Source organism: Paenibacillus sp. UNC499MF, from assembly GCF_900107975.1.
Lineage (GTDB): Bacteria > Bacillota > Bacilli > Paenibacillales > NBRC-103111 > Paenibacillus_F.
The window spans coordinates 57,672-173,014 of record NZ_FNVF01000009.1 but is presented as its reverse complement, the minus strand read 5'-3'; the positions used below and the strand labels follow the sequence as shown (position 1 = coordinate 173,014).

At 52.7% G+C, this 115,343-nt stretch carries 62 protein-coding genes and 1 pseudogene (2 of these 63 cut by a window edge); 12 read left to right on the top strand and 51 right to left on the bottom strand.

Going from position 1 to position 115,343, the window contains the following annotated elements:
• The 15 genes from C4S74_RS18655 to uvrA form a co-directional block, all read right to left on the bottom strand.
• On the bottom strand, positions 1–835 hold the 5' portion of the coding sequence (locus C4S74_RS18655; protein ID WP_258042538.1) for a M17 family metallopeptidase. The gene continues 710 nt to the left of window position 1, outside the view; 835 of the gene's 1,545 nt are visible here — the first part of the coding sequence; its start codon is at positions 833–835; its stop codon lies off the left edge, out of view.
• Positions 836–873: 38 nt separating this feature from the next.
• Positions 874–1,860, bottom strand: a complete 987-nt coding sequence (locus C4S74_RS18650) for an ABC transporter ATP-binding protein (protein ID WP_103996792.1) — start codon at positions 1,858–1,860, stop codon at positions 874–876.
• The gene (locus tag C4S74_RS18645) at positions 1,857–2,858 is read right to left on the bottom strand and encodes an ABC transporter ATP-binding protein (protein ID WP_103996791.1); all 1,002 of its coding nucleotides are present in this window, start codon (positions 2,856–2,858) and stop codon (positions 1,857–1,859) included. The genes C4S74_RS18650 and C4S74_RS18645 overlap by 4 nt, the downstream gene beginning before the upstream one ends.
• Positions 2,859–2,872: 14 nt before the next feature.
• The gene (locus C4S74_RS18640) at positions 2,873–3,784 is read right to left on the bottom strand and encodes an ABC transporter permease subunit (RefSeq protein WP_103996790.1); all 912 of its coding nucleotides are present in this window, start codon (positions 3,782–3,784) and stop codon (positions 2,873–2,875) included.
• Positions 3,785–3,796: 12 nt separating this feature from the next.
• Entirely contained in the window at positions 3,797–4,723 is a 927-nt protein-coding gene (locus tag C4S74_RS18635; RefSeq protein ID WP_103996789.1) for an ABC transporter permease subunit, read from the bottom strand.
• Between the two features lie 182 nt (positions 4,724–4,905).
• Positions 4,906–6,507 (bottom strand): glutathione ABC transporter substrate-binding protein, encoded by a 1,602-nt coding sequence (locus C4S74_RS18630; RefSeq protein WP_103996788.1) that lies wholly within the window; start codon positions 6,505–6,507, stop codon positions 4,906–4,908.
• 72 nt (positions 6,508–6,579) lie between these two features.
• Positions 6,580–7,596 (bottom strand): asparaginase, encoded by a 1,017-nt coding sequence (locus C4S74_RS18625; RefSeq protein WP_103996787.1) that lies wholly within the window; start codon positions 7,594–7,596, stop codon positions 6,580–6,582.
• 54 nt (positions 7,597–7,650) lie between these two features.
• Entirely contained in the window at positions 7,651–8,808 is a 1,158-nt protein-coding gene (locus C4S74_RS18620) for an ROK family transcriptional regulator (protein ID WP_103996786.1), read from the bottom strand.
• Positions 8,809–9,694: 886 nt separating this feature from the next.
• On the bottom strand, positions 9,695–10,360 hold the full coding sequence (locus tag C4S74_RS18615; RefSeq protein WP_103996785.1) for a YdcF family protein: 666 nt from the start codon (positions 10,358–10,360) through the stop codon (positions 9,695–9,697).
• Positions 10,361–10,453: 93 nt separating this feature from the next.
• Positions 10,454–11,326: a serine/threonine protein kinase gene (locus tag C4S74_RS18610; protein WP_103996784.1), complete on the bottom strand. Its 873-nt coding sequence runs from the start codon at positions 11,324–11,326 to the stop codon at positions 10,454–10,456.
• 150 nt (positions 11,327–11,476) lie between these two features.
• Positions 11,477–12,781, bottom strand: coding sequence for an alpha/beta fold hydrolase (locus tag C4S74_RS18605; protein ID WP_103996783.1), 1,305 nt, complete (start codon positions 12,779–12,781; stop codon positions 11,477–11,479).
• Between the two features lie 177 nt (positions 12,782–12,958).
• Positions 12,959–13,387 (bottom strand): DUF3021 family protein, encoded by a 429-nt coding sequence (locus C4S74_RS18600; protein WP_181024470.1) that lies wholly within the window; start codon positions 13,385–13,387, stop codon positions 12,959–12,961.
• A gap of 13 nt (positions 13,388–13,400) precedes the next feature.
• On the bottom strand, positions 13,401–13,847 hold the full coding sequence (locus tag C4S74_RS18595) for a LytTR family DNA-binding domain-containing protein (protein WP_258042537.1): 447 nt from the start codon (positions 13,845–13,847) through the stop codon (positions 13,401–13,403).
• A 333-nt stretch (positions 13,848–14,180) separates the two neighbouring features.
• Positions 14,181–15,704 carry an MDR family MFS transporter gene (locus C4S74_RS18590; RefSeq protein ID WP_103996781.1) on the bottom strand — a complete coding sequence of 508 codons (1,524 nt, stop codon included), beginning with the start codon at positions 15,702–15,704 and terminating at the stop codon, positions 14,181–14,183.
• Between the two features lie 47 nt (positions 15,705–15,751).
• Positions 15,752–18,256, bottom strand: a complete 2,505-nt coding sequence (uvrA, locus tag C4S74_RS18585) for an excinuclease ABC subunit UvrA (RefSeq protein WP_103996780.1) — start codon at positions 18,254–18,256, stop codon at positions 15,752–15,754.
• Positions 18,257–18,521: 265 nt separating this feature from the next.
• Here uvrA and C4S74_RS18580 point away from each other — a divergent pair, with 265 nt between their 5' ends.
• Positions 18,522–18,959 (top strand): MarR family transcriptional regulator, encoded by a 438-nt coding sequence (locus C4S74_RS18580; RefSeq protein ID WP_258042542.1) that lies wholly within the window; start codon positions 18,522–18,524, stop codon positions 18,957–18,959.
• Between the two features lie 360 nt (positions 18,960–19,319).
• Here the strand turns inward: C4S74_RS18580 and C4S74_RS18575 are convergent, their stop codons facing one another.
• The 3 genes from C4S74_RS18575 to C4S74_RS18565 form a co-directional block, all read right to left on the bottom strand.
• Entirely contained in the window at positions 19,320–19,781 is a 462-nt protein-coding gene (locus C4S74_RS18575) for a VOC family protein (protein WP_103996778.1), read from the bottom strand.
• A complete protein-coding gene (locus C4S74_RS18570) occupies positions 19,778–20,437 on the bottom strand; it encodes an FMN-dependent NADH-azoreductase (RefSeq protein WP_103996777.1) in 660 nt (219 codons plus the stop codon). Before C4S74_RS18570 ends, C4S74_RS18575 begins: the two co-directional genes overlap by 4 nt.
• Before the next feature lie 335 nt (positions 20,438–20,772).
• On the bottom strand, positions 20,773–21,153 hold the full coding sequence (locus C4S74_RS18565; RefSeq protein WP_374755407.1) for a winged helix-turn-helix transcriptional regulator: 381 nt from the start codon (positions 21,151–21,153) through the stop codon (positions 20,773–20,775).
• Between the two features lie 155 nt (positions 21,154–21,308).
• Here C4S74_RS18565 and C4S74_RS18560 point away from each other — a divergent pair, with 155 nt between their 5' ends.
• Complete coding sequence (locus C4S74_RS18560; protein WP_258042536.1) at positions 21,309–21,920, top strand: flavin reductase family protein; 612 nt, start codon at positions 21,309–21,311, stop codon at positions 21,918–21,920.
• A gap of 166 nt (positions 21,921–22,086) precedes the next feature.
• Here C4S74_RS18560 and C4S74_RS18555 read toward each other — a convergent pair whose 3' ends face one another.
• From C4S74_RS18555 to C4S74_RS18545, 3 genes are read right to left on the bottom strand one after another with little or no spacing between them, the layout of a single operon-like run.
• The gene (locus C4S74_RS18555; protein ID WP_103996776.1) at positions 22,087–22,641 is read right to left on the bottom strand and encodes an NADPH-dependent FMN reductase; all 555 of its coding nucleotides are present in this window, start codon (positions 22,639–22,641) and stop codon (positions 22,087–22,089) included.
• 21 nt (positions 22,642–22,662) lie between these two features.
• Complete coding sequence (locus C4S74_RS18550) at positions 22,663–23,577, bottom strand: NADP-dependent oxidoreductase (RefSeq protein WP_103996775.1); 915 nt, start codon at positions 23,575–23,577, stop codon at positions 22,663–22,665.
• 37 nt (positions 23,578–23,614) lie between these two features.
• Positions 23,615–24,994 carry an MFS transporter gene (locus C4S74_RS18545; protein ID WP_103996774.1) on the bottom strand — a complete coding sequence of 460 codons (1,380 nt, stop codon included), beginning with the start codon at positions 24,992–24,994 and terminating at the stop codon, positions 23,615–23,617.
• 156 nt (positions 24,995–25,150) lie between these two features.
• On the opposite strand from C4S74_RS18545, the gene C4S74_RS18540 reads away from it, so the two are divergent.
• Entirely contained in the window at positions 25,151–26,014 is an 864-nt protein-coding gene (locus C4S74_RS18540) for a LysR family transcriptional regulator (protein ID WP_103996773.1), read from the top strand.
• A 67-nt stretch (positions 26,015–26,081) separates the two neighbouring features.
• Here C4S74_RS18540 and C4S74_RS18535 read toward each other — a convergent pair.
• The 3 genes and pseudogenes from C4S74_RS18535 to C4S74_RS18525 form a co-directional block, all read right to left on the bottom strand.
• Positions 26,082–27,239: pseudogene (locus C4S74_RS18535) on the bottom strand (winged helix-turn-helix domain-containing protein).
• Between the two features lie 32 nt (positions 27,240–27,271).
• Positions 27,272–27,469: a hypothetical protein gene (locus tag C4S74_RS18530; protein ID WP_103996772.1), complete on the bottom strand. Its 198-nt coding sequence runs from the start codon at positions 27,467–27,469 to the stop codon at positions 27,272–27,274.
• A gap of 325 nt (positions 27,470–27,794) precedes the next feature.
• Positions 27,795–29,297, bottom strand: coding sequence for a dienelactone hydrolase (locus tag C4S74_RS18525; RefSeq protein WP_103996771.1), 1,503 nt, complete (start codon positions 29,295–29,297; stop codon positions 27,795–27,797).
• A 315-nt stretch (positions 29,298–29,612) separates the two neighbouring features.
• On the opposite strand from C4S74_RS18525, the gene C4S74_RS18520 reads away from it, so the two are divergent.
• Complete coding sequence (locus C4S74_RS18520; RefSeq protein WP_103996770.1) at positions 29,613–30,995, top strand: SMI1/KNR4 family protein; 1,383 nt, start codon at positions 29,613–29,615, stop codon at positions 30,993–30,995.
• 143 nt (positions 30,996–31,138) lie between these two features.
• Here C4S74_RS18520 and C4S74_RS18515 read toward each other — a convergent pair whose 3' ends face one another.
• On the bottom strand, positions 31,139–32,536 hold the full coding sequence (locus tag C4S74_RS18515; protein ID WP_103996769.1) for a Xaa-Pro peptidase family protein: 1,398 nt from the start codon (positions 32,534–32,536) through the stop codon (positions 31,139–31,141).
• Positions 32,536–33,312 (bottom strand): DeoR/GlpR family DNA-binding transcription regulator, encoded by a 777-nt coding sequence (locus C4S74_RS18510; RefSeq protein WP_103996768.1) that lies wholly within the window; start codon positions 33,310–33,312, stop codon positions 32,536–32,538. Before C4S74_RS18510 ends, C4S74_RS18515 begins: the two co-directional genes overlap by 1 nt.
• Before the next feature lie 168 nt (positions 33,313–33,480).
• Here C4S74_RS18510 and C4S74_RS18505 point away from each other — a divergent pair, with 168 nt between their 5' ends.
• Positions 33,481–34,185 (top strand): MBL fold metallo-hydrolase, encoded by a 705-nt coding sequence (locus C4S74_RS18505; protein WP_103996767.1) that lies wholly within the window; start codon positions 33,481–33,483, stop codon positions 34,183–34,185.
• A 130-nt stretch (positions 34,186–34,315) separates the two neighbouring features.
• On the opposite strand, the gene C4S74_RS18500 is transcribed toward C4S74_RS18505, so the two are convergent.
• On the bottom strand, positions 34,316–35,704 hold the full coding sequence (locus C4S74_RS18500; RefSeq protein WP_103996766.1) for a D-serine ammonia-lyase: 1,389 nt from the start codon (positions 35,702–35,704) through the stop codon (positions 34,316–34,318).
• Between the two features lie 142 nt (positions 35,705–35,846).
• Between C4S74_RS18500 and C4S74_RS18495 the strand changes: the two genes are divergently transcribed.
• The 4 genes from C4S74_RS18495 to C4S74_RS18480 all read left to right on the top strand — a co-directional run bounded on the left by C4S74_RS18495 (position 35,847) and on the right by C4S74_RS18480 (position 39,051).
• A complete protein-coding gene (locus C4S74_RS18495; RefSeq protein ID WP_103996765.1) occupies positions 35,847–36,392 on the top strand; it encodes a cupin domain-containing protein in 546 nt (181 codons plus the stop codon).
• A gap of 156 nt (positions 36,393–36,548) precedes the next feature.
• Positions 36,549–37,304 carry a YheC/YheD family protein gene (locus tag C4S74_RS18490; RefSeq protein WP_103996764.1) on the top strand — a complete coding sequence of 252 codons (756 nt, stop codon included), beginning with the start codon at positions 36,549–36,551 and terminating at the stop codon, positions 37,302–37,304.
• A gap of 267 nt (positions 37,305–37,571) precedes the next feature.
• A complete protein-coding gene (locus tag C4S74_RS18485; RefSeq protein ID WP_258042535.1) occupies positions 37,572–38,423 on the top strand; it encodes a CPBP family intramembrane glutamic endopeptidase in 852 nt (283 codons plus the stop codon).
• Positions 38,424–38,442: 19 nt separating this feature from the next.
• Entirely contained in the window at positions 38,443–39,051 is a 609-nt protein-coding gene (locus C4S74_RS18480; RefSeq protein ID WP_103996763.1) for a TetR/AcrR family transcriptional regulator, read from the top strand.
• A 319-nt stretch (positions 39,052–39,370) separates the two neighbouring features.
• Here the strand turns inward: C4S74_RS18480 and C4S74_RS18475 are convergent, their stop codons facing one another.
• The 12 genes from C4S74_RS18475 to C4S74_RS18420 all read right to left on the bottom strand — a co-directional run bounded on the left by C4S74_RS18475 (position 39,371) and on the right by C4S74_RS18420 (position 71,990).
• Positions 39,371–40,759 carry a M20/M25/M40 family metallo-hydrolase gene (locus C4S74_RS18475; protein ID WP_103996762.1) on the bottom strand — a complete coding sequence of 463 codons (1,389 nt, stop codon included), beginning with the start codon at positions 40,757–40,759 and terminating at the stop codon, positions 39,371–39,373.
• 14 nt (positions 40,760–40,773) lie between these two features.
• Entirely contained in the window at positions 40,774–42,051 is a 1,278-nt protein-coding gene (gene fabD / locus C4S74_RS18470; protein WP_103996761.1) for an ACP S-malonyltransferase, read from the bottom strand.
• A 21-nt stretch (positions 42,052–42,072) separates the two neighbouring features.
• Positions 42,073–42,789, bottom strand: coding sequence for a thioesterase II family protein (locus tag C4S74_RS18465; protein ID WP_103996760.1), 717 nt, complete (start codon positions 42,787–42,789; stop codon positions 42,073–42,075).
• Positions 42,790–42,829: 40 nt separating this feature from the next.
• The gene (locus C4S74_RS18460) at positions 42,830–43,801 is read right to left on the bottom strand and encodes a hypothetical protein (RefSeq protein WP_103996759.1); all 972 of its coding nucleotides are present in this window, start codon (positions 43,799–43,801) and stop codon (positions 42,830–42,832) included.
• Between the two features lie 33 nt (positions 43,802–43,834).
• Entirely contained in the window at positions 43,835–54,091 is a 10,257-nt protein-coding gene (locus C4S74_RS18455) for a non-ribosomal peptide synthetase (RefSeq protein ID WP_103996758.1), read from the bottom strand.
• A gap of 14 nt (positions 54,092–54,105) precedes the next feature.
• Entirely contained in the window at positions 54,106–54,912 is an 807-nt protein-coding gene (locus C4S74_RS18450; protein ID WP_103996757.1) for a CPBP family intramembrane glutamic endopeptidase, read from the bottom strand.
• Positions 54,909–55,718 (bottom strand): CPBP family intramembrane glutamic endopeptidase, encoded by an 810-nt coding sequence (locus C4S74_RS18445; protein ID WP_103996756.1) that lies wholly within the window; start codon positions 55,716–55,718, stop codon positions 54,909–54,911. The genes C4S74_RS18450 and C4S74_RS18445 overlap by 4 nt, the downstream gene beginning before the upstream one ends.
• 3 nt (positions 55,719–55,721) lie before the next feature.
• Complete coding sequence (locus tag C4S74_RS18440; RefSeq protein ID WP_103996755.1) at positions 55,722–56,594, bottom strand: CPBP family intramembrane glutamic endopeptidase; 873 nt, start codon at positions 56,592–56,594, stop codon at positions 55,722–55,724.
• A gap of 362 nt (positions 56,595–56,956) precedes the next feature.
• On the bottom strand, positions 56,957–69,112 hold the full coding sequence (locus C4S74_RS18435) for a non-ribosomal peptide synthetase (protein ID WP_103996754.1): 12,156 nt from the start codon (positions 69,110–69,112) through the stop codon (positions 56,957–56,959).
• Positions 69,113–69,140: 28 nt separating this feature from the next.
• Positions 69,141–69,524, bottom strand: coding sequence for an aspartate 1-decarboxylase (gene panD / locus C4S74_RS18430; RefSeq protein ID WP_103996753.1), 384 nt, complete (start codon positions 69,522–69,524; stop codon positions 69,141–69,143).
• Positions 69,525–70,228: 704 nt separating this feature from the next.
• Positions 70,229–71,290, bottom strand: a complete 1,062-nt coding sequence (locus tag C4S74_RS18425; protein WP_103996752.1) for a glycosyltransferase family 2 protein — start codon at positions 71,288–71,290, stop codon at positions 70,229–70,231.
• Between the two features lie 118 nt (positions 71,291–71,408).
• Positions 71,409–71,990 carry a TetR/AcrR family transcriptional regulator gene (locus C4S74_RS18420; RefSeq protein ID WP_103996751.1) on the bottom strand — a complete coding sequence of 194 codons (582 nt, stop codon included), beginning with the start codon at positions 71,988–71,990 and terminating at the stop codon, positions 71,409–71,411.
• 402 nt (positions 71,991–72,392) lie between these two features.
• On the opposite strand from C4S74_RS18420, the gene C4S74_RS18415 reads away from it, so the two are divergent.
• On the top strand, positions 72,393–73,361 hold the full coding sequence (locus C4S74_RS18415) for an ABC transporter substrate-binding protein (protein ID WP_103996750.1): 969 nt from the start codon (positions 72,393–72,395) through the stop codon (positions 73,359–73,361).
• A gap of 513 nt (positions 73,362–73,874) precedes the next feature.
• Here C4S74_RS18415 and C4S74_RS18410 read toward each other — a convergent pair.
• On the bottom strand, positions 73,875–74,459 hold the full coding sequence (locus C4S74_RS18410; RefSeq protein WP_103996749.1) for a TetR/AcrR family transcriptional regulator: 585 nt from the start codon (positions 74,457–74,459) through the stop codon (positions 73,875–73,877).
• A gap of 181 nt (positions 74,460–74,640) precedes the next feature.
• Between C4S74_RS18410 and C4S74_RS18405 the strand changes: the two genes are divergently transcribed.
• Together C4S74_RS18405 and C4S74_RS18400 are read left to right on the top strand one after the other, a co-directional pair.
• Positions 74,641–76,116: an MFS transporter gene (locus C4S74_RS18405; protein WP_181024469.1), complete on the top strand. Its 1,476-nt coding sequence runs from the start codon at positions 74,641–74,643 to the stop codon at positions 76,114–76,116.
• Positions 76,117–76,404: 288 nt separating this feature from the next.
• Positions 76,405–77,709: an erythromycin esterase family protein gene (locus tag C4S74_RS18400; protein ID WP_103996747.1), complete on the top strand. Its 1,305-nt coding sequence runs from the start codon at positions 76,405–76,407 to the stop codon at positions 77,707–77,709.
• Between the two features lie 259 nt (positions 77,710–77,968).
• On the opposite strand, the gene C4S74_RS18395 is transcribed toward C4S74_RS18400, so the two are convergent.
• The 11 genes from C4S74_RS18395 to C4S74_RS18340 all read right to left on the bottom strand — a co-directional run.
• Positions 77,969–78,631, bottom strand: coding sequence for a nitroreductase family protein (locus C4S74_RS18395; RefSeq protein ID WP_103996746.1), 663 nt, complete (start codon positions 78,629–78,631; stop codon positions 77,969–77,971).
• A gap of 371 nt (positions 78,632–79,002) precedes the next feature.
• Positions 79,003–81,258 (bottom strand): N,N-dimethylformamidase beta subunit family domain-containing protein, encoded by a 2,256-nt coding sequence (locus C4S74_RS18385; RefSeq protein ID WP_103996745.1) that lies wholly within the window; start codon positions 81,256–81,258, stop codon positions 79,003–79,005.
• 360 nt (positions 81,259–81,618) lie between these two features.
• Entirely contained in the window at positions 81,619–81,873 is a 255-nt protein-coding gene (locus C4S74_RS18380) for an acyl carrier protein (RefSeq protein ID WP_103996744.1), read from the bottom strand.
• A 3-nt stretch (positions 81,874–81,876) separates the two neighbouring features.
• Positions 81,877–82,911: an HAD family hydrolase gene (locus C4S74_RS18375; protein WP_103996743.1), complete on the bottom strand. Its 1,035-nt coding sequence runs from the start codon at positions 82,909–82,911 to the stop codon at positions 81,877–81,879.
• Complete coding sequence (locus C4S74_RS18370) at positions 82,895–83,353, bottom strand: GNAT family N-acetyltransferase (protein WP_103996742.1); 459 nt, start codon at positions 83,351–83,353, stop codon at positions 82,895–82,897. The genes C4S74_RS18375 and C4S74_RS18370 overlap by 17 nt, the downstream gene beginning before the upstream one ends.
• Before the next feature lie 25 nt (positions 83,354–83,378).
• Positions 83,379–84,548: a bis-aminopropyl spermidine synthase family protein gene (locus tag C4S74_RS18365; protein ID WP_103996741.1), complete on the bottom strand. Its 1,170-nt coding sequence runs from the start codon at positions 84,546–84,548 to the stop codon at positions 83,379–83,381.
• Positions 84,549–84,722: 174 nt separating this feature from the next.
• Positions 84,723–91,220 carry a type I polyketide synthase gene (locus C4S74_RS18360; RefSeq protein ID WP_103996740.1) on the bottom strand — a complete coding sequence of 2,166 codons (6,498 nt, stop codon included), beginning with the start codon at positions 91,218–91,220 and terminating at the stop codon, positions 84,723–84,725.
• Positions 91,217–99,016 (bottom strand): type I polyketide synthase, encoded by a 7,800-nt coding sequence (locus C4S74_RS18355; protein ID WP_103996739.1) that lies wholly within the window; start codon positions 99,014–99,016, stop codon positions 91,217–91,219. Before C4S74_RS18355 ends, C4S74_RS18360 begins: the two co-directional genes overlap by 4 nt.
• 13 nt (positions 99,017–99,029) lie before the next feature.
• Positions 99,030–103,763, bottom strand: a complete 4,734-nt coding sequence (locus C4S74_RS18350) for a type I polyketide synthase (protein WP_258042534.1) — start codon at positions 103,761–103,763, stop codon at positions 99,030–99,032.
• The gene (locus tag C4S74_RS18345; RefSeq protein ID WP_258042533.1) at positions 103,753–106,380 is read right to left on the bottom strand and encodes an amino acid adenylation domain-containing protein; all 2,628 of its coding nucleotides are present in this window, start codon (positions 106,378–106,380) and stop codon (positions 103,753–103,755) included. The genes C4S74_RS18350 and C4S74_RS18345 overlap by 11 nt, the downstream gene beginning before the upstream one ends.
• 32 nt (positions 106,381–106,412) lie before the next feature.
• Positions 106,413–115,343 carry the 3' portion of a hybrid non-ribosomal peptide synthetase/type I polyketide synthase gene (locus tag C4S74_RS18340; RefSeq protein ID WP_103996737.1) on the bottom strand. It continues 315 nt past the right edge of the window, so the window shows 8,931 of its 9,246 coding nt (coding positions 316–9,246); the start codon falls outside the window, past its right edge; it ends in the stop codon at positions 106,413–106,415.

Sequence of the window (115,343 nt, the reverse complement as noted above, 5' to 3'; positions counted from 1 at the left end):
CCGCTCCGCCCATATCCATCCGGGCATCGCTGATGTCCCGGCCCGTCTTCGCGTTCATGCCGCCCATATCGAAGGTGATAGCCTTGCCGATCAAGGCCAGCATCGGGGCATCCGGGCAGGCTTCGTACCTCAGCTCGATTAGCGCCGGAGCGTGCTTGCTCCCGGCACCCACTGCCAAGAGGCCGTTCATGCCGCGCTCAGTTAGTTCCTTCCCCCGGTAGACATAAATATTTACCGGCCTGTCTTTGAAGAGATTCCGCGTCCATTCCACAAAAGCATCCGGGTTCAACGTACCCGGCGTCTCATTCACCCAGTCCCGGGTCAGATTTGTCGCCTCCGCCCGGTGGATGGCCGTCTGAATGACCGAATTCAGCCCGGCCGCGGACAGTTCAGACCAATCTGAAGACCGCAGATTCAACTTCACAGTGCCGCTTATTTTCGTGACATTTCTATATTTATCGAACCGGTATAATCCAAGCAGCCAGCCCTCAATCCAGGCCTGCAGCCACGCGGCCGCTGACTCTATGCTCTCACTGCCTCCAACTCCAACTACTGCGCCCGGATGTCTGAGCAGCGTTGCGCTGCCCCGCCCTTCCTGCAGCAGAGTTCGTGCCGCGGCGCCCCCGGCGCGGCGTACCCGTTCTAACGTTACGGCGCAACGCTCCCCCATTCCGGCGGCGAGCACATCAGCTTCACCTGCAGAACGGGCGTACAGCCAGGTCATGGTGCCCTGCCGCTTGCGCGCTTCATTCAGCGAATAGGGAAACGATTCCCCCGCATATACCGGATGAATGAGAACATCCGCGAGTTCAGTCATATCTAGTGTAATGTGCATGGCGATCCTTTCCTTAGGCATTGTAATAAACGGCCTAATCAGGCTTCATTATAGAGATGGCAGGCAACCTGATGTCCGGGTTCCACTTCCCGGAACACCGGCTCCTGCTGCCTGCAAATATCCATGCAGGCCGGGCAGCGGTTATGGAACCGACAGCCGGAAGGCGGGTCAACCGGACTCGGCAAGTCCCCTTTCAGAATAATGCGCTCCCGCTTCTGATTCGGATCTGGAACCGGCACGGATGACAACAACGCCTGGGTGTACGGATGAAGCGGACGGTCATAGAGCGTGTCTTTATCCGCCGTTTCCACCAGCGTACCCAGATACATCACACCGATACGGTCGCTAATATGCTCAACCACACTTAGGTCGTGGGAAATGAACAGATACGTCAGGCCATAATCCTCCTGCAGATCCTGCATCAGGTTCAGCACCTGGGACTGGATGGACACATCCAGCGCCGAGACTGGCTCATCCGCCACGATCAGGCTTGGACGTACGGACAGCGCCCTGGCAATCCCGATCCGCTGCCGCTGGCCACCGCTGAACTCATGCGCATAGCGCTCGGCATGAATGCTGCTGAGACCTACTGTCTCCAGCAGTTCCCGGGCCAGCTTATCCCGCTCCTTCACGCTGAGCTTCGTATGGATCAGAAGCGGTTCAGCCACAAGTTCCTTCACTTTCATCCGCGGGTTGAGCGATGCGTATGGATCTTGAAAGACCATCTGCATATCTTTACGGATTGGACGCATCTGGTTGTCGGAAAGGCTGCTGATATTCTGTCCGTTGAACCAGACTTCACCGCTTGTTGGCTTCAGCAGCCGATTCACAAGCCGCCCGGTCGTAGACTTTCCGCAGCCGCTCTCCCCGACCAGACTGAACGTCTCCCCTTTGCGTATAGCGAAGGACAGACCATCCACTGCGCGCAAGTATTTGGCCGCGCCGAACCAGCCCTTTTTCACGGCGAAAGATTTGCGCAGCCCCTTTACCTCAACCAGCGGAGTCTCTGTGTGTGACTGTATCATTGATTGTTTCCCCCTTCCGGTGTATCCATCTGCGTCAACCAGCAGCGGCTTTTGCGCTGCTCCTGTCCTTCCACAGGCAGAAGCTCCGGTTCCTGAAGGCACCGCTCCATCGCATACACACATCGCGGCATGAATTTGCAACCTGGAGGCATCGCACTTAAGTCAGGCACATTGCCCTGAATGGATTCCAGACGGCGAACCTTCTGGCGCAGCTTGGGAACGGATTGGATCAGGCCTTTGGTGTACGGATGCTGGGGGTTTGCGAATAACTCCTGAACCGGTGCCTCTTCCACAACCCGTCCCGCATACATAACAACCACCCGGTCACACATTTCCGCCACAACACCAAGATCGTGTGTAATCAACAGCATGCCCATCTCCTGTTCTTCCTTCAATCGCTTCATCAGGTCCAGAATCTGCGCCTGAATGGTCACATCAAGCGCCGTTGTCGGCTCATCGGCAATAAGCAGCTTCGGGCCGCACGACATGGCCATCGCGATCATCACGCGCTGCCTCATTCCGCCGGACAGCTGATGCGGATATTCATCGGCCACGTCCTCCGCCCGGGGAATCCCGACCAGCTTCAGTGCATGAATGGCGTGCTCCCGTGCACGCTTCCGGCTGTATCCGAGATGCAGCATGATCGGCTCTTCCAACTGCCGTCCGATTCGCAGCACCGGGTTCAGGGAGGTCATCGGCTCCTGGAAGATCATCGCCAGTTCATTGCCGCGGAACTTCCGCATCTCCTTCTCCTGAATCTGAGTCAGGTCGGTGCCTTCGAACCGGACTGCCCCGCCGGCAATCCTTCCCGGTGTATCCTTGAGCAGGCGCATAATCGACAGGGAAGTCACACTTTTGCCGCAGCCGCTCTCGCCGACCAGCCCCAGCACTTCACCTCTATTGATGTGAAAATCAATGCCCGACACTGCCGTTACGCTTCCGCCATCACGTCTGAACTCTGTCTTCAATCCTTCCACTTCAAGCAGTCTGGGTGTCATGGCCCTGTCCCCCTTTAATTTTTCGTCTTGGGATCCAGCGCATCACGCAGTCCGTCCCCAACCAGGTTAAAAGCAAGTACAGCCAGAAAGATCGCTACCCCGGGAAAATACACAATGTGCGGAGCGATGCTCAAATAGTCGCGCCCCATGCTCAGCATCGCGCCCCAGTCCGGCTCGGTCGGCTTCGCTCCCATACCCAGGAAGCTCAAGGAGGATGCCGCCAGAATCGCACCGCCGATCTTCATCGTTACGTTCACGATCACACTCGGCACGGTCTGCGGAAAAATATGCTGCCATATAATGCGCACGTTCTTCGCGCCCATCGAGCGGGCAGCTTCCACAAATAAAGTCTCTTTGGCACTTAGGGTGACACTGCGGATAATCCGTGCAAATGACGGCGTGCCGAAAACGGCAACGGCAATGACCACATTGGACAGTCCCGGGCCCAGAATCGCCACAATCCCGATGGCCAGCAGCAGATCCGGGAAGGAGAACAGCACATCGCTGCCTCGCATGATGAGCCGGTCGAGCCAGCCTCCGTAATATCCGCTGAGCAATCCAAGCACGGTACCCAGCACAGCCGCAATCAGCACGGAACTCAAGCTGACCGCCAAGGTCAACCTTGTTCCGTCAAGCAGACGGCTCAGGATATCCCTGCCGTATTCATCGGTTCCGGCCCAATGCGTAGCCGATGGACCAGTCATGAGCGCATCATAATCCGGCGCATTCGGATCATAAGGTGTAAGATGCGGACCGAAGATCGCTATAATTGCCAGAAAAATGATAAAAATGCCTGCTGCAAGCGACGCTCTCTGTTTGCAGAACTTACTGAAGAACTCCGCTGCACGGCCTTTGGTCGGCTTCGTCACCAGGGTCACACCGGCTCCTGAGGAGTCGGCTCCCATCACCGTTGTATTGTTGTCCATCCTGTTCCCCTCCTAGCTAGACGCATACCTGATTTTCGGGTTCAGCACACCGTACAGCATATCAACGATAAGATTAATAAGTATGAATTGGGTCGCAAACAGCAGCAGCAGTGCTTGAATCACGGTATAATCCCGAAAAGAAATCGAATCCACAAGCAGCCTTCCAAGACCCGGAATACTGAATACCGTCTCCACCATCACGGAGCCGCCCAGCAGAAACCCGAATTGCAGACCCGCTACAGTAACAACTTGAATCAGCGAGTTGCGCAGCGCATGCCGTCCAACCACGGTGAACTCTCTAAGCCCTTTCGAACGTCCCGTCCGGATATAATCTTCCCGCATCGTCTCCAGCATGGATGAGCGGGAGAACCGGGCAAGCATGGACATAATTCCCGCTCCAAGTGTGAGGGAAGGCAGGAAATAGGACTTCCAGGAATCCACACCGCCGGTAGGAAACCAGCCGAGCTGTACCGAGAAGATCTGAATCAGCACCAGCCCCAGCCAAAAGCCTGGGATCGAGATGCCCGAAATTGCGGTAAGCATGCCCACGTAATCCGGCCACCGGTTGCGGTTAACCGCAGAGATCGTACCGATCAGCAGACCGAGGATTAATGCCCAGCCCAAGCTCAAAAACGTTAAAATAAGGGTTGGCGTCAATCTGCTCATCAGCATGTCGGATACCGGCAGGCCGGACCGCAGAGAACTGCCCAGATCGCCATGCATCAGCTTGCCCATATAATTGAAATATTGCTGCCATAGCGGCAGATCCAGCCCGAGTTGTGCCCGTATGCCGTTAATTTCCTCCAGCGTGGCTTCCTTGCCCGCGACAAGCCGGGCCGGATCGCCGGGGATTAAGTGTATGAACATGAAGACCAGCACCGATACGACAAACAGCAGCGGAATGACTCCAAGTAGTCTTTGTAGCGCGTATCTTCCCATCATGTGAGCCCCCTTCATTGAACAAGTACATAAGAGGGGCCGCTCCTCAGCTACAGACAGAAACGGCCCCTTGCTTTGCATCAACATCCCCAAGCTATTGCTTGCTTAGTGCTTCTAGCTTCTTACTTTCTGCTTCTAGCTCCCTGCTTGTATCCCCGGACTTGTTCGTCCTTAAGTAACGATTACTTCACTTCCACATCACGAACGGTGATGGAGCCGTCCGGTAATACTTTTACGCCGCTCAGGCTGGCTCTCTTGCCTGAAATCACCTGATCCACACCCATGAAGGCCCATGGGGCATCCGCCCAGATCGTTTTTTGAATATCCGCATAAATGGATTTCGCTTTTTCCGGATCGGTCGCCTTGTTGGCATCGGCAATCCATTGATCCACGTTCGGATTCTTATAGTATGCCGTATTGGCTCCTGCCGGAGGGAACATTTCGCTGCTGAACAGACCTCTTGTAGCGCCGTCTGCGTCACCTGAAGACGGGGACCAGCTTACATACCACATTTGGATCTTGGCCTGCTCTGGTGTAGCAGCGGAGTTAATCTGCTCAGACAAGGTACCGCCTTCCATCGACTTCACATCCAGCTTGATGCCGACAAGAGCCAGTTGCTGCTGAATGAATTGCATGCCTTTCATTGTCTCGGAATCATTCTCGCCCCAGATCTCGGCCGTGAAGCCATCAGGATAACCGGCTTCTGCAAGCAGGCTCTTTGCTTTCTCCACATCATAGTCGTAACCGCTCTGCTGGGAGTAGTACTGCGTTTTGGAAGACATGGTAGAATTCAGCTTCACGCCCAGACCGGATTTGACGACTTTGATGTAAGCTTCTTTGTTAATCGCATAGTTAATCGCTTGACGAATCTTCACATCATCGAACGGCTTCTTCGTCGTGTTGAGTGTGACGTAACGGACAATTGTGGAATCCGTTTTATCTACCACAATATTGCTGTCCCCCTCTACTTGGGAGACTTGTTCAGTTGGCATCGGATAGATGAAATCCGCTTCCCCTGTCTTCAGCATCGCAATCCGGGAACCGTTCTCCGGCACCGGCTTGAAGGTGATGCTCTCCACCTTCGGCAGATCCTTTTGCCAGTAATCCGGGTTCTTCACCACCACAAGGCGGTCGCCCTGCACCCATTCCTTAAATTTGAAAGAACCTGTACCTACCGGATTTTTACCGATATTCTCGCCCTGCTCCTTCAGTGCTTTAGGGCTTACGATCAGGGCCATCGCCATTTTGTTCAGGAAGGCGTTATACGGTTCGCTCAAGGTGATGACTACGGTTTTGGCATCCGGAGCCTCAACCTTGCTGACTTTGGCGAAGCTCTTGCGCATCTTCAGGTTGTTCTTCTCATCACGGATGCGGTCCAGATTCACCTTAACTGCTTCGGCGTTGAAATCCGTACCGTCGTGGAATTTGATGTTCTGCTTCAATGTAAACGTGTATACCAGACCGTCATCACTAATTTTGTAGGAGTCGGCCAGCACTGGAACGACTTTCATGTTCTCGTCGAAGCCCATCAGGCCTTCAACCATGGTTCTTGCTCCGGTAATCGAATGAGTATCGCTCGTGTTGTGAGGGTCCAGTGTAATAAAGTTGGCATTAATGGCAATAACAACATCTTTTTTGTTTTTGGATACGGTCTTAGTACCTTCACTCTTGCCCGTATTCGCACTTTCCTTGCCAGTCTCCGTATTGCCTCCGCAGCCTGCGGCAACTACCGCGAAGATAAGCAGCAGCATTAGTGTGGACCACATTTTTCCTTGAACCTTCATTCGTCTCACTCCTCAAAAGTAGTTAATATAGAATCGCTCCATGTCCGGTATGCTTACTTGCAGGATTGGAGGTTATTCCCTGGATGAAGGCTTCAGTTCGAACACCGCCCGGCGTTCTCCCACTTCCGTTCCCCCGTCATTGACGATGGAATTCGGTACAAGCTTGTATAAGCGGTTTATTGTCTCTTGATTGCTGTAGCCGAGGCGCTCGAGGATCGAAGCGATAATGCACGGCCATACCTGTTCGGAACCGTCGGACACCTTAAGGGAGATTCCGAGTCTTTCGTTTCTCAGCCCAATGCCGTACACTCCCTTTGCGCCGCCTTTGGCCGACAGGTTCGGATCCTTGAGCAGCTCCGAGCAGACGAACCGGGTATCCGCGATCATATCGGGATACTCATTCATCAGCCGGGCGATCCGGGCCGCCGCCTCCCGTGTCTCCTTATCTTCAATGAGGTCCGGACATGCGAGCTTCAGGAAGGAATAGGCGATCTTGTGCAGCGGTAGTGCAAAGATCGGCAGTCCGCAGCCGTCAATCCCTTGCGGGATCGAAGCTTCGGGAACCTCTGCAATATAAGCAAGGGTCTCCACAATTTCCTTCTGAACAGGATGCTCAGGTTCGTAATACGTCCGCTCATCCCAGCCCATATGCTTGCTCAGCGCAATAAGTCCGGTATGCTTGCCCGAGCAGTTATGGAAGATTCTCCGCTTAGGTTCGCGGTCCCGGTGGCGCTCGGCCTTCGCATCTTCATTGAGCGGATACGACTCACAGCAGTGCAGCCCTTCCTCCTTGATGCCTGTCTTCAGAAGCATGGATTCCAGCGCATCAATATGAAAGCGCTCTCCACGATGAGATGCAGCAAACAAGGCCGCCTCCTGTCCGGTGAGTCCGTACACCTCGTCAACTTTTCTTTTCATAACCGGAAGTGCCTGGAACGGCTTGGCAGCCGACCTTAGAAACGTGAGATGTTCAGGGTCGCCTGCCGAATAGAGGATTCGGCCCTTCTCATCCACGATGCTGACCACTCCGTAATGCACGTTCTCCAGCACACCGCCCCGGTACTCCTCAACTAATGGTGTAAATCTCATCGTTGTCCCCTCCTTAATGTACAATCCTGCTCTCCCCTGCTTAACTTCTCTGACTTATTCCAATGCAAAAAAACAGTTTTGCGAAATCAATCCCGAGCCGATGACTACGCCCTGCTCATGCAGTTCAGACTTCAGAATCCGGAAGGCGCCCCTGAGGGGCTCCCAAACATATTTCGAATAACACAGGTCGACCACCTCATCGAAGATCTCCGGGAATTTGTCGGTCAGTTCCCCGCTAAGGATGACACTGTCCGGATTGTACATGCAGACCACATTGTTAATGGTGATCGCCATGTACATCAGCGCGCGTTCGATCAGATGCAGTGCCCAGCGTTCCCCTGCCTTCTTGGCTTCAAAAAGGTCCTCGATCGAGCGGACCGGCCGGATCTTGTTCGCTTCCGACAGCAATGATTTGATATTGATGTAAGTCTGAAGGCAGCCCGCCTTCCCGCAGTCGCACAGCATGCCGTTCGGATCAATCGTCGTATGGCCGATTTCACCGGCGCTGTTCGTCCTGCCCCGGTAGATCTCCCCTTCCATGATGAACGCCGAACCTACTCCATTCCCGAAACCAAGCAGGACGGTCCGCTGTGAGCCAATCGCCGCGCCCTTCATATGCTCGGCCAGGGCCTTGGCCTTGAGCTCGTTGTCCACCGCCACATCATAACCGGTGATTTCTTTAAGCCGTTCAGCAAGCCGGACATTTCTCCAACCGAGCTGTACGGAGAAGATCACTTCTCCCGTGTCATTATCTATAATCCCGGGAAGGCCTACACCAACTCCGATGATCCGCTTACAGTCGATCTCATTGGATTTCGTGAGCTGGTCAATTTCTGTTCCAACGCGTTCCAGCGTAACTTCGGGACTCTCTTCCACTGACCGCGGATATTGGCTCATGGCTACAACATTGCCCTGCAAATCCACAATGCCGATATTCACTTGATGGCGGTCCAGCTCAACGCCTACCGAGAGTACGGCGGCATCTACCATTTCAAGCAGCGTGGACTTCCTGCCGAGCCCGACAGAGACCTGTTCGGACTCCAGCAGATACCCTTCCTCTGCAAGCTCTGCCACAATGCGGCTTACCGTAGTCGGGCTCATCCCGGTCTGCTTGGCAATGGAAGCCCGTGAGATGGGCTGCTGGTGCTTGATGATCTCAAACACCGTCAGCCGATTCTGGCGTTTCATAAAATCCTGGTCATGTTTTTTCACTATTCATTCTCCATTTTTTTTACCAATGAATTAATTAATAAGGATTTTGACAATAAACCGATGTTTTTAAAGATTATTCAACGAAAATTCTGTCTATTTCAATTTATATTCTCCAGTGATATTTATAATAATAGTCACAGCCTTATATGGTGTCAATATAAATAACATGATTTATGAATAAAATTTTTAAAGCAAAATGTAAGCGATTAAATTTAATTGAAATTTTATTTTAACGGTCAAAATGATTATTAAGCCGCATATACATAACATGAATATGACATGAAAAACTATTTTCAGGCTTCACAAACACAAGTGAGTAGAATACACACGGTCAATTGAACCTTGAATTTCAATAGATTTTAGCTGGATGTGTAAGGAGATATGACTAGTAGGTAAGATTTTACCACGGAGAAATTAATTGTGAGGTAATGGCATTCTACTGCCGGAAAACTAGGCGAGAAACTGCGTTGAGAGAAAGTCTTAAAGCCCTCATTTTCTTATGCTTGCATGTTTGTTTATCCAAAGTGAAATGTTCATTTCAGTTAAGGTCTTCTCGCATAAACCTGCAGCAAGTCCATCCAGCCGATTTCACTACAGCGGCCTTTGTGAAATTGCACGAGCTGGTTGCATTTCATTCCCTTTACAGGTGAGAGCAAATACAAGGGCTTTTCTGCGGGCTTTACCGATTCCCGCAAATCATAGGCGTTATTACCTAGACGTGCCGTTTTCTACGCTTAACTCACCTCGTTGTCTTTGTACGATATAAGTTCTTGTCACTGACTTGGACAAGAACTTATATCGTTAAAATGAAAAAAGCCGCTGCTATGCGACTTTTAAACATACGTGTTGTCATCCGACACGGTGTGACCTGCAGCTGCTAAATGGTTTATTCAGCTATCGCAGCATTTGGAAGCCCCTCTACTTTCTGTTCTAGTCGAAGAATGTCTCCACGGTCGCCATAAAAACATATTCTTAAATACTCCCCATACACTCTTGAACGACCTTTTGAACTGTGCATCCAGTTTTCACGGTTAATCGTCTGACCATCAAAGGTGCTCTCAAAACCATATGTAAAATATTTAATGTTCAGGGGCAAATGCTTAGCCAATGTACGAAATTGTCTTCCTGTTCCATGAGCTTTGCATACAATTAATAGTGATTCAATAGTATTGAAATCAAACACTTCTTTACCGAATAACACATTCTCTAAAGTATTCCTTGAACGGTCTTCATACACAATGATGTTCGAAGGAATATCCGCTTTAAGTAATTTTTTAACGATCACATGGGCTTCAGGCACAATTTTATCTTTCCAATCTTCGTGCTTAATTCCTGTGGGACTAACCCCGCCTGTGACGATGATCTTTTTTCCCAGTCCTTTTTTATAAGCATCAATTGTTGCTTCCCAATGGCCCGGATGAGTGCCGCCAAACACAAAAATTGCATCGCAAGGTGTTATTTCACTGCCTAAGAATACAATGTTAGTTAATTGATTTATTTGTATTTCATTCAATTCGGGAACATCAGGATCTTTAGGAATATGCGGTTGCATAGAATTTCCTCCTTTCTTTAACACGATAATGTATGCCTTAAAGCACATGAATCATCGCAACTTCTGTAACTCACTGCCTTTTTACACAATAGTTTAATTTTTAACTGAATTCCAAGCGTTTATAAAATCATTAATAGTGGTAAATCGTTCTTCTCGTTCCTTACTAACTGCTCGTAAAGCGACTTCGTAAAGTGATCGGTTTGCCTCCCATTTTGAAAACGAGTGATCCATTTCGCCGCCAAGTAATCCGAAAGCGATAGCTCCCATTGTGAAAACATTCGTTCTTTCATCAATAGGTGCGCCTAATATAAACTCTTCCGGCGATTTCGAACGTTTTGCTCCCCAAAAGTTCTCTCCCATGTCATTTACGGAAGGCGCCAGCCTGTAGAGGTCGATGTCACAGATCCTGGTTAAATCCTTTGCAAAATCATACAGAATACTGCCATCATAAAAATCAACCGCAACGTACCCTTTGGACTCCACATATTTATGGAATTCATATATGGCATCGAGCGACTGCAATCTTTTCTGTATGGATAACTGTTTGAATCTGTAGAAAGGCGATTCAGGATGACTATGTTTTGGTTGAGCGGCAAACAACCAATGTGAATGCAGGCATTCGCCATTAAACCATTCAAATACAGCAGCAAACCCATCTTTCGTTTCAAAATGATCAATAAGACTAATGAGATTTGGATGTTCCAAAGTCTTGTACATCGGCACGGCAACCTTTAACCTGGAAATTGCATCTCTAGGATTTCCGGAAAACTCCATTGGTCTACAACCAGCGTATTTAACAAATAGCTTTTTACCGTTCTTTTCGATTCCGAAACTAATGTTGCCAGAATCTTGCTGATCAAACACACAAAAAACAGTACCCATAGATTGAAGCCATGTGAAATCGTGCTGACCCTGAAGCTCAAAAGATGCATGGTCAATCTTGAACTTAATCGGCTGTTGATTCATCTAATCGTCCTCTCAATCTTGGGGATTCACGTAGTTTCCAGGGCTATATATACGTTATCCCCTTATGTTTATTTGCCCTATTATCGATTAAAGGCTGTGGTTTCGAGCTGCGATTTTCCGAATCTAATTTTCTGCATGCGGAACAGATACTCAATACGTCGCTTTTGGAGCAAACTGACCTTGATTCTTTAGAGCATAGTCAAAGAAACGAAGGATAAGTTCATTTTGTGTTTCAATCGCATAATATTTATCGATCTCTGCTTCTTGGCCTCCTTGCAACAGGTTTGCCAATATAGGCGAGAATAAAGGCAGATCGGTTAAACTTAAATGTTTTGCGCCTTTAAAATGAACGTTGTATGCACCTTGAAAGTTTTTATTCGAAATCCTATTCGCGATATACGAAGAACTGCTGTCGAGCTGTATCCACACATCATCCGAATAAACGTTAAGAAGCGGGATGGTGTAAGGTTCGGATTTTGCAGTCAATTCGTTTGTAACTTTATCATACGCAAGCTCGCTAAAGAACGGAGCATCAATATTTACTACGGCGTCAATGTCATCGCGTTCTCTGCTTAGTGCTATGCTTGCCGTACCCCCCATAGAATGACCGAACACGCCTATTTTCTGGGTATCGATGCGTTCATATACAGCATCTTTCTTTTGCTCGGCTTGTTCCAGAATTGTATCCATGACAAAATCCATATCATCCGTCCGCAATTTCATCCATTTTTGAGTAAGCTCGAAAAACTCACCAACCGAATAAACCCCCTTATTTGCATGGTTGAATTCTTGCATGTACTCGGAATTAATCTTCACGACCTTTCCATCCTCGGAAACGGTATAAAAAGAATGATAGGGATGGTCAATCGAAACGACGACATAACCGTGGCTCGCAAGTTCTGTAAAGGTAGAAGTATTGCTTGTTTTAATACCGAATGCTCCATGGGAGAACACAAGCAAAGGATAGGTTCCGTCTGCCTGATCAGGATACCAAAATTCCACGTTAACAAACCGATTGTCTTTCTGATCCGTAAATTCTTCGAACCGATTCTTGTCCTTATAGCTGTAAGTGGCGGTCGCCACTGCATACGGACCTGTCACTTGCGGCAGCCTATGCTGCGGAAAAAGGATAACAGGAACAAGGGTAACGACGACGGTCAGTGCTAACAAGAGGAATTTCCATATCGCAGAAAAAACTTTGTAACGCGGAGTATGTGTTTGTTTGCGCAAGAGTGCAATAATTTCCTTGAACGCTACTATAAAGAGCAAGCCTGCAAACAGTCCCCAAGTGTATTCCCATACGACAACTTTCCCCAAGATCAGCATCACGAATCCTATAAACATTGCGATTCTCGTCCAACTCTTTATCTTGCTGCGGCTTTGCTTGGTTGCAATGGAATATACGGCAATTGCCAGCTCAAAGACCAACGTAACAACAAGTATTAAAATCTCCATAAGGTTCTCTGCCTCTCCTCCATTTTTTTATGAGTTCATCATAGTAAATGGCCGAGGAGGTGTATACGCATAAACGATAAGCTGTAGCCGAGAGCCAATAAGTTGTAAAAACAATGGCAATCAAGTGTAGTTACGCTCAGAATGCAACTTTATTTAAGAAGGGTTTGTGTATATGTTCTAAACCTTGTTTTTAAATGTTTTTAGTCTTTCATTGATCTTTTGAGCTTCCTTTTTGTCATTCTTATACGTCAGCAGGCGAACGATAGCGTATACTGCGGCAATTTCCAAAGCCAATAATAGGATACCGAAAGTGCTGTATACGAGATTCAATAGGACAGCCAGAGAAATCAATAAGGCTTCCAGAAAAAAGAAATGTAAAATCATCCGTATGCGCATTTTATTCTCGCTAATTGCATGCGGCGTATATAAAATGATTCCGGTCAAAGCACCCAGAAAAGAGAAAACCATAATTGTAAAAATCGTCTTTAATTCGAAACTTGCATCAGGAGCATAGATTTGTCGCAAAATAGCGATGATTATAATAACGGAGGCAAATATAAGTAAGAAATCTCTAATCATTTCTTTTATGAGCTCGGAATACTTCATATAGATCCCCCTTTTATAATCCAAGCCTATGTTTAAGTATTGGCACATACTGCCGTGATATGACTACCTTTTCCCCGTTATCCAATAAGGCATGAAAACGGCCGCTGATCGACGGATGAATACTGGCAATCTTAGCTATATTTAGAATGGTCGATTTGGAGGCGCGAAAACATTGTTTCTCGTTGCACAGTTCCTCCAGTTCATAAAGCTTTTGTTTGACTTCATGGACGGAGTTCTTGCCATACGCAAACACTTTTCCGTCAACAGCTTCAAAATAATAAATATCACTAAGTTTGATGCGGCTGATCTTATCCTCATGATAACCGAGTATAATGAGCGTTTCGGTTTTTATTTTATTAACGAGCTCATGCATTTCATCGTCTATTTGGTGACACCTGATGCGAATCTCCTCTTCTTCCGTATGGTCTATTACTTCGATGGAAATTTTGATAGAAATCACCCTCTCTCTTAAATTCCCATCATCAGTAACAAAAAATTACGTCATTACTGCATGTAAAACGCCGCTATTGAATGCTTGAATTCAGTAGATTTCATTTTCTGAATCCTGTTACTTTTTTCCACTTCAAGTCCTGCAAATCCTTCCAATAAATAAATTTATTACTCCCTCATTTTCTAAGTATTAGATTCATGTCATCCTCATCCGACAGTCTAATTACTGCCGCCTTATATCGCCGTTGCTCTTCTTTCTTAAAAATAAAAAAAGTGCGATGCCTTAACGACATCGCACTTTTTAGAAATTCAGTTTGGATCTACGGTTAACTTTTGGTTCTTTTTAATGTAACGCCGTATATTCTTCAAGCTCGGAAGCCGGATCGAACTTTTCTTTACTCATGAAGAACGCTGCTACAAGTGCAATAACTGCCGGGATTATCGCCCAAGCAAACGTTTGAACAAGTGACGAAGACAGCGCTTCGGTAATCTTGTCAAGTATCTGAGCCGGAATCTGGCCGCGAGTCTCCGGGGTTAAGATTTTACTGGGATCGCTAAGATTTAGATTTTCCGGCGTTTGTCCCCCGCTCCCGAACATCGCACCTAATTTATTCGTAAACAGATGACTTTGAATGATGCCGAAAACTGTAATTCCCAGTGTCATTCCAAGCTCCCGTGTAAAGCTGAGCGTTGAGCTTGCGGATCCGCGCTGTTTTGCTGTAAAGCCATGGATCGCGGCGTTGCTCAGTACGGAGAACGACGAGCCAATCCCCAGACCGACGAGAATCATGAGAATAGTGACCATGAACCGCGAAGAACCGGTCGTAAGTGTCGTGAGCAGAGCCATGCCGGCAACAAGAAGCGCTAACGTCGCGATCATGATGAAACGGTAGTTAAACTTGGAAAGCAAGAATCCTCCGCCCGCAGCGGTGATGACCGATCCGACCATCATGGGCAGCAGAACAAGTCCCGAGCTGGTTGCCGTGCCGCCAAATACACCCTGGATAAAAATTGGAATATAGACGGAAGCCGTAATAAAAGCTGCACCGCTAAATACAGCCATGATGTTACTGGTTGAATAAAGACGGTTTTTGAACATGCCGAATGTAATGATAGGTTCTTGCGCACGCCGTTCGATGAATATAAAAGCAGCGATAAGGATTGCAAAAGCAGCGAACAATCCCGTAATCATGCCGGAGTTCCAAGCATATTCCTTGCCGCCGAGCTCAAGGGCAAACATCAGGCAAAGGATTGAAGCAACCAGCGTAACCGCGCCAAGGTAATCGATTTTTTGCTTGGTATGCTCGACAGACTCTTTATAGAAAAAAGCGATCATGAAGAATGCCACAATTCCTACAGGCAAATTGATATAGAAAATCCACGACCAATTGATATAGTCCGTAATATACGCGCCGATAAGAGGTCCGAAAATACTTGAAATTCCGTATGCGGCACCGAATAATCCGCCGATTTTGCCCCGTTTATCCGGAGCGACCACATCGAACATGATTGTAAATGCGATCGGCACGAGAGCCCCGCCGCCAATCCCCTGTACAGCGCGGTAAATACTCAGCTCAATAATGGAATCTGCCGTGCCGCACAAGGCGGAACCGCTCATAAATACGATCATGCCGAAGATAAAGAAACGCTTGCGCCCATACATATCCGATAATTTGCCGAAAATCGGCATCCCGGCCATCTCGGCTACCATATAGGCGGATGTAACCCACATTAACTTGTCAAATCCGCCCAGATCTCCTACAATGGTTCCGATTGCAGTCGCGACGATGGTATTATCCATCGAAGCCATTAATGTGGCCAGCAGCAGCGCCGCTATGATCAAACCTGCCTTATTTTTCTTTGCCATCGTCTCTGGTTTCCCCCGCCTTCTCTGTTTCTATGCCCTTTTTATAGTTAAATTCCCTCGGTCAGAACCCGCTTCAAGAACATGCCCGTATAGGAAGCCGGCACATCGACAATCTGTTCCGGTGTACCTTGGGCTACGAGCTGGCCGCCGGCCGCGCCGCCTTCCGGTCCGATATCGATTACCCAGTCGGATTCCCGGATCAGTTCCAGGCTGTGTTCGACCACCACAACAGTGTTTCCCGTATCGACCAGCTTACTAAGCAAAATATGAAGCTGCTTGATGTCAGTGGGATGAAGACCGGTCGTCGGCTCATCCAACAAATAGAGGGTGTGGTTTTTGGACGGTTTGCTCAGTTCATTCGCCAGTCTGATCCGCTGTCCCTCTCCGCCAGATAATGTTTTAACCGATTGGCCCCATTTCAGATAACCGAGCCCTACCTCACACAGCATGGTAACGATGCCTGCAATTTTGGTCTGCGTCTGGAGAATCGGCAGACTTTCCTGAACGGACATATTCAGCAAATCCGAAATGGACAAGCCTTTGTATTGAACCTGGAGTACCTCTTCCGTAAACCTTCTGCCCTTGCAGTCGTGGCACTTTACTTCGAGATCGGGCAGGAAATTCATATCTACGGACAGCACGCCAAGCCCTTGACATGTCTCGCAGCGGCCCCCAGGTGTATTAAACGAAAAATGCTTGGAGGTCAGCTTTCTTTCCTTAGCTTCCGGTAAGCCCGCAAACAGCTGCCGCAGGTGGGTAAAAACATCCGTGTAGGTAGCGACATTCGAGCGCTGGACTCTCCCCATCGGCGTTTGGTCGAAGATCACGATATTCCCGACATGCCCAAAGCCCATTATTTCCTTGCATCCCGTCTTCTCCGGAACGTTCTGACCTCCTTGCGCAAGGATATCGAAGACGAGCGTGGATTTACCCGAACCGGAAACTCCCGTCACGGACACCAGGCTGCCAAGCGGAAAGGAAACTTCCGGAATCCGGATATTGCGGAGTTGAGCTTCCCGGATCGTGATATGCTGTCCGGTTCCTTTTCTGCGTACACGTAGCGGGGCCGGGTGACTCTCTTCTCTCAGGTAAGCTCCCGTAATCGAGCGCTCGCTTTCCATCAAATCTTCCAGGCTTCCTTCGCCGACAACAGTTCCCCCGTATAGCCCGGCCCCGGGACCGATATCGATCAGATGATCGGCAGCTCGCATCATCTCGATATCGTGCTCGATAACGAGTACAGTATTTCCCAGGTCGCGCAGCTCCTGAAGCACCCGGATGAGGCCGGCCGTATCCCGCGGATGCAGGCCGGTCGTCGGTTCATCCAGAATATACAGCACGCCGGTCAGGCCGGAGCCAAGCAGTGAGGCAAGACGAAGCCGCTGTGCTTCTCCGCCGGACAGCGTTACGGTCTGCCGGTTCATGGAAAGATAGCCGAGACCGACATCGATAATCCGCTTCAGCCGTGTAGGCATATCGTGCAGAATCGGTTCCAGCAGATGAAGACCTTCGGCCGGGAGAACGGCCTGCAGTCCTTCCGTCCATGTATAGACCTCGCCCAGCGACCAGTCCGAGACTTCGGAGATAGACGCGCCAGCTACACGCACGAGCCGGACTTCTTTCTTCAGACGGGCTCCATGGCATTCCGGGCATAGCTGTTGGCGGAAAAACCCGCCGTCTTTCTCCTGACCGCCCGACTCCCCTTCCTTCTCCTTATAACGCCGCCATAAACTAGGAATGACTCCTTCGAATTTTGTGCCTTGAACTGGCTTCATGTTCGGGAAGTGACGCTTAAATGCCTCGCTCTCCACTCCGTAATACAGCAGATCGCGCTGAATTTCACCGTAGTCTTTTAAAGGCTGGTCCGGATCGAATTCAAATCCGTAATGCTTACCGGCCGCCACCAGAATACGAATCTGTATGTCGCGATGAACGCCGCTCAGTGAAGCGACTCCCCCGCCGCGCAAACTAAGCTCCGGTTGAAAAACGGCTGCTTCATGGATGCTTGCCACATGCCCGAGGCCTCCGCAAGCTTCGCAGGCTCCTTCCGGTTTATTGAAAGAGAAGTGCGGCATCCCCAGCTTTTCGAGTTCAGTATCGCAGTGAGGACAGTATATCGACTGAGGATTTAACCCCTCGTCTTCCTCTGTTAGCTGCCCTGACGGTTTAAATGAAGGCGGAATACTGCCGCTGCATGACGGGCATACCCGCTCCCCGAGTCTGGAAAAGATAAAACGGACAAACGTGTAAATGTCTGTCACCGTACCGACCGTCGAGCGTGGATTGCGGTTCGTAATATGCTGTCCGACGCTGATAGACGGGGACAATCCCGCAATGGAATCGACCTTCGGCTTGCCGATCGAATCCGACGTCAATCCCATGGAATCCATATACTGTCTCTGGCATTCCCGCTGTAGCGTGTCCATGGCCAACGTGGATTTGCCGGAACCCGACGGACCTGTCATTACGACCAGTTTGTATTTCGGAATCGAAAGCGAGATGCTTTTAAGATTGTTCTCTCTCGCACCTTTAATCTCGATGCTGTCTTTCATAAAAGAAGCCTCCTCATCCAACTTGGTTGGAATGTATCGTAATAAGGTTTACATAGCACGGGAATCGGCTTTGCAAACTAGTCATGATTCCGATAATATAATGAACAGGGTTAATTATACGAGTATCAAGTATCTCGATTTCGAATTATCTCATATATCTAATATCTCGTTCATCGAGATATATACATCTTAAAAGGAGGGTTTTCTTTTGTCAAGCGACCGGAAAGATCAACCAACAGAGCTTCAGGAAAATTTCACCCTGCGTATGCGCGGATTAGGAACCCGAACCGTTCTGTACCAGCAAAATGTAGCGGCCAGTCTGGGTTTGTACAACAATGATTTTCTATCCATAGATATCCTGCACGAAAAAGGCCCTATCACCGCCGGTGAACTGTCGAAATTAACCGGACTTGCAACGGGTAGCGTAACGGCTCTGATTGACCGTTTGGAGAAAAACGGTTTTGTCCGCAGGCAAATGGACCCGAACGACCGCCGCAAGGTCATTATCGTCCCTTTATATGAAGACAAAGAAGAGGTCAGCAGCACGTACCTCCCGCTTCACGACGCGATGGTTAACCTCGCTGCCTCCTATACGGATGAAGAGCTTGAATTCATTAACCGATTTTTAACGAAAGCAAGTACGGTTCTGGAAGAGCAGATTCATCATCTGAGTTCCGAAACACGCGGCAAATCTTCTTCTTGATTGCTTCAGTCTGAAAATGAAAAGGATGGTGTTTCCGGAACGTTACAATAACCCCGGCACATCATCCTTTTTGTAACTAAAACCATCCTGCTGCAGGTTTTGTTTATTACTTTTTCACACTCAATCGCGCTGCGGGTTTAATATAACCATAATATATATTATGTAAACCAATTCCCCTCCATTATGCAGTCGTAAAAAAGACGTCCGAAAACGGACGTCCTCATTATTCGGATCACGCACTCTCTCTTCTAAGCAGAAGAAATGTATCTGCTTTTACTAGATTCAAGCTTTCCTGCTTGTTACTTTAACGAATAAAGGCGGCCTACCGTAGCCGGCTGTCTTTATTTCGTGGTGGAGCTATCATTCTCCGTTAGTTCTAATCCACTTATCCAACTCAATGGTTTCGAAATGTTTCTGAGCATCAAGCTTGACCGGTGCAATCAATTCTAATAAGTTCCCGTCCGGATCCTCAAAATAAACAGCCCCGTGTACTTGCGGATAAAGGGGTGGGACTACAGGCTGCTGATCCGGTCCAAACTCATAGAAATTGACCACGTCGATGTTTCGCTCTTGTAACCATTCCTTGGCCCTATCCATATCTTCCAGCTCGATGCGAAAAGCGGCATGCCTGATGGAGACGTGATAAGGAATGTTCACCTGATCCGCAACCCATAAAGCAAGCCAACTTCTTCCTTTCTCAGTCCAAAAGAAAGCGCGCCCTTCCGTTCTGTGGGCAAGTTCCAAACCTAAGGTTTCATAGAAACGTATAGAACGATCAAGATCGCTGACAGGCAAGTGCGCTTCGTACAATCCTCTAATCACTTAATAGCCCCCTCTACATGAACAGCCCTTGTAAAAGAAGCAGCCGCAGACTCCGCTTCTTGGAATGCCTTAGCTAATACTTCGTCTCTGCTTAAGGAATAATTCCCTTGGGCACGGATGATTCCATAGTCGACTCCCATAAAGGTAAACATCGCTTTTAAAAATTTGTGAGAATACTCGACTTCCGCGTACCAATCTCGGTTCGTATAAATCCCGTCGCTCGCTTGAATGACAAGCACGTTCCTGCCGTCATTTAGCAGACCGACCGATCCCTTGTCTGTATAGGCAAAAGTCTCTTTAGCGATCAGAATGTTATCCATGTAATCTTTGAGCTTAGATGGAACGTTAAAGTTATGCAGCGGCATGGCAATGACATATTTTTTCGTACTTTTAAATTGCTGCAGAAGTTCCGACATTCGAGAGTTGAGCGTCTGTTCTTCTTCGGTCAAGCGCTCGTTTCTCCCCTTTTTTTCCTGAAGGCTTAGAAAGGTGTGGTCAATGCAAGGAATGTATTCCCGATATAAATCGATTTGTTCGATGGATGCTTTCGAATTCATTTTTTTATACGTTTCCAGAAAATGACGAAGCACTTGCAGACTGACGGATGAATCGCTGTCTACTTTTGGGTGTGCGTTAATAACGAGCAGTTTTTCCAACTTGGATCTCTCCCTTATCCTATTTTGTGATACGCATATACAGACAAAAGGGGGATCAATTTTGTGACACGATAGCTTAAGACTCCAACACAAAAAAACCGACCTATACGTAAGTCGGTTGTTCTTCAATTTAAGCAGCAATTACCATCTATCCAATTTGGCACTTTTCAGCTTGTCGGGATTTGTAATGATGAACAATCGAGCAGGCCGCAAACTGCTGACGTACTGGAAGGACAAATCCCCCAGAAAGTTCGCCATCCTTTTCACGAAAGGTCCGGCTGCCCATTAACGCTGACAATTGCATGGAGAATTATCTGCTGTACAGTGGACACCACTCAAAAGTTTTTCATATTTTCTGCAGGTTCCATGCTTAAATGACTAGGGAGATTGTGCAGCCCCCATTTGCACATAGCCTCCAGAATCGGCATCAAAGTTCTGCCCCTTGGAGTTAAAGAATATTCCACCTTAGGAGGTGTTTGCCGGTATTCTTTCCGGTTGACAATATTGCTTTCTTCCAGCTCTTTCAACTGGGAGATCAGGACCTTGTGAGTAATGTCCGGAATGCGCCGCTTGAGCTCACCGTAGCGTATAACCTCTTGGCGGGTTAATTGATACATGATTTTCATTTTCCATTTGCCGCCGATCATGGTTAACGTATAGTCAAACGGAGTCAGGCTATTCTGTTTTTTCGTAGATTGAGTCTGTTTCATCATCAAGTTCCCTTCCCGTAAAGAAAATACTCACTTTAAAGTGCATACTATTTTTTTTGAGGATATGTGCTAGTATGAGTTCCAAGTGCATGCAGTTAACTTCTCTCTGGTTACCAGTTTAAACCGAAACTGCCGCCGGAGAAAGTAAGGAAAGGATAATCATGATGCCAAGTTATGATGCAATCGAGTTTAATACGAGCGATTTAAGCGAGCATGACATGTATAAATTGATGATCGGTTCAGTTGTACCGAGACCCATTGCGTGGGTTTCGTCCAAAAGCAAGGAAGGCGTATTAAATTTGGCCCCCTTTAGCTTTTTTACTGTTGCTTCCCGTAACCCGCCAACACTGCTGATTTCCATCGGCCCGGGCGTAGGCGAACGAGACGGTACGGTCAAGGATACGCTGACCAATATTCGTGAGCTCGGAGAGTATGTGATTAATATGGTTTCCGAGCCTCTAGGCGAAGCGATGCAGCGTTCGTCCGCAAATGTCGGGCCGTTAAAGAATGAGTTTGAACTTGCAGGAGTTACGCCCAAGCCCTCTAAGTGCGTCAATGTACCAGCCGTACTTGAGGCCCCGATCGCTTTCGAGCTAAAACTTGATCGAATTATTCCCGTCGGCGGAGATCATCTGGTTTTAGGAATCGTAAAGCACGTGCAAATAGATTCCGCATCGTATGCGGGAAATTATAAAACGGCAGTTGATAAATGGAAGCCACTGGCAAGCTTGGCCGGTGACTATGCCGGACTGACATCTACTTTTTCACTTTAACGGTGCTAATGTCATCTTCGTCCTGACAAATCTCCCTGGTTTCTTTTCCTTCAGAACAACGAGGTGAAGAACCGTTCCATTAGCCGATTTCGCTACAGCGTATCCACTACATCCCGCAAAAAAAAGACCCAATCGAGCACGGCTCTGATGGGGTCTTTTCGTTATCTTAACTTTTACGCAAGCTCTTCAAAGCGCCACTCCAAGCGATAACTTGGTCCAGCATCGCGGTGACGTTGTTCGCGTGCAAGTCGGATGGTTTGAACGTTTTGTACTGTTCGAATTCTGTAAAGAGGGAAAAGGTCGGATTTACACGGACATCGGATACCGCCAATTCGCCCAATATGCCCCGCAAATGCTCTGCAGCTCGAGCGCCACCCGCCGAACCGTAGCTTATGATGCCGGCCGCTTTGTTGTTCCACTCTTTGTACGCGGAATCAAGTGCATTTTTCAATGCGCCCGTAATGCTATGGTTATATTCCTGAACGATAAAGACATACCCGTCGAGCCGATCGATTGTTTGCTGCCATGCCTTGGAGCCAGGCTCTTCCCCGTTTCCTTCCCCGTAGAAAGGCAATTGATACTCGCGGATATCGACAATTTCATATTCCGCATCCGCTCGCTTGTCCGTGATACCTTTCACCCATTCGCCTACTTGAGGGCTAACCCTGCCCTGCCTTGTGCTTCCAAGAATAATCCCGATTCTCAAGTTTTCTTTAGCCATAGTTGTTATCCTCCTCAATAGTTACTCGATAGTAAGAACGATTTTACCCCGCCCGTGCCGGGTCTCGATCAATCGATGAGCCGCTTCGGCCTGATTAAGCGGGAACGTCTGGCGTATCGTCGTGCGCAGCTTTCCGCTGGCGTGAAGCTCGGCTAGCTCGGCGAGCCTGGCCGCAGAGCGAACACCGCGGACAGCGGGGATGCCAAGCTCCTCGATAATGTCGTAAGCGACAAACGTACAGATTCTGTTTCTGTCCTCCACCAGTTGGACCGATGCCCGGACAGCGTCGGCGCCTGCCGTGTCGAAGGCGGCATCAACGCCTTGTGGAGCCAGAGCGCGTACCCTGTCGACAAGCCCCTCTCCGTACGTAACCGGTATGGCGCCTAATGAACGAATATAGTCGTGGTTGCTTTCGCTTGCCGTTCCGATGACCGTCTTCGCACCCCACAGCTTCGCAAGCTGCACCGCATAAGAGCCAAGCGAACCGGCGGCGCCATGGATCAGAATCGTATCGCCCTCTTCAACCCGGATAGCCTGCAGCGCGATATAAGCACCCTGTCCGTTTCCCGTCAAACCACCCGCTACCTCCCAAGACATACTCGCAGGTTTCTTCACGATTTGATCAACACCGGCGATAACATATTCAGCATAACCATTCAACAAGGTGAAACCGAGTACCTCGGAGCCAACTTCGAACCCGTGCACGCCATCCCCTACTTGATCGACAATGCCCGCGAATTCATTTCCAGGTATTTTCGGCAATTGATCGCTCACTCCCGGGGGCATCCATCCGCTTCGTATGCTGCAATCGTAATGCTGTACGCCCGCTGTTTTCACCCGGACCCTGACTTGACCAGGACCTGCCTGCGGGTCGGGAAACTCGATTATTTTCATCACTTCCGGTCCGCCGTATTTATTAAACGCCGCTGCTTTCATTGCTATCTCCTCCTTGAATCCGATTGTTGGACAATGATCAACTGTTGCCGGTTATACGGTCGCTTACCTTTTTGCCGAGTTTATACCGGTAAATCAATAGAATGAACACGTGCAAAAAGCCAAGCACAAGATAAAGATTGCTGTACACGAATGCTTTCGGTTCCATAATCATCGGGTTCCAATGCACACCGGATCCATGATCGACGATTTTCCCGTATAAATTTGCGGCCACGGCTCCAGCTATAAAATTCGACATGGCCAGCACGCCCATCCCTACGCCAATCTGCTCTTTCGCTAATGTCCGGGATATTTGATTAGATAATGACATGTAAAGAAAGGACTGCCCGACGACACCCAGTATAAGAAAACACGCGATAGCAACAGGTGACTTTTCCGCGAAAGAAGACATCAGGGAAAAGCAGATCAACAACATGGCGGACGCTGAATAAAATAAGAACGGTATCCCTTTCACATCCGCCAGCTTGCCGCCGCTCTTTCCCAGTATTGCTGCCACAACAGCTGCCGGTACCATTACGAACCCCGTCATACCAGTATCCAATTGCTGGACCTGATTCATTAGCTGGGGAGTCAGGAAATACAGCGAATACCCGATACTCGTTGCAAGAAAGGCTAACGTTAACCCGATCGAAAATCCTTTGTTGCGAGTCAAGTCCCGTGGAATAAAAGGCTCATTGGCGTAATTAATTCGCATGAATAACAAGATGAACAATACGACAGAGCCAAAACCCGCTATCCACGTCTCGTACGTGATAGCCAGAAGCAGCATGGCCGCCGCTCCGACGAGCAGTCCGCCTCCCATCCAATCCATGCGCTTGTCTTGTCTCCTGCTCTCCTCTCTCAGAAACCCGCGATAATACGGCAAAGTGATTAAGGTCAGGATAGGCATGAAGAACAGCCATCGCCAATGGAGGAAGCTGACTACAAAAGCGGCAACGACCGGACCAATCGCACTGCCGATCGACATGCCGGTCATCGCTATGCCCAATACAAGGCCGCGCTGCTCTTCCGGATAATAGCGAACGGGTATAATGCTTGCCGCTGCCGGGATGACTGCCGCTCCCGCGGCTTGTATGACCCTGCCTAGAAGAACCATCCAATAAGCCTGCGCGAACAATCCGAATAACGAACCGAGCGCAAGGAGAACAAGGCCGAACGTAAGCACGCTCCTCAGTCCATACATATCCGACAACTTCCCGTAGATGACGGTTCCGACTGCATAGACCAGCAAATACCCTGACGTCACCCAGCTGACTTGAGCGACCGTTAGCTGAAACTGTTCAGCGATAACGGGTAAAACGATGTTGAACATCGTTCCGCTCATGACAGATAGGACCAGCGTGAACGCGAGAATGTATATGATTGGCTGTCCTTGCCTCTTCTGCGCTTGTAATTCCACCTTTCCACCTGCTTTCGTGTACGCAAGCTTATTTTCTGGGAAAGCCTGACACTTTTCACTTGCTTAAAGCTATTCTATAACCGATAATCAATAATTAAAAATACATATTTGAACATATATCTTATTCCATCAAGTATATAAGTGGAGGTGCCAACTGTGGAAATGTTACAATTGCGATATTTTCAGAAGGTTGCCCGGATGGAGCATATGACGAAAGCCGCTCAAGAGCTGCAAATCGCTCAGCCCGCTCTAAGCAAAACGATTGCTCGGCTGGAAGAGGACATGGGCGTTCTGCTCTTCGACCGGATCGGCAAGCAAATCAGGCTGAATTCATTCGGCAAAACCTTTTTGGAAAAAGTGGATGCGGCGCTTGAGCTTCTTGAGGAGGGACGTCGCGAAGTGACTGACCTGGCAGGGTTGGAGTTTGGCCGTATTCGTCTCGCCATGACGTCACTGGATCGTTTATCGGATCCCCTGGGTGCCTTTCTTGCGTTATATCCGGACGTTAATATACAAATAACGCAAGCATCGACGGAGGAAATGACTCGCATGTTTGAGGCCGGCAGCATCGATATCGGTTTTACGGCACTGCCGATCGAGCTGGCGGGATTATGTTGGGCGACCGTGCTCAAGGAAGATGTTTATCTCGCCGTTTCCCGCGATCACCGCTTTGCCGATCGCAGTAATATCCGTCTCAGCGAGGTAGGAGATGATCCGTTTATCGGATACAAGGAAGGCCACGCCATGCAGAAAATAAACGACGCCTTCTTCCGGCAAGCAGGCATATCGCCGAGATTCGTCTGCCAAGTAGACGAACCCGCGGCTATCATCAGCCTCGTTCGGACCGGACTAGGCGTAGCTTTGTTCGGCTGTAAAAGCGGCGAAGAAGAAGGCCTTAAGCTGCTGCGGGTCGAGTCCCCTGCTTGCCAACGGAGCTACCGGGTCTATTGGTCGGAGAACCGCTATTTTTCCCTGGCGGCGCGCAAGTTTCTTGACTTTATCGCAGATTATTTTAATTAAGAAGAAGCGGGGCTGCCGTATGGAGAAGGAAACAAGAGATGATGAATATGCTGCAGGCTTAGAAAGCTCAGTTCATAGACTCATTCGAAATTGTCTCGCATCCGTTGAATAATGCAAAATTTTGAAAACAATGGTTCAAGGCTGTTCGCAATTGCTTTGTTGGCTTTATATCGTTTTCGTACCAGATGTTTTTAACAACGAGCGTCCCGGCTTTTCGCTCCGCGATTACCTCGGCTCGTCCGATGAGGCTTTCTCCGTATAGTATAGGCAGCACATAATAGCCGAATTTCCGTTTGATTGCAGGCGTGTAAATCTCCCAGGTGTAGTCGAATCCAAACAATTCGTTGATCAGTTTTCTGTCCCATATGAAATTATCTAGCGGGGCAATCAGCTCGCAGCGCCATTGCGGCGCCGGATTTTGCAGAACGGTTTAAATAAGCGGCAAGTCTTCCGCGCGGCAATAAAGTATATCCTTCATTTGTTCCACGGCAACAGCAACAATGCGTGCTTCGTGCAACAGTTGGCGGAAAACCTCGTTGCGCTGCTCCGCTTTCAATCCCCATATGTTCAGCCAGGCATCGGATGCGCGGTTCCATAAAAGGCCAACAGCGCCGATTCGACGCAGTACCCGCCACTTGTAATGCTCAAGCTCGCCCTCCAGAGGCTCGGGTGCATTCAGCAGATTTGGCTGTATGTACTTCTCTGCGATATCGTAATATTTCCGTGTTCCTTTTTTGTGATGTATAATCAACTCGCCTGTCGAGTACATCTGCTCCAGCACCGACCGGGATGTATTGTTTCCGCTGCTCCAGTGGATGGCGGATCGCCAAGCGAAATTTCCACCCAATTTTAGATCATCGGAACTTAGCGCACCGTGATTTTGGATATGAGCTCGTACTTGCTCTATCAACGCTTCCATTTCGGGATAACGCTTGGCATGTTGTCGGGCGGCCTGCCTGTACCGCTCAAAATACGGCCAGTCCTCGACAGGGATAATGGCCAAATTTTTATCGGGATAATCGACAAGAATTCTATCTTGATACAGCAGCTCGGCGAGCATGTTCTTGGTAAATCCTTTGATTCGCGACTGCAGTACCAGCTCGGCGTTTTTTCCGCAAACATCGATGGGATCGTATTGAATACAGCCGACCTGCCGCACAAAATCCAATATTCCCTGCTTTCCGGTAAAACGATATTTGTCCAACAATCCGTGCTTCAATAGCATAAATTGCCTTGCCTGGCGCTTCGTCAATTGGATCATGTAAACAACCGCTCCTTAACGAAACAAACGGGAGCCGTTTGCACATGATGATGGATGGCGAGATTGCTTATCTCAATAAAGTTACTATTTGCTTCTTTCCATAAGGATGGCATCCATTGGGGAGCTTCCTTAGTAAAACCTTTTCCTGTTTTTCCGATAACCGAAAATTGCTCTTTTTCAATGATTTCAACCATACCTATTCCCCTATCATTGGAAAATATAATAACAAACACATGTTCCCGTAAAATATTACCATTATTTCGAGCGTAAAAACAAGAGTTATTCAAAATACTGCCCCTTCACGCAATGAAGCTGCCGTTCGCCGCGGCAGCTTCATCTATGTTGTGTATTGAGCTAAAGTTTCCTCGATAGTTTAAGCTCATACGTTGTCGGAAGTTTACTACGGAGCTTTTAGGAGTCCAAACTTGAATTGATTTGTTTCATTCCGAACTGTAAATTCGAGCAGTTCTGTACTAATTGAGGAGTTTCTGGTTTTTCCGGCTTAGTTGCTTCCCAAATTTATAAAAGCGAACTTACAGACTTCACTTCCGGAAAGCGGCTATCCGGTCCTTTCATTAAGTTTCCGGCTTGATTTTTCAGATGCATATCGAAGAAATCCAGCATATAGGCATTGATAACGGAGTTCGCCCTTTCGGGAGCAATCTTTCCTGTAATGCCCAGCAGCTTGAATATCGGAGAAATGAATTGTATGTCGGTAAAATTCAAATGTTCCGTATTATCGATATAGAGGAATTGTCCCCCTGAAACAACCGTTTCGCGCATCCGTTCAAGCTCTAACTTTTTGTCTTCCGTTACTTGGTCCTCCCACTCTCTTGTTGACCCCATACGGTTAATCTCTTCATCCGTGTAGACCCGGTTATCCATCACCATTTTTAATTTTTCGAAATAGCTTTCCGAGTTGATGAACAAAAACGGCTTTCGCAGACCCTCTTTGTCACGCAGACGATAAAGCCCTCCGTCAAGGTCTATTCCGACCGCGATTCGCGGATCGTAAGAAGCGTCATAGGCCGTCGCTCCGCCGATGGAATGACCGAACACCCCGACGTGACCGAGATCAATCCGCCCTTTTAGATGACTCGGAATCTGTCCCGATTGGATAAGCTCGAATTGGTCCAGCGTAAAAGCCACATCGTCGGTTAAAACTTTCCCCAATTTGTCGCGATTTCCTCTGCTCGTCAAGTAATCATGGTCGGGCGAGAATAAATCGTCGGTTGTGCTGGTCGTGATTCGCCCGTCCGGAAACTCGGTTGCAAATGTATTGTAGGTGTGGTCGATCACTGCCACGATATATCCGTGACTCGCGAGATTTTCAGCTTGCGACGTGTGGAGGAACCTGGAAGAGCCGTTGCCGGGATTCGCAAGGATCAGCGGGTATGAAGGCTGTGCCGAAGAGATTTCGGCCCCCGGATAAGTATGACCAGGTACATACTTCAAGTGTTGAAAAGTAAACCCGGGAAGGCCGTACTCCGCGGCCATATAACGTAAAATTCGGGTGTCGGGAACAACGGGCGCGTACTTGCCGGTCCCGGCCTGAGCCGGATACCATACCTGAACCATTAATTCTCTTTTACCAGCTCTGGCTTTGTCGAAAATCTCTTCCCTATTTGTATCTACGAAATGAAAAGTTCGCGTTCCTACCTTAAATTCGCCTGTCGGTTCAGGCAGTTTAAATACAGGAAAAACATACATAAGCCCCGCTGTTAAGGCCAGCATTACCGTTATAGCGGTATAAGCTGAACCCAACATGAATCGCGGGATTTTTTTGGGTCCGGTTTTTTTAAAATAGCTATAACCTGAAACGGCTAAAAAAATGATCGTTATGCAATAGGAGAAAAGCAGCTGAACTCTGTATCCTTCCACCGTCCAATGAATGACCAGTAAAAGTGTGGCGATCCCGCTTGCAATGAATACTGGAATTGTACGCCGTCCTTTTTTTACTAGGACTGTTAATGCAAACAAGCCGATGTTTGATAAAAAAAGCAGCAGTTCAAACAGCCTCATCTCGATTCTCCTCTGAAAAAATCTATTTTTATTTGTTCCAATTTTATCCTGACAGGCTGGCCTAAGCGAATCGAATTGCCTTACATGTACCTTACAATTTTGTAATATAAGTTCTTGCGGTATGGGAGGACTCGTCAATGAAAATGCAGAAAAACAGACCACTGCCGTGGTCTGCTAGTTCACCTGTCGTTCCACCTTAGTTGAACAATAGGAACGTCTTAAGTGGCATCTCCTTATAGATCGTACTATAGTAATGGTAGAGGCTGTCAAAGTACAAATGAACCTATTATCTAAATAAACATCTTGGAGGTAGAGATGAAAGAAACGCTTACTAATCAACTGAACGAGTGGCATGAAGAAGACAAACATCAGAACATTGTGGATTTGCTGATCGCTATTCCCGATGAAGAACGAGATTATGAAGCGGTCAGTCTCCTGGCCAGAGCTTATAACAATTTGGGGCTTTATGAAGAAGCGCTCTGTCAGCTTGAGACCGTTGCCGAGGCTGGCAAACAGGATTCCCTCTGGCATTTTCGGGCAGGTTTTAGTCTATTTCATCTGAAAAGATATGAGGAAGCAGTTCAAGCTTTCCGCAAATCTGATGAATTAAAGTCTGACGATCCAAATACGGAGTACTTCTTAAGACGGAGCCTTCAAAAAGCGGAGAAGCAGAAAAGAGAAGAACTCCGGCTCGCCAAGAAGAAAGCTTCCCTTGAGACGGGCGGTTCGGTTGAGGAGAAGGTTCCTTTTTCAGATGGCTCTCTGGCTGATTTCTGGGATGATAGCGAGTATGCAAGAAACTCCTATCAATCTGAGCCTCCTACGGAAGAACTAATCCTATCTATTGAGAAAGAGCTTGGTTACAAGCTCCCCACCTCATATATTGAATTGATGAAGCAGCGGAATGGCGGAGTACCGAGGAATACCAACTTTCCGACAGAGGAACCTACTTCCTGGGCTGAGGACCACATAGCGATTTCGGGCATTATGGGTATTGGGCGCGAGAAAAGCTATTCACTGTGCGGGGATCTGGGCAGTCCGTTTATGATTGAAGAATGGGGATATCCCGACATTGGGGTGGTCATCTGTGATTGTCCCTCTGCAGGTCATGATGTGGTCATGTTAGACTATCGGGCCTGCGGCAGAGAGGGCGAACCTGAAGTTATCCATGTCGATCAAGAAGATGACTATGAGATTACCTTCCTGGCCGATAATTTTGAAGCGTTTATTAGAGGCTTAGTGAGCGATGAAGAATATGATACTTCCGAGGAAGACAAGGAACATGATTTAAATAAAGTGGCACACGGCAAATTTTCTCCTTTGCTGGAGGAGCTTTGCTCTCGGGTAACCGAAGTGGAACAAATTGAATGGAAAATCCGCAGCCTATGTACACGAATTGTTGAAGAGAAAGGCCATTTTTCTTTCCATGCGGATGAATTATCGACTGTCATGTATGATGTGCAGTTTTGGTTATATACGAAGTCATACCCGGAAACAAGTCGCGATCAATATGCGGCAGCTTATCCGAACATCATTGTCTTTGGCGGGGAATTCGGACAAGGCGGTTATGCCCCCTCCTTTATTACGGATTGGCTCGAAAATCGCATCAAGGAAGGGCGGATCGTACAAGATCACGGAACCATTCGGTTTACCGATCAGTTTGCCGAGGACGTAATTAAGGAGTTAAGAGAAGCCTAATAACGGATCCGTCCCTGTCTAAAATGTGAAAGAGCTCGCTTCCGAAGCGGGCTCTCACACGTTTGCGCGGCATTCTCTGTCTATGGACTTTGGGCTCACTGATTTCTTGACTTGAATTCCCGAGTTTCAAAACTTCAGGCACTTTATTTTCTCACAACAAAAGCTTGAGATTTCGCTAAAAAGAAGGGTCGCAAATAGGCTGCGGTATTGGACAGCGGCAGGACGTCTTTACTCAGTTGAATATTCAGTTCATTTTCGATGTAATTTCTTCTCGTAGTCATTCGCTGCCATAGTCCGGGGTAATGCCGTTTAATTTCGTCCTGTAATGGTTGATCGGCGATTGCCACACATTCTTCCGCACTAACCCCTGTATAACCCGGAATGGAGGGGATAATATCGAGCTGAAAGATCATCCCGCTCTTTAATATTTCTGTTGATTCTTCATAAATTGGGGAAGACATCCATTCTTCGTCTGCAACTAAATGACCAGGATTCAGGTGCCAGTGATATTTATTTTTCGGAAAAACATTTTCAATCAGGCGGTATAACTCGCCGCCTTTCATGCCGATTCGGATCGTTTCCAGCCAGCTGACTACCGCCGAATAGTAGGGTTTGGCAACCCGGTCCAAATAATCTTTTTGAGCTGACGGCAGCTGCTTTTCTGATTCAATAACAAAACCGGTCCGGCTGGACAAGCCTCCTTTAAACCCTGTCGTTAATGACAAGGGATCTCCTAACTGAATTTTTTTATGTGTAGGATAGAAATTCGCCTTATCGAAACGCTGACCTGCTGCAGCAATTGTGACAACCGTGTTATACTGTCCTTCCGCTGTCAATCTGTCTCCGATTTCCGCTTCTGTTCTTCCCGTCTCTACCTCATTCATGGCCCTTAACATACATGTGGAAGCTAAATTTGCACCGTATTCATAATGAGCGATTTCATTGGCATTATTCGTTGTACGAACGCCGAAATCTCCGCCGATAAAAAGATGAGCGGCATTGACCAGCTCGGCATCCGAACGTTTTGCCTTCTTGAAAGCTTCCACAATGAAATACGGAAGATCAAAGTAAGTGGAAGGATCACTTTTTTGGGTTGTGAACATTTTCCAGCCGACTAACCCTATTTTATTCTTCTGATCTAATCCCGCTTCTTGAAGAATCTCCTCTAAAGCCGCTTCATTATCCATCGGTTGGTTGGGCAATGAAAACAACGGGCTATGTTTTAAGGTAACGGCTGCCCGTGAATAGGCCGCCATTTTTAAGTTCTCGTTACCTAAAATAACGGTGCACTTTCCCGAATCCTCAATAAGAAGCAGTCCTTCTTCAAAACGCGGAATAAATCCGGTTAAATATTCAAAATTGCTTCCGTGTTCTTTATCCGCATAGATGGCCACTATCTGAAACCCTTCTTTTTTCATCGCCTTCAAAACTTTGGTTTTACGCTCGTTCATAGTCTTATCCGTCAAAAAAGTGGGCGGTACATTTGGAAAACAAGCCGGTTCTTTCACGGTATCTAAAATGATTTCTTTGTTACTCGTCATTATTTCTCACCTCTTTGCTCATTCGCTACGATTACTTCCACCTTGTTCTCGTTCAGATAATCCATCATTTGAGGTTCGGGTTGTTGATCGGTAACCAGGACGTCGATTTCCGCTAAGGAACATACTTTAAAAAAACCGGTTGTATCGATTTTGGTGTGGTCGGCAAGCGCGATAACGTGATGTCCTTGAGCAATCATTTGTCGTTTTACCAGACCCTCTTCTTCGGTATGAATAAATACGCCATCTTTAGATAAAGCAAAAACGCCTAATAAAGTATAGTCGGTGTTATACTGTTCAATCTTTTTTACTGTCTCCGATCCGTACAAAAACAATTGATCCTTATGGAGTTTTCCTGGAAGAAGTGTAATTTCAGCCTTTTCAAGCTTTGCAAGCAATTTTGCATGAGTCAAGGAATTGGTGATCGCATACAACCTTTTATTCCCTAATTGCATAATGGCCGCTTCAACCGTTGTTGAAGAATCAAACAGAATACTTGAGTTATCTTTAACGATTTCCGCAGCTTTTTGCGCTATTTGTTCTTTAATCCGATTTAATCGGCTTGATCTTTGGTCATAATCCAGAATCATGGCTTCACGGTTAGCGGAAACCGCTCCTCCGTGAGTACGACGGACAACATTTTGCTGCTCTAATTTAATCAGGTCTCTCCTGATAGTATCCTTCGATACATCCAGCGTCTCAGATAAAAATTCAATGGTCGCGCTCTTGTTTGCTTCAATAATCGATTTTATTTTGTCCAATCGTTCTTCAATTAACATCGTGTTCACACCTCGAAATAAAAGTACCACGTCATGCAACGTTTTGCAATCTTATTCATGAAATTGATATAATTCGTAAATATTATTGCACATAAATGCACATGGCACTATAATAAAACTGTACACCGATATTCAAGTGCGGCAAACGATTAAATGAGGTGAACGTACATGCAAGTAAGAAAAAGACTATTTCTCCTTTCGGGAGGAACCTACGGTAAATTGGGAAATGCCTATGCAATCAAGCATAGTGAAGGATATGTATTGGTGGATAGCAGTAATCCCGGAGCATTGGATACCCTGCTGGAAAACCTTAATTATTGGGGAATCAGCGAACAATCTGTCACCCATGTCCTTTTAACACATGGACACGATGATCATGCCGGATGTGCAGCCTATTTTCAAAAGCAAGGGGCCCGGATTTATGTAGGAGCACCCGATAAATCCATGATGGAGACCGGAAATTTCGGACCTCAAAGTCCTTACACGAACCATGTCATGCCGCCTTGCATACCCGATCAATTATTTACAGAGGACACTCAACTGCATGTGGGTGATTTGACTATCTACGTGTACTTAATGCCGGGTCACAGTGATGGAAGTGTTCTATTTTATCTAAAGTTAGATCACGATACTGTTCTGTTTACGGGAGATATGTTTTTTCCGGATGGTGAAACAGGCAGCACGGCTTCTACCGGCTGGAAAGGCGATTTGGCATATAGTGCAGATAAATTAGGCGAAAGCTTTTCTAAACTATGGCAGCTTTCTCTTGAACCGACGATTATAGCAGGGGGACACGGTATTCCTCGCATAGGAAACAATGCAAAAGATAGCATACAGATTGCTTACAAGTATTATTTATTGAATAACCGTTAGCGGTAGGACAGAAGGATCTGTCATGGCCCGTAGTTCGATAATTGTTTCACCCCCGTTTTACCGTTGAACACAGCGTAAATGGTTTCGTTAGTTCATAGAACTTCATTTGGACACAAAAAAGCCCCCTCAATTAGGGGTTCTTTTTCGTTTGTGTTAAATTCAATCCTTTTTGATAATACTGCTCCCTCATTTCTTCAGGAACCATATTTCCGCCTGTCCCCCAAATAATGTGGGCACCCTTGCTCATTTTTCCCGTTAAATTATGCTTGTGTAAATAATCGGTTCCTTCCTTACTTAATTTGATGGGTCCTATCATACCCGCCAGGGCAGAAGGCTCTAAATGAATTCCCTCGGTATCCGCTAGTTCCTTCAATAACCTATACAATTGTTCATCGCTCACCGTATAAGCACCGCTTAGAAACGGTTCTATCGTTTTACCCACAAATCCGGATGGTCTTCCAACAGCAAGGCCGTCAGCATCCGTTATATTGTCGATCCCGATATCTTGTACGGAAATTTTATCGTGAAGTCCGGTCATTAAACCAAGTAACATACATGGAGAGTGGGTTGGTTCTGCAAAGAAACAGTGGACATGATCTCCATACAATAACTTTAACCCGAAAGCTATACCGCCGGGACCCCCGCCTACTCCACATGGAAGGTAAACAAACAAAGGATGATCTTCATCAATTGTGATCTCTAATTCTTCTAATTGTTTTTTTAGCCGAGATGCTGCTACCGCGTATCCTAAAAACAGGTCGTGGGAATTTTCATCATCTACAAAATAACAGGAAGGATCCCCGTCCGCCTGCAGCCGGCCTTCCTCTACCGCTTTACTGTAATCCGCTTCATATTCCATTACATTCACATTTTTGTTTCGTAGCAAGTCTTTCTTCCATTGTTTTGCATCAGCCGACATATGAACGGTCACATTAAAACCTAACTTCGCACTCATTATGCCAATGCTGAGTCCTAAATTTCCAGTTGAGCCTACCGCGATTGAATATTGGGAAAAGAAGGACCGAAACCGGTCACTATCTAAAAGGGAATAGTCATCCCGAATTGTCAACAATTGATGTTCAAGAGCCAATTCTTCCGCATGTTTAAGAACTTCGTAAATCCCGCCTCTTGCTTTTATGGACCCCGATATAGGAAGGTGACTGTCACACTTAAGCAGCAATTCACCCAATATAGGCTGTTGATAATTCCGTTCCAAGGATTTTTTCATGGAAGGAATTCTTTTTAAGGGAGATTCAATTATCCCATTCATCGGTTTGGTTTCCGGGAAAACTTTGGCGATATACGGGGCGAAACGGTTCAACCTGTCCTCTGCCTCCCTTACATCCTCTTGTGTAAGAGGGGTTTTCTTACTTCCTGTTTCAAACTTTTCAATCTTAGGATTTAACCACAACATTTCGTCCTTCGAAATGAGCTTGTTTAGTAAAGGAAAGTATTCTTTCTCTTTCCAGGATTGAAGCTCTCTGAATTCAAACTCTTCCACTTTGTTAATCCTCCTCATTGACTTGATTATAGGCATCAAAGCGAATAAAATTTAATTTAATATGTTTAAATGGAGTTTAACATAAACCAATTCGATTGTTAAGTTATATTTAATTTTATTAAATTAAAATTAACAGAAAATACTTTAGGGGTGCATGGTAATGGAAAATATAGATATTGGCAAAAAGGTTGAGAAATATAGAAAAGCTAAAGACTTAAGTATGAGAGAATTAGCAAGGCTGGCGGAAATAACACCTTCGATGTTGAGCCAAATCGAGCGTGGCTTAGCAAACCCTTCTATTCAGACTATTAAGGTATTAGCGAAATCTTTGGAAGTTCCTACCTTTAGTTTTTTCATGGAAGAAACAAACACGGTTGATTTAGTGGTCAGATCGAATAACCGAAAGAAAATGGTCGTTGAAAACTTGTCTTATGAGCTGGTTTCGCCTGATTTTACCGGAAACCTGGCAACAGCCATTATGAATGTTCCACCGAACACCGTCTCATCTGAGAAACAGTTGGAGCATAAAGGAGAAGAAGTTGCTTTTGTGTTGGAGGGGAAAATCAAAGTGTTTTTAGACGATGCGGAATACGTATTGGAAGCCGGCGATAGTGTAAAAATACCGGCTCAAATGAAGCATAAATGGGAAAACGATTTTAATGAACATGCTGCCGTACTTTTTTCGGTGACTCCGCCGGCTTTTTAATTTTGCTTATACGCTCTCACTCCTTCTTTAATCTTCATCTTCTTGTTTTTAGATGAAAATGGTCGCAGGCTTATATCTTAGTTCAAGGCCATTATAGAGACTATCTCTGTTTTTCGGCATATGCTGAACAAAAACAAGAGGGGGAGTCCCTTAAGAATGAAGTATAAAAGCCGTATTGTCAGTAGTAAGTGGAAGAAAACCCAATGGTTGCTTGAAGATTCCTATTTCCGAAAATACGTACCGCGCACATTACGGTTTAACCAAAAAAATCTGTCCGCTATGCTGGAAGACTATAGCATCGTCTTCTTTAAGCCAACCATCGGGTCAGGCGGAGAAAACATTATCCGTATCCGCAAAACAGCCAAGGGCTACCTAAGCCAGATGAAGGCTGCTAAAACGTCGTACGCAAGTAAAACTCACTTGTATCGTGATCTGAATCGCTTTGCAGGGAGCAAATCTTATCTGCTGCAGAAAGGAATTCGCTTAGCCAAAAGCAATGGGAATCCATTCGATATCCGGGTCATGGTCCAGAAAACGAGACAGGGAGAGTGGGTTAGTACCGCCCTCTTCACCAAAATCGGCAAATCCGGCAAAGTAGCCACCAATTATAATCAAGGCGGCACCGTTAGAACATTTAGCAATACGATGAACGGTACCGATTTTAGTCCTGCCTTCACCCAACAGCTGGAGTCGAAACTCAAAAGGCTTGGCGTTGCCGTCGGCAAAAACTTTGACCGTCATCACAAAGGTTTCCAGGAGCTCGGCTTGGATGTGGCTCTCGATCCAAAGGGGAAAGTTTGGATTCTGGAAGTGAACACGCGGCCGCAAATATACCCGCTTAAAGCATTTAAAAATAAACATTTATATGACAAGATTCTGTCTTACGGGAAGCATTATGGCCGTACTAAATAACACGCTTCATCGCTTCTTTAAAATCAGCAGCCTTTAAAAATCCAGATACTTTAACAAAAAAGCCGCATAAATGCGGCTTTTAAAGTCTTCGTTATGTTAGCGTCGGACAAGTCATCTCCTCTGCAAGCAACGTATTGTTGATTGGCTCGTAGCTGCCCATGCAGTCAACCGTGCACGCTTTTTGTGTTGACAGACCTGTATGTGGATAAGTATATTGTAATTACCGACTAATTAGTCGGTAATTACAATGAGAAATAGGTGTATTTTATGAAAAAAAATTATGGGCTCCGACCCCCAATCCCATTCAGCTTCAAATCATTAGCAGGGCTCATCGTCATTTTCATTATTTGGCAAGGCGGCTCTTTATTATGGTTAAATCTTATTCATGCTTTAATTCCCGCAACCCGCTCCGGGTTATCTGGTTTGATCACGCTGTATTTGTCCTTTTTTTTCCTGATTCTCGGAGTTTACATCGTCACTAGATATTTTTTCAACATTCCTTTTAGAACCTTTTTATTTGAAGGTAAAAGGCCTGATTACCGAAAATTTACGAATTATTTTTCACTGTACGTATTGGCACTTATCGTGTATTTACTTGTCGATATCGCCGTGCATCCTCAAGCTTTTACGCTTCAATTCAACCCGCTTCCGTGGTTAGTTGTACTCCTTGTTACTGCACCTTTGATTTTGATTCAAAGTACAGCTGAAGAGATTTTATTCAGAGGGTATATGTACCGTATGTTCAGATCACTAAGAGGCGGTGTATTCTGGTCCATCCTCCTCACTTCCCTCCCGTTTGCCCTGGTCCATGGACTCAACCCCGAAATGCTGAACTACGGAATTTTTGGACCGCTGTATTACCTGCAAGGAGCATTCTTTCTGGGAGTGGTTGCTTACTGCACCAATGGATTGGCCGCTCCCATCGGGATACATGTTGCCACGAACATTTTCAATACATCTATTTGGGGATACGGCTCATCGGCTTTGGAAAACATGGGGCTGCAAAGTATTGTTTACCGCCACACGTTAGATATGAGGTTTGCATTCTTCGGGATTTTTGCTATCGTTATCTCATATAGCGTTTTTCAATTTTTCAAACATCAAAGGAACCGTTCGTAAGGTTCCCTGGAGGAGCTTAATGAGTAGAAGGCGGTTGCCGGCAGAAGAAGCAAAAACAATTATTTTAAACCATGCCAAGTCGTTATTTGTTGAAAAAGGTTATGAGCGGGCTACAATGGACGACTTATGTACTTTGACACAGATGAGTAAAGGCAATTTGTATCATCATTTTAAAAACAAAGAGGTGCTCTTTCTCCAATTGCTTGCCCAGCATTCGGAACAAATGTCACAAAAGTGGCTTCATTTGGGCGGGAAATCCAAGTCTCCGAGCCAGCAATTGCTTGACATGGCCCATTTATTCGGAAGAGATTGTGAAAGTCCATTACTCCCCGCGCTCGAAGAGTATGCCAGAACACTTTCCAGCGAATCCGAAGCATTTGCTACATTGAAAGAGATCACAGATGCAGCCTATTTTGCAATAAAACAGGTGCTGCAAAAAGGGATCGACCAGGGCGTTTTTATTCATGAAGATATCGACACGTTGAGTTTCGGCGTAATGTCCACAATGGCTGGCGCAACACAGCTCTGTCTTACGATGCCGAAATTAAGCGGGGAAGAATATGCAGCCCTGCATGTCAAGGCGATCAAGCTGCTTTTGAAAGGAATATCGATTCATAATCCCAATTAAAAGCGGTCACTCCGGCGATAAGTACTTTTACGATGGCTGATCCAATGATTACGCGGCTATTAAGAGTGCATGTTCTGTCGTCTTACGTACCCGGAATTGCGGTCTTGTTCCTAACACAAAAACACCTCCAAAGTTGACATTCACATCTCACGACGTGGAAGCCTTATCTTGAAGGTGTTTTTATTTGTCTCACAACAATATGGTAGGCATTCCCGAGCGAGAGTCACCCTGCACATGTGCTTTTTTTCTATGCACAACGCACAACTTGCATGTTCCTCGCATCGGTCAATCGTCGAGGCATGTGCACGGCAAGCTCGATCTAACCATCTGAGGACTGTGGCTGTGCTCCATACCGCTCGAGCACCCGGTAAATCGCATCCGTACCGAACCCGACGGCCTCTACGGGAATGCGTTCATCCGCCGCGTGAATCAGTTTGGTAAACTGCATGTCCTTGGGAAGCGGCATGGGCAGGAAACCGTAGGTCTGGATGCCGAGCCTGGCAAACAATCTTCCGTCCGTTCCTCCGGGCAGCAGCATCGGCACCGGAACGGCTTCCTCATCCGCTTCTTTCAGCACATCGGACAGCAAACCGAACATCCCCATGTCGGGAACCGCGGCGCATGGGTCATGCCGCAGAACTTCCAGCGCGATTGAATCAGGAATCGCGAATCGGCGCAGCTCGTCTATAAATTGCTGCGGAGTGACGCCCGGCAGCGTTCGGCCATCCAGTTCGACGGTAATCTCGCTTGGATGAACGTTGATTTTCTCGCCGCCGCGAACGACGGTCGCGCTGACCGTATTGCGCAGAAGCGGGGCGAACGTCCCGCCCTTTTCCCCCAGCAGCTTCAGGATAAGGCCGCCCAGCCGGGGGCGCAGCAGCCCTCTCAGCAGAAGCGCCGGCAGCAGCGGCAGCGCGGCGGCCATGCCTTCAATCATCAGCCGCGCCGCCGGTACCGTACGGATCGGCAGTTTGTTCCTGTTAAGCGATTGAAGCATATCCCCCAATTGCGCCATACAGTCGGCTCCCGGCTTGTCCATGGAGCCGTGCCCTCCGTCTCCCCGAATGGTCGCTTTAAGCCAACACAGCTGCTTCTCCGCCACCATAATCGGATAAAAGGTTTTCCCCAGCGCATGAAACGCGAAGCCGCCGAATTCGCCGAGCGCATACTTTACATCCGCAAAATAATCGGCATGCCGCTCGACCAGGAAGGAAGCCCCGTATTCGCCCCCCGCTTCCTCGTCGCTGACAATCGCCAGAATGAGATCGCCGCGCAGCGGCAGCTTGCGGACATGGGCGCGGAGGAAAGCGGATACGAGCATCGCCGCGCCGCCTTTCATATCAAGAGCGCCCCGCCCCCAGACAAAGCCATCCTCAATGTCGCCTCCAAACGGGTCGCGGCTCCAGGCTTGTTTGTCTGTGCCAACGACGTCAACATGCCCGTAAAGCAGCAGCGGAGGTGCTTCCCCGCTGCCCTTTAATCTGGCCAGCAGGTTGGGACGGGCCGGATCAAGCGCATAGGTCCGCGTCTCAATGCCCGCACTCTCAAGCAGTTGCCGGATATACAGGATGCATGCGGCTTCCTCGCCCGGCGGATTGGTTGTATTGAAGCGGATCAATGCCTGCAAAATCTCCACGGGTGACGGCAGTTCCGCGGAGCGCTCAACTCCATCCCGATCCAACTCGTCACTGGCAGGCCGGATACCCATGCCTCCGCTCCTTCCTATGATAGACTCCCCGCGTATGGCTGGCCGGCAGGAGAAACGCCCGGCAAGCGCAGGCCGAACTCACCCTGCAGTCTTGCAAGCCGCCGCTCTTGCTCTTCGGCGGTCGCGCCTTTGGTACGAAATACGGATTCCAGCATCGCGAGTGCTTGCCGGACATGCGCCTCCGCCGCTTGCTCTCCCGTCTCCCGCAGCCGTTCGACCAACTGCTGCACGCCGCGGTATGGCTTAGCAACGCCTTGTTCATATTCGGCCGCGTTCCAGTTGCGGTTGCGGACGCAAGTGGCGATAGCCAGACAACGATTCAGCAGTTCAATCGGATATGCGTCCGTTTGCCGGCTTGCGGCAGCCAGATGCGCCTCATCCTCCTTGTCGTCAAAAGCGAATACACGCATTCCACCCGGTGGAGCCAGCCGTTTCAACACATTGCCAGGTCCCAGTTCCACGGCAGCGGTCACGCCGATGCTCTTCTGAAATGCAAGAACCGCCGGCCAATTGACGGGGTCCGTCAGGCCCCTTGCCAGCATACCCGCGATTTCCGCCGTATTCCCGTAAGGCTGACCCGTCAAAGAGGAAACTACGGGAAAACTCATTTCTCCAAACGAGACGCGGCTCAGCACTCTGGCAAAATGTGCCGCAGCCGGGGCCATCAACGGGCTGTGGAACGGCGCGCTTACCTGCAGCTGTATGACTGCGGCCCCAAGGCCGGACAGTCTTTCGGACGCTTCATGGACGGCTTCTTTGTGGCCTGAAATCACCGTTTGCCGCTCCGAATTCATATTCGATACCACAACCATACGGCTTCCGTCCGCGCAGCCTGCGCTCGTTTCCAAGCATACTTCGGCGACAACATCAGGACTCGGCCCGTTCACGGCGGCCATCGCGCCGATCCCCGCAGCGGCCGCCTCTTGCATGAATTCGCCGCGGCTGCGTACAAGCCTGAGCGCATCCGGGAACGTTATGGCCCCCGCGCAGGTTAAAGCGGTAATCTCGCCCAGGCTGTGGCCGGCAGCCATCGCGGGTGCGTATCCCCATTCCCGGCTGTAGACGCGGAACATCGCCACGCCAACGGCAAGAATAGCGGGCTGGGCATTGTCTGTCCGCGTCAGCTCCGTCATCGGTCCCTCATACATCAGGCTGTCAAGGCGCATGCCCAGCGCTTCGTTCGCTTCCTCCATCGCCTTATTGAAGACCGCATACCGCTCGCTCAGCGCTTTTCCCATTCCGACGCGCTGCGAGCCCTGACCGGGAAACCATATCGTATGTTTGTTCAGCATCTACCATCACGCTCCTCAGGGTCAGATCGGGGCAGGCGCCTCGGTCAGCATTTTGTTTATCACCGTTACAATATCGGGCTCCCGCTCATGCAGGAAAAAATGCCCGCCTTCAAACAGCATCAGTTCGCAGCCTCTTGTCGCATAACGCTCCCATTCACCGAGCGGGCCTTTGACGCAGCTGTCGTCCTTGCCGCTCAAGATAGTGAGCCGGAGCGGCAGCGGAGGCCGCTTCACATGCTCGTATTCGCCGACAAGCTTAAAGTCGGCTCTTAGAATCGGCATAAACATATCCAGCAGCTCCCGATGCCTGAACAGCTCGTCCGGCATGCCGCCGAGCCGTTTCAGTTCGCCTAGAAACTCGTCATCCGGCAGCATGTGGATCGGGCGAGCCTCCTTCTGCTCGCAATGCGGCGCCCCTCTGCCGGAGAGGAAGACTGCCGCAGGCAGCGGGAATCCTTCTTCCCGCAGCGCATGCAGCACCTCATACCCGAGCAGGCTTCCCATGCTGTGGCCGAACAAAGCATACGAGTCGGAGCCAAGCGCCGTCTCCCGCACCAGCGGCAGCAAATCCCGGACGGCCTCCGCCGCGTCGGCATAGAACGGCTCGTCCATGCGGCTTCCCCTACCCGCCAGTTCGGCTGGCACCAGACGCACGCCAGGATGCAGCCGGTTCGTCCAGCGTTTGTACACTTGTGCGGAACCTCCTGCATACGGCAAACAAATTAAAGATATCGTCATAACGCCCGCCTCCCGGGTAACATGTTGACGCAAGCTGCCTTTACGCGCCGGCGGCAAGCGTGGTCCAGAAAGCTTTTTCCTTCGCAAACAAATCGGCCGCGAGCGCCAGCTCTCTGCCGCGTTCGAAGTCTCCCGTCACAAATCGGTCCTTCACCAGATCCCATCCGTCTTTCACTGCCCCAAGCTGACCGGACAGCGACTCATGCAGCGCTTCGCCGATCAGATTCTTCTCCCGCATGGAGCGGAGCAGCGACATGTTCGCGATATGCCGGTTGCAGATGATGTTGACGCCGACAAGGCCATAAGTCAAATGAGCCTGCTTTTTCTCCGGGTCGGAATCTACATTCCACATGCCCTCTAACGAGAACTCGTCAAGCTCCCTCGCCAGCCGCTCCGCATTTTCAACCACTTCAGACAGCTTCAGCTCGTAGGGCCGAATCTTTTCCTGCAGGTTGTATACGTAGAAGGCAGGCCCCAAATAGTCCGGGTTCACATTGTATTCCGAGTTGCCGTACGCCTTGAGCAGCCTTTCCTCCGGCACCTCGTGCTCCTCGTAGCCCGCAAGCGTATCGTCGATGACGTAGAAGACGCCGCGCTCCTTGTCGTATCCGTTAAACAGCGAATAATGATACCAATGGAATTTTTTCCAGGCCATGCTGCCCGGCAACCAGTCATACAGATCGACGTTTACACTCAAGCTGCGTCCGCCCGCAAGCATCGCCCTGATTTCATCCGGCACCGTTTCCTTGCTGCGGAAATGACCGGGCTCAATATAGCGGATCACCTGCGACAGCGGGAATCTGGCCGGATCGTCCATATAATACAGCGTGTCAATTGTCGGATAGCGGAAGTCCTTGTCTGTTGCGGCCTCCCAAGGATAATACCGGTAAATGTTCAAATACGCCGCATCCCTGTAGCTGGGCTCCTCCGACACCGCAATGGAAAACGCCTGGTTCAGCATGCAGTTCATCCAAAACTCGTTAAACGGTTTCCTTTTCATCGACAGCTTCATCGTTCGCCGCCCCCTTAAGCTCAGAATGGTGGTTCAAGCAAGCCTGCTTTCCGCAAGCACGGCACTGATTTTTTTCTTTGCTCCGTCTTCGACAAGCGCGCGTAAAATTGCCGTATAATCATTCCCCATCGCCCGGACGGTCTCTTCGCTGAAAAGACTTGTCGCATATTCCAGCGCAAAGCGGATCCCGCCGTCCCGCTCCGCCGCTTCAAGCGTCAAATCGAATTTGCTGACGCCCGGATCGAACTCCTTGGGGTCGAATTCAATGCCGCCCGAACGGTAAGCGACGCGGTCGATATTTTGCAAAATAAACATCGTATCGAACAGCGGATTGCGGCTGCGGTCCTGTTCGATTCCCAGCTTTTGCACCAGATCCTCGAACGGATAATTCTGATGCTCCAGCGCCCGCAGCACATCCTCATGCAGCTCCGTCAAATAGTCGCCGACTGTCCGGTACGATTCCGGGAAGCTGCGAATCGCGACCGTATTGACGAACATCCCGATCAGCGCTTCCAGCTGCGCATGATTGCGGCCTGCTACCGGCGTGCCGACGATGATATCCTCCTTACCGCTCCATTTGCTCAGCAGCATCGAATAAGCGCCGAGCATCACCGTATACAATGTCGTGCCGCGCTCACGCGCAAATGCCTTGATTTTGAGCGTCAGCTCCTCATCCAGTTTGAAGCCGATCAGACCGCCTTCGAAGTTTTGAAGTTCCGGTCTTGGCAAGGACGTCTTAAGCTCCAGCGTCGGCAGTTCCCCTTCGAACGCCTCCAGCCAGTAGCGCTCATGCCCCATATAGGTCTCGCTGCCGATTCGTTCTTCCTGCCATACCGAGTAGTCCCGGTACTGGATATCCAGCTCCGGAAGCACGCCGCCGCCGTACAAGGTGGTCAGTTCCTGCAGCAGGACGCTGACGGAGACGCCGTCGGTAATAATATGATGAAAATCCAGCAGCAGCAGATGGCGCTCCTCGCCAAGCGGAATCAATCCGGCCCGGAACAAGGGGAGGCTGCTGAGGTCAAACGGACGGATAAATCTCTCCATCAGCGTGCCGATGCCGCCGAACAACGCGTCGTCTCCACCTTCCGCGAGCAGCTTGCCCGCCGCCATTCTCAGCCGGGCGCCCCGCTCCAGCGTAAATACCGGCTCCGCGTGCACGCGCTGGAGGAACTCGTCCTCCTCGTGATGGAACGTCGTTCTAAGCGATTCATGGCGCCGCATCACCGCAAGGAAAGCTTCCTCCAGCCGCTCCACATCGAGCTTACCCTGCATATGCACGGCGAACGGCACATGGTACATCGTTGCCTCGTCCGAGATCAGCCCCATCATAAATTGGCGGCGCTGCGCTCTCGACATCGGGTAATGCTCGCGCTCCGGCTGCTTCGGAATACGTGCGGCCGCGACGGTTCCGCTAGTGTCCAGATGGGCCGCTAAACCTTCAAGCGTAGGATTCATAAATATATCGCGCAGCGGAATTTGAATGCTAAAGCGTTCCGCAATGCGGCTGATCATGCCCGCCGCTTTCAGCGAATGTCCGCCCAGTTCGAAAAAGCTGTCCTTCGCGCTGATCGCATCCGTACCGAGCAGCTCCTTCCAAATCTCCGCCAGCTTGCGCTCGGTATCCGTCGATAGCGGAACAAGCTCGCGTTTGCCCGCGTCGTCCAGCCCCGGCTTCGGCAGTGCCCTTCTGTCGATTTTGCCCGTCGGCGTAAGCGGAATCGCATCCAGAACGACCATGAAGGCCGGAACTATATAAGAAGGCAGCTTGTCCCCGAGATATTCGCGCAGCTCCCCGGTCAGCCGGCCTGATGGCACGGCTCCGTCCGGCTCCGCATCCGCTTCAGGGACGTTCTGCAAAACGACATACGCGCAAAGCGCATATTCCTCATCTTCTTCCTGAAACACGGTGACGACCGTTTCCTTCACCTGTTCATGGCGAAGCAGCACCTGTTCTATTTCACCGATTTCAATCCGGTGGCCCCTGATTTTCACCTGGAAATCCCGGCGCCCCGCGTAGACAAACTCCCCATTTTCAAGCCTGCGCCCAAGGTCGCCCGTCCGATACATGCGTTCGCCCGGCGCGTACGGATTCGACACAAAAGCGACATCCCATTCGGGATGGCTGAGATACCCGCGCCCGACGCCGGGCCCGCCGATGCAAATTTCGCCCGTGACGCCTGTCGGCTGCAGTTTCAGTCCTTCGTCAAGCACCATCATGATTGAACCTTCGATCGGCGTGCCGATCGAAATGTCCTCGCCTTCGGTCACTTCCCGGATAGAGGTCCACACCGTCGTCTCCGTCGGACCGTACAAATTAAACAATCTGGCTCCGGTAGCGGCGCGCAGCCTGCCGAGCACGTCGGCCGTCAGCGGCTCCGCCCCGATCATCAAGATGCTCAGCTTTTTCAGGCCGTCGGTTTCGCCTCGCTGATTCATCCACCATTTGAAGCGCGACGGCGTAATTTGCAGCACATCGACGCCGTGCGCGTCGATTAGGCCTTGAAGCAAGGCGGCGTCGCCCCGCTCCTCATCGCTCGCGAGTACAATCCGCATACCGAGCGTGAGCGGAAGCAGATTTTCAACGACAAAAATATCAAAGGAGACCGATGCCATCGCCAGGATGCTCTGGCCCTTCTCAAACGGAATCCGGTTCCGGAAACCGCCGATAAAATGTGCCAGCCCGCGATGCTCGATCATTACTCCTTTTGGACGCCCGGTCGAGCCAGACGTATACAGTACGTACGCCAACTGGTCCGGTTTATGGACATACTCCGGATTGCCTCTGTCCGCCGCATACAGCTCCGAATCGTCCAGATACCACTCGGCAGCGGCACTCGTTACGATTCCTGCATATGCTTTTTCCGTCAGAAGAAGCGCTTCGCCGCAATCCTCAAGCATCCAGTCGATCCTCTCTTTCGGGTAAGCGGGATCAATGGCGACATATGCGCCTCCGGTTTTCAGAACACCCAAAATAGCGACAAGCAGCAGCGGGCTGCGGGACGCCATCAGCGCGACAATGCGCTCGGGCCCCACACCCTTCGCCCGCAAGGAGTGGGCAAGCCGATTCGCGCGTTCGTTCAGCTCGGCGTACGTCACCGTTTCCGCGCCGAACTGAATTGCCGCCGCATCCGGTGTGCGAGCCGCCTGGCGTTCCACTTCCTGTACAAACCCCGTCCATTCCGCCGTTGTTTGCGCGGAAGCCGCTGCCGCGTCTCCTTGCCGGTCCGTCATGCCTTTCCCAGCTCCAATTTCCATCCTACCCTTGCTCCCCTCTATACTCGCCGCTTGTACCGGCATGCTTCTTCCCGCCAACAGAGCCAGCAATTGCTCCCGCTCGCTTTCACTCATCAGCTCAAGCTCGCCGACCGTGCGATCAAGCGATCCGCACATCTCCCGCAGGAGTACGGTATAGCTTTCCGCCATACGGCGCGCGGTTTCTTCATGAAACAAATCCGTTGCATACTCCAGCTGAAGCTCGATTTCCGCTTCCCGCTCCACCGCTTCCAAAGTCAGGTCGAACTTGCTTGTCCCCGAGTCGAACGGTATTTCTCCAAAGACAAGGCCGCCTGCTTCCATTGCCGCCCGGTCCATATTCTGCAAGACAAACATGGCGTCAAAAAGAGGATTGCGGCTTCTGTCACTATCTGCCTTCAGTCCTTCAACCAGTTCCTCGAAAGGATACGTCTGGCGTGAAAGCGCCTCTACGACATGGTTATGCAGCTCCGCCATATAGGCGCGTACTGTCTTGTCTCTTTCGGGCCTCGTCCGCAGCGCCAGCGTGTTGACGAACATGCCAATCATGCCATGTGTATCCGCATGATCCCTGCCGGCGGCAGGGGTGCCCACTATCACTTCGGCCTGCCCGCTGTATTTGGACAGCATCGCGGCAAAAGCGCCCAGCAGCACGGTATACAGCGTCGTCTTCGCTTCCCGCGCCAGCTTTCGCGCCTCCGCCGTTGTCCGCACGTCCAGCCGGAACGTATGGCGGCGGCCCTTATAGCTCGGCAGGGACGGCCGCGGCCGATCCGTCGGCAGCTCCAGCACAGAAAGCTTGCCTTCGAAGATGTCCATCCAGTACCGCTCATGCTCCGCATAAGCGGCGTTAGCAAATCCTGCTTCCTGCCACACCGCATAATCGCTGTACTGCACGCGCAGCTCCGGCAGCGCTTGTCCGGCATACAGCTGCGACAGCTCATTCACGAGCAAACCGGAGGATACGCCGTCCGTAATAATGTGATGAACATCCAGCAGCAGCAGATGATCATCCTCATTCAGCCGCAGCAGCCCCGCGCGTATAAGCGGCAGCTTGTCCAGATGGAACGGGCGCCGGAAAACTTCCATCAGCCTCGTTACCTCGGCGCCGTCCGGCACCCTTCCCCGCAGTGCTTCGTCCCCGATCATCGCTGCGCGTTCCAGCGTCTCCAGCTTGAATGCATACGGCGGATGAATTTTTTGTCTGAACTCGTCCTTTGTCATATGAAAGGTCGTCCGCAAGCTTTCGTGACGGCCGATCAGCGCCGTAAACGCGTTTTCCAGCCGGGCCGCATCCAGTCTGCCCTGCAAACGGAGCGCGAACGGCACATGATACATGGTGGCGTCCCCGGCCAGCATCTGCATCATATATTGGCGGCGCTGGGCGCGCGACATCGGATACCATTCGCGGCTTTCCGCCTTCGGGATCGGCTCGGCCGCCGCAGCGCTGACGTCCCGCTCCTTCAGCCAGGCAGCCATTTCCGCAATGGAAGTAAGCTCGAATATCACGCTGAGCGGAACCAGGGCGCCTGTTGCCTGCTGCAGCTTGCCCGCCAGCACGGCAGCCTTCAAGGAATGGCCGCCAAGCTCGAAAAAGTCTTCGTGAATACCGATTGGCCCGGCCGTATCGCCCAGCACTTCCTGCCAAATGGCGGCGACGCGCTCTTCCATCCCGTCTCGCGGCAGCTCCGGAATTCCCCGTTCCCGAAGCCCGAATTCCGGCTCCGGGAGGGCGCGCCGGTCCACTTTCCCGTTCGACGTTAGGGGTATCGCGTCAATCGCCGCGATATAGGCCGGTATCATTGCCTCCGGCAGCTTGTCTTTCAGCTTTCTCCGCCATTCCCGCGAAGAGAGCTTGTCCGAAGCGACCACATATGCGCACAGCTCCTTGTCGCCGCTTGCCTGTTCGCGGACGACCACAACCGCATCCTCTACATCGGGAAGGGAAATCAATTGCGAGCGGACCTCGTTCATTTCAATCCGCACGCCTCTGATTTTTACCTGTTGATCGGCCCGGTCCACATACATCGCGTTGCCGTCCGGCAGCCACTTTGCGATATCGCCGGTGCGATACATGAAGCAACCCTCGCGGTACGGATGCGGCAAAAAGCGTTCGGCTGTCATATCCGGTTTGTTCACATAACCGTCGGCAAGGCCGCTGCCGGCAATATACAACTCTCCGGCCGCACCGATAGGGGCAAGCTGGCCGCCATAGCCGAATATATAAATTTCGACATTATGCATAGGTCCGCCAATCGGCACATAGCCGCCGCGATAATCACCCGGCTTGTATGCGTACATATTGGAGCAAACCGTTGCCTCCGTCGGGCCGTAGCCGTTAATTATCCGAATCTCGGGATTCAGCTTCGTATACAGCTCCAGCGTTTCGTCTTTAATCGGCTCTACTCCAACGAGCATTTTGTCCAGCGTAATCGTAGAAGCCGATTGCTCCAGCAGCCGCGCAACCTCTTTCAGCAAAGACGGCGGCAAGTAAGCGAATGTAATCCGCTCTTCCGCAATCACCTCGGCAATCCGCCGCGGATCAAGCAGTTTCGGTTCCGGATATAGTACCGTGCAAGCCCCGAACATAAGCGGCATAAACAGCTCTGCTACGCTGACGTCAAACGAAATATTGGTCAGGCTTAGGCATCTGTCTCCCTCGCCGTACTTCCAGTCGAAAAACGTCCTGAGCGAATGTCCGAAATTGTAAAAGCTGCGGTGCGGCACGATGACGCCCTTCGGCTGACCCGTAGAACCGGAGGTATAAATGACATACATCGGATCGGCGGCGTCTTGGGGCCATACGGCGGCGGCATCGTTTTCGCCGGAAAACAGCGCCTCATCCGCAATGTCCAGCACCTGCAAGGAGGCCGGCACGACGGCCGCGGCTCCGGAACGCGCGCCGTCCGCAAATACCAGCTCCGCGCCGCTGTCCTCCAGCATATAGCGGATGCGCTCCTCGGGATAATGCGGATCCACCGGCATATAAGCGCCTCCGGCTTTCATAACGGCGAGCATAGCGCTCAGCATCGGAATGGAGCGCTCCGCCATGATGCCGACTATGCTGCCGCGTCCCACACCTTTGGCGCGCAGGGTTTGCGCCAGCGCATCGGTGCGGCGATCCAGTTCCCGATAGGTCATGGATTCATCGCCGCAAGATACGGCCGGCAAGTCGGGAACGGCTTCCGCCTGTTCCTTGAAGAGATCATGCAGACAGCGCGGCGGCGGAAAGTCCGCTTCGCGTCTGCCCAGCGCCAGCATATGCAGGCGTTCCTCCTCCGTCAGCATCTCCGCTTCGCCGAGCGCGGCGTCGGGACGAAGCGTCACGCTGCGCAGCAGCTGTACATAATGCCGCATGAACCGTTCGGCTGTAGCGCGGTGGAACAAATCGGCATTATATTCCACGACAAGCCGCAATTCCTCACCATTCTCCACAGCCTGAATCATCAAATCGTATTTGGCCGTGCCATGCTCAAAGCGCTGGTGGCGATACGTCAATCCCTCTGACGAAGCATTTGGAATTCCCAGGTTTTGCATGATAAACATCGTGTCAAACAGCGGACTCCGGCTGGCGTCCCTTCTGTCCATCCATTGCGCGATTTCTTCGAATGGATAATCGGCGTGGGCGTAAGCCCCGGTTGCCATCTCTTTCACTTCGGACAAAAAGGCTCTGAACGCCTTGTCCGCGCTCGGATAAGCGCGCAGCGCCAGCGTGCCGGTGAACATGCCTGCGATCGCTTCCAGCTCGCGCCTGTTCCTTCCCGCAATCGGCGTACCGACCGCGATGTCTTCGGCCCCCGTATAGTGGGCGAGGAAAGTGTAATACGCCGATAACAGCACCATAAACGGAGTCGCGCCCGATTCGGCGGCGAGGCTGCGCACGGCTGCCGTCAAACTCGCCTCGACGTATACGTCGAACGTTTCGCCGCGGTTTCCTTTGACAGGCGGCCGCGGGGCATCGGTCGGAAGCGAAAGAGTCGGCCAGTCTCCCCGGCATTGCTCGCGCCAATACCGCTCGGCGTCTCCGGAGAGCGGCCTGCTCTCCTGCCATACCGCGTAATCCTTGTATTGCAGCGTCAGCGGCGGCAGCGAACCCCCCTGATATAAAGTCATCAGGTCGGATAAGAGAATGCCCGCCGACATACCGTCGGATGCGATGTGATGCATATCAAGGAACAACATATGACGCTCCGGCCCCAGTTTCAGCAGGGCAGCGCGGAGCAGTGGAGCCTTATCGAGCCTGAACGGCCGGAACAAGCTTTGCAGTACGCCGTCCGCTTCCGCTTCATCGGCCTCCATGCGAATCAGGCGGAAAGGAACGGCTGCGTGAATGCGCTGCCTGATCTCTCCGTCGATGACATGGAAGGTGGTGCGAAGCGTCTCGTGACGCTCCACGATGGCTTGCAGGACGGCCTCCAGCCGGTCTGCATCGATAGCCCCGTCCAAATGCAGCAATTCGGGCAAATTATAGCTGCGATCATCCGGCATCGCCTGCTGCTGCAAATACATGCGTTTCTGCGGCGACGAAACCGGATAATGCTCTTGGGGGGCCGCCTTTGGAATCGGCTCCATTGTAATGCCGGATAAAGAGTGGGCCGCCTGGCCGGTCAACGGCCCGTCCTGGACGTCTGATCCGCCAACACTTATGGCTGCCGCTTGCCCGTCATGACCCTCGTCCGCCTTGTATCCGTAATTCTTAACGTCCGCCCCTTGACGATCGTGCCGGCCGTTCGTTCTTTGCGCTGACGCCGCGCCGCTTTCCCTGAGCCGCCGCTCGATCAGCGCCGTGAACGAAGGCAGATCCGCAAACCCCAGCAAATCCGCCGTCTGAATGCGGACGCCCGCAAGCTCGCTGAGCCGGTTTACAATTTTGAGTGCGATAATGGAATCACCGCCCAGCTCATAAAACCCGGCATCCGCAGGCAGTTCGTCATAACCGAGCAGCTCTCCCCAGACATTTGCGACATGCTGCTCCCATTCCAGGCCGGAGCGCTCCCCGGTTAACGCAACGCCGCGGCGGGGCTGGCTCGTTATCCCGCCGCTCCGCTCCAGCGCCGCTTGCCATCTGGCAAACGTTTCGTTCATTTCGTTTTGCAGCTCCTCGGGAATTTCTCCACTGACCGAGTATCCGTTCCAGGCCGCAAACGGCAGATAAAGCGCCGCTCCGGCGCGCGCCTCCTCCACCCAGCAGCGGTGAGAATCGAACGGATACGTCGGAAGCGGCAGCCGTCGGCGGCGTTGTCCTTGGTAGATCGCGTTCCAGTCGATCTCGTATCCGCCCACGAAACGCCGGCCCAGCTCCAGCGCGTCCATTTCCCGTTCGTTTGAAGCGGGCAGCTGCCGCATATTTCCGGCCGCGGCTGAATCGGACGTCCCGAAGCGGACGTTCGGCAGCGCAAGGCCGGTAAGGCCGCTTTCGGCTGCGGCATGCAAGGTTTGAAGCAGCTCTTCCCAGCCCCTTACCGCAATCACCAGGCGGTACCGGTGGGCTCCCCGGCCAACAGCCAAGGTGTAGCAAAGGTCAGCCAGGCTGCTGTTCTCATCGCCATGATGCTGCTGAGCCCAGTCCCGCATCAGCTGCACAAGCCGCTCCAGCGCAGTCATGCTGTGCGCGGACAAACAGAACAGCTCCGTTTTGTCCGAAGAGCCTGAAGGCATTCCTTCGGGAGCCTCCTCCAGTACAACGTGGCAATTGGTTCCGCTCATGCCGAACGCGCTTACTCCACATCTTCTTGCTTCGCCGTCCGTCTCCCAGGGCGTCAATTCGTCATTGACATAAACGGGCGAATCCACAAACGGAATGTTGCGGTTCGGCGAACGGTAATGAAGGGTTGGCGGAAGCTGCTTGTGGACAAGCGACAGGATCGCCTTGAGCAGACCTGCAATGCCGGCGGCATGGTCGAGATGGCCGATGTTTGTTTTCAGCGAACCGATGGCGCAAAATTGCCGTTTATCGGTATATCTCCTGAAGGCACGCGTCAGCCCGTCGATTTCGATCGGGTCGCCCAGTGAGGTTCCCGTGCCGTGCGCCTCCATGTACGTCACCGTTTCGGGATCAATGCCCGCATCCTGCCAGGCGCGCACAATGACGTCTTCCTGCGCGAGGGCGTTCGGGGCGGTAATTCCGACCGAGCTGCCGTCCTGATTCATCGCGCTGCCTTTGATAACGGCATAAATAGGATCGCCGTCCTCCTGCGCGCGGGACAACGGCTTCAGCACCAGCGCAATCACGCCGTCGCCGATGCCTGTTCCGTCCGCCGAGTCGTCGAACGTTCTGGCCCGGTTGTCGCTTGACTCGATGCCAAGCCTTATGCCGGTATCCAGTGGCAGTACATTAATTTTGACGCTGCCGGCAATTGCGGCCTCGCATTCGCCGCTGCGGATCGATTGGCATGCCAGATGGACCGCTGCCAGCGAGGAAGAGCAGGCGGTGTCCACGCTGATCGCCGGACCGCGCAAATTAAGCAAATACGAAATCCGGCTCGGTATCATGGAGCTCAGATTGCCGGGCGCTGCCATGGACAAGGCGTCCGGATCCAGCGTCTCGATGATTCGCTTGTAATCATGCAGCGCGTCTCCGTTATAGCCGATAAACACGCCGGTGCGCGAACCATGCAGCGCATCTCCGCCGTACCCCGCATTTTCAAGCGCCCCCCAGGCAGTCTGCAGGAACAGGCGCTGCGCGGGACTCATCAGTGAGGCTTCCTTGGGCGAAAGCCGGAAAAAAGAATAGTCAAAGCCTGAAATATCTTCGATATATGCCCCGTCAAAAAAGGAAACGGAGCCGTATTGCGCCTCCATGCGGCGCAAATACGGGTTCAATTCCTCCTTGCGGGAATCCGGAAACCCGCCTATCAGGTCCTTGCCGCTCCGCAGAAGTTCCCAGAAGGCTTCGTGCGATTCCGCGCGCGGCAGCTTGGCGGATATCCCGACAATCGCAATATCTTTGAGGGAAACATTGGAGACCGAGCCCCCGCTCCGTCCCTTCCGCCGGGAAGTGTCTTTTTTGGTATCCAGCAAATCCAGTTGAAACATGGCGCCCTTTCCTCCTAGCTAGTAATGGAATTGCTGACGGCCTGTTCTTTTTTCGCCCTTCCGCCGCTCCCGCGGAGCAGCAGCAGCACATGCGCCGCGATGCCGAGTCCGCTGATCGCGGCTAATAATCCAAGCGTGCCGGATTGCCAATCGCCCGCCCGTTGCAGCACGATATACAAGGTGCCTGTGCTGCACACATGGGCCGCAAGCGACCCCCAAAGCGATTGCGAGCCGGCGCGGACGGCGCCGTAAACGACCGCGCCCAGCGCCGCGAATGCGCCAACCGTCACATTCATAAATACCGCGCCGAACAATACGGCCTGGAGCAGAACCGTCCACTGAACCGAAAGACGTTGACGAAGCGTATGGAACAGCATTCCTCTGAACAGCCATTCCTCCAGCAATGACCCAAGCAGCAAGCTGCCGAGCACAAAAATGATCAGGCTGCCGCCGGCGACAAAAGCGACCAGATCCGAAATGGCCGGAAAAGTCGCTTTTACCCACGGTAGACGGGTAAACACGGCAATAAACAAGCCGAGCCAGACGCCCGTTCCCGCGGACAACAGCAACGATCCGCCGCGCGCAGGAACAAACCCCAAATCCCTCAGCGAAATTTTTTGCCAGCGAAGCAGCGGAAGATAGACGGCAAGCACGATGATATTGGATACAATGAGCACAATGCCGGAATTGCCTATGATCCAGTCTTTCAGCCCGGGATCACCGACCCAGTTGTAGAGCGCGTGATTGAAAAGCATCACAATCGCCGCATAAATGACCAAATATAGGAAGGTAATTCCCGCTATTCGCAACCCCTTCTTCACGCCGATGTCACCGCCTTGGAAGACAGCGGAGCAGAGATCGAAGAGCGGTGCTTGACCGCAAGGAATATGCCAAGCGCAATCATAGCCGCCGCCACAGCCATACAGACGGACATGACGGTGACGTCCGTCGTCTCCGGTCCGTAATGCCAAAGCAGGTACTGGCTGCCCTGACAGGCGACTTGCGCGGCAATCGGCGCCCAAATGGATTTAAACCAGACATACAAGAGTCCAAAAATAACCGCGCCGAGAAAACCGTACAGCGACAAAGGTATATCTCCCAAAAAGAACAACGCACCGTACAGCACGCCCTGAATCACAATTGCGATCCATACCGGAAGCACGCGTCTGAACTCATTCATCAGAATGCCTCTGAACAGTGTCTCTTTGTAAATATTTCCGAGAATCAGGAAAACGAGAAATACATACCATTCCGCGCGGTTCAGGTAATCAAACAATTCGTTGAACCGGTACTTGTCCGATGCAATGAGAGGAAGCCGGGAGAAAGCGACCGTAAACAGGCCGGCTCCAAGCCCGATCCATAAAGCGATCGCCACCGATTTGCCGCCCATCATGCGGAATTGGGCCGCCTTAAACAGATTTTCTTTGAATATGAACCTCCAGGCCAGCAGCATGAGCGGCAAACCCACGATATCGTTTAAAATAATGACGGATACCGTGTTCCGTTCAAACCACGCGCTTCTCGGGTACACATAATCGAAAAACAATGTCGTCACGGTAAAAAACCATGCAAAATACAGGCCGATAACAACGGCCACGCGAGCCAGCATCATTCCCCACGCCTTCATCGGTCAGACCCCCTTTTGTGCTGCCGACGGCGCATCAGCCGCCAGCGCTTGACCGGCGCGTGCGCCGATGCCGCCGTTGCCAGAGGTCCGCCAGACATAGACGGAACCTCCAATCAACGCAGCCAGACAGAGCGCTGTAATGATATACAGCGAAACATCGCCCAGCTTGTCGAACCATTCGTAGAACCCGATGTATTTAAATAGAAAGATAGTGCCCATTGCCGTATTCTGTGCCAGAATGGGCGCCCACAGCGATCCGGTGCGCAAATACAGCGATCCGTAAATCAGGCCCGAACCGATGCTGATGACCGAAAGCGCCGCGCTCGGCTGGAAATAGGCGTAAGCCGCGGCTTGCAGCAGCAAAGCCGCATATACCGGCATAACCCTGCGAAGCTCTCTGAAAATGAGGCCCCTGAACAATATTTCTTCAAATGCCGGACCGATCAGACCGGCGCCCAGAATGACGTACCAGATCGAATCGCCCCTGATCGTATCGTCGACCAGCGCGGGAATGGACGGAAACTGCCGCGCAATATCGTCAATGACGATAAGGCCGATGCTAAACAGGCTTCCGGCAAGACCCAGGCCGATCATCAACAAGACGTGCGAGGCGCTCAGCCGTTTGAAGCCCGACGCACGGAACAGACTTTTTTCCGCATGGGGCCAGATCCACCCTTTAATACGAAAAATGAGCATGTACACAAGCGTAATCAGCGTGAACAGAACGGCCATAAACATGGCCGGGTTGCGATCCAGAAACTTGGCGAAGGACAGCGTCACTTCGTAATTGTAAGTAGAGCGAAGCAGATAGAGCAGCGCATAAAAGACCCCGAGATAAAGCGCGATATTCCCTATCATGGCCAACACTTTTTTCACACGAATGCTCCTTTCTTCTTCTGTCAGTACATGTTTAAAAAGTCAGACTTTCAGCACCGGCGCTTATTTTTCCGAGATGCGTTTTTGCAAAACGCTTCAGTTGAATGAAGCCAGAGACGGAGGAACGGAGCTGAACGTTTTCGCGGAAACGATCTCGGAAGCATTGGCTTGTAGTGGGCACGTGAGCACCTGAGAGGTTTCCGCAGGCAACATGACTTCGTAAGCATCCGTTTTAGGCCCGGCTGAATTCAGGATTCGATGTTGAAATAGCTCCCAAAATAGCTTCGTGATCAAAAGAGACTTTTTAAGCAACCTCTGTCAGATGTATTCCCAAGGTCAGACGCAACGGAAATTGCCTCAGGCTACGCCCCCGGGACGGCGCTGCCTGCCGCGGAGCGATACTGCTCGACCACGCTCAACAGCAGATCCAGATAAGCGGAAGCCCAATCCAGCACCGCCTCCTTGCCGAGAAGACGGGCGTTATAGGTCCATACCCCGCCAAGCTCTGGTCCTTCCGCCCCGCTCGGTGCAGCGGCGCCATCCATATACAGCACAACATCGAATTGTTCCAGCAGCGCTTCCCGTTCCTTGAACCCGTGCCGGGCTGATCCCGCAAATAACGGAAACAAGGCGAATCCCGTTTCGGCTTTCGGCTGATTTTTGATTTGCCGCACGGTATAACATTCACCCGCGCTCGCAAGCTTGGCGGCATGCCGCAACAGCGTATCGAAATCGCGCACCTCCGCAAAGTCGATTTCCTTCGGGTTAATCAGCCCTTTGTCCGTCAGTGCCGGAAGCACAAGCCGGTCCATGCCGGACTCGCCGCGCCAGAAGTACAGATATACGGCATAAGCCGCCGCTTCAACGGTCACCGAGCGGGATGCCGCAAGTTCCGCAAGCCCTTCCACAACCGCCCTGTCCAGTTGGAACTGAACGCTGCCGATACGCTCCGCGGAATAGCCGCTGCTGACGCAGTCGTCCGCTACAGGCAGACCGCTCCAGTTCCAGCTCGCCAGCTCGCGATTTCTCGACTCCAGATAAGCCGCAAGCGATGCGATCGTCGGATAGGTGAACAAATCCGTTACGCCGAGAGCGCCGGGATATAACTCCTCCAGCCGTTGATGCACCCGCACCAGCAGCAGCGACTCTCCCCCGATATCAAAGAAACGATGATGGATGCCGAAGTCGTCCCTTTGCAGAATTTCGCGCCATACGGCGGCAATCGCCAGTTCGATATCGCTTGCCGCTTCGACAAACGGAGTGCCGCCAGCATCCGCCGCCAGCTCCGGCTCAGGCAGAGCCTTCCGGTCGATTTTTCCGTTTGGAGACAGGGGCATGGCCGGCAGTTCCACCACGGCCTGCGGAACCATGTAATCCGGCAGGCGAAGCGCTGCAAAATCGAGCAGCTCCTGATGGTCCGCAGATTCGGAGCAAACGATGTACGCGCATAAATATTCGCTTCCGCTTGCGGCGTTCCGCTTCATGACCACCGCTTCCGATACCGCCGGATGACCGAGCAGCACCTGTTTGATTTCCCCGCATTCGATGCGCTGGCCCCTTATTTTTACTTGATGGTCAATTCGGCCCAAATATTCGATCGTTCCGTCAGGCAGCCATCTGGCAAGGTCTCCTGTCCGGTACATCAGACTGCCCGCCGCAAACGGATTATCGACGAACTTTTCTTTCGTCAAATCGGGCCGGCCGATATAACCCCGCGCCAGGCCCGCGCCGGTAATGCACAGTTCACCGGCAATGCCGGCAGGCTGGAGCTTCAACGCTTCGCTCACGATATAAATCGAGATGTTGTCGATCGGCTTGCCGATCGGCACCTGGACCGGAATATCGCCGTCAGAGCAATCGTAATAGGAAACGTCAACCGTCGCCTCGGTCGGGCCGTACAAGTTCACGATCCGTGCACCGAACGGAAGTCCGATCCGCTCGCGGAACCGCCTCACCTGATCCGCAGTCAGCGCTTCGCCGCTGGCGAACACATGCCTTAGGCTCTCCAGCCTGGCCTCGCCGCGCAGCAAGCCGGGATTCTCCAGGAACAGATGCAGCATGGAAGGCACAAAATGCATTGTCGTTACGCCATGCTGCGCTATCGTATCCATCATAAGCGCGGGATCCATTTCGCCGCCTGGAGGCAGCAGGACCAGCCTGGCTCCCGCAAAGCTCCACCAGAACAGCTCCCAGACCGATACGTCAAAGGTAATCGGCGTTTTCTGCAGAATGACTCCGCTTGCGTCCAGTCCGTATTGCTTCTGCATCCAGCCGATCCGGTTGACCACGGAATGATGCTCGATCATGACTCCTTTCGGCTGTCCGGTCGAGCCCGAAGTATACAGCACATAAGCAAGCGAACGTGAATCATGCCGCTTCTCGACAGGAGAGTCGTCCCGCTCCTGCGCCAGAGCCTCATGAACATCCATAATCGGCAGGAACGTCTCCAGCCCTTCCGGGGTTTTGCCCTTCGTCAAGAGGAGCCTGGCTCCGGAATTGTCCAGCATGTAGCGGATTCGCTCCGGCGGCAAGCCCGGCGTAACTGGCACATAAGCTCCGCCCGCCTTCAGCACGCCAAAGATGGCAATCATCATCTCCAGGCTGCGCTCCATCACGACGGCCACGCGCTCCTCGCGCTTTACACCTTGTTTTCTGAGCGCCTGCGCCAGCCTGTTCGACCTCCGGTTCAATTCCGCATAGGTCAGTACGCCGTCCTCCGCCGCAACCGCAACAGCCTGCGGCGTTTCCGCCGCTTGTCTTTCGAGGTAAATCTCTACCGTATCCCCGCTTGCATACGGCGCGGCCGTGCGATTGAACGCTTGGCTCTGCTTGTCCGCTGCCTCCGTATCGAGCAGCCCGATTCCTCCAAGCCGCCGATCCGGTTCGGCCAGTGCAAGGCCCGCAATACGGAAATACCACTCCGCCATTCTGCGTATGCTGTCTTCTTTAAACAGCGCCGTCGCATATTCGATCGTCAAGGCTGCGCCTTTGGCGCCCTGATCCGCAAACTCGAACGTCAAGTCCAGCTTCGATACGCGATTGTCCGGCACTTGCGCCTCGAATTGCAAAGCGTCCGCCGCCGATTGTTCCATCTCCTTGTGCTGCATGACAAACATCGTGTCAAACAGCGGATTGCGGCTCAGGTCGCGCGGCACCTCCAGCATGGTCACCATATGTTCAAACGGGAGCAAGCCGTTGTCCATCGCCGCAAGCGCAGTTTCTTTGAGCTGCTCGGCGAACGCTTTGAACGGCAGTTCGCCGGATGGCCTGCTCCGAATCGGCAGCGTATTGACAAACATGCCGACCAGAGACTCGGTTGCGGGATGGAAGCGGCCGGCGATCGGTGTGCCGACAATAAGATCGTCTTGCCCCGTCATCAGATGCAATAACGTATGGTAGGCGGCAAGCCAGATATGGAATGGCGTGACGTCCCACTGCTCCGCCGCCGCTCTTACTCCCTCGGCAAGCTCAGCCGGAACCGGCATCGCAAGCTTGGCGCCTTCGAAGCTTTGTTCGGGCGGACGGGGATAATCGGTCGGCAGCTGCAGCACAGGAAGCGTACCCGCCAACTCGGACGCCCAATACTGCTCTTGCCGCTCTCTCGCCTCCGAACCCATCCACTCCTGCTGCCATACGGCGGCATCCTTATAGTGAATGGGCAGCGGCTGCAAGGAGCCGCCCTGATACAGCTGCCCGAAATCGCGCGCCATCACGTTCATGGACACACCGTCCGTGACGATGTGGTGCATGTCCAGCAGCAGCGTATGCCGGCTTTCGCCGTCCGTCGCCAGAAACGCCCTAATTAACGGAGCCTTTCGCAAATCGAACGGGCGAACGACCGCGCGAGCGAATGTATTCAAGTCCGCCGCTTCCACTAATTCATGTACGGCGAATTCAAAAGAAACCCCCTCATGAACACGCTGTACCGGCCTGCCGTCTGCCCAGTCAAAGCTGGTGCGTAGCGGTTCATGGCGGTCAATCAGTCCTTGAATCGCCTCGCGAAGCCTGTCCTTCTGGAGCTTGCCCGTCAGGTTCAGAGCGAGCGGCAGATTATAGGCCGTGCTGTCGGGATAAAGCTGCTGCAGCACAAACAGCCTGTTTTGCGCGAGCGACAACGGGTAGAACGGCCGGCTCTCCGCCCGGGTAATAACCGCGGCCCGCTTGGGGACCGCATTGTCGATGCGGACCGCCATTTCCCGCAGTAAGGGAGCATCGAACACGTCCTTCATCGCAAACGCCGCTCCATAATGCTGCTCGATCAAGCCCGCAAGCTGCGCGGCACGCAAGGAATGGCCGCCCATTTGAAAGAAATGGGCTCCTCTACCGATTGCAGTCCGATCGTCCTGCCCGCTTGCGGTCAGACCGAGCACCTCCAGCCAAAGCTTCGCCAGCCGCTGCTCCGTCGGCGTAGCCGGCGCCTCGCCGAAAGATGCCGGTTCAGCGAACCGGGGCTGCGGCAGGCTGCTGCGGTCGGCTTTGCCGCTCGGACTCAGCGGAAACGCATCCATAGCAACAAAATGCGAAGGGATCATATACTCCGGCAGCAGTTCCTTAAGAGCGGCCCGAAGGCTTTCTTCCTCCGGCGTCTCCCCATCCGCTGTCACGAGATATGCGCAAAGCGCCGGCTCTCCGGCGGGGTCCGTCACGACCATTACCAAGGCATCGCGAACTTCCGTCTGCAAGAGCAGCGCGTGCTCGATCTCGCCGCATTCAATGCGGAGTCCACGCAGCTTGACCTGATGGTCAAAGCGTCCCAAATATTCAATGTTGCCGTCCGGCAGCCACCTTGCGCGGTCACCGGTACGATACAGCTTCTCTCCTGGAACTAACGGATTCGCAACAAAGCTTACCTCCGTCAATTCCGGTCTGTTCCGGTATCCGCGCGCAAGACCGGCACCCGCGATACACAGCTCGCCGGACACGCCGATCGGCTGCGGTCTCATCCGTTCGTCCAAAATGTAAAGCCGGATGTTATGGATCGGCTTGCCGATCGGAATCGTATCCGCCCCAGTATCCGGGCAATCGTAATAGCTGACATCGACCGTCGCTTCCGTCGGGCCGTACAGATTAATGAGCCGGCATTGTCCGCCGGCGCGCTCCATCAGGCTGTAAAAACCTGTGACATGGGCGGGTTTGAGCGCTTCGCCGCTCGCAAATACGTATCGCAGGGAACAAAGCCCGCCCCCTCTGCCGCTGTCCGCCGCATAAGGCAAAAAGACACCCAGCATGGACGGTACAAAATGCATAACCGTGACCGCCTGCTCCTCTATCGTGCGCAGCATGACGGACGGCTCCTTCTCCCCGCCGGGCTCCAGCAAATAAAGCGAAGCGCCGGCAAAGCTCCACCAGAACAGCTCCCATACGGAAACGTCGAACGAAATCGGCGTTTTTTGTAAAATAACGTCGCGCTCATTCAGCGGATAAGCCGTCTGCATCCAATTTAGCCGGTTGATCGCCGCGCGGTGCTCCACCATAACGCCTTTGGGTTTACCGGTAGAACCTGACGTATATATGACATACGCCAAATGCTCGGGGCCCGCTTGTGGCGTCAAATCCGTTTCTTCATCGCTTTTCGGCAGCTCCAATGCGGCGGCAGCCGCAAGCGCGTCCAGATCGAGCGTTTCTCCCTGGAAGTCCGGGAGCTTATGAATCCACTTGGCCCCCGCAAGAAGCAGTTTAGCCCCGCTATCCTCCAGAATGCCGCGGATCCGCTCGGGCGGATGCTCCGGGTCGATGGGCAAATAAGCCCCTCCCGCCTTGAGCACTGCCATGATCGCAATCATCATGGACAACGAGCGCTGAGCGGCAATCGGCACAATCGTTTCGACTGCAACCCCCCTGCCTCTTAGCACGGCAGCCATACATTCGGCGCGGTCATTCAGCTCCCCGTACGTCAGCGTACCTTCGGCCGACCGCACCGCCGGGAAGTCCGGCCACCGCCGGGCGGACTCGGCAAACCATCCGTGAATCGTCTTCTCCGCCGGGTACGGATATTCCGTATCATTCCATACCTCAAAGGCGGCTTCATCGGCAGGCGTCGCCATTACGACGTCTCCGCAGATCAGGTCGGGGCTGGCGGCCGTTTGCTCCAAAATGTAAAGCAGCCGCTCCGCCATCCGCTCCATCGTGCCTTTACGGAACAATCCCGTATTATACTCCAGCTCTGCCCGCAGACCGCCTTCGCCATCGCTGTACAAATCGAGCTTGAAATCCAGCTTGGATGTTCCGTGGCCTACGGGCACGGGTTCCATGCTCCAGCCGTCGCCGCGCGCCGTCAGCTTCTCGTCCTCAAATTGGTTGTGAACGATCAGCATCGTATCGAACAGCGGGTTGCGAGTCGGGTCATGCGGATAACGGGCCGCCTCCATCATGTGCTCGAAGCTGACATCGCCATGCTCGTATGCGGCAAGCAAGCGCCCATGGGTCTCGCCGACAAATGCCCGTATCGGCAGCTCGTCCGCCACACGCATCCGAATCGGCAGAAATTGGTTGAACATGCCGATCATCCGGGCCGTGTCCGGATGCGTCCGGCCTGCCGCCAAAGAACCGATTGCAAATTCCGGCTGATGCGTCGTTCCCTTGAGCAGCAGCGCGTAAGCCGCAAAAAGCAGGCTGTTCATACTCGCTCCGGCGCTTGCGGCCGTCTCTTTCAGCCGTACGGCAAGCTCCGCCGGAATGTGGAAGGTATGCATATCGCCCGCAAATGTCTGGCGGTCGCCGCGCGGCCGATCCAGCGGCATATCGAGCGGCGCCGGCAGCTCTGCAAGCTGCTCTGTCCAAAACGCCCGGCTCGCCCTGGCCCGCTCCGAGCCGGACTGCCGCTCCTGCCAAACGGCATAATCTTTGTAATGCAGAGCGGGCGGCGCAAATTCGGTGCCGTCGATCAAAGCGGTCAACTCTTCCAGGAGCAGCTTGACGGATATGCCGTCCGCTGCAATATGGTGGATGTTGAGCAGCAGATAGGCGTCCGCTCCTTCGGATTCGGGCCGGCAGTAACATGCGGCAAGCAGCGGCGCTGCGGCAAGATCGAGCGGCCGGAAAAACTCGCTTAAGCATTCCGGTAGCGTCGTGTCAGCGAGCTCCGCCGTTTGCAGAACAAAGTCGGCCGAATCGTGCACGATCTGAGCCGGAACGCCGTCGATCCATTGATAGGAGGACCGCAGCGGCTCATGCCGGTCGATTAACTTCCGAAGCGCCAGCCCGATGCTGGACTCCCCCACCGCACCCGACAGTTTAAGCGCAAGGGGAATATGGTAGGTTAGTCCGATATCAGCCATACTTTCCGCCAAAAACATGCGCCGCTGCGGCGGGCTGAGCGGATAGGATGCGGCTTTTGGCGCTTCCGCAACCGGTTCGTACACTTCCTTGGCAGCCCTGTCGATCCAGGCCGCCTGCTCTCTGACCGTAGGCAGCTTGAAAATTTCCTGAAGCGGCATGCGCACCCGGCAATTTTTGTAGATTGCCGAGGTCAATGCGGCCGCTTTCAGGGAATGGCCGCCATGCTCAAAGAAGTGGTCAAGCGCGCCAACCTGCCCCGCATGAAGCACTTCTTGCCACAATCCTGCGACAATCAGCTCCGTATCCGTAGCGGGGGCTTCGTACGGAAGCGCGCGCTCCGGCGCAGGCAGACGTTTTTTGTCCACCTTGCCGTTAGCGTTCAGCGGCAGCTTCTCCAACTGCACAAACGCGGCGGGAATCATAAATGCCGGCAGCTTGCCTGTCAGTTGGCTCCGAACGCTTGCCTGCCCTTCGGTTTGCTCCGCAACGATATAAGCGCATAAATAAGGTGCGCCGTCATTCTCGATCAGAGCTACAAACGCTTCCTTGACGCCCGCGCAATCCAGCAGCCTGCTCTCGATTTCGCCCAATTCAATCCGGTAACCCCGCAGCTTGACCTGGCTGTCGATCCGGTCCAGAAACTCCAGATTTCCGTCAGGCAAGCGGCGCACCAGATCGCCGGTTCCATACACGGTTTCGCCTTCACGGATCGGATGCGGCCGGAACTTCAAAGCGGTCTGCTCCGGCAAATTTACATAGCCGGATGCGACACCGTCACCCGCAATCCACAGCTCCCCCGGCACCCAGTCCGGCTGCAACCGGCTCTGTTCATTGAGTACCAGCGTTTCCGCACGCGCGATCGGCACGCCGATCGGCACGGTGGCCGCTCCTTGCCTGTCCCATGTCTCCGTGATCGGATAACAGGTAGCGAACACCGTCGTTTCCGTAGGACCGTAGACATGCAGCAGCACGCCCGGTCCAAGCGCGCGGAGCGCTTTGCGGATATGCGGCACGGAAGCCCGCTCCCCGCCAAACAAAATATGGCGCAGGCCGCGCAGCGACTCCAGCCCATGATCGACCAGCGTATTGAACAGTGCCGTCGTCACAAAAAATACGGTAATGCCTCTGTCCTCGATCAGCTCGGTCAGCCGCACAACGTCGGCAACCTCTTCCTCGCCGACCAGCGTCAGCCTCGCGCCGTTTAACAGCGCTCCGTACAAATCGAACGTTGAACCGTCAAAGGCGTAATTGGAAAGCTGAAGCAGCGCATCTTTTTCCGAAATGCTCACATAATCTGTATGGACGGCAATCCGGGACACATTGCGATGCGTGGTCATAATTCCTTTCGGCTTGCCCGTCGATCCGGACGTATACATGATATAAGCAAGATCGTCCGCCGAACCGTCGAAGTCGAGATTTTGGCCGGACTCGCCGGACCATCTTGTATCGGATCCATCCATGTCGATGACAGCTATGTTGTTTCCGGCGATCCGGGAGCCCATCTCCATCGTCGCTGCCGCAGCCACGATCACCCGCGCTTCCGTATCCTGCAGCATAAACAAAATCCGCTCTTCCGGATATTGCGGGTCGATCGGCACATAGACGGCTCCCGCTTTCAGCACAGCCAATATTGCCGCAATCATATCGGGCGAGCGCTTGAGAAGCAGCGCCACCTTCGACCCCGGCGTTACGCCGAGCCGCGCAAGCGCGCGCGCAAAACGGTTGGCACGTTCGTTCAGCTCGCTGTAAGTATATGCCCGCTCGCCCATTTCAACGGCAATCTGCTGCGGTGTTTCCACCGCTTGCCGTTCAAACAGTCTGTGCAGCGAGAGCTCCTGCGGCGGCGCGGCGAATGAACGCCCAAGCCGGAGCAGCCTTTCCCTCTCCCCTGCATCGACGAGATCAAGATCGTCCAGCGCCGCATGCGGCTGCGCGGCGACTGCCCGGGCCAGCGCTGCATAATGCCGGGCCAATTGTACGGCGGACCGCTCATCGTACAAATCCAGTGCATATTCCAGCGTAAATGCGATGCCTGCGCCGGTATCCGTGCACTCCCAAGTCAGGTCGAACTTAGCCGAGCCGCCGTCCATCGCTTGGGGCGTATAAACGACATCCTTGCTCCGCCATTCGGGCAGCTCCATATTTTGCAGCGTAAACACCGTATCGAACAGCGGATTCCGCCCGAATTCCCGTGTCCCATCTGCCAGCTCGGCTATTTCTTCATAAGGCACATCTCCGTTGCCGATAGCCGCCAGCGACTCCCCATTGACCTGCTTTACCCATTGATCGAAACGCAAGCCGCTTTGTCCGCGCAGGCGGATCGGAATCATGTTGATGAACATCCCGACTACGCCTTGCAGCTCCGGCCGCACACGTCTCGTGGCTGCCGTACCGACAACGATGTCGGATTCGCCCGTATATTTCGCAAGCAGTACATAATAAATCGAAAGCAGGACGGTGTATAACGTTACGCCCTCGCGTCCAGCCAGCGCCCGCAGCGATCCGGCAAGCTCCGGCTCCAGCTCGAAGCGTTCAATTGCACCGCGATAGCTTGGCGTTTGCGGCCTTGGCCGGGGGGACGGAAGCGCCGTAGACGGCACCCCATCCCGGAAGATTTCGCGCCAATAAAGCTTTTGGCGCTCCAATCGGCTGCCGCTTCGGCCGGCTTCCTCCCACAGCGCCATATCCCCGCCGTGGATGGACAACGGCTCCGGCGCGTTCCCTTCGTAAAACCTCGCAAGATCGGACATCAAAATACCCATCGACGTTCCGTCCGATATGATATGATGCATATCCAGCAGCAGCACGCTTGACTCGTGCTCCATGTGTACGAGCTCCATGCGCAGCAGGGGCGCTTGCTCCAGACGAAACGGCTGCAGAAAGCCGCGCTGCCGCAGCGCCAGTGCAGGCGCCGGCCAGCCGCCTCCGTCAACGACGGCAAGCGGCGGCTCGATCCCCTGCTCGATGCGCTGCATCACATGGCCATCCTCCATATAAAAGGACGTCCGCAGCGCCGGATGCCGCTCTATCAGGGCCCGCCAAGCCGCGCGGAATCGTTCGATATCGAGCGGACCCTTCACCTGGACCGCAAACGGCAGATGATAGTTGAGCAGCCCGGGATTCAGCTCTTCCAAAATGAACAGCCGCTTTTGCGCCGAGGTTGCCGGGTAAACCGTACGTTCCTCCGCTTTGGCCACCGGCGGAGGAGCGGCGCCGGCAGTTCCTTCGCCTTCCTGCGTCTTTTGCTTCAGCAAAGCGGCGAGCGAACTCACCGTATCATGCAAAAACAGCTCGGTAAGCGTAAGCTCGACGCCAAACGCCTCCTGCAGCCTGGCGGCCGCATAAGCCGCCTTGAGCGAATTTCCTCCCTGCTCAAGAAAGCCATCCTTCCGGCCTATGTAATCTTTTTTCAACACCTCGCGCCAGATGGATAGGATTCGCTCTTCCGTATCCGTGGCCGGTTCCAAGCCGGCATCCCCGTACAAGGGCTCTCCGCCTTCCGCATCACACCGCTCCAATGCGGCTGCCGCTTCCAGCTCCGTCAGCTCGGCGAGCGCTCCGGCAAACTCGCCTTCGCGCAGCGCTTCCGCCAATACATAGCGCTGAATCTTGCCGGAAGTCGTCTTTGGAATCCGCCGAACGGGGACGACAAAAGCAACGTCCAGACCGGCTGATCCGTTCAGCAGCTTCTTCACCTCGGACATCAGCGGCACAAATCCGCCTGTCTTGCCGCGATGCTGAATAAAAACCGCGATCGCATCCCGTTTGGTCGTCGCATCCTGAACGGCCGCAATCGCCGTTTTCCCGATTTCGGCCCCTTTCAGGCCGCTGATCAACGCCTCCAGGTCATGCGGATACACATTTTGCCCGTTGACGAAAATGACGTCCTTCATGCGGCCGGTCACATATAAACGCCCTTCCAGCAAGAAACCCAAATCTCCCGTATTCAGCCAGCCATCGGGGGAAATCGTTTGCTTATTGACATCGGGCCTCTTATAGTAGCCGCTTGTCACGTTGCGGCCTCTAATATGAATCAGCCCTACGCTGCCTGCTAAAGAAGGGTTTCCCCCTTCGTCGCAAATGCGCACCTCGCACTCTTGGACGGGGAAACCCAGCTCGACGATCTCGATCGCGGTATGATCCCCCTGCGCAGCCATTTGTGCAGGCTGTCCGACAGCGAGCGATCGGCGCTCAAGCCTGACGGTATTCAGGTGATCCTCCGTCCCCGGGAATGTCACGGCGAGACTCGCTTCCGCAAGTCCGTATACCGGAAAAATGCAATTTGCCTTTAACCCGTACGGCTTCATCGCCTCCAGAAAATCGCGGCAATGGGCGGCCGATATCGGTTCGGCCCCGTTAAAAATCAGCCTGACGCAGGACAAATCCCAGGCCGCCGCTCCTTCCGGCTTCCAATGCTGCAGAAAATGCACATAACCGAAATTAGGCGAAGCAAGGCATGTCACCCGATGCTTATGCGTAAGTTCCAGCCATTTCATCGGATGAAGCACAAACGTCGAGGTCGGCAAATGCAGCTGATTCATGCCACAAAACAGGGGCGTAAGATGAAAACCGATGAGCCCCATATCATGCGTCAGCGGCAGCCAGCTTAGCGAAGAATCCCGTTCCGTCGACTGCGCCCCATGCATAATGGCGCGCATGTTCGACAGAAGATTGCCGTGCGTCAGCACGACCCCCTTCGGGTCTCCTGTAGAGCCTGATGTAAACTGGATGAATGCGGTGTCCGTCTCGGCTGCATCATACGGCTCAGCCTCAGGATGGCCGGCATCCGCAGAAGCCGCAAGCACTTCCGCAATCGGCACGCTGCGGGACTCAAGCCGGACCAGCACTTCCGCTTCCCCGTGCTTCAAAGCATAGCCTTGAATTCCCGGCCACAGTTCTTCATCGCAGAGCAATGTAGGCGCTTCCAACTGCTTGAATACCTGGATCAGTTTTTTGCGTCCTTCGTCCGTGCGCGCCGCCGTCACAGGTACGGGAACAATGCCGCCGAGCACGCAAGCCCAGAACAGAAGGATAAACCGTTCGTTATCTTCCGTCTGCATGACGGCAAAGTCGCCTGGCTCAAGGCCCCGCTCGCGCAGCAGATGGAGCGTCCTTCCGGCCGATGCAAGTAATTGGCCGTACGACAAGTAGCGCTCCCCGCCGCTTTCGCAGAATAAAATTCCCGAATCGTTTTCCTTGCGCGCCAGCAATACGCCGGATAAATTACGGATGGTTCTCATAGCAGGCAGCCCTCCGTTCTGTCTTTTATCACACCGTTGTGGAATGCAGTTCTTGATAATCCTCCGTTACGATGCGATTATGCTCGTCCATAATGACGACATGCGGACGATACGTGCGGGCTACCGATTCTTCCATCATCGCGTAAGAAATAATAATGACGCGGTCGCCCGGCTGCACCAGTCTGGCAGCGGCGCCGTTCAAGCAAACCATACCCGAACCTCTTGGGCCGGTTATGACGTACGTCTCCAGCCTGGCTCCGTTATTAATATTGACAACTTGCACTTTCTCGTTTTCAAGGATATTCGATGCATCCAAAATATCCTGATCGATCGTTATGCTTCCTACGTAATTCAAATTGGCCTCTGTCACGACAGCCCGGTGAATTTTGGACTTATGCATTTCTCTAAACATGAATACACTCTCCTCATGGAGTGGTTTGTAAAAATAAAATCAGCTAATTTCTTATAACGAACGTTATTTTCCAGCTATTCTTTTTTAAGGAACATCCAGAATGCAAAACAAACATACATGGTTTCTCTGTTTTAACGAAAATTAACAAGTTGGGGCAATAAAGCCCTTAAAAAAAGAAATCCTGCGGCAAACGGTTGCCCATGGGGTGGTTCGTACGAAGTAAGAAAGTTCATGCTAATGTGCGGAATCAAGCTGAATGGAAAATTCATGCGATTGGGAGAGGGGAATATTGATCGTCAAGCTCATGCATTTTGTGTGGGATCTTGTTGAGTGGGTAGGTTCATGCTGTTGTGTGGGATCTTGCTGTTTGGGTAAGCCCCTGCTTTTAGACGAGGTCATGCTAATTTGCAGGTTAGCTATTGTGCGGGGTCTAGATGATTGAAAATTCTGATAAATGAAACGAAAACTTGCTTTGTACATCGCAGCAGTTCATTATGTAGACGATTGAGTGCTGCGAAGGAAGGAGAAAAATCATACTATGTAACCGGGTATAGCGGCAATGATTTAAAGCATTGAAGCGAAATAAAGCCTTTTATTTCTTGTAACCTACCCTAATAGTAGTGCTTAATGTTTACTTTCGATAGGGTAATAATCTTACAATGGAGGGGGAAATTCTTTTATTTTTTAACTTATTTTGGTTAATTCTACCAAATATTAAGAGCCTTTTGTAAAAAAGCATTACCGCTCTTGCTTGCAAACAGCAGCTTGATCAACAAAAACAAATTAAAAACCGAAACTTTGTGACGAAGGGACTGGCGGCAGTAGTGGAGCGCTTTTTTTCTGTCGTAACGGTTCAAATAGCTGAGCGTATAATATTTGCTTGCGATGCCGATGTCAATGTAAGAGAGCTGTTTCGCTTTATTGCGGACGGATTCGGACTGAGCGACCAAATCCCGGATATGCTCGCGCACCTTGATGGATTTGAAGCTAAGTCCCTCGATTTTTATAAATATGTCCTCGTTGAGATGAATCGTATCGGGATCAAGCTGCCAGCGGTCGCAGAAGAAATAGAGGCTGTCGGGAGACTCCCGGTAGACGGAATGAGGCTTGGTTTGCAGGGCGATTCTGTATTTGTCGAAAAAGCGGAGCAGATAGGTCGTATCTTCCCCCAGAAAAAAATGTTCGTTGATCAAGCCGACTTCGGTCAGCAGCTCCCGGCGGAAAACCATCGTGTTCAGTTGAAAAAAATTGCGCGTATGCGACAAAAACGCCTCAAACAATCCTTTCTCAAAAACAATCGTTTCCCCGTCATTCCATGTTTCGAATGTTGTTCGCATCGAATGCAGCAAATTCCGCTCAACTTGATTGTCGAAGTTATAGGAAGTAATCTCACCGTGCCGTTCCACCCAGAGCGCAAAGCTGATATCCGCTTTCGTCAGCGTATGCGTCCGCACGCTGTCGGTCAAATGGCAAGGATACCATTCGTCATCGGAATCTAGAAACGCCAAATATTCGCCCTGCGCCTCCAGCATCCCCGTATTTCGCGCGCCTCCCGGTCCTTTTTCCCGTTCATTGCGCACATAACGGATTCGCGCATCTTTGCGCGTCCAATCACGGATGGCCTCTTCCGTATGATCGGTGCTTCGGTCATCAACGACGAGCAGCTCCCAATTGGCGTAAGACTGCCGCATGATGGACTCGATTGCGCCGGAAATGACGTGCGCCCGATTATAGGTCGGCATTACAATGCTTATCAAATGCTCCATCGGCTTCACTCCAATTCTTACAAAATATAGGTTTTAAACCATCGTCAGTGTAAATGCGCAAGCCGAAAACCGTCAAGTAAAAAAAGCATGCACGGTTTCAACACGCCCTGCTGCGGCTCTACAGGTACGCACGGATCGAAGCGGTCAAATCGCTAACCATACTTCCGATTTGTTCCGGCGTCAGATGAAAATCGTTCAGAGTCCATTCGATCAGAATCATATGCACGATGGAAGATAGCGATTTACCGGCGTACAGCCCATATGTAGGAATCGCACCTTCCCTGTTTCCGCCCGGCTCATTTCTTCTGCTTGCGAGCAGCTCGTCGAAATAGTCACAAATGCTTTTATAAATGAGCTGCCTGATCTTGCGGTCCTTGGTTAAGATACTATGAATTAAGGCGGCAGGAGCATTGCGCTTCCAATTGCGAAACAGCAGGACGAACATCTCTTCGTCGAATGGGGTCTTCATCCCGGCGCCCACATCGTGCCACATTCCTTTCATAAATCCGTCCAAATAGTTGAGCAGGATGACGTCTTTGTCTTGAAAATTGCGATAAACGGTTTGCCGTGCAAGCCCGGCCCTATCCGCGATCTCGGTTATCGATATGTGGGAGTACTCTTTTTTTTCCATAAGTTGAAACAAGGCGGTTTGAATCCATTCCTGCGACCGTAAAGCAAGTTTGCCTGACTGCGCGTTCACGTGTGCCACATCCTCTATCGTGTAAATTCCTATCCTATTCGCTCAACCTGCGCTCCATGAAATGCTTATACGAAACCGATACAACTATACCACAAGTTACACTTGCACCATGAAAGCTTGTTCAAAAAAAACGCCGTGCTGCGAATAAGTTGTATAAAAAATGGCTGACCGTTCAAAGTGTGACACATTCTCTTATGTGTCTATTTTTGTTCCCGTTTCCCCGGCAAGCATTGCATCCAAAAAGATTTTATATTAAGGTAAACGAAGATAACACGTGTTACATCTGTAACGTTTCTTTTTTCTTCGAGAGACGCATCATTCGAATCAAGGGAGCCGTTTGCAAAACTCTATTGAGAATGATAATCATTTTTACAAATAAGAGAACCGAAAGGGGTATTATTGTTGGGAAGATCAAAAAAATGGATGGCGCTGCCTCTCCTCCTCATCATGTCTTTACTTGTCACAGCCTGCGCCAAGCCGAACGCATCCCAGCCGTCAGAAGTGAAAGGCAGCGAAGCTCCGGTCCGCACGATTAAACATGCTATGGGCGAAACACCCCTTACAGGAACGCCGCAGCGCGTCGTCGTATTGACGAACCAAGGCACCGAATCTTTATTGGAACTTGGCATTAAACCGGTCGCCGCGGTAAAGTCGTGGATTGGCGAGCCCTGGTTTGATCATATCAAGGATAAGATGGACGGCGTAAAAGTTGTCGGCGACGAGTCGCAGCCCAATCTGGAGCTAATCGCAAGCCTGAAACCGGATATTATTTTAGGAACCAAGGTCCGCCACGAAAAAATATATCCGCAGTTATCCGCTATTGCACCAACCGTCTTTACGGAGAATCTCGGCGATAGCATGATTGAAAACTTCGAGCTGTATGCGAAGGCGCTAAACAAAGAAGCGGAAGGCAAAGCGGCTCTGGATAGCTACAACAAGGCTATCGAACAAACGAAGGCGGCCCTGGGCGATAAAACGAAAATGCGTGTTTCGCTGGCCCGATTCCAGCCCGGAAAGGTGCGCGTTTACTACAAAAACAATTTTGCCGGCGTCGTTTTTGATCAGCTGGGTTTTGCCCGCCCGGAGGCTCAAAACAAAGATGAGTTCACCGCGGATCTTACAACGGAGCAAATGAACGTGCTTGATGGCGATGTTCTCTTCTATTTCACTTCCGACCGCAACGGTGAAACGGGTGCCTCCAAAACGGCGGATGAATGGCTGAAAAGCCCTCTCGGACAAAGTCTGAACGTTGTAAAAAAACAACGGATTTTCAATGTGAATGAAGCGGTCTGGAATACATCGGGCGGTATCATCGCGGCGAAGCTGCTGGTTGAGGACATTAAAGCCCGGTTCGACAAGCTGAGCTTGTAGGCGTCCCTGCTTCCGGCACCGATTAATAAATAGCTTCCGCTTATTGTACAAGGCGGAAGCTATTTTGCTTAAAACCGGGAAGTAAAGCAAGCGTGATCAAATTGCGCATGGTCGATTCACCGCCCCGCTTCCACACACGGTAACCTTCACCGGCTGAAGCAGCTATTTGGAACAGACGCTTGCGGAACTTAGCGAATCTTCCGGTGAGCGCAAGCTTCAGCCCATCCATCGCCCTTTAAAAAAAGCAGCCCGCCCTCGGATGAGGAACGAGCTGCTTTTGCTGTTCGTATCTGCTTCGCATATAATTCTCGTCTCCGCATGTTCTGCGAGATAACTTTGTTGGAACGGAAGGATTACTAATCGTCCGCTCTAATGGCCGTAGTTTGTGCGTGCTTTGTGCGTGCCAAATTGAGCGGACGGCTCGTATACATCGATTACAATATGCGATAACTCGATTTTGCAGAGAATGAACATTAAGCGGCTAGGGTTCTCCGGCGAAATGAATGCCGTCCGTTATCCGCGATGGTTGTCCGCAGTAAGCTGCTTCTCCAAGAGCAGCTCCGCAGCCTTCCGGAAATACTCCGGATCAGATTCGGATTTATCCAAGTAGCTCTTCATGACGAATCCGTCATACAACATCCTCAGCTGCACAGTCAGCTCCTCGGGCTGTCGTGCCCCGCCTTCCTCGGCAAGCTCCAGAACCCGAGACCAGAAGCTCCTCTGAATGGCCAGTAATTTGACGTGGGCGGGGTGATCCGGGTCAGGGAATTCAACCGCCGCGTTCAAAAACGGGCATCCCCGGTAATCCGGCATCCCCATCTGTTCGGTCACATCGCGAATAAGGGCGCTGAGTTGTTCCTTAGGGGAGCTTGGATACATCTGCCTCAGCTTTTCCAGTTTTTCTACTTTTAGCTCATCCCTGGATTCGAGATAAGCAACAGCCAGATCATCTTTCGTCGCGAAGCTTCGATAGAAGCTTGCCTTGGCAACGCCGGATTGTTTGATAATCCGATCAATGCCGACGGCCCGTATTCCTTCCATGTAAAACAATTCGGAGGCGACCCGCAGTATACGATCTCTAGCCGATTCTTTTTTCATTTTCGTCCCCCGTCTCTATTGGTTTGCAAAAGGTTAGCAAAAAAAGGGAAAAAAGTGTATTGACATGAGACAGATCTGTCTGTATCATTTCGCCATAAAGAGACAGACCTGTCTCCTCCATTATATGAAAGCCTCTCGCCTCCTGTCAATTGAGCGAGTAGTGCGAAAGGGGAAATTCTCTATGTCCAACATGCTTCCGGATGCTTCCGCCCAGGCGGTCCGGACTCGCGCTTCCGTCTCCAAAGGTGACGGACGCAGATCGCGTCTGATGCTGCCCGCTCTGCTTTTGCCGGTATTTATGGCAGTGTCGAACGTGTTCATCGTGAACGTAGCTACGCCTTCGATTCAGAAAGGGCTCGGGGCCAGCTTCGCGGATGTTCAATTCATGCTGACCGGGTATACTCTTACGTTCGCCGTACTGCTTATTATCGGCGCCCGGCTGGGTGACCGGTTTGGACGCCGGAGGATGCTGTTCATCGGAGTGGCTTTATTCACGGTCGCTTCTCTGGTATGCGGCTTATCTGCCCATGTCACAATGCTTATTGCTTCGCGCGTCCTGCAAGGCGTCGGCGCCGCTCTGTTTATGCCGCAGGTTTTATCCCTCATTCAAGCCAATTATACTCCGGAACGTCGAGGGGCGGTCTTCGGCATGTATGGAGCGACCCAGGGAATCGCCGCAACGGCCGGGCAGATAATCGGCGGGCTGCTTCTTCGCATGAATCTGTGGGAGCTGGATTGGAGAGCAGTGTTTCTGATCAGCGTCCTGCTCGGGGCTCTGATATTAGCCTTGATTCCGTTTATTCCGGAATCAGGCTCACAGGATCGTGCCGGACTGGATTGGATCGGAGCCGCACTCGCCGCGGCCGGCCTGCTGATGCTCGTCTATCCGCTCGTGCAGGGACAGCGTACAGGATGGCCCGCCGGCCTCATTGCCAGTTTGCTCTTGTCTGCGCCTATGCTGGTTTTGTTCGCCTGGTACGAGCGGGGACTGCTGCGCCGCGGCCGGCTCCCGTTTATGAATGTCGATCTCTTTAAAAATAAGGTGTTTGCGCTCGGTATTATCGTCGTGCTGCTGTTGATGTCGTCGCAGGGGGCCTTCTTCCTTGTCGCCGCCTACATGCTTCAGCTTGGACTTCATTTCTCGGCTCTGCAAGCAGGCCTTGTAATCGGATTGATGGGAATGGGTTATTTTCTCGCATCGCTGTTCTCTTCCCGAGTCGCCGCGAAGCTTGGAGCCCATGTGCTGACCCTCGGCTCCATCTTGACGACAGCAGGCTACCTGCTGCTTAGCTGGGCGGTCCGAACGACCGGGGTTTCATCCGATATCGGCGTATGGCTCCCGGCTCTGGCAGTGCTCGGCATCGGTCAAGGCTTCGTCGCCGCGCCGCTGACTAATATCGTTTTGGCGAAAATCCGCACCGCGGACATAGGCTCCGCATCCGGTGTCATGACAACCAGCATACAAATCGCCTCAACGATCGGAATCGCTCTGATCGGCACTGTTTGGCTTAGCGCTCTTGAAGCCTATGACGGCTCGGTATCCGCGTATTCCGACGCGTTTAACATTTGCTTATATGTGCTGGCCGCCGCCGCTGTTCTCATCCTTCCGCTGGCATTAAAGCTGGCGGGGCGAAACGGAACCGGCCGATTAGGATAGTAAAAGTGTCCGCCATGACCATACAGCGGGGCGGATGAAGAATTTGCTTTATCTCGCCGTCAGCGCGAATGGAGATTACAAAAAGGACATCCGTTTTGAGTTTCAGAGCGGATGTCCTTTTGTTCATTCAACGGCTGTCGAGTCTGAGTCCGCAAATCCATGAGTTTTACCGTTTTGCTAGCCAGCGAAAAGGTCATTGCCGCATCGCTATACGCGAACCGTTTGCGGTTAATGATTAGATAAATCGGAAATAATTCACACATACCGACAATAGGAGGAAACTGCCTCATGAATCCCAACGATCGACCGACCGGGCAAAATGCCTATTTGAAAGAGCTGAATGCCTTATTTATCCCTTTGGACAAAACGGATAACCTGGACCGGATGGTAGAAGCCATTGGAGACGCGGATATTGTGCTGCTCGGCGAGGCGAGCCATGGAACATCTGATTTTTACCGGGTGCGGGCCGAGCTTTCGAAGAGGCTGATTATAAGCAAGGGTTTCAACATTATCGGTGTCGAAGGAGACTGGCCCGCGGCTTACCGGTTGAACCGGTATGTCAAAGGAATGGCAGGAGCCGATTCCTCGGCGGCCGGGGCGCTTGGCGATTTTACCCGGTGGCCGGCTTGGATGTGGGCAAATACGGATATTCGGGATTTCGCGGAGTGGATCAAAGCGCATAATGCGGCAATTCACGGAGGCGGCAGCGGGCGGCAGAAGGTCGGTTTTTACGGCATAGACATGTATTCGCTGTGGGAATCGATGGAGGCCATTATCGGCTATCTGGAAAAGACAGAGTCTCCCCAGCTGGAACAGGCCCGCCGGACCTACGCCTGCTTCGATCCCTACGGCAGGGACCATCAGACGTATGGCATTGCGGCGGGCTTGCTCTCGGAGAGCTGCGAGGATGAAGTGATTGAGCTGCTGAAGCAGATGCAGAGCCGGCGCATGGCACATCCGGACAACGAGGAAGAATTGAATGCGGAAGTAAACATGCTGGTCACTTCCAGCTCGGAGGCCTATTATCGGACGATGGTCCGGGGCGGACCGCAGTCCTGGAATGTGCGGGACCGGCATATGGTTGATTCGCTGAAGCGAATTATGGCCTATTACGGGTCCTCCGCCAAAGCCATCGTCTGGGAGCATAACACGCATATCGGGGATGCGCGGGCAACGGATATGGCGCAGGAGGGCATGGTCAACGTCGGGCAGCTCCTGCGGGAAGATCCGGAACACCGGGTGTTCGCCGTCGGCTTCGGTACCTATCAGGGCGAGGTGCTGGCCGGAAGCTCCTGGGGAGCACCAGTGGAGAAAATGACCGTACCGCCCGGACAACCGGGAAGCTGGGAAGAATATATGCACCGGGCCGGACGCGGACGGGACGGCATGGTCCTGCTCTCCGAGGCATCCTCCGTGCTCCAGACGGCCATCGGCCACCGCGCCATCGGAGTGGTTTACGATCCGAATCGGGAGCGATTCGGAAATTATGTGCCTTCCAGCATGAAGGACCGGTATGACGCGTTTGTTCATCTCGACCGGACCACGGCTCTCCAGCCCCTGCCTGCCCTTCAGCCGGTTGCGGAAGAAGTATAACGGTCAAAAGAAATCGTTTGGACGTTTGAATGAATGCTTATATTGAAATCGGGTAGTGACCGTTCGTGCTCGGACCAATTCGGCATCGGCGAGGCCCCGTAATATCAGAGCTGCAGCGTATCACTCGCGTCGTAGGAACCGGCATCGTCGCAATCCGAACGTTTTCTACATAGACATATAGTGCGCTCTCTATCGCCGGCTAAACAAATAGACGCCGGGATTCCGTTGAATCCTCTGGCGTCTTTTCGTTGTGGAATATTTATGCCTGGGGCATTTCGTTGTAGAAAGTGACATCCTCAATCGGCAATCTTACCGTCGGATGTCCCGACTTCGTCGCCTTGCCTATGGCGATAAGCATAACAGGAGCGTACCGCTCTGAAATATGGAAGGCTTCCATGAATTTGGCTTCGTCATAGCCGGCCATCGGGACCGTATCGTACCCTTTGGCTTTGGCTACGAGCATGAGCTGCATGGATACCAAGCCACCGTCAATAGAAACAATCCGGCGAATTCTTTCCGCAGGCATGCTTTTGAACATCTCTTCATAGCGCTCCACGAACGATTTAGCCGTCTCTGCAGGCATATAACCCGCATCAGCCGTCATTCCGTAAATTTTTTCGGCCAGTTTGTAGCTCTCCATATCTCCTAATACCGCAATGACGGCCGAAGCCTCGATCACTTGCTGCTGATTATTCGCGATCGGAAGCAGCTTTTGCTTCAGCTCCGGCGAATCGATCACGAGGAACCTCCACGGCTGCAAATTGGCTGCTGAAGGAGCCAGGGTCGTTTGCTGCAAGATTTCGTTCATTTCCTCCTGCGAAATCTTGACATCGGGATCATAGCTGCGGACGGACCGGCGATCCTTAATAACATTGAAAAACTGCTGCTGCTCCACCGTTAAAGATGTTTGTAAAATGGACATAGCTCTCTCTCCTCCTCAATAATTACTGCGCTCCTATCAGGCACAGGATATCTTAAATAAACGGACGAACAATTAACTGAAACATATATGATTACAGTATATAACGTTCCGGGTGACTTTTCAATCCTAAAATGGAATTTTTTACTTGCATCGCAAGGAGCTATCGTATGCTGCTTTAGCAGTGGGACAGTCTGCTTCTGTACATCTCCCCTAATCGCTTCCAGCTTCGCATCTGTTTTCAGACCGCAGCGCAATCCGGTTAATCTCCCCCTGTTTACTGCAATCTCGTTGTCGTGCTGCCTGTCTGCAAATAAACTTAAAACCGAGGGAGCTTTTCCCTCGGCTTTATTGATGTTCGTTTCACTTTTAAATTACAGCAGCAGATTGTTCAGCACGTTGTCGCTGATTCGGACTACGTTGTTGTTGTAATTGTTCCAGCCCAGGCTGCCGGCCCAGTTAATCGAACCGACAGAGAACACGGCGCCTCCGCCATGAATATCAAAATAAGTCATATCCGCCCGTACGAGCGGGTTTGCGGTGCCTCCCTGACCCGGCGCAGTGTGAAGCAGGTCTTCATGCACGAATTGGTAGTTATCGTCATGACCAGTCGATGTCGCCAGACGCAGCGTGTGCGGAGGTGTTCCCAGACTCAAATCGTAACGGTCGATTTCATCGCCGGCGGCTCCTCCGGCTGCATGTCCGAAATCACCAATGATCTCGTTATCGCCGATTCCGCCAAAAATAAATGCGGCTTCCGGTTTGAAGCTGTCATCTAACCGCCGGTAGCCGGTAGCGGATCCGCCCCCCAAAGCGCTGGTACCTACCCCGACAACGCGCTGGGGCACATAACCATGGTGACGCCATAGTCCGCCGGACTCTCCCGTCGTGCTGTGGAACATTTCGCCCGGAGGAGAGTCCGAAGCGCGTGAACCGGAGTTGCCGCGCCTTACTTCCAATAGGGACGGCCGGTCCGGATCGAGGCTCGTTACCCAATAAAACCCGTTGCCGCCTAAATACATGACCCGCCCGCCGCTCGCTAAATATTGCTCCAGAGCCTTCATCATCGGTCTTGTCCAGTATTCGGGATGGCTTCCGGTAATCAGCACCTTGTAAGGGCTCAATAGATTAACACCCTCATGGTGCAAATCCTCGTCCGTAGCAACGTCATAGCTCTGACCCCGTTTCTCCAGCCACCCTGTAATGTACAAATCGGCGGAGAAATGGCGTACGGCCCGCCAGTTACGGTAGTGAGGCCGGATATTCAGAAGCGGCCGCAGACGAGAGGAGAACTGCACGCCGCTGCCATCGTTATGCAGGTCGTAGATGGAGTTTCCCAGCTCCGGATGTTCATCCAAATAAACGTCTTGGGAAGGAAGGACGTAGTCCTCCCCCAGATAGTCTTTGGCAAATTTAAACAGCCGTTCGTTCCCGTAAGCCACGTAAGTGTTGGTCGGCGCTAGAAACAGAACGGGCGCATTTGCAGTTCCTTGAATAGGCCGCACAAAGAAAGGAACAAAGTCTACGCTGCCTTCAGCTTCAAGTTTGAGCGCGTATATTCCACTCGGCAGATCGTCCGGGATTTTCCAGGAAATATCAATCTCCCATCCGGCATCGACCAGATCGTTATCATGGAAATGAACAGCCGCATATTGTTCGGGCGCTTGCCGGTAATCGAGCTGTTCCCCGGTCCAGTTATGACTGGTTACCGCCCTTGTGCCTCCCTGGTGCAGAGTGCCGTGATAGCCGCCTGCCGACAGGTCCTTAAGGCTGGCAGATGAAATATCGGCGCTGAAATCGTAATCCGCCAAGGGAGCAGCGCCAATTCCGTTTGTGCCAAGCAGCACGTCCGTTATCAACTCTTCGGTCAGAAGCTGTCCCCAAAACCGGGGATTCCCGATTTTACCGTTGTAATGATGAACGGTGCCTCCGGGAGCCGCAGGGTCGGAATCCGCAGCGAGCAGGACGCGTGCTGCGGCGAAACTGCTGTAATCCAAATTTGCAGCAGCGGTATGAACTTGCAGGCCGTCATCAGCTCTCCACCCGTCCCCGCCGGTGACACAAAGCTTGGCTTCCTGTGTGCTTGCCGCATACTGGAGGACTACGGAATACCATCTATTTTTCTTAAGCGGGATATCGGTGCGGACTGTAACGGACTGCCCGCAGCCGCCGGTTAGGGATAATGCAAGACGTCCGTCGGTTTCTACTGCCAGGACAGCGCCGGATGCGCCATCCGCAGAGCGTGCGGACCAGACGGTCTGGATATAGTCATAGACGGGGACCGTCGGGTAAATCCACAGCTGTGCCGAGAATTCGCCGCTCTGCATCCAATTCTCCGGCAGGGGAAGCTCGGCGTAGGAACCTGGAGCCGTTATCTGCCGCCGCCCGGGATATTCCCCCGCGCAATCGGCCGTCACCGGTTCCGTCGGCAGCAAAACGGAGTTGTCCGGATCAGGCATCCCTTCGCTTAAGCGCACAACACTAGCCGCATATACCGAGCTTCCGGTATCAATCATAAAGTGCAGATCTTGCCCGGGCTGGACGCTGAATTCATTCGCATACCCGATAATTTTCACGGGATTTGGGGCCTGCGGATCGGTCACATTCGTTTTCACATCTGCTTTAGACATTCGTACATTCCTCCCGTAGTTCAAAGTTTTTCTTTGTACAACGTGAATCGGTTCTGTTATGACTGCCATAAGTAAGGTGAGAACGAAACCTGGGTTCCTTCCTCTTATACCGCATACAAGATTGCGCAAGATCCTGCAAGGTGTATGAGATATAACAGAAGTATAACATGTAAATAATAAGGAAAATAGGTAAATATTGTGTATAATAAACTGTTCTGAATATTGACAGTGATATAAAATGATCCATACATAATTACTCACCCGTCTGTTCGCACAAATAAAAAATACCATAACAAAGCAGGAATAAGCCCCGCTTAATCATGGTATTTAAAGTCTATGTCTTCTGCTGCCTGCTGCAATTCAGGAGTTCTCCCGTTTGCTCTTAACCACCCATTCCGTCAAGTGTTTTACGCTGCTGATGGAATCCAGAGTCAAATCATCCTCGTCTACGGTAAAGTCAAACCGCTTCTCTAATTCCGCAAGCAGTCTGATTAACGTCATAGAATCCAACACTCCGGCCGTGCCGATTAAGACCGTATCGTTATCAACAAACGGCAAGTGAAACATATTCTTGATTATATCCGTAATCTCTTGTTCGATCGCATCACGGTTCATCGTTCATTCTCCAATCTCGAGCCAAGTAAATACTTTGTGCGGAATCGGCAGCTGCAGGATGTAGGTGGATTCCATGTCATCCGCAGCGGTTTTCTTGAAGCCGAGCATTTCCAACAACAGTCTGGCCGGTAAATTTCGCTCTTTGCGCACCAATCGGCACCGTACCGTTTCCGCCATAGGGTGCTGTTGTCCGAGCCGTTCAAGAACCGTATACAAAAATGCCGAAGCGATGCCACGGCCTTCAATCCGACATGAGATGCAAAAGAGATCCAGATTGATCTCTGCGCCGGCGGTATTCACAAAACAGGTTCCGATAAGCCCGTGCGCGCCGAACCGATCCTCAAGCTTGGCCACATACAAATAGCGGCCGTCCTGCTTGCAATAGGAATCTACGAACGGCATGTCGATTCTTTCCAGCAAACTGTTCATCTGATTCGTACGATGGGACAATTCGACAACCCGGGGGTAATCTTCCTCCTGTGCTAAACGGATCCCCAGTTTCATACCGCATTCCTTTAAAAATTGCTCGCGGCTTCCCTTGTACTCTTTACTGGCTTCTTCCCGCCTGGATCGCGCCTGCATATATTGACGCCGGTTCACCGATTCCTCGGTCGCATGGCTATTCTGAAATTCGGGGTACTCAGGCAAATCCCGGTATTGACGGGCATCATAAGTGCGTATTTGCGGCACATAATAGTTAATTTCAAACCGTTCGAACGGATCGTTGTCGATCAGAGCCAGCGAATCCAGCCCGATATTCAGTTCCTTTGCTATCCGTTCCATGCTGAGCGCTTTTGAGTCGAAATGGCACTGCGGATACAGGAAATAGTGACCGACGCCGAGCTCCTCCAGCTTGCTTTTTACCTGTTCCCAGTTGTTGCGGCTGGCTATGCTCTGAACAATACCGCGCCGGTCCAACGTATCGAGTACGTTTTTTATCCCCGGCAGGAGTTCAATGCCCGTTTCATCTTCTTTAAGCGTCCCCTGCCACAACGTATCGTCTAAATCCCAGACCAGGCATTTAATCATGGGATGCATTTGGAAACAGCTCCATTGTCAAATGGGTCGGCTTGAAGCCGTATTTCTTATAAAGCAGCCTCATCGGCAAGTTGCCCACATGCACCTTACCGACGATCTGCGTAACTTCCTCGCTTTTGCAATAGTTCATTCCCGCCTCGAAAAGCTCATCGACATAAGCGGTGCCCCGGCAGGATTCGGCAATATAGAAACTTTTGAAATTCGCATACGTTTCTTTGGTAACCGAGTTTTTACGAGGGGTTATCCACATCCAGCCTGAAACTTCCCCGTCCACGTCGAGAACAAGCATTCCTTTTCTCTCGTAACGATAAGCCTTTTCCAGTTTTTTCGTATGGAACAGAGGATCGGTAATCGCCTCTTCTCCGAATGAAATCGTGGAGATTTCTGTCTCGAATCTTGTAATAACGGCAATATCCCGGGGCTCGATTTCTCTAATCGGCATCTTGCTGTAACTCCAATCTGCGTTCTTATGCGTTCTTTTTTTGAATGAGCTCGAAAGTCTCGTAACGGCAGCCGGGGCAGCCCTCTTTCTTCAACTGCTCGATCGTTTGCCACTGCATTTGAAAGCCGACTTCGGTCACGCGGTTACAGCGTTTGCACTCGTATGAGCGAATCGTACGTTTCACTTCACCGGTATACAGCGCCTGTCTGTATTCACGCTCGATGCTTTCATGCGTCTCTTCAGTAGATTGTAACACAATCATCTGGCTTGTGTTACCAATAATTTCCGCACCGATATATTCATTGAATCGAGGCAGGACACTGGTCACGAACAAGCCCATATTGGCAAATTCGCGCTGCATCGCCAAGGTGAAGTCAGGTGACTTGTGGGCGAACGACAGGAAGATAGGGAGTCCTACATCCCGTTTCAGCAATTGAATTCCGCGGGAGACGAACAATGACATCCCCTGCTGTGTATAAGGGGGATCGGTGAACACGCAATCGAAGCGGTGCAAAAATTCGGACGGAAGCTGTTCGCGAAAATCCGTTTCGTGGCAGACGATCGGCAAATCTTCTTTTTCCGCCAGATAGTTTATGTAGCCGGTAATACGTTTATCGATTTCGAATACGTGAATACGGGTGTTCGACTTGGAGGGATCATTACGGTAAAGCTGCTTCAGCAGAAATGCCAGCGATACGCTGACGATATCATCGTCCCCAAGACAAACGATGTCTCTGCCGATCAGAGCTTCATGACGAAGCGCCAGAACAGCCCGGTTCATGCTCGTAGCCAGCGTGCAGCGCGACTGGTCAATCGTAACATCGACCTGAGGCCGTCCCTCAAAGACGCTCTCCAGCCCGGTCATCATGTCCTTCAGCTCTTCAGGCTGCCACTGCTCGTATTTCAAGCGCTTATACAGATCATGATCCAAATGGCCGAACCCCATCGTTTGCTCGACAAAGCGGTTTCCTCTAGCGGTGCAGTTTACTCCCCGTTTTTGTTCGATGAGGGCAACCTTAATCAGCTCTTTTTTAATTGCGGACACAAGCGGCAGGGGCAGCAGCGTTTTTCTGGCAATCTCTTTGGTGGAAATGCCCGGTTTGAAATAAATATCCAGAAGAACGTTCTCGATTACTTTTTTCCCTTCCTTAATCGTCACTTGTGAATAAACGTAATCTATCAGATTTTTATTCATATATTTACCATCCACTCCTTTAACGAATATATTATCCAGCGTAATGCACAATTGTATATTAATGTATTTCCAACAAGCGCAACCATTATCCTATAATTACCAAAAAAAAGCAAGGCATCCGTGAACAGGCGATAGCCTTGTCACATGATGCCTTGCCGGTAAAGCTGCCTCGTATCATTCCATGACGGAAATTCGAATGAACGGACTCAATTGATGAATCGTCCGATAGTTGAATAATTGCTGTCCTTCCGCCGACAAACCTTGTTTCTCCATTTCGATCTCGACCCGAACGGCGTGAAGGGACGTTCCGCCCAGCCGGAAAAAATCGTCGTCAATTCCGATGCCGCCGATCCCGAGCACCCGTTCCCAAATTTGCACTAAGGCTGCCTCTGTCTCATTGGACGGAGCCCGGTACGGAGCTCTTTGAGCCTCGCTCTCCTCTATCTCCCTCACCGGAATCTGGAGCAGCCTGGAAGCGTCCGAATACTGCAGCGGAAGCAAATGACGGTAATGCTGCTGGTTTTCACGCCCGCTGCCGCTTAGAGTTTCCGCCCAATCCGTTCTTTCTAAACTTCGCGCCGTACCTGCGGCGCTGCTCGCTTCTACTTGATTTTCACGTCCGGAAAGCTGAGATTGAGTCAGTCCTGCGCGGGGCAGAGGCTCGTTAAGGATTTCTATATGCTTGATAGAATCAGGGATATCCTTTACCGCGACCCGGAAGCGCACCCTGCGGCCGGACTCTTCCGTGACGCTCCACGGTCCCCTTCTGAAAAATGCGAGCAGCGGCTCATTTTTCCCGGTAATTGCGCACACTGCCTCCACATATTCGGCCTTCCGTTCACGGCAGTAAGCCTTCAAAGAACTGATCACGGCCGACTCGATCCCTCTGCCTAGAATGCGGCAGCTTAGCAGGAAGACATCCAGATGAACGACGTCTTTCTCGCATCGCGTTATAACCGCCCCTGTCAGTCCGTAATGTCCGAACCGGTCTGAGGCTTCAATCGCCCAGCATTTCGTATCCGGTTCAGCCCGCATGGCTTCCAGTTCACTCTCTGCTCTTGTATCGGCGTTCAGCGTGAATTGATTGGTGCGCTGCGTCAGTTGGGCTATGCGGGGCAGTTGTTCGGCAGCCGCTTCGTAAATGCCCATTTTAAGATCCAGCTCGTCGAGAAAAGCCTGCAGAGAGGAAGTCGTAGAACGAATTTGTTTGCGCGTGCGCTCCGAGACATACATTTCGGTTCTCCTTTTATCCTCTTCCGTAACACGCAGACGGTCCGTTGCCCAGATATGCTCCAGGAATGCCGGGATCAGCCGCTCTTCAGGGAGCTGAAGCGTAAGAACTTCCGGGCACTGCAGCTGTACTTCGGAACATTCCAGCGAACTGTCATCGATGAAAATAAAGCTGTCCAGTCCTAACCCCAGTTCTTCCGCCAGCGAAAGCAAGTTTTCGGATTTTGAGTTCCAATTGATCCGCGTTCCCGCAAAATGCTCTTTTTTAAGCAGCATGTCCGGGTTATGCTCGAGTACATTCCACACATCCGCTTCATTATTTTTGCTGACGAGCACCAGAAGCATGCCTTCCTGCTGCTTGTTCAACAGATACCGCTGGAACTCGCGGTAAGGCTCCGAAGCCGTCACTCCTGCAGCCCCGTCTTCCCCGCACACCCCGTGCCACAGAGTGTTATCGCAATCCACGGCAATCACTTTGAACGGGTGTCCCTGCCAAGCGAGCAGACGACGGGCGGTAAGGGTGCCGATAGCCGCATAAGCTTCCGACGTGAACGGCATATGTGCAGCTTGATCGGCAGCGGAATCGTGCATGTGTTCAATGCCGAACACGGCGTCAAGCTCTCTGAAATCGATAACCTGAACATGATCCAGCCGTTCCAATTCGCGCTTCCAGCGATTTCCGAGCTCTTCCAGGTAGCTCTCCATGACCGGAGAAGCTCCTGGTGGAGCGGATACGGGGAACACTCCGGCGAATAAAGGGCCCGTTCTCCGGCCTGCGGATAAAGTCTGCAGCAGATCGGCCAGTGCCCGTTCAAGCTTTTTAATCTGCCGGGCCTCCGGAGAGCGGTCATCCCGCAGCCAATCTTCGAAACGGACGAGCAGCAGTCCCGCAGCCTCTTCGGACGAGAAGGAGCTGTCCGGATTCAATAGCTCTTGAAACACCTGCTGATACGGTGCGAAACGGATGTCAACCCGTGTTCCGAACTGCTCTCCCCACCAGCTGACATAAGGGCGGATCGGGTCCGCAGTAAAGGTAGAGACGGCCGTTACCGTAAAGACACGCTCCGGCAGCGAACTGCTTCTTTTTGCCGCCGCTTCAGACTCCTGCTCTTCGGTGAACAGCCGGATTTCTCTCAATTCGAGAGCGGGGTTGTCCAGAGCCAGTTCAATCAGATCCGTAAAATGCCCCATCAGTCCCGCCATGGTAGCTTCTTCGAACAAAGCGGTGTTGTACTGCAAGACACAGAGCAGACCGCCATTATCCGCAAAGCCGATATCGAGTTTGAAATCAAGCTTGGAAATACCTTTCGTAATTTCAAAGTTCTCGAAAGTGAGTCCTTCGGCGGTAAGCACGGTCTCTCCATCAAATTCATTGTGGAAAATCATCATGGTATCAAAAAGAGGATTACGTCCGCGCGGTAATTTCGCCGAGAGCTTCTCCACCATCCGGTCGAACGGGAAGTCTTGATTCTCATAGGCGTTCATCATCGTGTCATTCAGAAGTTGCAGTTGGTCGAGAAGACTAAGCCGGTCTTGGAACCGGACCCGGATCGGCAGGAAGTTCGTGAACATGCCTATTAAAGGCTCCACGTCGGCATGCCGCCTGCCTGCCACCAGCGAGCCGACCGTAATGTCGCTCTGGCCGGTATATTCGTGCAGCACAATCGTGTATAGATGAAACAAGAGGACATTAATCGTAACATTCTGCGATTTGGCCAAAGCATTCAGCCGGTCTGCGGTTTCCTTGGACAAACGGATCTTGTGCGCCCTGCCGACAAAGGACTGGAATTCGGGCCTCTCGAAGTCATACGGCATGTTCAGCACGGGAATTGTGTGCCGGAACTGGTTCATCCAATACTCCTCTTGCTTCCGGATAACGTCCCCGTCCAGCAGGCGGTGCTGCCATTCCGCGAAATCCTTATATTGAATGCGCAGAGGCGGGAGTTCGTTTCCAGCATACAGATCGCTGAATTCCTTAATAAACACATTCATTGAAGCGCCGTCCGAAACAATATTGTGCATATCCATAAACAGCACATGTTTCTCCGGCTCTATTCGGACAAAAGCGGCGCGGATAAGAGGGGCTTTGCCCAGATCAAACGGCCTGATAAATTTCCGCATGATTTTCTTTAAATCTTCCTCGTCCGCTTCCATGCGTTCAACGGTAAACGTGAAGCTCTCATGAATACGCTGGACCGGTTCTCCGTCTACCATATGAAACGAGGTGCGCATGTTCTCATGACGCTGAATCAATTTAATGAAAGCCTGCTCAAAACGGTCCGCTTCCGCTTTTCCGTACACCCACAAAGCCATCGGCATGTTGTAGGTGGTTACCGGGCCGATTTGCTGGTGAATGAGGAACGTGCGCTTTTGTGCGGAGGACAAGCGGTAGTAAGGTTTGCTTTCGGCCGGTTCGATAGCTAAATATTTATTTTTAGCCGTCTGCCCGATATAACGGGCAAGCGCACTTATGGTCGGCATGTTAAAAATATCCGACAGAGCCAGCTCCACATCGAGTTCCCTGTGAATCTTAGTGATCAGACTGGTCGCTTTCAAAGAATGCCCGCCTATTTCGAAGAAATCCTCATGAACGCCGATTTGCTCCAAGCCGAACAGATTGCGCCATATGCCGGCCAGCGTCTCTTCCAGCGGACTGCTTGGTTCGGATACCCCTTTCTGCGTCGCTGTCCGGTCATCCCGCTCGGTAATGGCGTTTTGTCCTGTCTTCTTACCCGGCGAATCGGAGTGGACGATCCGGATTCCCTCCTCATCAAGCCAGTAACGACGGCGGTCAAACGGATAAGTCGGCAAAGGAATACGGTTTCGTTTCTCTTCCCCGTAAAAGCGGGTCCAATTTATTTTTACACCCGCATTCCATAAGCGCCCCACTTGAAGGAGCAGGTAAGCGATATCGGATGTTTTCTGCTTCGGATGCCGCAGGAGGTTCACCATAACAGGCTCATTTTTGGCACCGGCCGACTTTTTGAAAAATTCATAATGACTCTTCGCAAATGCGGTCAGGGCATTGCCTCCGCCTACCTCTACAAACGCTGCGTCCATTTCGTTCATCAGAGTGCCGAGCCCGTCCGAGAACTTTACCGTGCCGCGCAGGTGCTGTGCCCAATAAGCGGAACTGATTGCCTGCTCATCCTGAATCCAAGATCCCGTGACATTGGATATAAAGGGCAGCTGCGGTGCTTTCAGCACAAGCTTGCCTACCTCGCGCTCAAACGATTCCAGAATCGGTTCCATCATGGCGGAATGGAAGGCGTGCGACGTGTGGAGACGGCTGCATTCGACTCCTTTCTCTTCCAAGGAACCCGCCAATGAAGCGACCGCTTCCGGAGTGCCGGAAACAACGCACATGGAAGGAGCATTCACCGAAGCCAGCGATACCCCGCCGGACAGCAGCGGAAGAACCTCCTGCTCGGTCAGCGGGACGCTCAGCATGACACCGCCTGGCAGGCTCTGCATCAATTGACCGCGAAGAGTTACGAGCCGCACCGCATCCTCCAGCGAGAAGACGCCTGCCAGACATGCGGCGACGTATTCACCGATGCTGTGCCCGATCATGGCTTGCGGCTGCACGCCCCATTTCATCATGAGTCTGGCGAGCGCATATTCGACCGTAAACAGGACCGGCTGGGCAATGTCAGTCCGGTTAATCAGCGGCGTATCCGGCTCATCGGCGGAGGGATACAGAACCCGCTTCGCCACATGGCGGATCTCATCGGGCATCAGATCGAAGCAGTGGTCCGCCTCCTCGCGAAACGCCGGCTCCTGCTCATACAACTCCCTGCCCATTCCGGCGTACTGCGAGCCTTGGCCGGAAAACATGAATACGACCGGCTGCTCATCGGCAGGGGCAAGTCCGTTCTGAACATCGGGCGATCCCGGCTCAGCCAGCCTTACGGCCGCTTCACCCGCGCTGCCGCAGACGAGTGTCCTGCGGTGCGGGAAAGCCGCCCGTCCCTCATGGAGCGTATAGGCCATGTCGGCCAAGCATACTTCCGGATGCTCCTGCAAATGCTGCGCTATCCGCTCCGTCAGTCTGTCGAGCGATGCTTCCGTCTTGGCCGACAAAGAGATGAGCTGCGCCGACCTGCCCCGGGAAGAAGCGGAAGCAGGCGGCGCTTCCTCCAGGACAACGTGGGCATTCGTGCCGCCGATGCCGAATGAGCTGACGCCTGCCCGAAGAGGGAAGGAATCGTTGGTCCAGTCTCTTAACCGGTCATTGACAAAGAACGGACTGTTCTCAAAGTCGATTTTGGGATTCGGGCGTTCATAATGAAGCGTAGGCGGCAGCTGTTTATGGGCCAGAGCGAGCACCGTCTTTATGAACCCGGCTACTCCTGCTGCGTTGTTTAGATGCCCGATATTGGATTTAACGGAGCCGATGCCGCAGTATTTCTTTTTGTCCGTTTGAAAAGCGGTTTTCAATGCTTCGATTTCGATCGGATCACCAAGTGTCGTACCTGTACCGTGCGCTTCAATATAGGAGATGCTTTCCGGCTCCACCTCAGCTATATGATGAGCGGCACGGATTACGGACGCCTGGCCTGAAGTGCTGGGAGCGGTATAGCCTACTTTCCGGCTACCGTCGTTATTGATCGCCGAGCCTTTAATTACGGCATATATATGGTCGCCGTCCGCGAGCGCATCCTCCAGCGGTTTCAAGACGACAATCCCGGCGCCTTCACCGAAGACGGTGCCCGCCCCTTTCTCGTCGAAAGCCCGGCAGTGCCCGTCGGGCGAATTAATCATCCCTTCCTGATAGAAATAACCGGCTTTCTTGGGCAGTTGTATCGACACGCCGCCGGCCAGCGCCATGCCGCACTCCCCGCTGAGGAGACTTTGACAAGCAAGGTGAATGGCAACAAGCGAAGTCGAACAAGCCGTCTGCACCGTAAAGCTCGGTCCCTTCATATTGAGCTTATAAGAAACGAGCGTGGCCATATAATCGCGCAAATTGAGCATAGCCGTCTCCAGGGTAGCGGATTCCTCCGCCGTCCCCAGCCCCTTGAATGCGCGCATGAACCAGTTGGAATTGAAGGCCGCGCCCGCATATAACCCGATCGAGCCTTTATACGTTCTGGGATCATAACCCGCTTGTTCGAGCGCTTCCCAGGAACATTCGTGCATAAGGCGGAACTGCGGGTCCATAAGCTCCGCTTCGCGAGGCGTATAATCGAAAAATTCGGGATCGAAGTACTCGAGATCATCGAGTACTCCCTTGGCCTTCACATAATTGGGGTGAGTCACCGCATTTATATCGATGCCCTCTTCCAACAGCTCTTCATCACTGAAAAAAGATATACTCTCTTTGCCGCTGCAGAGGTTATTCCAATATTCCCGCAAGTTTTTGGCTCCCGGAAACCTGCCCGACATGCCGATTACGGCAATTTCCGACCCGTTATACTCTGTACCGCTCGATATGCTCATAGCAAGACCTCTCCTTTGCGTCTTTTTTCTTTTTGCTGCTGCTGCCGCTTTCTTCCCTTCGCGGCGGAGTCGATCATCTGATTTTCCATTTCAGCCTCTTCCGCCTCGTCTTCTTCGCTGTGGGTAAGGCGCTGAGCGAGGGCATGAATGCTCGGATAGGTGAACATATCAACAACGGCAATACTTTCGTTCAACGCTTCATTTAATTTGGCGGTCACCTGAATCATATCCAGCGAGCTTGCTCCCAGATCGAAGAAATTGTCGTGGATACCAACCTCGTCAATACGGAAAAATTGTTTCCACACGTCGGCGATCGTCTTCTCGACCCGATTGCGGGGCGCCGCGTAAGGTGTAGTTAGATCCGGCCTGCTGAATGAGGCGCCCCCTGCCGCGTGACTGTCTTCCTTCTTGCCCGCGTGCCGAATCCATTGATCGATCCGCGTCTGAAGATCTCCGGTCGATACGATGATTTGGCTGCTGCCGCACGGGCTGTAGACGTAGCGGAACAGATCAGGCGCTTCGGCAGGCGTTATCGCCAGTTCGACAAGCGACTCTCCGATCGTCGAGCGGTGTTCTTCCCAGAACTCCCACGCATCCCAATTGACGCACAGCCATTTCGTCCCGCCTGCCCGGTTCTGTTTGCGGGCAAAGGCATCCATATACAAATTCGCGGCCGAATAAGCGCTGAAGCCGAGTCCACCGAGTATGCTGGCGATGGAGGAGAACAGGATGCATATCTCTGTCTCCCTGTCGGCAATCAGCCTGCCCAGCGTCTGCAAGCCCTGGACTTTGGCGCGGAACTGCTCGTCGGACTGGTCCCCGACGATATTCTCGATCGCGCGGAAAGATTCGCCGCCGGGAAGACCCGCCGCCTGCACGACGCCATGAAGGCGGCCGTACTCGCGATCAATAAATTTGAAAACCCGGCGCATCTCTTCTTCATTGGACAAGTCGGCCTGCATATAGGTAACCTCGGCGCCGAGTTCTTCCAGTTGCAGGACACGTCTGATTTTTCGGGAAAGCGGATGCTCCTCTCCATTTTCGGCCAGGTAACGGGTATATTCTTTCCTGTCGGGAAAGTTTGAACGTCCGGTAAGAATGAGCCGCGCGCCGTAATTGCGCGCCAGGAACTCTGCCGTCAGCATCCCGATGCCTCCAAGCCCTCCCGTAATCAGATATATACCCTGCTCCCGGAACGGAGCTGCCGGTTTATCCGCCTGGCGCAGTCCCACCGGCTTGAAATTTTGAACCCACCGGTAGTTCCCCCGATAAGCGATTAACAGATCCGAAGACGGAGATGATAATTCCGTGATGACATTACCGGCGATTCGCCGCTTGTGCTTTGTCTCTTCCTGTACATCGATATCGATACTCACACATGTAATCCCGCTGTATTCCTGCTGAATGACCATACAGGGTCCGAGCAGCGTCATTTTACCCGGAGACAGCGGCTCCGTCCCCGTTACCTCCTGCATTCCCGAGGACACGACTGCTATACGGATCTCCTCTACCTTATGCTTGCGCAGCGCCTGAGCCAAATAGATCAGGCTGTAGTAACCTTCTTGTTGCTGGCGGCGTTCAACCGCTTGCGCATCGGAAGGTTCCATTTCCTCTTCTTCCTTCCCGGAGGAGGAAACATTCCACAGATGAGCGACTTTGTCGGGAACGAAATCCCGCTTTTGCAGTTCCTCCAGCAGCCGGACGTAATGCTCCGCAGAGCCCGGGACAAGCGTGAACGTTCCGTTCTCATGAGCGATGAAGGCGCTGCCCGCCTTAACGATTACAGTCCGCTCACCTCTATTTTGAACACTTGCGGCAAGTTCGTCCGCGATCCCGCAGTCATCTTTAAATACAAGCCAGTTATGACTGTTCTGACGGCTTTCTCCCGGATACTCCTCCAGCAGGGCGCGTTCCCAGGAAGGATAATAGAACCATTCCGACATGTCGGGATTTTTGCCGCCTCTTCGGGCTGAGGACGGCCGCGCTCCCGCCAGCGGCTGCTGCTCATCATCGAGCCAATAGCGCTGGCGCTCCATCGGATAGGTGGGCAGCTCAATGCGCCTGCGCCGCTCACGGGCGTAATAGCCCGTCCAATCGATGTCGATACCCGACAGCCAGAGGCGGCCGATTTTGTTCAACAGATGCTCGGTATCGGAAACGGCTTCCTGGGGATGTCTCAGCATATTTACGACTATCCGGTCGCGCGAACCGGCTTCATGCTTGCGTACGAATGTGCTGAGCGAATTGCCCGGACCGGCTTCTATGAATACGGAGCGCGGATTTTTCAACAATTCCTCAAGCCCGTCCGCAAACCGCACGGTCGATCGCAAATGCCGGACCCAATACTGCTCATCCGTAGCCTCTTGGGGTGTAATCCACGTGCCGGAAACGTTGGAAATAAAGGGCAGTGCAGGCTCATGCAGCCGGATCGAGCGCACTTTATCCGCAAACGCCGCCAGTATCGGATCCATCATATGAGAGTGGAAGGCATGAGATGTGTGAAGAAGACGGCAGGCACAGCCTTTGTCTTCAAGCAGCCGTGAGAAGGCATCGATCTCTGCCGATGGGCCGGATACGACGCACAAGGAGGAGCTGTTGACTGCCGCCAGTGCAAGATGATCAGGCAGCAACGGGCGCAGCTCCGCTTCCGGCATCGCCACGCTGAGCATAGATCCCCCCGGCAGCCCCTGCATGAGCCGGCCGCGAAGCGCCACGAGCTGCAGCGCATCTTCCAGCGTGAATACACCCGCCAGACAGGCTGCCACATATTCGCCGATACTGTGGCCCAGCATCGCTTCGGGCTCGATGCCCCAGCGTATAAGCAGCTTGGCAAACGCGTATTCGATCATAAAAAGCACGGGCTGGGCGATATCCGTCCGCTTCAGGAGTTCCTCTCTCGCGTCTCGGTCCGGATCGCCGGCATAAAGGACAGCATTTAGGTCAACTTGTACATACGGTTGAAGAAGCTCGAAGCAGCGATCAAGTTCTTCCCTGAATGCAGGTTCGTTAAGGTAGAGGTCCCGTCCCATGCCGACGTATTGCGATCCCTGGCCCGGGAACATGAATACAACAGAGCTTGTTTGCGCCCCCGTCTGGCCCTCGGCAATTTTACCGGACCCGTCCGACGTCAATAGGCCGATCGCTTCTTCCGCACCCCTGCACACGAAGGCGGCTCTCCATTCAAAGGCCTTCCTGCCTGCTTGCAGCGTATATGCCGTATCTGCCAGATTAACTTGCGGATTCTCTGTCAAAAATGCGGCAAGACGTGCTTTCGCCTCCGTCAAAGCCGTGGGCGTTCTTGCCGACAAGAGCAGCAGCTTCTCTGCCCGGCCTTCGTCCGACGGCTCTCTTGGCGGAGCTTCTTCGAGAATAACGTGCGCATTCGTGCCGCCGATGCCAAATGAGCTGACTCCGGAGCGCAGAGGATGCCCGCTGCTTTCCCAAGGCGCCAGTTCGGTATTGACGACGAAGGGGCTGTTGGCGAAATCAATCTTGGGATTTCCCCGTTCATAATGCAGGCTCGGCGGAATTTGCTTCGCTTTGAGCGCCAATACCGTTTTGATAAATCCGGCCGCTCCGGCTGCGCTGTTAAGATGGCCGACGTTCGTCTTGACGGAGCCGATACGGCAAAATCCCTTTTTATCGGAGCCGAAGGCTTCCTTTAAAGCCTCAATCTCAATGGGATCCCCCATGCTTGTGCCTGTTCCGTGCGCCTCTACATAAGTGATGCTTTCCGGGTCCACACCCGACATCCGATGAGCGGCACGAATGACTTCGGCCTGCCCCTTTGTGCTTGGAGCGGTAAAGCCTACCTTGCGGGTGCCGTCATTGTTCAAGCCAAAGCCTTTGATAACGGCGTGGATGACGTCTCCGTCCGCAATGGCATCGCTCAGCCGTTTCAGTACGACGACACCGACTCCGTCTCCGAAAACAGTTCCTGCCGCCTGCTCGTCGAAGGCCCGGCAATGCCCGTCGGGTGACTGAATCATACCGTCTTCATACAAATAACCGGATTTGTCGGGTACGCTGACAGTGGAACCGCCGGCCAGAGCGATATCGCACGCGCCCGCCAATAAACCTTGCGAAGCCAGAACGATATTAACCAGGGATGTGGAGCAAGCGGTCTGCATGGAGATGCTGGGGCCCCGGAGATTGAGTTTATACGACAGCTGGGTGCTGAAAAACTCCCTGTCGTTAAGAAGCATGGCGCTGAATCGTTCCGTTCCGCCCAAAGCAGGCGCAAAGCGGGAAACCCATTCCAGATTCGGAGTCGCGCCCGCATAGACGCCGATAAGTCCCGGATAAGTGTCGGGATTGTAGGCGGCGGATTCGATCGCTTCCCAGGCGCATTCGTGAAACAGCCGCAGCTGCGGGTCCATTAGCTGCGCTTCCCGCGGTGAATAGCCGAAAAACGCGGCATCGAACTGATCGATTCCGTTCAAAGCGCCTTTGGCTTTTACATAAGAAGGATGGGATACAAGCTGGGGGTCGACGCCTGCCTGTACCAGCTCTTCGTCCGTGAAGAACGTTATCGACTCAACGCCGTCGCGCAAATTGTTCCAGAACTGGCCGATGCTGTCCGCACCCGGAAATCTGGCGGCCATGCCTATGACCGCTATCTCAAGTCCGTTCTCCCCCGCCGCCTCACGTTCCGCTTGTTCCCATGCTCCCGGCAGACCCCTGTCTTGGGCCGATATGGTCCGCATCCGCTCGGAACGCGCCATTCCCTCGTTAATGACATTACGGCGTTCCGTTTCGTCTTCAACTGCCGTGCTGGCGGACGCTGACCTTTCCTGCCCGTTTTCACGCAAGAATGCCGCCAGGGTTCGAACGGTGGGATAGGAATACAAGGTAACTACGGGCACTTCCCTTCCCAGTACACCCGCAAGCTTATCGGCCATTTGGGAAATATCGAGCGAGCTTGCCCCGATTTCAAAAAAGTTGTCATTAACCCCAAGCTCCGCGAATCCGAAATGACGCTGGACAAGGTCCCCAACCGTCTGCTCAATAGAGGATACAGACTGCATGCGGGCGGCTGCTGGGGTTTGTTTGACGGTATCGCTTCGGGTCTCCGTTTCCGGAGGAGTCATTCTCCGCTGACCCGTTCTCTCGTGAGTATTTCCCACTGAGAGCTGTGAGCCCTCAACGGAATACCGCTGGCGCTCGAACGGATAAGTCGGCAGAGCAACCCGCCGGCGGCGTTCCGAATGGTAGAACCCCTTCCAGTCGATCCGCGCGCCCGCGATCCACAGTTTGCCTAGCTTCTCCAGTAAGAAAGCATCATCCGCGGCCTGTTCGTGCGGGTGACGGACGAGATGGAGCACTTCATGCTTCCGCTCCGTGTCTTTCCCCTGTTGTTTACGGATAAAGCTGCTGAGAACATTGCCGGGCCCGATTTCTAAAAATACGGCCGGCTTCTCCTTAAGCAGCTCGGCCGCCCCGCTGGCAAACCGCACCGTTTCCCGCAAATGCCTGGTCCAATAGGCGGGGTCGGCGGCATCTTCCGTCGTAATCCATGTACCCGTTACATTGGACACATACGGAATTAACGGGGCGGATAGGACGACCTGCTTGACTTTGTCCGCAAACTTCTCCAATATCGGCTCCATCATGGGCGAGTGAAACGCATGCGACGTATGAAGCTTTCGGTGCGCCACCTGCAGCCCGGCAAGTTTGGTTTCAAAGGAAGCGATGACCGCATGAGGGCCGGAAACGACACAGAGCTCGGGTCCGTTAACGGCTGCCAGCGCCAGATCTTCCGGAAGCAGCTCCGCCAAACTTGCTTCGTCAAGAGAGACGCTCAGCATCTCTCCTGCCGGCAGGCTCTGCATAAGCTTGCCGCGCAGTGTGACGAGTTTCAGCGCGTCGTTAAGTGACAGAACACCCGACAGGCACGCAGCCGTATACTCTCCGATACTGTGCCCGATCATTGCGTCCGGCTTGACGCCCCATGACATCAGGAGCTGCGCGAGCGAATATTCGAACGCGAATAATGCCGGCTGCGCCGCTTCCGTCCGGTTGATCCCATCGGCAGCCGCCGCGTTGTCCGAAGCCCGGTACAGTGCATGCCTGGGATCGGCGCCGCCCTCTGCCGTAATAATCTCGCAGCAGCGGTCCATCTCCGCCCGGAACAAAGGCTCTTTGCGGTATAAATCGGCTCCCATATTCACATACTGCGACCCCTGTCCGGGGAAGAGGAAAACAACCCGGGTCTGATCCCTCTCCGACTCGCCCGTTTGCACGCTGCCTTCATCGGGAGCATTCAGACGCTCTAAAGCTTCACGGACATCGGAGCAGACCAGTGTTCTGCGGTGGCGGAACCGCTTGCGTCCTGTCTGCAGCGTATAAGCCGCATCAGCCAAGTCGGCTTCGGGACAAGTCCGCAGAAACTCGCCGAGATTGCGAGTCGCCCGTTCCAATCCTTCCTCCGTCCGGGCAGAGAGCACGAGCAGTTTCAGATCGCGTCCCGCCGAGCTTGCCTCGCCAATCGGGGCCTCCTCCAGAATGACGTGGGCATTCGTACCCCCGATACCGAAGGAGCTGACTCCTGCTCGCAGAGGCCCTTCCGTTCTTTTCCAATCGCTAAGCTCCGAATTGACTCTGAAAGGAGAGTTTTCAAAATCGATTTTGGGATTCGGTTTATGAAAATGAAGGCTTGGCGGGATTTGCTGATGCTTAAGCGCCAACACGGTCTTGATAAAACCCGCGACTCCCGCCGCGGCGTCGAGATGCCCGATATTGGATTTAAGCGAACCGATTTTGCAAAAGCCCTTTTTGTCCGAGGCGAAAGCAGCCTGCAGAGCTTCCACTTCAATCGGGTCCCCCAGCGTAGTCCCTGTTCCGTGCGCCTCAATGTACCCGACAGTTTCGGGGTGAACTTCCGCCATTTGATGGGCCGCGCGGATGACTTCCACCTGGCCGTTCGTGCTTGGCGCCGTGTACCCTACTTTCCGGCTGCCGTCATTGTTAACCGCCGAGCCTTTGATAACGGCTTGAATAGTATCGCCGTCCTTAACGGCGTCCGCGAGCCGCTTGAGCACGACGATTCCGATTCCGTCACCGAACAAAGTGCCGCCTGCGCCTTCGTCAAAAGGCCGGCAGTGTCCGTCGGGAGACTGGATCATTCCTTCCTGGTAGAGATAGCCGGTCGTGCGCGGCAAATTGATCGAAACCCCTCCGGCCAAAGCAAGATCGCATTCCCCGGCCAGCAATCCCTGACAAGCCAGGTGGATGGATACAAGAGAGGTGGAGCAAGCCGTTTGCACGCTTACGCTTGGACCTTTCAGATTGAGCTTGTATGAAATTCGCGTCGTGAACGAAGGATTATTCAATTGCAGAATTTGAAAATGATCACTGGCATGTGCGGCGTTCATAACTTGGCTGGCGACCCAATAGGTGTTGGGAGAAGCCCCTGCATACACCCCGATTAGCTGATCCTCCGTTTCCGGAGGGTGTCCCGCATTCTCAAGCGCTTCCCAAGCGCACTCGTGGAACAGACGGAACTGCGGATCGATCAGCTCGGCCTCCCGCGGCGTGTATTCAAAAAACGGCGCATCGAACGACTCCACGTCCTCTATCTGGGACTTGGCTTTTACATACTGGGGATGCTTGAGTATCTCCGGGGCAATTCCCGCTTTCTCCAGTTCCTCGTCCGTAAAAAAAGTGACCGACTCCTTGCCGGCACGCAAGTTTTCCCAAAATTCCGTGAGGTTCTTCGCACCCGGAAATCTTCCTGCCATTCCGATAACGGCAATTTCCAACCCGGTTTCTCCGTACTTTTCGTTCTCGGCACTCATCTTGCCACCTCCTTCACGTTCTATTCCTTTTTTGCAGCCGCTTCTGCAGCCTGTTCTTTCCGTCCTGTATCAGTTCTGTACGGTCCGCCGCTTCTTGCTGCAGAGCGGTTCCCGATTGCGATCTTCTCAGCAGCCCGGCGAGTGCGTGAATTGTCGGATGGCTGAACATGTCAACGACTGACACTTCCTGCCGGAGTGAACGCTGGAGCTTGGAGTTCATTTGAATCATATCGAGCGAGGTGGCTCCCAGCTCGAAGAAGTTATCATGCAGGCCGACTTGATCGATACCCAGATAGTCACGCCATAGCTCAGTTAAAGTCTGCTCCAGTTCGTCCTCCGAAGGTGCAAACGGCGTGCTGACGCCGGAACGTGCCGTTGTGCGGGATAGACCGCTCTTCTCCCCATCCACGAGAGATTGCAAGGATGAAGTGCGGGCGGCATGCAGCCGCAAACTCAAATCCGTCGTCGATACCGTTACCTGGGGCAGACCGCAAGCCAGTGCATGCCGGAAAACGGCGATTCCTTCGTCCGGTAACAGCCGGGTCCGCTTGTCCGGGCCTTGTGCCGACACTCCCGCTTGAGCCGCAGCGACGGCGACTTCTTGTTCAGCCGCCGCGGCCATTCCGACGGTTTGCCACCCGTCCCAATCAATCGCGACCACATGCGTATCGTCCAGCGCGCGTTTGCGGTAGGCATAAGCATCGAGAAACGCATTGGCCGCGCAGTACCCCGCTTGGCCCAAAGCGCCCAGCACGCTGGTCAGAGAAGAGCACAATACGAGGAAGTCCAGCTTCCTTCCGGCCAGCACTCGCTCAAGGACACGCGTGCCGTTCACCTTGGCCGCCAATGCATGCTCCTCAATTTCCCGGGTGCGCCGCTGAATGAGCGCTCCATCGGGCGTGCCGGCCGCGTGTATAACGCCGTGAATCGTGCCGAAGCGGTCGAGCGCCCGGGCTATGGCCTGCTCCATTTGCTGCTCGTCGCTTACATCCGCTTTGCAGACCAGTACCTCGGCTCCAACCTGCTCCAGCTCCTTGAGCTTTTGCAGCTGAATCGCCTGAGCTTCGTCGGTCGTATGTTCGGCATAGTGGCGCCAATCCGCTCCTTCCCTTATTCCCGATCGGCCGATAAGGATGAGCTTGGCTCTCACGGTCTTCGCCAGATGCTCCGCTAAGGTCATTCCTATACCGCCCAAGCCTCCGGTTATCAGGTATACCCCCTCTTCCCTGAGGCCGAAATTTTCTTCGACAGCCGCGGGGGGCGGTATTGGAACGTAGGTCTGCACCCAGCGGTTCGGACCGCGATACGCGACGAAAATCTCCTCGGAAAAAGCGGTTAATTCGGCCTGCAACCGGCCCAATAGCGCTTGCTGCCGATGTTCTGAGTCCTCCTGCCCCGGCGAATCCGCTATATCGATGGTTCGACAGCGCACATTGCCGTATTCCTGCGGGATAACCAGACATGCCCCAAGCACCGTTGCTTGTTCCGGCAGCACCCGCTCCACTCCTGTCACCTCTTGCATTCCCGACGTTATGACCGATAGCTGCAGTTCATCCTGCAGTCCGCAAGTCCCGATCGCCTGAGTCAGTGAAATAAGGCTGAGATAACCCTTGTCGAGTACCCTTGCGCTGCAGGAAGCGGTCCACCCCTCGGTGTGTTCGCTCTCCCCGGTCAGCCAAGCATGAACAATACGCTCCGGCACTGTGCCGGCTTCCTTCAAACTTTGCAGCAGACGGGTATAATGCTCTCCCTGCCCCGGATCGATCCCGTACGCATGATCATTTTGCTGAGCAAACGTATTCGACGGATAAACCGAAACGACGCGATGACCTTCTTGCTGCAACCGCGCTGCCAGCCGGGAACCTATTCCATGCTCTGGCGTAAAAACAAGCCAAGTGCTTTTGGCGTTCATGCCCGCTGCCGCACCCGCCGCTTCGTTCAACAGAGAACGTTCCCAGATCGGCGTGTACAGCCATTCCCGCGCGGCGTTCTTTTTAACCGGACCGGCAGCGCTTTGGGGTATAGGTTCCTTCGTCTGCTTGCGGACAAGTCCTTGCTTTAGAACATCCGTATCAAAAGGCGGATCGACCCAGTACCGCCGACGCTCAAACGGATACGTCGGCAAAGCTGTCCGCCGGCGCTTTTCGTTCGCGTGGAACGCCTTCCAATTGGGCCGGGCACCTTCCAGCCACAAGCGTCCCACCTGCTGCTGCAAATAATAGTCGTCCCGCACCTGCTCCTTCACATGCCGGATAAGATTGATGACGGCATGCCGCTCCTTCTTATCCGGATGACGACGCACGAATGCGCTTAATGTGTTGCCGGGACCGACTTCCACAAACACGGCCTTGTCGTCATGCAGCAGCTCGCTAAGACCGTCGGCAAAGCGGACGGTGCCGCGCAAATGACGTACCCAGTAATCGGGATCGACTGTTTCTTCCTTCGTGATCCAGCCTCCGCTTACATTTGAAATATAGGGTATGTGTGCGGCTTGCAGCTTCATTCCGCTCAACTTCAGCCGAAACGGCTCCATTGCCGGTTCCATCATGAGGGAGTGAAAGGCATGTGACGTATGCAGCCTTGTGCAGGCCTGCCCTTTCCGGTCCAGCTTTTCTTCCAAAAGCTCTATCGCCTCGTAAGATCCCGATACGACACACATTGCCGGACCGTTAACTGCCGCAAGCGATAAGCCTTCATTCATGAACGGCAAGAGTTCCTGCTCAGGTAAAGGTATGCTTAACATCGCTCCCCCCGGCAGACTGTGCATAAGCTTACCCCGCAGCACGACCAACTCCAGCGCTTCTTCTAAGGTCATTACTCCTGCCAGACAAGCGGCCACATATTCGCCGACGCTGTGTCCGATCATGGAGGCGGGTTTCAGCCCCCATCCGATCAGTAGATTTGCGAGCGCATAGGAGAATATAAACATGACCGGTTGTGTCACGTCCGTCTGCTTTAAACGATTATGATGATCTTCGGCCGCTTCGCTATCGGCTGGATACATCAAAGCTTTTAAATCAACGTCCATCAACGGACGGACAATCTCAAAGCACCGATCGGCTGCTTCGCGGAATTGGGGCTCATGATTGTAGAGATCCAGTCCCATATTGACATACTGCGCGCCCTGCCCAGGGAACATAAATACAAGTCTGGGCTGTTCAGAGCCGCCGATATGGTTGTAAACCCGTTCAGGAGGCAGGCTGTCCAGCAGTTCCAGCGCTTCCTCCGCCGAAGAACTTACAAGCATGCGTCTATGCTTGAATGCCCTGCGGCCGATTTGCAGTGTATAGGCCGCATCGGGTAGAGACACGCCGGGATTGGCCCGCAAATATTCGCGGAAGCGGGCTGTAGCTTGTTCTAGTCCCGATTCCGTCTTTGCCGATAAAAGAAGCAGCTGTGAATCTCTCCCTTTGGTTTCTTCCGCCGGGGGAGGCGCTTCTTCAAGCACCACATGCACATTGGTTCCGCCGATGCCGAACGAGCTCACTCCGGCTCTTAGCGGTTGAAGCTCGTTCGTCCAGTCCGTGAGTTCCGTATTGACGATAAACGGACTGCCGGCAAAATCGATTTTGGGATTAGGCTTCTCGAAGTGTAAGCTCGGCGGAAGCTGCTTGTGCATAAGCGCCAGCACCGTTTTGATGAACGCCGCAACTCCGGCGGCGCTGTTTAAGTGGCCGATGTTCGTCTTGACGGAGCCGATCCGGCAGAACCCTGTTTTGTCCGTCTGGAAAGCCAGCTTAAGCGCTTCGATCTCGACGGGATCGCCCAGCGCCGTACCGGTTCCGTGCGCTTCGATATAGCTGATGCTTTCCGGAGCGACTCGGCTCATCCGCTGCGCCGCCCGGATTACCTCCGCCTGCCCCTCTACACTTGGAGCGGAGTAGCCCATTTTACGCGTACCGTCATTGTTCGCCGCCGAGCCCTTAATAACCGCATAAACAGCGTCCCCGTCTGCTAGTGCCTGCTTAAGCGGCTTCAGAACAACGACACCCGCTCCTTCGCCGCCGACGGTTCCCTTGGCGTTTGAATCGAAAGCACGGCAATGGCCGTCCGGCGAGCTGACCATCCCTTCCTCGTATAAATAGCCTTCCGTCCGGGGTACCGTTACGGTAACCCCGCCGGCTAACGCTATCCGGCATTCGCCCGTAAGCAGCGCCCTGCAGGCCAGGTGAATGGCCAGCAGGGAGGTGGAGCAGGCGGAATCGACGCTCACACTCGTGCCTTTTAGATTCAGCTTATGGGAAATTCGCGTGCTCAAGAAATCTTTATCCGACAAAGCCAGTGCGGCGAACTGCTCGGCTGTGCTTTCGCTGCGCGAAAGCATGGCCACCAGCTGCCAGTAAATACTCGACGACGCTCCCGCGAACAGACCGACGGCACCGCTTGTCTGCTCCGTGTCGTAGCCTGCGTGCTCCAGCGCTTCCCAAGCGCACTCATGAAAGATCCGCAGCTGCGGATCAATGACTTCAGCCTCGCGCGGCGAATAATCGAAGAAATCGGAATCAAACCATTCCGCATCGGGTAAGAGTCCTTTCGCTCTCACATACTTGGGGTTTCGTATCAGTGCGGGATCGATTCCTGCGGACTCAAGTTCGCTGTCGGAGAAGAAGTGAATCGATTCCTTGCCGTTTCTCAGGTTATCCCAGTACTCTTCTATATTTCGCGCTTCGGGAAATCGTCCGGCCATACCGATCACAGCGATTTCAAGCCCGGTGGCCGCTTGTGCTTGTCCGCTTTTAGTCATCATGCGCCCCCTCCAAAATCAGCATCGTCTGTTCCATGGTCTCGAATCCAGCATCCATCTCCTCGTTGCCGGCCATATCTTGGGGCACAGGAGCCTCGCCTTTGTCCATCCGCTGCAAATACCCGCTGAGCGCCGAAACCGTGGTGTACTGGAACATAACGGGTACCGGAATGTCATGCCCGAAGGTTTCCTTCAGCATATTGACTACCTGGACCAACTGGAACGAGTTTCCACCCAGGTCGAAAAACGTATCCTGGACCCCCACTTTGTCTTCGCTAACCCCCAAGACCTCGGCCCAGATCCGGACGAGTGTGTTCTCCGTTTCACCCTGTGGGGCCACGTATTCCTTGCCGGTATGAACATGTGCTTTCGGATCGGGTAAAGCTTTCCTGTCCAGTTTGCCGTTTGCCGTTACGGGAAGCCGGTTCAGGCGGACAAAATAGGCCGGAATCATATAAGCGGGCAGCTGCCCGGACAGATGCTCCCGAAGCTTAGCGGCGGAAAGATCATCAGGCCCGGTATAATACGCGCACAAAATGTTCTGCCCGCTCTCATCTTCCCTGATGTGGATTACAGCTTCGCGAATTTCTTCGTGACGCCGCAGAAGAGCTTCGATCTCGCCAGGCTCTATGCGATATCCCCGTACTTTGACCTGGTCATCCCGGCGGCCCAAGTACTCCAGCGTTCCGTCTTGGAGCCATCGTCCCAGATCGCCCGTCAAATACAGCCGCTCTCCGGGAACGAACGGGTGAGGCACGAATTTCTCCCCTGTCAGCTCAGGCCGGCCGAGATAACCGCGAGCCAGACCCGCACCCGTAACACATATTTGGCCGGGCAATCCCGGTGGAAGCAGCCGGAGATTATCGTCCAAAATATAAACCTTGGCATTGTCGACCGGCCGACCGATCGGAAGGCTTCCGTTATCCGGCTTAATTTCAGTGAACGTAGTCACGACCGTATTCTCGGTAGGACCGTAATTGTTGAACAACCGGTAGCTGCCCGGCTTATACCGCTTCAAACGGTCTCCGCCCGTTAACAAGATCCGCAGCGGGGTCTGTTCCCGGTCCGGCAAATCCATAAACTGCTCGCACATTAGTGTCGGCAGGAAGGCGATAGTAATGCCGTTCTTCGTGAAAAAATCATCCAGCTTTTTTGCATCCAGTCTGATCTCGGAAGGTACGACATAAATACATGCCCCTGCAAGCAAATAAGGGAACACTTCCCATACCGAAGCGTCAAATCCGAAACCGGCATACTTAATGCTGCGGTCCTCCGCAGTTACACGAAATGCGCGATTGTGCCAGCAGGCCAGATTGACTAGCGAACGGTGCTCAATCATGACACCCTTCGGCTGTCCGGTTGACCCGGATGTATAGATAATATAAGCCAGATCATCCGCTGTGCTTTCTAATGCCAAATTACCTGCTTCGCCGGCAAATAACTTTTCATCGTCTAGGAACAGCGTCTTGCGGCCTGCCGTTCTGCCGGTAAAAGCCTGTTGTGTCAGTACCACTTGTGCGCCGCTGTCTTCCAGCATGTATGTCAGACGCTCGTCGGGATAATCCGGGTCTATCGGAAGGAAAGCGCCGCCGGCTTTAAGGACAGCCATCATACCGAGCATCATGTCGGCGGAGGGTGCAAACAGCAAGCCCACGATGTCGCCTGTGCCGATCCCTTCCGCCCGCAGGATCCGGGCAAGCCGGTTGGCTTTCTCATTCAGCTCGCGATACGTCATTTGCCGCTCCTGGTTAACGATGGCAGGCGCATGCGGAGTCCGTGCCGTCTGCTCTTCAAACAATTGCTGAACGGTCTTATGTTCAGGAAATTCGGCCGGGCTGCCGGCGAGCGGGCCGAGTAGATCCTCTCTCTCTCCCGGCAGCAGAATGTCGATGCTCTTCAGCGGAAGATCCGGATTCGCCAGCGTTTCCCGCAGCAGAAGCGTGTAACGCGAGATGAGTTTATTTATGGTGTCGCTGCGGTAGAGCTGCGCATTATATTGAACCGTACCGCCAATGCGGTCCTGCTTCCTTTGAAAAGAAAACAGCGTAGTCCATTTCACATTCCGGAAATAACGCTCTTCATGAATGTTGTCGAGCAGCAATGCCGCCTCGAATAATGGATGTGCAATGGGATCATCCGTCTGAAGCGCCAATTGTTCCGCCATCATCTCCATCGGATAGCTCTGATGATCCACGGCTGCCACAACCGTATCTTGCGTGTGAAGAAGGCACTGCCTGAACGAAAGCGAATGATCGATCTTGATCCGTAAAGGCAGTACGGAATTGATAAATTCCGCCTCTTCCTTCTGCTTGTAGATCGGAGTTCCCAGCGTAACGACACTGCGATTGGACATTTTGGCCAGTAAAGCGGCGAGTGCGGCACTAAGTACGACATGAAGTTTTGAATCCGATTCGTTGCTGACTTGGAGCAGGCGGTCCGCCAGCTCCTGCGGAAAGGAGAACGAAGCTTCTTCAATCGTCACCCCTGCTCCGCGCGTGTAATCGCCGGGAAAACCGCTCTTGTCATATTCTCCGGACAAGGCGGACAGCCAGTAATCCCGCTCCTTGCTCTTTTGAGAAGCTGCCACTGCCAACCTGTCCAAACGATTTTCTGGCCCCATCCCTATTCCTCCCTTTCCTCCTCCGGGTCCGCTCATAGTCCGAATTCCCCCCGGGCTCCGGCAAGATAGACAGGTTCCGGCTCTGCTAGATGATGAGCAATCGTAATGTTCTTCAGCTTCTTGTCCGGATTTGCCAGAACACCGGATATAATATCCTGCATATAACCTGCCAAACGCACAATCGTGTCCCGCAGGAATAAGCGGGTGCTGTATTCGAACTTAAAGGACAGTCTTTCTCCGTCCTCCTCCGCGATCAGAGACAAATCAAAATGAGAGGCGTCGTGAACGAACGGGAATGGCTCCATCTTCAGGCCGGGAATGCTCATCTCAGGGTTCTGCATGTTTTGGAGCGCGAATACAACATCAAATACCGGATTACGGGCCAAATCACGATCCTGCCCCAACTGCTGAACCATTTCCTCAAATTGATAGTCCTGATTGGCAAATGCATCAAGGGTTGTGGCTCGCACTGCCTGGAGAAAAGCGCCGAAGCTCATTTCTTCATCCAATTGATTCCGCAGCGGAAGCATGTTGACGAATTTACCGATAATAAGCTGCAGAGACTGCTGTTTGCGGCCGATAACCGGAGTTCCTATCACAATGTCCTGCTGAGCGCAGACTTTGGCAAGAAGCAGGTTGAAAACGGCGAGAAGCGCCATAAACAAGGTCACATCTTCCTTCAGGCAGAGCGATTTCAGAGCTTGCGTCTGCTCCGTACTCAGATCAAAGGGAACTCGGCTGCCGGCAAAATTTCTTGACTCCGGACGCGGATAATCCGTACGCAGGGCTAGCCGTGGAACATCCCGCAGCTGATTTAGCCAGAATGCCCCCTGCCGCTGCTGCTCCTCCGTTTCCTTCATCCGGTTCTGCCATTCTGAAAAATCCTTATATTGCAGCACAAGCTCGGGCAATTCACGGCTGGCATACAGAGCCATAAAATCGTTAACGAATATGTCCTGCGATAATCCGTCCGACACGATATGATGAAGATCCACCATCAGCACATGCCGCTCATCCTCAAGCTTGATGAGTCCGGCGCGCATCAACGGCGCCCGGGTCAAATCAAAGGGACGCACGAACTTCGCCACTGCTTCGCGGATTTTCTCGGCGGTTTCCCCTTCTTCATCTAATAGTCCGGCGTCCGGTTCCCCCGGCCCAATTTCGCCGCTGAAGTCCGCATATTCAACCTCGAACTCGACGGTTTCGCTGATTTTCTGCATGGGCAAGCCGTTAACCAGTTCGAACGAAGTGCGCAAGCTTTCATGGCGCTTTATCAGCTGCCGGAGTACCGCTTCCATTCGGACCCTGTCCAGACTGCCTTTCAGAACGCCTGCGACAATTTCGTTATATCCCGTATGTCCCTGCTCCATCTGCTGGATCAAATACAGACGCTTTTGCGCGGAGGACAGCTCGTAATATTCGCGGGAGGGAGCCTTCTCGATATCCTGATAGGCACTTTGTTCGGCCTCATCGATATAGGCGGCAAGCTGCCGGATCGTCGGCATATTGAAAAAGCCAGACAAGCTGATTTCTACCTTCATTTCTTTATGAATTCCCGTCACGACCGTAATCGCCTTGAGCGAATCTCCGCCAAGCTCGAAGAAATCATCCTGTACCCCAATGCGGTCTATCCGGAAAAGCTGTTCCCACATCCCGCAGAGCTTGCGTTCGGACTCAGTTGCGGGAGCGATATATTCACCGGACAGCGCGGGACGGGTGTAGAAGCTGCCGTCACCCTGCGGAAGAGGTGCCTCTTCCTGAGCCGTCCGCTTCACCCACTTGTCGATCCGGTCCTGCAAACTGCCTGTCGACAGGACGATCTGGCTCGCTCCCCGGACCGACAATACGCGCTTCAGCAGCTCGGTCCCCTCTTCAGGCGCAATGAGCAGCTCCGATATTGAAGCGCCCGCCTGCCCGTGGATCGTCTGCTCCTTCTCCAGCTGCCAACCGTCCCAGTTGATACTGGTCCATGCCGTGCGCAAACGGCGGTTGCGGTCGTGTACATAGGCGTCCATAAAATGGTTCGCTGCCGAATAGGCGGTAAAACCTAATCCGCCGAGCATCGGAGACAGCGACGAAGCCAGCAGGCAGAAATCAAGCTCCTTGTCAGCCAGCACCTCATCCAAAACAAGGAGTCCATACAGCTTTGCTTGGAAATGCCGCTCGCTTAATTCTTTGTCTGTCTCCTCCAGCATCCTGAATGCCGCTTCGCCTGTCATACCGGCGTTGTGAATAACCCCGTTCAATGGACCGAACGCCGCCTCGGTTTGCCGGACAGCCTCTTTCATTTGCTCTTGATCCGACGAGTTCGCTGTACATACAAGGACTTCGGCTCCCTGAGATTCGAGCTGTTGCAGCTTGCCGATCTGAACACTAACGGTATTCTCAGGGCCGTTTTCGGCAAGCCACTGCCCCCATTTATCCTTGGGCGGAAATGGCGAGCGGCTGGTAAAAGCAAGCTTCGCCTGTACACTTCCGGCCAGATGACCGGCAAGGACCTGACCGATATATCCCAGCCCGCCTGTGATCAAATAGACGCCGCCTTGACGGAGTCCCACCGCTTCCGCTTCAGGTTCTGTAACCTTAACCGGTTCATAACCGAGTACCCAGCGTTCGTTGTCTCGATAGGCAGCCGCCAATTCGAACCGGGCAGCGCCAAATTCGTCGAGCAGACGGCGGATCAGTCTATCTCTCTGCCAGCTTTCCGCTTCCGGCAGGTTAATATCGATGCTGTGGCAATGAACGTGCGGTAATTCCTGCGGAATAACCCGGCATGGTCCAAGTACTGTCGCTTTCTCAGGATACAGGACAGACTCGCCGGCAATAGCCTGCATATTATCCGTCAGCACCCACATGCGCATTTCATGTCCCGAAGGTTGTTTCTTCAGCGCTTTGCCCGTGTATAACAAGCTGTAGTACCCGCGTTCCTGTGTGGCCCGCAGCCAAGCTGAACCGCTGTTGCGGGAAGATGGGGCGGAAATTCCCCATGTATGAAGCAGCCGATCAGGCAGTGCTCCCTGAGCTTCCAGATCAGCAAAAAGCTTCCTATAGTGATCTTCATTTTGCGGATTCAAGGTATATTGATGAGCAGCCGCCTGTTCGTAATGCTCGCCTGCGCTAACTACGATGATTTGCCCTTCACACTCGGCCAAGAATGCGATAATATCGGCGGCCAAGCCGTTTTCATCGGCGAATACAAGCCAATTACCGGCCATGTCTGCTGCGTTCATGTTGGCGGAGCAAGGAAGCAGCTGCTCTTTTTTCCATGTCGGCACATAGAACCAGTCGGACATGTCGGGCTGCTTGGCCACCTTGCCGCCCGGGCTCTGAAGCTTGCTTTTAGCGCTGCCCGCCGGCAGTAAACTACTCGCAGCAGCCGACTCGATCCAATAGCGCTGCCCGGCAAACGGATAAGCAGGCAGAGAGAGACGCAGCCGCGGTTCTTCCCCATGAAATGCTCTCCAATCGACAGACTGGCCGTAGAGCCACAATCTCCCGATCCGGTTAACGAGCAGGGAAGTGTCCGGTATACTGTTCTGCTCAGGCCGCATAAGGTTGAATGCCTGCTGTCCGCGCTTCGTATCGATGTAGCGACGCGCCAGGAGTGTTAAATCCTGTCCGGGGCCGATTTCCACGAACAGCCTGCCTTGCTGCTCTACAAGCCGCTCAATACCATCCGCAAAACGAACCGTATCGGTCATGTGCCGGGTCCAATAATCCGGGTCTGTCGCATCTTCATCCGTTATCCACTTGCCCGTCGTTGTAGAGACATACGGTATTTGCGGCGGATTCAAACGCACCTGCCGGACGGCCTCGGCGAAAGGCTCCGCCACTTCGCGAAGAAGCGAAGAATGAGAAGCCGTCGACACCGGCAATCTCATACAAACGTATTTGCCCGCCTTCATTTGCTGTTCGAATGCGGCGATTTCTTCTTCAGGGCCGGATACGATGCAGGAAGGCCCGTTGACGACGGCTAGTGACAGGGAGCCGGTAAGAAGAGGTTTGATATCTTGCTCAGGAAGCGGCACGCTGAGCATCCCGCCCGGCGGGACCTGCTGCATAAGCTCTCCGCGCAGTATGATGAGACGCATCGCCTCTTCCAGTGACATGACACCGGCGAGGCAGGCGGCAGCATACTCGCCGAAGCTGTAGCCTATCATCGCATCGGGCTTCACTCCCCATGACAGGAGAAGTCGCGCGAGCGCATATTCGAGCATAAGCATGGCAGGCTGGATATGTTTGGTCTGATTTAAGGGAGAGGATGCCGCCGCAGCCTCCGCTCCCGCATCCGGGTACAGCATCACCTTCATATCAGAGCCGGTAATGTCGAGATACAGACGGAAGCATCGGTTCATCTCTTCCCGGAACACGGGCTCGGTCTCATACAACCCCTTCCCCATGTTGATATATTGCGAGCCTTGCCCGGAGAACATGAATACGATTGAACCGCGTTCCTCTCCGGCCGTGCCGGAGATTACTTTGCGTGCATCGAAGCTAGCCCTGTCAGCGGAAGGCGTCAGTGCTGCTACCGCTTCCTCAACCGTGCTGCAGGAGAGCATGCGACGGTATTTGAAGGGACGCCGGCCGGTCTGCAAGGTATAGGCAATGTCGGCCAGATTCGCCGAAGGATGCTCTCTGAGATAGACGCCCAGATTGGCTGTCATCGAATCGAGCGCAGCCGGTGTCTGTGCGGACAATAGCAGCACCTGATCGGCCCGGCCCTTCCCGGCGTTTTCCTGTTCCGGAGCCTCTTCCATGATGACGTGGGCATTCGTTCCGCCTATTCCGAAAGAACTGACTCCCGCGCGCAGCGGATAGCCGTCGCTGCGCCAATCAGTCAGGCCGGTATTGACCACGAAAGGACTGCTCGCGAAATCAATGTTCGGATTCGGGGTCTCGTAATGAAGGCTGGGCGGAAGCTCTTTATAATGAAGCGCCAGTGCCGTCTTGATCAATCCCGCTACCCCAGCTGCGGCATCGAGATGTCCTATGTTCGTTTTTACGGAGCCTATGCGGCAAAAGCCGGTCTTGTCCGTCCGGAATGCCTTCGTCAACGCCTCGATCTCGATCGGATCGCCAAGCGTAGTTCCAGATCCGTGCGCTTCAACGTAGGTGATACTCTCGGCCGGAATTGCCGCGGCTTCTTGGGCCCTGGCGATAACATCCGCTTGGCCCTGTACGCTTGGCGCCGTAAAGCCGACCTTGCGGCTGCCATCATTGTTGATGGCCGAGCCTTTGATAACCGCATAAATCCGGTCGCCATCCGCAATAGCCGCCTCGAGCGATTTGAGCGCCACTAAACCAACGCCGTCTCCCCCTATCGTTCCCTTTGCTTTGGCATCGAAAGTGCGGCAGTGGCCGTCCGGCGACTTAACCATTCCTTCCTGATACAGATACCCTGATTTATGAGGGAGCACGATGGACGCGCCTCCGGCCAGAGCGAGATCGCAATCCCCGTTAAGAATAGACTGGCAGGCCAGATGCACAGCTACCAGTGAGGTAGAACATGCCGTTTGCAAACTGATTGCGGGGCCTTTCAAATTCAGCTTATGAGAAATGCGGGTGCTGACCGTGTACGAATCGTTCAGCGAATCAACCTCAAACATATCCGACAAATTCCCGTGCAGGCGGTCAGACAGCTGTGACAGCCAATGGAAATTGTTCGTTACCCCGGCAAACAGCCCGATAGACCCGGCATACCGTTGCGGGTCGCAGCCCGCGTCCTCCAGAGTATGCCACGCGCATTCGTGCAGGAGCCGGACCTGGGGATCCATAATCGCCGCCTGATCGGGAGTATAACCGAAGAAGGCCGGATCGAAGTGGTCCATCTCATCCAGCACGCCCTTCGCTTTGACAAACTCCGGGCGTTCCAAAAGCTGACGGTCAAAGCCGTACTCCGCCAGTTCGTCATCCGAAAAAAACGAAATCGACTCTCTGCCCTGCCGCAAATTGCTCCAAAACTCATGGACGTTTCGTGCGCCGGGGAATCTGCCGGCCAAACCGATAATCGCGATGTCCCGGCTACCCTCATTGTCGTGCTTCGCACGGCTGGATTGCGCCAGGGAAGACTGCTCGTTTTTCCTGCCGGCCGCTGCTCTCTCGATTCCGGGATCTGCCGATCGTTCACTTTCGCCTGCCAAATGTGCAGCCAACTCATATACGGTGGGGTATTGGAAAAGCATGACGATCGGAATCTCACGCTTAAGCTGCCTTTGCAGCTTGCTCTGCAGTTGGATGAGGTTAATCGAATTGCCGCCCACTTCAAAATACTTGTCGTGGATACCGATGCGGTCCAGCTCAAGCACGGCTTTCCAGGCGTCTGCGATGTGATTCTCCAGCTCTGTCCTCGGCATCGCAGCTTCCTGAACTTCGCGCGGAGCCTCAGCAAGCGCAGACAGTGCTTTGCGGTCCAGCTTACCGTTAGGTGTCAGCGGTATCCGTTCCAAGTGGACAATATGAGACGGGATCATATAATCGGGCAATTTTGCGGCAAGATATGCCCGCAGGTCGGACACGGACACTGTTTCAGTAGCGGTTACATAGGCGCATAACTCAGTCTGGGCGCCCCGTGGCTGGACCGTCACCGCTGCTTCTTGCACGGATTTGTGCTGCAGGAGCATCGTCTCGATTTCACCGGTTTCGATGCGGTGGCCGCGGATTTTTACTTGCTGGTCCATTCGTCCCATATATTCAATGGTTCCGTCTTCCTGCCAGCGCGCCATATCGCCTGTCTTGTAAATAATCCCGCTTGAGCGGAAGGGATCCGTTATAAACTTCTCCGCCGTCAGCTCCGCACGATTCAAGTAGCCGAGGGCAACACCGTCACCTCCGACGATCAGCTCGCCGGGAATGCCTATCGGCAGCAGGTTATCGTAGCGGTCGACGATATACGCCGAGGAATTGCTGATAGGACGCCCTATCGGGATATGCTCGTTAAATTCGCGGTCGATACGGAAACAGGTGGAAATGACCGTGTTTTCGGTAGGACCGTACGCGTTCCAGATCGTCAGCCCGGGACATGCTTGCCGGACGGCCTCAATGTGTTTCGGAGAGAGCACATCGCCGCCGACGACCAGGTTGCGGATACCGGCGAACATTTCCGGACGCTGCTGGGCCAGCTGATTGAATAAGGCTGGAGTCAGCAGTCCGCCCGATATTGCGCGCGTACGCAAAAAGGTATCCAGTCTGGCATTGTCCAGCAGGGTATGCTTGTCCGCAATATGCAGGCTGGCGCCGTTCAAGAGCGCTCCGAACACCTCGAATGTCAGTGCGTCAAAGCCGATTGCTCCTGCCTGAAGGACGCGGTCACGCGCTTCAAACTGGACGTAGTTCGTGTTCCGGACCAGCCTCACGATTCCACGATGTCCGACAATGACGCCTTTGGGCTTACCAGTCGAACCGGAGGTGTACATGACGTAAGCCGGATGATCCGGACCGCCTGCCGGAGGCAGCCCGGATGCTTCGCCGCGATGAAGAAGCGCTTCGTCCAGCTCCAGCACCTGAGCTTCTTCCGGTATCAGGACTTCAAGACCGGGTGAAGCCAGCACTATGCGTACATTGCCATCGGACAGCATGTAGGCGATCCTTTCGGCCGGATGGGCGGAATCAAGCGGCAGATAGACCCCTCCCGCTTTGAGAATGCCGAAGATTCCGGCAATCAATTCGGTGGATCTGTTCGCCATCAAGCCCACAACCTGGCCGCTTTCCATGCCTTTCGCCTGAAGCGAACGGGCAATCCGGTTAGCCTGCTCGTTCAGCTCACGATAGGTATAGGATTGCCGCTCGTCCGTTACAGCCAGACTCTCAGAAGACAGCAGCGCCTGTTCCTCGAACAGCTCATGAACACTTTTCCCGCCGGGATAATTTGAAGTTGTCAGGTTGAATAACAGAATTTGCTCCCGCTCTTCGTGGGTAAGAATCCCGATATCCTTAAGCCTTGTCTCCCGGTACGCGGTAACCTGTGTGGAGACTTGGGTGATTTGTTCAAGGATGTAGAGGTAATGATGAGCCAGCCTCTTGATCATATTTTCCGGATACGCCTGCTTATTATAAGAAAAGGTTAATTCCAGCTTTTCCGCCACGGTAATGCGGAGTGTCAAATCGAACTCGGTCTCTTCCTCAATATGATGAGGCTCCATGACAAGCGGTCCGTCGGTGCTTGTAAGCACTTCATCCAGCGGATAATTTTCCACTACGACCAGCGTATCGAACGGATTCCCTTCAGCTCTGAGCCCTCCGTATGTTTTGATATCCGTTAACGAAGTGTTCGCATGCTCTTCGCTTGCTTGAATAGAGGCATTCACCTCGGCCAGGAGCCCGGGCAAAAGTTTATCCGGACCCGCCGTCATGCGAAACGGTAGCGTGTTAATAAATAAGCCGACCATCTGCTCCATTCCGGGAATATTCGTATTGCGACCCGACACAGTGGTACCAAACAATACGTCGTCACTGTTAGTATAGTGCTGAAGCAGAATACCCCATGCCGTATATAAAAGAACGGCCTGCGTCACTTCTGCGGAACGGACCCATCGGTGAAGGCGGGCAGTGAAGGTACTGTTCCGTTTTTTCGTGTATAAGGCCATCTCGGGTGTCCCCGAAGCTAATGCGCTCCTTGTGCCGATGGGACGGTTCCGCATGTCATGCAAGTACCGGCTCCAGTAGTCCTCTTGTGCCTGCTTGTCCTGCTGCTGCAGCAAAGAGATAAACTGCTTCAGACGCGGCTTGTCCTGCCGTTCCGGCTCCTGCCCCTGCGCCAGCGTCAGATACGCGCTCCGCCATTCCTTCAACAGAATGCCGGTGCTCCAGCCATCGAACAAAATATGGTGAAAGCTCATCAGCAGCGTGTGTTTGCGTTCGGTCTGCTTGCACAGCGTCAGACGGAAAGGCACCTGATCCAGCGTGAACTTTTCCTTTTTATCGGAGGCAATCCGGTTTGCAATCAGCCCAGCCTGCGCACTCTCACG

What these genes read in the sequence shown, in the direction of transcription:
- C4S74_RS18515 (WP_103996769.1), bottom strand. Translation starts at nt 32,536, where the DNA reads ATGACGAGTAACAAAGAAATCATTTTAGATACCGTGAAAGAACCGGCT.
- C4S74_RS18500 (WP_103996766.1), bottom strand. Translation starts at nt 35,704, where the DNA reads ATGAGGAGGATTAACAAAGTGGAAGAGTTTGAATTCAGAGAGCTTCAA.
- C4S74_RS18405 (WP_181024469.1), top strand. Translation starts at nt 74,641, where the DNA reads ATGTCCAACATGCTTCCGGATGCTTCCGCCCAGGCGGTCCGGACTCGC.
- C4S74_RS18410 (WP_103996749.1), bottom strand. Translation starts at nt 74,459, where the DNA reads ATGAAAAAAGAATCGGCTAGAGATCGTATACTGCGGGTCGCCTCCGAA.
- C4S74_RS18345 (WP_258042533.1), bottom strand. Translation starts at nt 106,380, where the DNA reads ATGGGGCCAGAAAATCGTTTGGACAGGTTGGCAGTGGCAGCTTCTCAA.
- C4S74_RS18615 (WP_103996785.1), bottom strand. Translation starts at nt 10,360, where the DNA reads ATGCAACCGCATATTCCTAAAGATCCTGATGTTCCCGAATTGAATGAA.
- C4S74_RS18510 (WP_103996768.1), bottom strand. Translation starts at nt 33,312, where the DNA reads ATGTTAATTGAAGAACGATTGGACAAAATAAAATCGATTATTGAAGCA.
- C4S74_RS18495 (WP_103996765.1), top strand. Translation starts at nt 35,847, where the DNA reads ATGGAAAATATAGATATTGGCAAAAAGGTTGAGAAATATAGAAAAGCT.
- C4S74_RS18395 (WP_103996746.1), bottom strand. Translation starts at nt 78,631, where the DNA reads ATGTCCATTTTACAAACATCTTTAACGGTGGAGCAGCAGCAGTTTTTC.
- C4S74_RS18455 (WP_103996758.1), bottom strand. Translation starts at nt 54,091, where the DNA reads ATGTTTCAACTGGATTTGCTGGATACCAAAAAAGACACTTCCCGGCGG.
- C4S74_RS18645 (WP_103996791.1), bottom strand. Translation starts at nt 2,858, where the DNA reads ATGACACCCAGACTGCTTGAAGTGGAAGGATTGAAGACAGAGTTCAGA.
- C4S74_RS18600 (WP_181024470.1), bottom strand. Translation starts at nt 13,387, where the DNA reads ATGAAGTATTCCGAGCTCATAAAAGAAATGATTAGAGATTTCTTACTT.
- panD (WP_103996753.1), bottom strand. Translation starts at nt 69,524, where the DNA reads ATGTTTAGAGAAATGCATAAGTCCAAAATTCACCGGGCTGTCGTGACA.
- fabD (WP_103996761.1), bottom strand. Translation starts at nt 42,051, where the DNA reads ATGCTGAACAAACATACGATATGGTTTCCCGGTCAGGGCTCGCAGCGC.
- C4S74_RS18530 (WP_103996772.1), bottom strand. Translation starts at nt 27,469, where the DNA reads ATGGTTGAAATCATTGAAAAAGAGCAATTTTCGGTTATCGGAAAAACA.
- C4S74_RS18625 (WP_103996787.1), bottom strand. Translation starts at nt 7,596, where the DNA reads ATGAGATTTACACCATTAGTTGAGGAGTACCGGGGCGGTGTGCTGGAG.
- C4S74_RS18360 (WP_103996740.1), bottom strand. Translation starts at nt 91,220, where the DNA reads ATGAGCATATCGAGCGGTACAGAGTATAACGGGTCGGAAATTGCCGTA.
- C4S74_RS18525 (WP_103996771.1), bottom strand. Translation starts at nt 29,297, where the DNA reads ATGAGGCTGTTTGAACTGCTGCTTTTTTTATCAAACATCGGCTTGTTT.
- C4S74_RS18590 (WP_103996781.1), bottom strand. Translation starts at nt 15,704, where the DNA reads ATGGCAAAGAAAAATAAGGCAGGTTTGATCATAGCGGCGCTGCTGCTG.
- C4S74_RS18610 (WP_103996784.1), bottom strand. Translation starts at nt 11,326, where the DNA reads ATGAATCAACAGCCGATTAAGTTCAAGATTGACCATGCATCTTTTGAG.
- C4S74_RS18435 (WP_103996754.1), bottom strand. Translation starts at nt 69,112, where the DNA reads ATGAGAACCATCCGTAATTTATCCGGCGTATTGCTGGCGCGCAAGGAA.
- C4S74_RS18475 (WP_103996762.1), bottom strand. Translation starts at nt 40,759, where the DNA reads ATGGGTATCCGGCCTGCCAGTGACGAGTTGGATCGGGATGGAGTTGAG.
- C4S74_RS18640 (WP_103996790.1), bottom strand. Translation starts at nt 3,784, where the DNA reads ATGGACAACAATACAACGGTGATGGGAGCCGACTCCTCAGGAGCCGGT.
- C4S74_RS18650 (WP_103996792.1), bottom strand. Translation starts at nt 1,860, where the DNA reads ATGATACAGTCACACACAGAGACTCCGCTGGTTGAGGTAAAGGGGCTG.
- C4S74_RS18370 (WP_103996742.1), bottom strand. Translation starts at nt 83,353, where the DNA reads ATGCCGATTAGAGAAATCGAGCCCCGGGATATTGCCGTTATTACAAGA.
- C4S74_RS18380 (WP_103996744.1), bottom strand. Translation starts at nt 81,873, where the DNA reads ATGAACCGTGATGCGATCGAACAAGAGATTACGGATATAATCAAGAAT.
- C4S74_RS18460 (WP_103996759.1), bottom strand. Translation starts at nt 43,801, where the DNA reads ATGAAGCTGTCGATGAAAAGGAAACCGTTTAACGAGTTTTGGATGAAC.
- uvrA (WP_103996780.1), bottom strand. Translation starts at nt 18,256, where the DNA reads ATGAAAGACAGCATCGAGATTAAAGGTGCGAGAGAGAACAATCTTAAA.
- C4S74_RS18635 (WP_103996789.1), bottom strand. Translation starts at nt 4,723, where the DNA reads ATGGGAAGATACGCGCTACAAAGACTACTTGGAGTCATTCCGCTGCTG.
- C4S74_RS18520 (WP_103996770.1), top strand. Translation starts at nt 29,613, where the DNA reads ATGAAAGAAACGCTTACTAATCAACTGAACGAGTGGCATGAAGAAGAC.
- C4S74_RS18445 (WP_103996756.1), bottom strand. Translation starts at nt 55,718, where the DNA reads ATGAAGGCGTGGGGAATGATGCTGGCTCGCGTGGCCGTTGTTATCGGC.
- C4S74_RS18580 (WP_258042542.1), top strand. Translation starts at nt 18,522, where the DNA reads ATGCGCGGATTAGGAACCCGAACCGTTCTGTACCAGCAAAATGTAGCG.
- C4S74_RS18555 (WP_103996776.1), bottom strand. Translation starts at nt 22,641, where the DNA reads ATGGCTAAAGAAAACTTGAGAATCGGGATTATTCTTGGAAGCACAAGG.
- C4S74_RS18465 (WP_103996760.1), bottom strand. Translation starts at nt 42,789, where the DNA reads ATGACGATATCTTTAATTTGTTTGCCGTATGCAGGAGGTTCCGCACAA.
- C4S74_RS18400 (WP_103996747.1), top strand. Translation starts at nt 76,405, where the DNA reads ATGAATCCCAACGATCGACCGACCGGGCAAAATGCCTATTTGAAAGAG.
- C4S74_RS18485 (WP_258042535.1), top strand. Translation starts at nt 37,572, where the DNA reads ATGAAAAAAAATTATGGGCTCCGACCCCCAATCCCATTCAGCTTCAAA.
- C4S74_RS18550 (WP_103996775.1), bottom strand. Translation starts at nt 23,577, where the DNA reads ATGAAAGCAGCGGCGTTTAATAAATACGGCGGACCGGAAGTGATGAAA.
- C4S74_RS18355 (WP_103996739.1), bottom strand. Translation starts at nt 99,016, where the DNA reads ATGAGTGCCGAGAACGAAAAGTACGGAGAAACCGGGTTGGAAATTGCC.
- C4S74_RS18480 (WP_103996763.1), top strand. Translation starts at nt 38,443, where the DNA reads ATGAGTAGAAGGCGGTTGCCGGCAGAAGAAGCAAAAACAATTATTTTA.
- C4S74_RS18425 (WP_103996752.1), bottom strand. Translation starts at nt 71,290, where the DNA reads ATGGAGCATTTGATAAGCATTGTAATGCCGACCTATAATCGGGCGCAC.
- C4S74_RS18630 (WP_103996788.1), bottom strand. Translation starts at nt 6,507, where the DNA reads ATGAAGGTTCAAGGAAAAATGTGGTCCACACTAATGCTGCTGCTTATC.
- C4S74_RS18605 (WP_103996783.1), bottom strand. Translation starts at nt 12,781, where the DNA reads ATGGAGATTTTAATACTTGTTGTTACGTTGGTCTTTGAGCTGGCAATT.
- C4S74_RS18560 (WP_258042536.1), top strand. Translation starts at nt 21,309, where the DNA reads ATGATGCCAAGTTATGATGCAATCGAGTTTAATACGAGCGATTTAAGC.
- C4S74_RS18350 (WP_258042534.1), bottom strand. Translation starts at nt 103,763, where the DNA reads ATGATGACTAAAAGCGGACAAGCACAAGCGGCCACCGGGCTTGAAATC.
- C4S74_RS18490 (WP_103996764.1), top strand. Translation starts at nt 36,549, where the DNA reads ATGAAGTATAAAAGCCGTATTGTCAGTAGTAAGTGGAAGAAAACCCAA.
- C4S74_RS18365 (WP_103996741.1), bottom strand. Translation starts at nt 84,548, where the DNA reads ATGAATAAAAATCTGATAGATTACGTTTATTCACAAGTGACGATTAAG.
- C4S74_RS18385 (WP_103996745.1), bottom strand. Translation starts at nt 81,258, where the DNA reads ATGTCTAAAGCAGATGTGAAAACGAATGTGACCGATCCGCAGGCCCCA.
- C4S74_RS18505 (WP_103996767.1), top strand. Translation starts at nt 33,481, where the DNA reads ATGCAAGTAAGAAAAAGACTATTTCTCCTTTCGGGAGGAACCTACGGT.
- C4S74_RS18375 (WP_103996743.1), bottom strand. Translation starts at nt 82,911, where the DNA reads ATGCATCCCATGATTAAATGCCTGGTCTGGGATTTAGACGATACGTTG.